This is a genomic window from Deinococcus sp. YIM 134068 (assembly GCF_036543075.1).
GTDB classification, from domain to species: domain Bacteria; phylum Deinococcota; class Deinococci; order Deinococcales; family Deinococcaceae; genus Deinococcus; species Deinococcus lichenicola.
Window position 1 is genome coordinate 1 of the sequence record NZ_JAZHPF010000012.1, and the last position, 112,619, is coordinate 112,619.

Genomic DNA, 112,619 nt, shown 5'->3' on the forward strand with positions numbered 1-112,619 from the left:
CAGGGTAAGCCTGACCCTGAGCCACTGAGCGGACGAAAACGCCCTCATACTGTACTACAAACAACGCTCGAAGTCGGCTGGCAGCTCGTTTTTCGTTCGCCCTCATAAAATCTGTCAGGCCGTCAGCAGACCAAACTGGATCACCTCACGGCAAAGCCGCAGGCGGCCCTGCTCCGAGAGCCTGAAGGCGATCACCAGGGGGCGCTCGTTCTCCGGCTTGTGCCACATGCCCGTGTTGTAAACGTAGGCCGCTGGGTAGGAAGGTCGCCCAAGTTCGTTGAAGAGGCGCAGCACCTGTTCCTCAATCTTCCTGATACCGAAGCTGTATCCAGCATATTGCAGGGTCAAGGTGTTGGCCGCTCGACCGTTGCGCTCACGAACGATACTGTATTGCCGCGTCAGGTCGGTGAATTCCAGCGTGGGACGAAACGAACGGGCGGGAGCATCATGACCTGCCAGTTGCTGAGCCACCACGGCAAGGTCGATCACCAGACCGATGATGTACTTCTGGCGCTTGAATCGTGTACGAATGATGCCCATGCATTCATCGATCAGGTCCTGTTCATCTGGGGACAGACCGGTGATAGCTGTGCTCGCGAAGTACTGCTCCAGGAAGGCGTCAATCAATTGCTGAGGCTGTTGCGGCATCACCGCAAGTATAGGTAACCGCTGTGGCTGTCAATGTCAGCACCGGACGACAACCTTTGCCGGGTCACGCACCTCTGACTGATCCTCCACAGCTCACGAGCGACGAGCCACAGCCCTACTCCCCGAAGCGTTCCCGCAGATACGCCAACGCCACCGGGTCGAACCTTCCCCCCGGCACCCAGCGTTCCTCCAGGTTCTCGGTGCCGAACAGCGCCCAGGCGGCGGCCTCGCTCTCGGGGTCCCACTCGCCGCCGGGAAGGGACGAGGCGTAGTCCTGCCGGATGAGGAGGGCGCGCAGCCAGCGCCGTCCGTCCTCGTCCAGTTCCTCGGTCGTCTCCGGGCGTCCGAAGAGGAGGTCGTGAATGCCGAGCAGGCGCTCCGCCTCGGCGCAGGGGTCGGCGTGGTCGTCGGCGCGGAGGTTCACCCAGTCGTCGGTGAGGCCGCCGTAGCCGCGCCCCGGCCCGACACACAGCAGCGCCGCCGACTGCCGCCCCCGCCGGTCGCCGCCCGCCGCGTCGCCCGCCCGAAGCGCCCCGAGCAGGCGGTGGGGGAGAGGCCGCCCCGTGCCCGCCTCCCACGCGCCCAGCACCGCGTCCACGACCTCCGGCCCGGTCAGGATGTTGCCCTGAATCGCCACGTCCGGCCCCGCGAAGCCGCCCGCCCAGGCGTGACAGACCGCGCCGCTGTAGGTCACGCTCCGCCCGTCCGCGCCCACGATCCCGAACTGCCGTTGGTGAATGGTCGCGTCCTCCGCCTGAAACTGTGCCGAGACCTCCTCCGGCCCCAGCCCCTCAGCCAGCAGGCGCAGGCCGTCCGGCCCGAAGTTGGGGTTGACGTAACTCTGGGTTGCCACCGCGCCCACACCCGAGCGCGCGAAGGGGACGAGCGCCCCGACCGCCAGGAACTTGCTCGCCACCGCCACGCCGAGGTCTCCGGTGGCCGGGTCGCGGCCCACGATGGAAAAGGTCATGGAGGGGAAGCTATCAGCTCTCAGCGGTCAGCCGTCAGAAGGCGTTTTGCTGATCGCTGAAAGCTGACCGCTGACGGCTCCCATGTTAGCCTCGGCCCCGATGCCCTCCACCTTCCCCGCCGCCGTCACCGAGCGCACGCGCCGTCTCCAGACCCGGCTGTGTGTGGGGCTGGACCCGCGCGCGGACGCTTACCGCGACGTGGCGCACCTGCGGGCGCATACGCTGGACGTGCTGGAGGCGACCGCGCCCCTCGCCGCGTGCGTGAAGCCGCAACTCGCCTTCTTCGAGGCGCTGGGGCTGCCCGGTTTCACGTTGTTAGAGGAGGTCTGCGCGGCGGCGCGCACGCTGGGGCTGCCCGTCATCCTCGACGGCAAGCGCGGGGACATCGGCTCGACGGCAGAGGCCTACGCGCGGGGCTGGCTGACGGGCACGCACGCGGGCGACGCGCTGACGGTCAATCCCTTCCTCGGCTTCGGCACGCTCACGCCCTTCGTGGAGGCGGCCCGCGCGAACGGCGGCGGCGTCTTCGTCCTCGTGAAGACGAGCAATCCCGATCAGGCGGACCTTCAGGGGCAGGGCGTCAGCGAGCGGGTGGCGGTGGAGGTCGCCCGGCTGGGGGCCGGGGAGGAGGGCGAGTACGCGAGCATCGGCGCGGTGGTCGGGGCCACCCACCCGCGCGACCTCGCCACCTTCCGCGCCCTGATGCCCCGCGCGCTGCTGCTGCTGCCCGGCCTGGGCGCGCAGGGAGCCGCCGCCGCCGACCTCGCCCCCGCCTTCCACGCGGGAGGCATGGGGGCGCTGGCGAGCGCGAGCCGGGCGGTTCAGTATGCGGACGGGCTGGACGTGGGGGCGAGTCGGGAGGCGGCGCGGCGGTTGCGGGATGAGCTGAACGGGGCGCTGGGGTAAGTGGTGGTCTACGAGCCTCTGCTTGACGCACAACCTCTGTGTTTTGCTCCTCGCCCTTCTGACGCCTGATACGCATTGCGAATCGGGCAGCGGGGGCATTTTTGCCGTCCGGTAAGAGGACGAGCGTTGCTCGTCACCCCTCTCCCGCAAGGGGAGAGGGAGCAAAAAGCACTTCTGGCACGCTGGCTTTCTCTTGCACATCAGGCGTTTATGGGGGAGGCCGGGTGGGGGGTGGACGCCCCAGGCGGCCCAACACACTCAGGCGTCCTCTACTCCAGCCGCTCGTCCTCCGGGTGGACCGCGAAGACGCCCCCCCACGGTCGGTAGGTGCTGCGGGTGTAGTCGGTGCGGGTGGGGCCGCTGTTCATCCTCACCTGCCGTGTGATCGTCACCCGCATCCCGGAGGCGGGCATGTCCACCCGTTTCGTCTCGCTGGGCTGAAGGTCGGGCGCGGCCAGGAAGCGGGGCGGAGGGGCCAGCCGCCGGTCCCGGACCACGGGGGCCGACACGCTGACCTGACGGTCGGGGGGTGCGCCGAAGAGGTCCACCCGCAACGTCTCCCGCTTCAGGTCCCAAGACACCTGCATCAGCAAAGGCACCCCCGTGTCGTTGCGGAAGCGCAGGTTGAGGGCGGGGGCGTACACCGTCGCCTCGAAGCCGGGCGGGTCGTAGTAGGCGACGCTGTGCGAGTGCGCGTGCCGCTCCACGATGGGCAATCCCGCCTGGTACGCCGCCCGGAAGACGGTGGTGCTGACCTGGCAGATGCCGCCGCCGTCCTCCATGTTGAGTGTGTCGCCCGCGATGACGTAGCCGGGAACGAAGCCCTGCGCGGCGCTGATGGTCCCCACCATCCGGTTGAAGTCGAACACCTCGTCCGGCTCCAGCAGGTGCCCGTGCAGCTTCTCGCCGCCCACGCGGATGTTGTGGACGCGGAAACTGGGGCTGCCCGTGAAGCTCGATTCCCCCGCCGCCCGGTGCGCCACGACCCCCTGCTCCAGCAGCGTCCGCACGCTCTGGGCCGGGGCGGTCAGGCCCACGGGCAGGTCCACCGTCTCCCGCCGTTCCAGCAATGCGGCCAGTAAGGCGCGTTCCGACTCGGCCCGCCGCACCGTCCAGCCCGTCTGCCCCCGCGCCGTCCACCCGCCGTCCTCGTCGCGGAAGACGGCGTTGAGTGGCTGCCGGGCGTCAATTTGCTTATAAACAGATTCCAGCGCGGTCTTGAGGGGTGCGACCGACCGCCCCTCCCGAACCTGCCGCACCTGCTCCGGGCGGAGGATGAGCGCGTACTCCCGCCGCACCTCCACCCGCTCCACCCTCCCTGCCCGCAACTCCGGCTCCGGCGCGACGACCCGCAGCGTGAGCTTCAGCGGGGGTGCCGGACGCACCGGACGCCCCAGCGGCGGCGCGAGGCTCGTGGACCCCACGGCACCCGCCACCCCGGCGAGGAGGAGCAGACGCACCCCTGCGCCGAGTCTAGGCGGCCTGTTCTGGCTGGCAGTTCTGGCGATAGGGGACACCTCCTCTACGGTGGAACGGTGATGTCAGAAAGTATGCGCCTCAACGTCGGAAAGGGGGAACAGGACGTGCGCCCGTTTCCCCCTCTGGTCCCGAACGTCTCGCCTCAGCTCGGCGGCAGCAGCACCGTGTCGATGACGTGGATGATGCCGTTACTCGCTGCGAGGTCGGCCTGGGTCACGGTCGCGTCGTTGATCTGCACCGTGCCGCCGCTGGCGCTGACCGTCAGGCTGCCGCCCTGCGCCGTGGTGGCGCTCGTCAGCCCGGCGACCTGCGTGGACGTGACACGCCCCGGCACGACGTGGTAGAGCAGCACGGCCCGGAGCTGCGCCGGGTTGTTCAGGAGGGCCTGAAGCTGGTCGGCGGGCACTTTGGCAAAGGCCGCGTTCGTCGGCGCGAAGACCGTGAACGGTCCCGGCCCGGAGAGCGTCTGCGTCAGTCCCGCCGCCTGCACCGCCGAGAGCAGGGTGCTGAAGTCGGGGTTGTTCGCCACCGCCGCCGCGATGGTGTTCCCGGTGGGCACGCCTGCCCCGCCTCCTGCCACGGCGGGCGAGGTGAGGAGTAGGGCGGCACTCACGGCCATGATCTGCTTTCTCATACGGTCCTCCTTGCTCGGGGACGAAAGAAACGATCCTGCGCTCAAAACAGCCGTCTGTCACAGAGCCGACTCGGCCCGGTGACACCGGGAACACAACCTCTTCTGTGCTGATTGGGAGCTTAAGTGGCGGCGTAGTCAGGATGCGTATGCCGCCGTACAGTCATTGTCGAGTCAGCACAAGGAATCACGTGAACTTAAGAGCCTGCCCTCTTCCTTTCAAAGTGCTTTCATTTTCAAGGTTCGTCTTCCCCGTGCGCCTCCCGCAACTTGCGCCACCGCTCGGCGATCCGCGCCTCCCAGCCCTCGCCCGTCGGGGCGTAGAGGTCCAGCCGCACGCCGCCCGGCAGGTAGTTCTGGCGGAAGCTGCCCTCCGGATCATCGAAGTAATAGGCGTAGCTCTGCCCGTACCCCTGCGAGCGCATCAGGGCGGTGGGCGCGTTGCGGAGGTGGAGGGGCACGGGGAGCGTCTCGCCCTCGCGCACGGCGTCCAACACCTTCTTCCAAGCGGTATAGACGCTGTTGCTCTTGGGGGCCAGGGCGAGGTACACGACCGCCTGCGCGAGCGCGAGGTCGCCCTCCGGGTGGCCCAGAAACTCCACCGTATCCCGTGCGGCGATGCACAGCCGCAGCGCCTGCGGGTCGGCCAGCCCGATGTCCTCGGCGGCCATGCGGACCACCCGGCGGGCGACGTACAGGGGGTCCGCGCCGCCCTCCAGCAGCCGGGCGAGCCAGTACAGCGAGGCGTCCACGTGCGAGCCGCGCACGCTCTTATGCAGGGCGGAGGTCAGGTTGTAGAAGTCCTCGCCGCCCTTGTCCATTGCGGGGAGGTGACGCCCGAACGCCTCCGTCACGGCCTCTTCCGTCACCGGGTCGGCGAGGGTGGCGGCAATCTCCAGCGTGCCCAGCGCCCGCCGCGCGTCCCCGTCGGCGAGCCGGGCGATCAGGTCGAGTGCCCCCGGCTCGGCGGTCACGCCCGGCAGCCCGCGCGGGTCGGTCAGCGCCCGGTCGAGCAGGCCGCGCAGGTCCTCCCGCGTCAGTGCCTCCAGCACGAGCGTCCGCGCCCGCGACCGGAGCGCCGGGTTGACCTCGAAGCCGGGGTTCTCGGTCGTCGCGCCGATCAGGGTGAGGAGGCCGGATTCGACGTGGGGCAGCAGCGCGTCCTGCTGCGCCTTGTTGAAGCGGTGAATCTCGTCGAGGAAGAGGACCGTGCGCTGGCCCCGGCCCCGCAACCGCTCGGCCTCGGCGACCGCCTCGCGCACGTCCTTCACGCCCGCCGTCACCGCCGAGAGGGGGATGAAGTGCGCCCCGACCTCGCCCGCGATCAGGCGCGCCAGGGTCGTCTTACCCACGCCCGGCGGCCCCCACAGGATGAGTGACCCCAGCCGCCCCGATGCGAGCAGCCGGGTCAGCGGGCGGCCCGGCCCCAGCAGGTGCGTCTGCCCCACGATCTCGGCCAGCGTGCGCGGGCGGAGCCGCTCGGCGAGGGGGGCGGGCGGGTCGAAGAGTGTCACGGGGGCGAGTGTAGCGGGGCGGGGCGTCGGCGTGAGTTGACCCTGTGCCCTTGCCGAGCTGCCCCTACTGCTAGGATGTCGGCACTATGCGGGCCGTCAAATTCACCCTGAAACACTACCTGGACGCGAACGGGTTGACCGCGTACCGGCTGGCCCAGGCGTCGCGCGGGCGGGTCAGCCGTGGCACCGTATACGCGCTGGCACGGGGAAATGCGGTGCGGGTGGACCTGGGCACGCTGGGAGCGGTGATCACCACGCTGGAGGAGTTGACCGGACGTGAAGTCACCCCAGCCGACCTGCTGACGGTGGTCACGGTGCCGGGGCCTGACCGGGAGGCGCGGGCGTGGCTGGGCGGGGACGCCTCCCGGCTGGGCGAGTTCGGGCCGTACGACTGGGGCGAGGCCGATCCCTACACGCTGGGCGAGCCGGTGTGGGTGGGGCCGGACGGTGAACTCCTGATCGGTGGGGAGTGACGGCCCCCGCTCTCACGCTGGGAGCGGTCTTCGTGGCGGACTTCCCGGAGCATGACCCCGGCGGCCACGAGCAGGAAGGGCCGCGCCCCGCCGTGCTGGTCGGGTTGCCCACCAACGCGGGGCGTCCCCGCTTCCCGGTGCTGATGCTGGCCCCCGTCACCACCTTCAGGGAGCAGTCCTGGGTGGCGGCCCCGGACCTCTATCCCGTGCTGAGTGCGGGGTCAGGTGGACTGCGGGTGCCCAGCGTGGTGTTGATCGATCAGACGCGGGCGCTCGACGCCTCGCGGGTGGCCCGTTACCTGGGCGCGCTCACGCCAGAGGAGTACGCCCCCATTCATGCGGCGGTGCGACTCGTGTTCGGCTTGTAGAGCAAGATTCGCTGGTATACACCCGACCGTCCCGAGTCCACGCGAAGGACCTGGGGGAACGACCAGCGGGGTCCGGTCTTCCCCTATCCTCCCCCCATGACCCCGACCGCGCCCGACCCCGCCGAACGCTACGTCCGCCTCGCCCACGCCATTGACGCCCACGTGGAGGGCTTCGTAGACGGTTACGGTGGTCCGCCGGAGTGGGCTGACCGGGCGAGGCGCGACCCCGCCGAGCTGCGCGCCGAGGCACAAGCCCTGCTCGGGGAAGTGGAGGCCGTGGAGGACGACGCGCGCCAAACCTTCCTCACCGTGCAGGCGCGGGCGATGGACACCCTGACGCGGATAGTCGCGGGCGAGGCGCTGCCCTACGAGGACGAGGTGCGCGGCCTGTTCGACATTGAGCCAGAGCGGGCGAACGTGGCCGACCTCGACGCGGCCCTCGCGTCGCTGGACGCGGCGTTGCCGGGGACGGGCACCCTGGAGGAGCGCGAGGAGGCGTTGCGCGCACGGGTCGTCGTGCCGAGGGACGACATTCTGCGGGTGGCCGAACCGATCCTGGCCCACCTCCGCGAGCGGACGCGCGACCGCTTCGGCCTGCCGGACGGCGAGAACTTCACCATCGGTCTCGTCAGCGACAAGCCGTGGGGCGGGTACAACTGGCCGCTCGGCAACCTGCAAAGCCGCATTGATCTGAACACCGATCTGCCCACGCTCCTCCCCAACCTGCCCGACCTGCTCGCCCACGAGGGCTACCCCGGCCACCACACCGAACACGCGACGAAGGAACAGCGGCTCGTGCGGGAGCGCGGCTGGCGGGAACACTCCGTCCAACTCATCAACGCGCCCGAATGCGTGGTCAGCGAGGGCATCGCCACGAACGCCCTGCGCGCCGTCATGGAGCGCGAGGAGGTGGAGGCGTGGCTGACGGGCGACCTCGCGGGGGTGGCGGGGCTGGACCCCGACGACGTGCGCGCCTTCTTGCAGGTGAACCGCGCCCGCGAGGGGCTGAAGGGCGTCAGCGCCACCGCCGCCCTGATGCTGCACGCGGACGGGGCGACCGAGGCCGAGGTCCTCGACTTCCTGCGCCACTACGGCCCGGCGAGCGAGGCCCGCGCCCGCCAGAGCCTGCGCTTCATCTCGCAGCCGACCTTCCGGGCGTACATCTTCACGTACAGCGTGGGCGGCGACCTCGTGCGGGGCGTGCTGGAGCAGGGGGGCACGCCGGGCTTCGCGCGCTTGCTCACCGAACCCGTCACGCCCGGCCAACTCCGCGCCGGGGTGGGAAGCTGAGTGGCATGGACTTCCGGGCACAGATCGAGCAGGCGGGCTTTCCCGAAGGGGTGGAAGTCAGCGTCCTCGGCGAACCGCAGGGGCGCGTCTTCCGCGTGACGGGGCCGGAGGGGCGCGGCTTCGAACTCCTCCTGACCGACGACGCCGTGCGGATGTACGGCGAGGGGCCGAGCGTGGCGACGGTCCTCAAGCGTCTTCACGACCGGGTGGGGGAGGGCCTGCCGCCCGCCCGTTCGCCCGGAGAGTACGAGCGCGAGGTCTTCGTGGGGGACTGAACGAGGTGAGTGGGAAGTGGTCCGTGGTGAATGGGAAGAACCCGGTCTTTTTCTACTGACAACTGACCACTCACCACTTACCGCTTCCCGAACACGTCCGAGAGTGCCGCCCTAGCCGCCCAGCACCCGCTCATCCCGTGGATGCCTCCGCCGGGGGGCGTGGAGCTGGAGCACAGGTACACGCCGGGCGCGGGGGTGCGGTAGGGCGTCGCGGAGGGCAGCGGGCGGGCGAGCAGGCCCCACAGGTCGCCCCGCCCGCCGTTCACGTCGCCGCCCCGGTAGACCGGGCTGAACGCCTCCAGTTGCCGTGCATTCGTCGTCCCCCTCGCCAGCACGAGGTCCCGGAAGCCGGGGGCGGCCCGCTCGATCTGCGCCTCGATGGAGTCGGCGTAGGTGTCGGGCGTGCCCGGCGGCGTGTGGGCGTAGGCCCAGAAGGTGTGATGCCCGGCGGGAGCGCGGGTCGGGTCGAAGAGGGTGTGCTGCGCGGCGAGGACGTAGGGCCGCTCCGGGGCCACGCCGCGCGCCACGCTCGCCTCGGCGCGGGCGATGTCCTCCAGCGTGCCGCCCAGATGCAGGGTGCCCGCCCGCGCGAGGGCCGGGTCACGCCACGGAACGGGGCCGCTCAGCGCGTAATCCAGCTTGAGGAGGCCGGGGCCATAGCGGTAGCGGTGTGTCCAGGCGCGGTAGGAGGGGGAAACTCGATCTCCCAGTAAGTCAAGCAGCACGCCGGGACTGGAATCCACAAGGACCGCGCGGGCAGGCGGCACGTCCCGCATGGAACGCACCTCCACCCCCGTCTCAATCTCCCCGCCGAGGAAGTGGAGGTAGGCGGCGAGGGCGTCCGTGAGACTCTGTGCCCCACCACGCGGAAAGGGCCAGCCGACCGCGTGTGCCAACGTCCCGAGGACCAGCGCCGCCGCGCCCGTGCCCGGTGTGGAGAGGGGTAGGTTCGCGTGTGCCGCGAGGCCCGCCCACGCCGCCCGCGCCTCCGGGGTCCGCAGCAGCCGCGCCGTCAACGCTGCCGGGGGCACGCCCCGCACCCCGAAGCGGGCCAGCGTGAGGGGATGCCGGGGCAGCCGGGGGAGAGGCCGCAGCACGTCGTCCAGCAGGTTCTCCCAATTCATGACCAGCGGTTCGAACAGCGCCCGCCACGCCCACCCGTCCCTTCCAAAGCCCTCCGCCGTCCGCTCCAAATCGCGCTCCACGACCACGCCCGTTCCGTCCGGCATGACGTGGGCGTAGGGCGCGTCCGGCCATACCCACTCCAGCCCGAAGGCGTGGAGCGGCCACTCTCGGAAGGCGGGCGACGCGAAGCCCAGCGGGTGAATCGCGCTGCCCACGTCATGCACGAAGCCCGGCAGGGTGAGGGGGGCGCTGCTCAGCCCGCCGCCGAGTCCCGCGTGCCGCTCCAACACCCGCACCCGCAGCCCCGCCCGCGCGAGCGTGACCGCCGCCGCCAGTCCGTTCGGCCCCGCCCCGACGACGACGGCATCCAACGTGGGGGAAGGGGTCATGGGGAGAGGGTAAGGGGAAGACGCGGGGAGAGAAAGCGGTGAACGGGGCGTTCTGTTCGTCTGCCGGGCGAGGTGTCGAACATGAGACCTCCCGCGAACGCCGCAGAGGGCAGAAAGCAGAAGGCCAACGACAAGAGCCTCGGCCTTCTGCCTTTGACCTTCCCCTCAGCGCTCACGTCCGCAGGAGACCCCCTTGAGTCCGTCTACCCCTCCGGCAGCCAGCGCCGCAGCAGGCGGGGCACCCCCTCCACCGCCACGACCACGAGCAGCGCATACCGCAGCGCCCGCACGAGGCCGAGGTCTCGGACCTCCTGCGGCAGGGCGCTCAACCCGAAGTACACGGCGAAGACGACGAGCAGGCCGACGAGGGCGACGATGAGACGGCCCGTCACATCACCTGGGGGCCGGAAGGTGGGCCGCGCGAACCAGAACCCGGCGAGCATCCCCAGCGCCGCGCCGTACTCGCGTGGGGTGCCCGTCGGCAGGAACGCCGCGAGCAGCAGGACGACGGCGGGAATGAGCCAGCGCATTGCCCCCTCCTGCGGGAAGTGACCCCGCGCCGCCAGCCCCGCGAAGGCCGCCCCGAGCAGCAGGCCCACGATCACGTCGCTGGGGAAGTGGACGTTCAGGACCAGCCGGGAAGCCGAGATCAGGGCGATCAGAAGCAGGGAGCCGATCCACACCCCCCTTCTCCCGATCTGCGCCGCGATCCCGCCCCACAAGGTTGCCGCCATCTGCGCGTGGCCGCTGGGCAGGCCGGGACCGCCCGCCGTCGCCCGCGCCGCCTCGCTCGCCGCGCCGGGGTCGTTCGTGAAGGGGCGCGGCAGGTCCAGCCCGAACTTCAGCGCCGTGTTGACCACGTAGGACAGGGCGAAGGCCACCCCCAGGTCCCGCCCCCCGCGCGGGCGGACGAGCCACATATACAGCGCGAGGGCCACGATGAACACCTCGTCGCGGCCCAGGTTGGTGACGAGCAACCAGAAGGACTCCATGACATGTAGTGTGACAAGGATTTCGTTTAACGGTGCGGGGAGGTCCGGCGTCTACACTGGGGGGCATGACCGTCCAGACCCCCGACGTGAGGCGCGAGGTGCGGCACAACGCCGAACACGCGCTGGAGTTGCGCGGCATCACCAAACGTTTCCCGCTCGTCCTCGCCAACGACGACATCTCGATGGCGGTGCGGTGGGGCAGCGTCCATGCCCTGTGCGGGGAGAACGGCGCGGGCAAGAGCACCCTGATGAAGATCGTCTACGGTGCCCAGCCGCCGACCTCCGGCGAGATCGTGGTGGACGGCGAGGTCGTGAATTTCACCGACCCGGCGCAGGCCATCGCGCGCGGCATCGGCATGGTGTTCCAGCACTTCATGCTCGTGGACACCTTGACCGTCACGGAAAACGTGATCCTGGGGGCCGAGCCGACGGCGGGCACCTCCATCAACTACGCGGCGGCGCGGCGGCGGGTGGCCGAACTCATCAAGCAGTTCAACTTCGACCTCGGGCCGGACGCGCTCGTGGGCGACCTCCCCGTGGGCCTCCAGCAGAAGGTGGAAATCCTCAAGACGCTCTACCGGGGCGCGCGTATCCTGATTCTGGACGAGCCGACCGCCGTGCTGACGCCCTCGGAGACCGACGAGCTGTTCGACTTCCTGAAAAACCAGTACGCCGCGAGCGGCAACGCCGTCATCTTCATCAGCCACAAGCTGCACGAGGTCCTGCACATCAGCGACACGATCAGCGTCATCCGCGACGGCAAGATGATCGGCACCATTCCCTCCCAGGGCGCGACCACCGAAACGCTCGCCAAGATGATGGTCGGACGCGACGTGAGCCTCAAGGTGCAGAAGACGCCCGCCCAGCCGGGGGAGGTCGCCCTCGACGTGCGCGGCGTGACCGTGAAGGGCGAGCACGGCAACGCGGTGGACGGTGTGTCCTTCCAGGTCCGCGCGGGCGAGATCGTCGGCATCGCGGGCGTGGAGGGCAACGGCCAGAGCGAACTCGTGGAGGCGATCACGGGCCTGACGCCGATCAGCGGCGGGGAGATCACCTACCTCGGCAAACAGGCGCGGGGCGTGCGTGAGGTCGAGGCGTCCGGCCTCTCCCATATCCCGGAGGACCGCAACGAGCGCGGGCTGGTGCTGGATATGACGACCGCCGAGAACTACATCCTCGGGGAGCATGACCGCCCCCCCTTCGCCGGGCCGCTGGGCTTTCTCAAGCTCGACGTGATCGCCCAGAACGCCCGCAAACTCAGCGAGCAGTACGACGTGCGCCCCCGCAGCGCCAGCCTCCAGGCGGGCCGCTACTCCGGCGGCAACGCGCAGAAGCTCATCGTGGCGCGTGAGATGAGGAAGGGGCCGAAGATTCTGGTCGCCTCGCAGCCCACGCGCGGGGTGGACATCGGGGCCATCGAGTTCATCCACCGCCAGATCGTCGATGCCCGCGATCAGGGCCTCGCCGTCCTCCTGATCAGCGCCGACCTCGGGGAAGTGATGAACCTCGCCGACCGCATCCTCGTCATGTACGAGGGAAAGGTCGTCGGCGAGGTCGAGGCGAGGAGCGCCACCGAGACGCAACTCGGCCTGCTGATGACGGGCAGCGGCGGTGCGAGCGGGCGCAGCGGCGCGGTGAGCGTGTCTCAGGCCGAGGGCGAACGCTGAGGAAGGGGGAAAAGGAGGGGGGCCGCCTCGCGGGTGGGGCGGCCCCTTCGACTGTTAGGGGTTAGATGCAGTCCACGACCGGGAAGACGTAGGAGGAGTATTGGACGGTGCCCGCGTTCCCCTGGCTATCCACCGTGCGAACCCCGAGGCGCGTGTAACCCTTGATGTCCACGTTGGTCACGGGCGTGACGATGATCGCCTGGGGCTTGACCTTGAGGGGTGCCGTGTACGCCCCGATGGTGAAGAGCAGGGCCGCGTTGCCGCCCGGCGTGCCGCTCACGTCGTAGGTGGCGAGCGACCGGCCCTCCCCGTAATACTGCCCGGAGGCCACCAGATTGATCGCCTGGGTGCCCGCCAGCCAGCTCACGTTGAGTTCCACGTCTGTGTTCGTGTTGTCGCAGATGACGTAGGTGCCCGCGCTCAGGGTAGCGCCCGTGCTCTGGTCCCTGACATCAGTGGCGAGCTGGTACTCGCTGCGGATGCCCCGCGTGTCGTCCACCGACACCCCACCGCAACTCGCCAGCACCGCGCTCAGGCCGACCGCTCCCAACAGCAGTTTGTTCATAAGCCTCACTGTGGCTGTTCAAACTGACCCCGGCGTGATGGGACCTTGAGCGTTCGTGAGGGGAACACAAATACAGCGGGAGGCGGGGAGAAACACACCCCTGCCTCCTGCTTTCCCTACGCGCCTTACACCATCTGCAACGGACTGCTCAGCGCCGCCGCTTCCGGGTTGAAGCGGGGTAATTCGGGCAGGTCTTGGCCCCGCTCGTCCACCAACTTCCCGTACAGCATGTGCGGCGTGGCGTGCTCGATGCGGACCCGGTGGATACCCGCGCCCGTCACTCCTAGAGCTTTGGGGACGACGGTCGGGTGGTTGCCGCGCGTGTGGCCCTCCAAAAATCCGGCGTCGTGGGCGTTGCCGCGCAGCAGCACTTCCTGAAGGGTGCCCACCTTCCCCGCGTTCTTGCGCGCACTCCACTCCTTCTGCTTGACGATCAGGCGTTGGAGGCGTTCGGTCTTCACCTCGCGCGGCAGGTCCTGAAAGTGCCTGTAACTCGGCGTGCCGGGGCGCGGCGAGTAGATGAACATGTACGCGCTGTCGTAGCCCACCTCGTCGTAGAGGCTCAGGGTCTCCCCGAAGTCCTCCTCGGTCTCGCCGGGGAAGCCCACGATGATGTCGGTCGCCAGCACGACGTTCGGCAGGTGCCGCTTGATCTCGGCGATGTGCCCGAGGTACTTCTCGCGCGTGTACTCGCGGGCCATGCGGCGCAGCACCCGGCTGGAGCCACTCTGGACGGGCAGATGCACGAACTCGCATACGGCGGGCGTCTCGGCCATCGCGGCGGCCACGTCCTCCGTGAAGTTCATGGGGTGGCTCGTGGTGAACTTGACGCGCCGCACGCCGGAACGTCCGACCATTCGCAGCAGGTCGGCGAAACTGGGGTATCCGGCCAGCCTCGCCCCCTGGTCCACCCCGTAGGCGTTCACGTTCTGCCCGAGGAGCGTGACCTCCTGCACCCCCGCTTCGAGCTGCATGTCCAGCTCGCGCAGGATGGCGTCGGGGTGACGGCTCACCTGCGGCCCGCGCGTGGTGGGCACGATGCAGTAGGTGCAGTGGTGGTCGCAGCCGCGCATGATCGTGAGGTGCGCTTGCAGCTTCCCGGCGGGCGGCGGCGGGATGTGGTCGTGCAGCTCGTCCTTGAACTGGAGGCCCCAGAACCGCTCGCTCCCCTCCAGCGCCTTGCCGATGTCGAGGAGGCTGCCGGGGCCGAGCAGCACGTCCACCTCGAACTTGCGGGCGATCTGCTGGCCCTCCTCAAGCTGGGCGAGGCAGCCCATCATCCCGACGACGAGGGGGCGCTGCTGCTTTTGCTTGCGCAACTCGCCGAGCAGGCTCCGCACCTTGTCCACCGGCTTGCCGCGCACCGCGCAGGTGTTCACGAGCACGAAGTCGGCCTCGTCCACGCTGCCGACCAGATCAGCGCCGAAGCTGACAAGTTGCGACTCGACGAGGTGCGTGTCGTATTCGTTCATCTGACACCCGTAGGTGATCAGGTGTGCCTTCATGGCTGTACCTTCATGTTCTGCGCCTCCTGGGCCTGACGGAGGGATTCCGGGGCCTCTTCTCCCGCGAGGAGGCCTGAAGCCCTCACCCGCGAACGTTGGAAAGTTTAGCGCGGAGGCTCGGGGTGTAGTAGGAAGGGTCCTCAAAGGGAGTCAGGACAGAATCAGCGGTCGCCCCCTACCGTGGTTCATGCGTCTCCTGGCCCTGTCGTTGGTGTCTCTGCTCGCCGTCGCTCAGGCGACCACCTGGGGCCGCCTCAACCTCGGTTGATCGGCTCGGAGGACAGCCCCTACAGGTTCAAGATCATCCCGCTCAGAGTGACTGTGAACCGCGCGGTTACGTTTGAGGGACGCGGTGAACTCGTCCAACTCCTGCCAGGCGGACAACTCAAGACCCTGTGGAAGAGCAGGCTCCCTGCCTTTCCTCACAAAGTTTTCCTCAGTTCTCAAGGCCACGTCGTCCTGCTGGACACCCATGCGGGAAGCGGGCAGGGCAAGAACGCCCTCGTCATCTATAGTTCACGGGGAGAGTTGATTGCCAACTACGACTTCAACACCGTTGTTCCCGATGTGGATGACCGGAAGCGCTTCTACTACGCCTTGAGCGGGTTTTATCTCTCCAGCGTCTACACGGTGAGGTGGGCGACCTATGCCGGGGTGCCTCACCTCACCCTCCGCGACCGGGACGGCAAGGGGCCGACGATCAACCTCACGACGGGCGAATTCAAAACAGTCTGGAACGGGCAGAGCCGCCGCTGAGACGCACTCTGCCCCCTACAGCTTCAGGTCGCCCCTCTCCGTCACGTCCAGCCCCTGCGCCACCTCACGCGCCGCGCCCTGCCGCTCGCAGTCGAGGTACGTCTGGGCCTGCTTCACCTCGCGGTCGAGGACCCCGATGGTGTCCTTGAAGCGGTCGAGCGCCTGGGTGCGGTAGGTGCTGATGGCGTCGAGCGCCCCGTACACGTCGCGGAAGGCGGCCTGGATGACCTCCGGGTTCACGGTCGCGCTGCCCGCCTGGCGCTGAATCTCGGTGGACTGCTGGCGCAACAGGCTGGCGGTAGAGGCGATCATGTTGCCCGTCGTGTCGTTCAGCGCCGTGACCTGCCCGAGCACCGCCTGCTGGGTGCCCAGCGCCTGCGCCACCATGATCGCGGTTCGCAGGGCGCTCACGGTCGTCGTCGTGGCGCGGTCCACGCCCTTGATGAGTTCGAGGTTGTTGCGCCGCACGAGGTCGAGCGCGAGGTAGCCCTGGATGCTCACCGCGAGTTGCGTCAGGAGGTCGGTCACGCGCTGGCGCACGGCGAACAGCAGTTCCTCGCGCACGACGCGGGCCTTGTCCGGGTCGGTGGCCTCCAGCGTGCCCAGGCGGGCGGTCAGGGCGTCATCCACCGCCTTGCCGACGTGGGCGTACTGCCGGAGCTTCTGCATCGTCTCCCAGAGGTGGACCTTCTCCGTTTCGATGCTGGCGTTGTCGCGCCGCAGCTCGTCCTGCCCCCGGTACAGCGCCTCCAGAATGGCGTTGAGGTGGGTCTGCGCGCTCTGGTAGCGGTCCAGTGCGTTTTGCGCCTTGCGCCCGCCGGGCAGCTTGCCGAAGAAGCCGCGCACGGTCGGCGTGCGGCTGGGGTCGAGGTCCTCCACCGTGCGGCGCAGGTCGGTCAGGCCCTTCAGGATGGAGCTGCCCTCGGCCAGCGCCCCGGCCTTCGTCGCCCGCAGGGGCCGTTCGAGCATCCGGTTGGACACCTGCGCCGCTGACCGCTGCTCGCTGAGGCCGAGGTCATGCACGCTGTCGAGCTTGCGCTTGAAGGTCTCGCCGTGGGTGCCCGCCCGCAGCACGTCCTCCACGAAGGCGCGGGCCATCGTGTCCAGCCGGGCGCGGTCCTCCGGGGAGAGGGGCACCATCTCGGGGGCGTCTCCAGCCGCCACGGGGGACACGGCGGCGGGCGCGGTCATCAGGGACTCGGGGGGCGTGAGGGGATCGGGCTTGGGGTCGCTCATGGGTCACAGTACGGCCCGAAGGTGAGTTGGGTTGCGCCGGGTGAGGCGGTGAGGCGGGCCGCCCCTATACTCCTTGCCATGATCGACGCGGCCCAACTTGACCACCTCGCGCTCCTCGCGCGGCTGGAACTCACGCCAGAGGAGCGTGAGGCCATGCGAGCGGACCTCAACAGCATCCTGGGCTACTTCGAGCAACTTCGCGCTGTGGACACGGACGGCGTGGAGGAGATGCAGCGCCCCGTGGACCTCGTGAACGTGCTGCGCGAGGACGTGCCCGGCGAACGGTTCGGCCCCGAGGTGGTCGCCGCCCTCGCCCCCGAGATGGAAGGCGGCTTCGTGCGCGTGCCCCGAACGGTGGAGCAGGACTGATGCTGGACCTGAAGTTCATCCGCGAGAACGCCGGAACCGTCAAGCACGCCATCGAGGTCAAGGGGATCAACCTCGACCTCGACGAACTGCTGCGCCTCGACCGCGACCTCGTGGCCCTCAAGCAGCGCGTGGAGGCGATGCAGACCGAGCGCAATGCGAACGCCAAGGTCGTGCCGAAGGCCACTCCGCAGGAGCGCCCCGCCCTCATCCAGCGGGGCAAGGACCTGTCCGAAGAGATCAAGGCCCTCGAACCCGCCCTGCGCGCCCACGAGGAACAGCTTCGGCAACTGCTCCTCCGCGTGCCCAACATCCCCCTCCCCTCGGTCCCGGTGGGGAAGGATGACAGCGAAAACGTGGAGCTTCGGCGCGAGGGTACGCCGCCCGCGTTCGCCTTTCCCCCGCTCGATCACGTCGAACTGCTCGAACGGCAGGGCTGGGCCGACCCGGAGCGCGTGGCGCGGGTGAGCGGCAGCCGCTCGTATCTCCTCAAGGGGGACGCGGCATTGCTGGAGATGGCCGTCCTCATGTTCGCGCTTGACTTCCTGCGCGGGCGCGGCCTGACGCCCCTGAGCACCACCGCCCTTGTGCGCCCGGAGACGTTCGTCGGGTCGGGCCACTTCCCCGGCGGCGAGGATCAGGTCTACAAGATCGAGGGCGAGGAGCTGATGCTGGCGGGCACGGCAGAAGTTCCGGTCAACAGCCTGTACGCGGGCGAGCAACTCTCGCTCGATCAGCTCCCGATGGCCTACGCCGCGATCAGCGCCGCCTTCCGCTCGGAGGCCGGGTCGGCGGGGCGGGACGTGCGCGGGCTGATCCGCGTCCACGAGTTCCGCAAGGTCGAGCAGTACGTCCTGTGCCGCGCCGATGAGGCCGAGGGCCTGCGCTGGTTCGGCGTGCTGTTGGAGAACGCCGAGGCGCTGCTGCGAGCGCTGGAGTTGCCTTACCGCGTCGTCCAGAACTGCACGGGCGACATGGGCGCGGGCAAGGTCCTGATGTACGACCTGGAGGCGTGGGTCCCCAGCGAGGAGAAGTACCGCGAGACCCACTCCTGCTCGTACCTGGGCGACTGGCAGGCCCGCCGCACCGGCCTCAGATACCGCGACGAGGCGGGAAAACTCGTGTACGCCCACACCCTGAACAACACGGGCGTCGCCACGCCGCGTATCCTCGTCCCCTTGCTGGAGAACCACCAGCGGGCGGACGGGACGATCCGCGTTCCGGCGGCATTGCGTTCCTACCTCGGCGGGCGCGAGGTGCTGGGCGTGCCGATGCGGTGAGCCGCGACTTCCAGTAAGATCAAGGGGTCCCGCAAGGGACGGGGCGCATGACAACCGGGGAAAGTGCAGAGGGACCAACACCGGACGTGGAAGCGCCCGGATCGTGACTCCGGGCGCTTCAGAAAGGGGGTGGTGGCTGTGGCTAGACACCGCAAGCCTACCAAAAAACCCCGCCGGAAGCCACTGAAGCCTGCTGAAATCGCCGTGATCCTTACGGCGATGGGTGCGGCGCTCAGTGGGCTGGCGGCCCTCATTCAAGCCCTGAGGTAAAGCCCTCTCGCTGCCCCGGTTGCGCCCTTTTCCTCTCCGCTATCGGGGCGTCAGGTCGGTCGGCCTGGCGTCTTTTCGTGCGGTCCCGGCCAGTCGGGGGCGGGATGAAAGGTTTCCCCCGTCGCCCTCCTCCCCCCGACCCCTTAGCCTGGGCCGCATGGACACTCCGCGTGACGTACTGGCGCAGACGCAGGCCCGCTTCCTCGGACGGGACCACGAGCGGGCGGATACCCGCGAGCGCCTGAACGTGGGCGGCCCCCTTGCTGCCGACTCCGAGGCCCGCGCCCTGACCCGCCTCACCCGCCTCGGCGTGCCCCTGCCCGACGCGCGCTCGCTCGCCGAGGGCCACGAGGACGGGCGGAGCATCGCGGCCCGGATGCCGGAGGACACCCGGCTCGGCCTGGAGCGGCTGCTGGGGAGGAATGACCTGCTCGGCGTCGCCTACCTCGACCTCGCCCGAAGCGCGGCGCGGGCGGTGGGGCGCGTCGTGCTGCGTGGCGCGTCGGGGCGGACGGTGGGCTACGGCACGGGCTGGCTATGCGGCCCCCATACCCTCCTGACCAACCAGCATGTGCTGGAGGATGCACAGGACGCGCGCACGGCGGTCGTCGAGTTCGACTACGAGTTGCGCGCGGACGGCACCCCATCCCGTTCTGTGACCCTCAGCCTTGACCCCGACACGCTCTTCCTGACCTCGGAGGCGCTGGATTACGCGCTCGTCGCCGTGCAGGGCGACACTTCCCCCTTCGGGTGGCTGCCGCTGATCGGCACGACGGGCAAGGTGCTCGTGGGCGAGGCGCTGAGCATCGTCCAGCACCCCGGCGGTGAGCCGAAGCAGGTCGCGCTGCGCGAGAACCGGCTGGTCGATCTGCTGCCCGACTTCCTGCACTACGAGACGGACACGGCACCGGGATCGAGCGGCAGCCCCGTCTTCAACGACGCGTGGGAGGTCGTGGCCCTGCACCACAGCGGCGTTCCCCGCACCGACGGTCAGGGCCGGACCCTGCGCCGCGACGGCCAGCCCGCCCGGCCCGGCGACCCCGACACGGTGATCGACTGGATCGCCAACGAGGGCGTGCGCGTCAGCCGCATCGTGGAGGACTTGCGGACCCGCCCGGACGCGGTGGGCAATCCCCTCGTCGCCGGGGTGCTGGCCGCCAACCGCCCGCCCGTGGTCGGTGCCCCGTCCGTCCAGCCCAGCCCCTCCTCCCCGACCGAGGCCGCCCGCGTGCTGGACCTCGGCACCCTGACCCCCGGCGCGGACGGCGCGGTGAGCCTGCCCGTGACCCTGCGGCTGCGCGTAGGCGGCGAGGCGAAGCAGCCCACGCCCCCAACCCCCGCGCCCGGCGACCGCCCCTACCTCGACCCGCAGGACGACGAGCGCGCGGCGGCCTACTACGCCGACCTTCCAACCGGCACCCCCCAGGCCCGCTTCCTCGCCCTCTCGGAACTCGTGACGCGGACGCACACGCGCAAACCGGGCTATGACCCGTCGGACGAGGTGTACCCCTGGGTGGACCTCTGGCCCGACGGACGGCTGCGGAGCCTCTACAGCGGACGCGAGCACGCGCCGGACGAGTTCATCGCCGCCGACCGCGCCGCGCGGGAGCGCCGCCTGACGCTAGCCGCCCGCGAGGGGCTGGGGGCGGACACGCTGGAGGACGCCTTCCCGTACAACTGCGAACACGTCGTTCCCCAGTCGTGGTTCGGCAAGCGCGAGCCGATGCGCGGCGACCTCCACCATCTCTTCGCCTGCGAACCTGACTGCAACTCCTTCCGGGGCAACACGCCCTACTTCGACTTCCCCGACTACGGCGAGGCCCTGCGGAGCGACTGCGGCAGGCGTGAACCCGGCGAGTTCGAACCTGCCCACGGCAAGGGGGCCGCCGCCCGCGCGACCCTCTACTTCCTGCTGCGGTATCCCGGCGTGGTGCGTCAATACGGCGAACGCCACCTCCAGACCCTTCTCGCGTGGCACACGGGCAACCCGCCCGGCGACTGGGAGCGTCACCGCAACGCCGCCATTTTCGAGCAGCAGGGCAACCGCAACCCGTTGATCGACCGCCCGGAGTGGGGCGCGGAGGTGGATTTCACGGAGGGGCTGGGGCGGTAGGGCGTTGAGCTACCTTCACCCCCCGTTCTGAACGGCCTTCGGCTGCGGACGGGAACGCTACCCTGCCCCCATGACCCAGCCCCCTGCCTCCTCCCGCACCGACAAGGGCGTGCGCGGCTTCGACCTCGACCTGCACGTGACCTTCACCCGGCCCCTGCCCCGCGAGGAGGCGCTGGCCGCCTTGCGCGCCGCCGAGGGCTTCACTGTGGACCTGTACGCGCCCCACGGCGACCCGGCGGGGCCGGTGCCCTCCGCGCGGCTGATGGGTCCCCTGCGCGACCCGGAGGCGGTGCGCGCCCTGCTTGCCGCGTGGCTCGGGGGCGAGGCCCGCAGCATCGAGGTGGGCCTCCACGGTTTCCTGCGCTCCACGACGGGCGCGACCGAGTGGATGCCGTGGCGGAGAAACGCCGTGTTGCCGCGTGCCGCTGTGGACCGCGTGGCCTTCGAGGAGGGCGTGAAGTACGTGCTGGAGTGAGTGTCTTTAAACTCTCGTGTTTTGCTGGAAGCTGGCGGCTGGCCGCTCCCCTGCTACGCGCTCAGCGGCAGCACGAAGGCGCGGGCCTTCATCTGTTCGTCCTCACGGGGACGCAGCACGAGAACGCTCACGCTGGCGTCGGGGCGCAGCAGGTAGGGAAGCCAGGTGTGGAAGAGGGTGTGGACCGCCCGCCGCGCCTGCTCGTCGGCGTCGGCCTGAACGAGGTCTCGCAGCACGAGGACGGCCTCGTCCTCCCCGGCGCTCAGCCACACGTCCACCACGCCCACACGGTCCACGCCCCGGTGGTCGCGGTATTCGAAGTGGTGGGCACGCCTGAGTTGCTGCATTCCTCTCACTCCTCCAGTGGCAAAAGACCCGCCTCGGTCCGTCCCCGGCCTCGGCACCGCTGAGCTTTCGCGCTGGGCACAGCCTAGAGGCCCGCCCAGTGTCCTTTGTCCCACCTCCCCCGTCGGGGGGTGCGGCGTGCCAAACTCAAGGAAAGCTCAAGCGTTACCCTGCGGCATGGCCGCCATCGTCATCACTTACACCGACGGCAAGACCTTCCGGCTGGAGGGCGTCACGAACGCCGACGCCACCGCCTCCCGCGCCGCCTTCGAGGGGCCGGGCAACGCGCTGAACGTGGCCTTCCGCGAGAACGGGCAAAGCCGCGTGGCCCGCATCCCCAAGACGATGATCCGGTCGTTCGAGACGGAGCTGGACTCCGGAAGCTGACGGAGGACAGCTGTGGTCCATGAGTCGCCAGTCGCCAGCTTCCAGTCGCCAGAGAGCCTCTTTTGTCTTCTGATGTCTTCTGACGTTTTTCACTTTCCCCAGTGGCAGAACATTCACAGCCCGCGACTCCGGGCCGCCGCTCACGGTGTCGCCGCCGCCCGCCTTCCTACAATGCCCGGCGTGACGCGCGACGGGGCCAGTGCCAGCAGTGGGGTCAACGAGATGTTGCTGGAGTTCCAGGGGTACGTCCTCGCGTACCGCCTGCGTGCCGCCGTGGGGGGCCGGGTCGCGCCGCCCGGCGAGCCGCTGACCCTGGCCGAGTACGCGGCCCGGCGCATGGAGCGGCAGGACCTCGCGCGGGGGCTGGTGCGCCAGGGCCTCCACCCCCTGCGGATGCGGCGGCTCGACGCCCTCTCCGACGAGCTGATGTTCGGCTTCTGGCTCAACCCCTCCGAGGTCGCCGCCTTCCTGCGCGGGGCTATCCGGCAGGGAAGTCACCCCGCCCTCGGCGACCCGGACGCCTTCGCCGCCCTGCTGACGCCCGCCGAGCGCGAGCGGTTGGGGGAGACGGGCGTGCGGCTCGTGTGCGCCCACCACCTCACCTGCCTGACGCTGGCCGCGCCCATGCTCGACCCCGACGCGCTCGCGGGCGTGTGGAAGCGGGTGGAGGCAACCACGCCGCCCCTCTTCGTGGACGAACTCGCCGCCGCCGGACGGGTGTAGGGTGAGCGTCTTTGAGGGCCTGCTGCGCGCCCTCGTTCCCCGCTCCTGCCCCGGCTGTGACGCCCAGCTCGGGCGGGAGGCGGGACTGTGCGCCGGGTGCCGCGCCCGCCTCGTGCCCCGCGTGGAGGCGTACTCGCCGCTGTGGGCGCGGCCCGAGGGGCACCTCGTCACGCTGGGGCCGTACCGGGGCGTGACCCGGCGGGCCGTGCGGGCGCTGAAGTTCGGCGGGGCGCGCGACCTCGCGGGGGCGCTCGGCGGGGCGCTGGCGGCGGGCGTTCCGGCGGAGTGGGACGTGCGCGCGGTCGTGCCCGTGCCCCTGCATCCCAGCCGCGAGCGCGAGCGGGGGTTCAATCAGGCCGCGCTCCTCGCCGGGGTGGTCGCCTCCGCTCTGGCTGTCCCGAGCGTGCCCGCCCTGCGCCGCACCCGCGCGACCGAGCAGCAGGCCCTCAAACGGGCGGGCGAGCGCGGGGCCAACCTCGCCGGGGCCTTCGCCGCCGACGCCCGCCGCCTGCCGTCCGGTCCGGTCCTTTTAATTGACGACGTGATGACAACTGGAAGCACGCTGCTCGCCTGCCGGGATGCGCTGCACGCGGCGGGGGTGCGGGAGGTGCGGTTCGCGGTGGTGGCGCGCTGACGTTCCTGCCCGGATGGCTGACTCAGCCGGGGGCGACCCCTCCACCCCTTCGGGGCACCTCCCCTCAAAGGGAGGCAAAACAAAGGCTCCCCTTGAGGGAAGCTGTCAGCGAAGCTGACTGAGGGGTCGCCCACCGCATCACCGCCCAACGCCTGCCCAATATCTCCCCTCCAGCGCAACGCTTCCCTCATCGCCGTGCGCTACGGTGCGGGGTATGAAGTTTCCCCTCGCCCTCGCCGCTGCCCTCCTGCTGGGAGGCGCAGGTGCCCAGACGCTCGTGCCCTTCAAGGACCCCAAGTTGCCCTTCACCGTCAGTCTGCCCAAAGGGTGGCTCGGTGCCAACTTCGGCGACGGCGCGGGCGGCGTGAGCGTCGTCTCCGCGAAGACCCAGCCCGCCACCCTGATCCGGTTGCTGTTCAGCCCGAAGAACGGCAAGACGGGTGACGTGAACGCCGAGTTCGCCGGGTTCGAGTCGGGCGTGAAGGGCACGGGCGGCACGCTGAAGCAGATCAGCAGCCGTCCCGCCCGCTACGGCGGCGTGGGCGGCGTGGAGCGCGAGTACGCCCTGACGCACCCGCAGGGCAGCCTGCGCCTCCGCATCTGGTTCGGCAATGGGGCGAAGAACCTCTATTCCTTCCAGGTGACGGACACGCCCGCCCGGTTCGCGGCGAGCAACGCGCTGTTCAGCAAGGTGCTGGCGAGCGTCCGGTTCTGATGCGAGGGGGAGTTGAGCGGCCCGGTTTCTAGGTGCCTGAGCCTGTTCGTCGGCTTCCCCCGTGGGAGAGGGCCGGGGTGAGGGGGCGTGTGACCACCTCCGCCGCCCACCCCTTACCCTGAGCCATGCGCCGCCACCTGACCGCCCTGCTGGCCCTGCTCGCGCTCGCCCCGGTCGCCGAGGCGGGCAATCGGCCCGACGTGCGGCGCGTCGCCTTCTCGCCGAACAGCACGCGGGCGCTCGTCGTCACGGGCGGCGTACAGGACGGCAGCGGCTTCAGCGCGGCGGCCCTGACGGTGGTGGACACGGGGACAGGCCGGACCGTGCGAGCAGTGGCGGAGGTGTCGCAGACGGGGACGGTAGCCGGGGTCGTCGCCTCGCTGCTGAGGCGGGAACGTAGTCTCCTCGCCCGAAGTGGGCTGACACCGGGGCGAACCTCGCGGCCCGTCTATGCCCGCCGTTTCCCCGTCCTCGCGCCCGTCTGGACGGAAGGGGTGGCGGCGGGGGCGAGTGCGACCGTCCCCGTCCGCCTGTGGACGCGCCCCGTGCCCGTGCGCCTGAGCGTGCGTCCCCTGCCGTCCTCCTGCCCCTACCCTGACCTGCTGCCGGAGGGGGAGCGGCCCGCCGGGTTCACCCTCGTCGTGGGCGGGCAGGTCGTCCATGCCGACCGGGTGTTGCCCGCGTCCAGGCAGTGCGCGACCCGCTACGCGCTGGAGCGGGTGGACGTGCGGGGCAACCGCGCCGTGTTTGTGCTGCGTGCCTATACCGTGGGCTTCGAGGGACCGAACGCGGAGCCGCTGGTGGTGGCGGCGACGCTACGGTGAAGGTCGCCAGTTGCCAGACACCAGTCGCCCGAAAGACACCGGAGAAGACGGGGTTTTCTGCTCTGATGAGGAAATTGAGGCGCTGCTGGCTCACCGTCCCTCAACGCCGATAAACACGTCCTCTTTTCCCTGTCCCCACCCCGCCCCGGACGCTCCATTCCCCCCTCTGGGTGCCCTGCTAGAATGCGCCGCGTGTACACGAACCGCCGCGCGCACTACGAATATGAGCTGCTTGACCGCTTCGAGGCGGGCATCAGCCTGACGGGGAGCGAGGTCAAGAGTATCCGGGCGGGCGGCGTGGACTTCCGGGACGCCTTCGCGCGCATTGCGAACGGCAACGTGGAGCTGGAGGGGCTGTATATTCCGACCTACACGGAGGCGACGTACAACAACCACGAGCCGCGCCGCACCCGCCGCCTGCTGATGCACCGCGAGGAGATCGGCAAGCTGCGCCGGGCGCTGGATCAAAAGGGCCTGACGCTGGTGCCCACCCGCCTGTACCCGAAGGGCCGCGTGTTCAAGGTCGAACTCGCCCTCGCGCGGGGCAAGCAGCTCCACGACAAGCGCCGCGCCGAGGCCGAGAAGACCATGCGCCGGGAACTGCGGGAGCTATGAGGAGGGGTGCGGGAAGGGGACGGGGAGCGCACATGCTCAGGCCGCTGCTGCTCTCGGCGGCGCTCCTCGGCGCGGGGCTGGCGGGGGCACAGATCACCCTGGGTCGCCTGAATCTCGCGGGCGCGTCGGTGCAGAGCATCACCCTGTACGGGGCGGACTACGCGAGCGCGGAGGTGCTGGGCGGCGTGGTGCGGGTTACGCGCGACCTCCCCGAGGTGCCCGTCACGCTGGAGGGGACGGAGCCGACCGCCACAGAACCCGCCGGGCCGGGGGTCGCCCGCGTGGAGGCGTTCGGGCACACGCTGCTGCTGCCCATCGACGAGGACCAGCAGCGGGCCACGACGGACTTCAACACCGTGCAGCTCGACGCGGTGCGGGTGCGGGCGCGCACGGCGACCCTCGTGAACGGCACCCTCTACCTGCCGCTCGACACGCTGGCGCGTGGGCTGGGGGCAACCTACGAGGCGGGGGTGTTCAAGGTGCGGCCCGCCCTCCTCTACGGGGTGAGCAGCCGCGCGGGGGCGGACAGCGACCGGCTGGTGCTCGACCTCAGCCGCGACGCGACCGTGACCGACGAGCTGCGCGGCACGACCGTCACCGTCACCCTGCGCGGGGTGCGGGGCCAGGCGCGGCGCTACACCACGCGCGGTGCCTTCGTGCCACGGGCGGAGGTGGCCCGCCGGGGCGACGACCTCACCCTGAGCTTCACCCTCCCGCAGGGAAGCGGCTACCGGGTCTACCGGGTGGTGCGGACGGGCGGGGCGCGGCTCGTCGTGGACGCCGGGCCGGGCGTGCCGCGCACCGTGCCCGCGCTCGTGGACCGCATCACCCGGCCCCTGATCGTGCTGGACCCCGCCCGCGTGACCGGGCTGGGCCGCGACGTGACGCTCGACGTGGCCCGCCGCGCCGCCGAGCTGCTCAGCCAGGCGGGGTGGCAGGTCAAGGTGACGCGCGACACCGGGACCGCCCTCGGCATCAACCAGAAGCTCGCCCTCGCCCGGCGCAGCGACGTGTACCTCGCGCTCGACCTGGGCCGCTTTCCCGGTGCCAAGCGCGGCGGCGTCACCGTGTACGAGCCGACGGGCCGCGCCACCAACCAGTACGTGAACGCCGTGCGGGGCGGTGCCCAGCCCCCCTATGCCAACCTCGCGGTGGCGGGGGCGGGCGGCACCCGGCGGCTGTCCGAACTCCTGCGCGGTGAATTGCGCGGCGGCGGGCTGGGCACCGCGCAGCAGCAGAACGTGACGCGCGTGCTCACGCTCGGCGAGGCCCCGCAGGCCGCCCTGCTGCTGGAGATGGGCTGGGCGGGCAACGCCGAGGACCGCGCGAAGCTGGAGGTGGACGCCCGCCTCCAGGCGATGTCCGTCGCCGTCGCGCGCTCGGTCGCCACCTACCTCACGGCGCGGGCCTCCAACGCCGGGCAGGCCCCCACCTCCCAGGCCGGGGCGAGGCCGTGAGGCGGCTGTTTTCCCTGTTCAACGTGGTGAGCGCCGCGCTGCTCGCCGCCGCCGCCTTCGCCTACCAGGAGGTGCAGCGTCCCCCGGAGACGCCCCGTGCCCCGGCCCTCGAACTCGCCGAGCGGCGGGGCGTGCAAGTCAGGGTCTACTTCACCGACGCGCAGGTGCAGACCCTCAAGCCCGAGTCGCGCACCGTGCAGGTCGTGCAGGAGAACCCCAGCGCGGTCTCGCAGGCCGCCCTGAACGTCTGGGCGCAGGGACCGACCGCCTCCGGCTCGCTCCCCGTCGTCCCGAAGGGCACCCCCGCCCCCCGCGTCTACCTGCGCGGTGCCCACTACTACGTCAACCTCCCCGACGCCTATCTCCGCCTCAAGTACGGCACGAGCGGCGAGCGGATGCTCCTGTGCACCCTCACCCGCACCCTGCTGGAGGCGCGCGGCCAGGACGTGACCTTCCTCGTGGGCGGACAGAACGTGGACACGCTCGGGCGGCTGGACCTGCGCGAGCCGTACACGCGGCAGGACTGCGCGGATGGGTGAGGGCCGACGGGTGAGGGGAGGTCGAGGGGTCTAGAGGTCGAGCCGTCGAGAGGGGCGGACACCGTTCTGACCTCTCGACTCCTCGACTCCTCGACCCCCCGCCGTCCCCCCATGCTCCACAGCATCACCCTTCAGGGCTTCAAGAGCTTCGCCGACCGCACCCGATTGGAGTTCGGGCCGGGCGTGTCCGCCGTCATCGGGCCGAACGGCAGCGGCAAGAGCAACGTGGTGGAGGCGATCCGCTGGGCTACCCACGGGGCGCGGGCGCGCGAGTTGCGGGCCGGGCGCGGCACGGAGCTGATCTTCCACGGCAGCGGCGGCAAGGCCCCGGTCGGGCTGGCGGAGGTGGAGCTGGAGCTGCGAACCCAGGGGGGCCGGGTCAACGTCGCGCGCCGCGTCTACCGCGACGGCACGGGCGAGCAGGACCTCAACGGTCGGCCCGTCCGCGCCCGCGACGTGCAATCGGCGCTGCGGGGCACCGGGCTGGGGCCGGGCGGCCTCGCCGTGATCGGGCAGGGCGAGGTGAGCGGCGTCGTGGGGGCGGAGGGGCGCACGCTGCTGGGCTACGTGCAGGAGGCCGCCGGGCTGTCGCGCGCCGTCTCGGCCCGGCAGGAGACGGAGGCGCGGTTGCGCGAGGCGGACGGCCACTTGGAGGGATTGCGCCTCGTGTGGGCCGAACGTGCCGCCGGGGTGGAGCGGCTGGCCCGCGCCGCCGAGGCCGCCCGTCTCCACCGGGCGTTGACCGCCCGCGTCCTGACGTTGGAAGACGCGCTGAGACGCGAACGGCAGTCCACGCTGAGCCGTGAACTCACTCAGGCCCGCGCCGAGGCCGCCGCGCTCGACGCCCGCAGCGCCGCCCTCGCCGTGACGGTGCAGGCCGCCGCCGCGCGGGTGGAGGTCGCCCGTGACGCGGTGGGGGAGGCCCGCGCCCGCCGGGACGCCTTCACCGGGGCGCTCGATGCTCTGCGCGCCGCGAGAGACGCCCACGCGCAGGCCGAGCGGTACGACGCCCATCTCCGAACCGAGGCCGAGCGGCTGCGTGCCGAACTCGCCGCCCTTCCCCAGCATCCGCCGGAGGGGGACGCGCCCGACCTCCCCGCGCTGGAGGCCGCCGTCACCACCGCCCGCCGCGAGGCCGAGGCCGCCGAGCGCCGCGCCCGCACGCTGGACACCGACCTTACCCGTGCCCGCGCCGCCGCCGCCCGTGTGGCCGAAGCTGCCGCGCGGGCCGATGCCAGTCGCGAGACGCTGGGGGCCGAGCTGGAGCGGGCCGAGGGGAATCTGGAGTCTGCGTTGGAAGGGCTGGCCGCCGCCCGCGAACGGCTAGAGGGGGCGACCCACGCCCGCGCACACGCCGAGGAGGAGTACGCCGCGCTTGCCCGCCGCCGCTCGGAGGCCCAGGCCCACGAGCGTCATCTCACCTCCGAGCTTGCCCGCCTGAGCGCCAGCGTCGCCCCCCTGCGCCGGGAGCGCGAGCGTCTGGAGGGGTCGCTCAACTCCTACGCCCGCTACGGCGAGGGGGCGCGCAACGCCCTGCGGCTGGACCACCCCGGCATCGTCGGTTCGGTCGCCGACCTCCTCAGCGTGCCCGCCGAGTACGAGACCGCCGTGACCGCCGCGCTGGGCCGCCGCCTGGAGCAGATCGTCGTGGGGACGGGCGAGGATGCGCGGGGGATCATCGACGAACTCAAGCGGGTTGGCGGGCGGGCGACCTTCCTCCCCCTTGACCTGATTCGCGCTCGCCCTCGCCGTGACGGTGCCCTGCTCCGCGAGGCGGGCGTGATCGGCAACCTCGCCGACCTGTGCCCGACCGACCCGCCGCTCGTGGGGGAGGCGATTCTGGCCGATACCCTCGTCGTGGAGGACCTGCGCGCCGCGAACCGTCTCGCTCGCACGCATCCGAATCGTCCGCGCCTCGTCACGCTGGAGGGCGAGTTGCTGGAGGCGGGCGGCGCGATCACGGGCGGACGCCTGCGCGACGCGGGCTTCAGCGTCCTCGCCGACCAGCGCCGGTTTCAGGAAATAGACCTGGAGTTGGAGGAAACGGACCGGCAGACCGTCCGCCTGACTGCCGAACTGGAGAGGGTGCGGGCCACGCTCAGCGGCGACGCGGAGATTCACGACGCTCTTCTCGCCGCCCGCGAACGCGCCGCCCGTGAGGAACGCGAGGCCGAGCGCCGGGTCACGGAGTTGGAGGCGCAGGCCCGCAGTCTGGGGACGCACCGCGACCGCCTGCTCGCCCGCGTGAGCGCCGAAACGCCCACTCCTCCCCCTGCTGAGGAGGCTGCCGATCCCGCCAACCTCGAAGCCGCCCTCCTCGAAGCCCGCGCGCAGGCTGAGAATGACCGCGCCCGTGAGCGGGAGGCGTTGGAAACGTTTGCCCTGGGCCGCGAGTTGGACGCCGCGTGGCGCACCTTTCGCACCGCCCGCGCCCGCGCCGCCGATCTGGGGGAGCGCCTGAACGCAAACGCCGAGGCCACCCAAGCACAGGACGCCCACCTCACAGGTGCCGCCGCCGAGGTGGGGAGGCGGGAGGCGGCCCTGGGCACCCTGGACGAGGGGGAACTCGCCCGCGCGGAGGGGGAGCGCGACGCCGCCGCGCAGGCCTACACCTCCGTCATCGGGGAGCAGAACAAGACGCGTGCCCGGCTGGAGGACCTGCGCCTGCTGATCGCCCGCCGCGAGGGCAGCCTCGAACCCCTCCCCGACGGCTGCTCGCCTCCCGGCACGCCCCGCGAGTGGACGGCGGAACTGGGCCGCGCCCGCGCCGACCTGGACAGCCTCGGCCCCGTGAACGCCCGCGCCGAGGCCGACCATGCCGCCGAAAATGCCGAGCTAGAACGTCTGAACGCTGAATTGAACGATGCCGAGGGGGCCGCCGCCGAACTCCGCGCCCACCTCGCCGAGTTGGAGGTGGCCGAGGGTCTCGCCACCCGCGCGGCCTTCGGGCGGGTGAACGCCGCCTTCCGCGAGTATTCCGCCGAACTCCTCGGCGGGCAGGGCGAACTGGAACCCGACCACGACGAGGCCGGACGCCTGACGGGCCTGCGCCTCGCCGTGCAGCCGAAGGGCAAGCGCACCCGCTCCATGAGCCTGCTGTCCGCCGGGGAGCGGACGATGGCGGGCCTGGGCTTCCTCTTCGCCCTCAACCACGCGGGCGGCGACGGCGGTGCTGCCGGGGAGGGGGCCGGGGGTCTCCCCCTCGCCGTGCTGGACGAGGTGGACGCCCCGCTGGACGAGGCGAACATCCGCCGTTTCACCGCCTTTCTGGACCGCTTCTCGGCGCGCGGCGCTCAGTTCCTCCTCGTCACCCACCAGAAGGCGACGATGGAGGTCGCGCACGCGCTCTGGGGCGTCACGACTGACCAGACGGGCGCGAGCCGCGTCCTGAGTATCCGGCAGGCGGAGGAGGCCCCCGCGCGGTAAGAGACGGCCCGTTACGTTCCCGTAATCCTCCGGTTCCACCATGAGGTGACGAACCGGGAGACGTTGATCCACAGGTCCCCGGCGTCTCAAGGAGTCCGAAGATGCGACTTCACCGAGGCTTGCTGACCTTTGCCGGTGTGTTCATGGGGGTGGCGGCGCTCCTCGCGGTGGGCCTGCGGGTCCGGCCCGCGCCCTTCCCCGCCGTCACCGGGAACACCGTCCCTCCCCGGACGGTGCCGCTTCCCGCCGGGCTGCCGCCGCCCGTGGAGCGGTATTTTCGCGTGACCTACGGCGAGCGGGTTCCCGTCGTCCACTCCGCCGTGATCAGCGGGCGGGCGTGGCTGCGGCCCGTGCCGGGTGGGCCGACCCTGCCGGGCCGTTTCCGCTTCATCCACGAGGCCGGGCGCAACTACCGCCACTACATCGAGGTGACGCTGTTCGGCTGGCCGGTGATGCGGGTCCACGAGGTCTATCTGGACGGGCACAGCCGCATGGAAACGCCCCTGGGGTCAAATGTGGACGCCCCGAAGGTCGAACAGGCCGCCAACCTCGCGCTGTGGGCCGAGGCGATCTGGATGCCCGCCGTCTTCCTCACGGATGCCCGCGTGCGCTGGGAGGCCGTCACCGACGACACGGCCCGGCTCGTCGTGCCCTTCGGCGGGGACGAGGAGCGATTCACGGTGCGTTTCGATCCCCAGAGTGGCCGCCCGCAAACGCTGGAGGCGTTGCGTTACAAGGCGGCGGACAGCCCCACCAAGACGCGCTGGTTGAACGACGTGCTGGCCTGGGGCGACTTCGGCGGCACGACCCTGCCCCGCGTGGCGTCCGTCACCTGGGCCGACGACGGGCGACCCTGGGCCACCTTCACAGTCGAGGACGTGGTGAACAACGTGGACGTGCGGTCGTCCTTGAGGGGACGCGGGCCGTGACGAGTGCGGGACGCTGAGGCCCCGGAACGGTCGCCCCCACGTCCACTCGCCTGCTCACCCGCTTATGCTGTTGATTCCGCCCCCACCCGCTTGATCAGCCGACCAGGTATGGTAAGCGGAACACCAGCACCCAGAGGAGGTTTCCCATGATGGAAGACACCACCCCACTCGGAAAGTCCGTCGAGGAGGTCGAGCGCGAGAGCGGCAACCTCGACTCCAGCCGCACCGCCGACAGCGAGCCGGGAACGCAGGGGAGCGTGATCATCCCGCCCACGGGGTTAGGCGGAGCCGGCGGGACGGCCACGGGCACCGGCATGGGCGTCCCGGTAATGCCGACGGTGGACCGCAGCGGGCAGGCGAACGGGAGGGACGAGGACGGGGAGGGCTGATCGGGCGGCAGGAGCTTCACCTGTGATCTCAACCGCCCCGCCAACGCCGCTCAATCTCCAACGCCTGACGTAAGAGGGCCTGCCCGATAGCTCCCGATCCCCACGACAGAACGCGCCCGTACTCCTCCGGCGAGACCGCCCGCCGATGCCTCTTCTCGAAGAGAGGCGAGAAGGAGTTCAGGCGGACGCGTACCCAAAAACGCAGTTGAAAGTAGGGCTGAGGCGTCAGTCCCTCCACCTTTTGCGCCCCCATCAACTCGCAGTTCAGCACGTCGGCGCACGCCTCCTCGGCGACCTCGCGCCGTAGCGTCTCCTCCCACATCTCGCCGTCCTCGGGCTTGCCGCCGGGCAGGCTCCAGTCGTGGCCGTCCCCCGACACGAGGACGATCAGGCCCTCCCCGGTCAGACACACTCCGCTGACCTGTGTCACGGTCTCACCTGAGCCGGGCCAGTATTCCGGCAGCCACGTCATCAGGGCGGACCTTCCCTCCCAACTCGTCCGCTCGGTGACGCGCACGCCCTACCCGTCCAGGCGCTGCACGCTGCTTCCGGCGGCGCTCTTGGTGACGAGGAGGCGGCTGGGCAACCTCTCGGAGAGGCTCTCGACGTGGGTGATGACGCCGACCATGCGGCCCTGCGTCCGCAGGTTCTCCAGCACGTTCGCCACGGCCTCCAGCGCCTGCGGGTCGAGGGTGCCGAAGCCCTCGTCGAGGAAGAGCGCCCCCAGAATCCGGTTGCCCGCGAGGTAGTCGCTCAGGGCGATGGCGAGGCTGAGGCTGGCGAGGAAGGTCTCACCGCCCGATAAGGTCTTGACCGCCCGCGTCTCGCCCGCGTTCCACAGGTCCTGCACGACGTACTCGCCGTCCTCCAGCGCGAGGCGGTAGCGCCCGTCGCTGATCTCAAACAGGAGCGCCCCCGCGCCCGTGAGCACCCGCGCCTCGACCTCCGCGAGGAGGTACTGCGGGAACTCGTTGGCCCGCAGCGTGTTCGAGAGGGTCTGCCAGGTGTCGAGCCGCGCGGCGACCTCCCCCGCCTCCGCCTCGATCTCGGCCTTGCGCCTCAGCCGCTCGCGCAGACCGCGCTCCTGCTCGGCGAGGCTCCCGGCCCGCTCGTGGGCATTTGTCAGGGCGCTGGTCGTGGCGGTCAGGTCGCGGTCGGCCTGACGGAGGTGGGCCGGGTCGAAGGGTTCGACCCCGAGTTGCCGCCCCAGTTCGGCGAGCCGGGCGCGCAGTTGCTCCACCTGCGCCCCGTGGGTGCGCGCGGCCCCCTCCAGCGCGGCGATATCGGCCTCCGGCAGCCCGGCGGCGCGGGCCTGATCGGCGCTCAGCCCCAGGGAGGAGAGGGCGGTGCTCAGGGCGCTCCCCGTCTCCTCCGCCTCGCGGGCGCGTGCCCCGGCGGCGTGGCGGGCGGAGGTCAGCGTGGCCTGCGCCGCCGCGTGGGCGCTGTGCGCTCGGGCCTGCGCCGCCTGCGCCTCGCTCAGGCGGGTGCGGAGGGTCTTGACCTCGGCCAGCAGGCGCTGACGCTCCCGCGCGGGGTCCGTGCCTGCCGCGCGCACCCGCCCCGCCAGCCCGGCGAGTAGCCGCAGGGCGAGGTCGTGCGGGTCGCCCGTGATGTTGGCCTCCAGTTGGCGCAGGTCGGCGTCACGTTGTTTGAGGGCCTCCTCCCAGTCGGCGACCTCGGCCCGCTTGGCCTCGATGGCCTTTTTGCGGGCGGCGAGTTCGGCCTTGAGTTCGAGGTAGCGGGTGCGGCGGTCGGTCAGCGTGCGGTCGAGCGCCCCCACACGCCCCTCCAGCGCCTCCAGGTTCACGGTGGGAGCCTCCGGCAACGTCCGCACCGTCCCCTCACACAGCGGGCAGGGTTCCCCGAGGTGGAGGTGTGCCCGGTACGCCGAGAGTCCCGCCTCGCGCCGGGCGGCCTCCAGCTCGGCGGTCGCGGCGTCGAGGTCCGCCTTCGCGGCCTTGCCCTCGCGCTCCACCCGGCCCCATTCGAGCGTCTGGTCCGCCTGGAGGTGTTCGTCGGCGGCGAGGCGGGCTTTTTGCGCGCTCAGCCCCGTCTTCTCGGTCTCCAGTTGCACGCGCTCGCGGCGCAGGGTGTCGAGCTTGCCCGCCGCCTCGCGCGCCGTCTGGTGCGCGTCCTCGTCCCAGGGCAGGGGGGAGGTGTGGGTGGTCTGCACCGTGCCGCCCGCCCGCCTCAGCCGGGCCGCGTCCGCCTCAGCTTCACGTAGTGCGTCCGCGCGGGCCTCCAGTTCGGGGATGCGGGCCTCCGCCTCCTGCGCCGCTCTCAGGGCGAGGTCCGCCGCCCCCACCGCGCGCCGGGCCGCCGCCTCCTGCCCCGCCGCCCGCTCCAGCTCGCCCGCCTCCCGTTCCGCCGCGATGCGCGCCCGCTCCGCCGCGTCGAGCAGGGGAAGGACGCCCGCCACCCGCCGCGCCCGCTCGGCCCGCCGCTCCCCCTCGCGCACGCCCTCCGACCGGGCCTCCAACGTGCTCAGGCGACGCTGGGTGTCCTCGCGGGCGGTCCACACGCCCTCCAGCGCCCGCAGTCGGTTCACCTGCCCCTGAAGCCGCTCCTGCGTCTCGCGCAGGCGCTCGGTCTCGGCGTCCAGCGCCTCGCGCTCGGCGCGCAGGGTCCGGGCCGCCTCGGGGGTCACGCCCGCGTATTCGCCCGCCAGCAGCGCGTGGAGGCTGGTCGAGCGGTGCTTGAGGTCCTTCGCCCGCTCGCCCGCGAAGCCCTGCATGGCCCGCACGTGGTCGAGGCCCATCAGCTCGCCGAGGAGGGCCTGCCGCTCCTTGCCCGTGCCGCGCAGGAAACCGTCGAACTTGCCCTGCGGCAGCAGCACGCTCCTTGCAAAGGTGTGGAAGTCCAGCCCCACCACCCGCCGGATGCGGTCGTTGACCCCCTTCGCGCCCCCGTCGTTCAGGCCCACCCAGCGCCCCTCGTCCCGGCGCTCCAGCCGCACCTCGTTCTCGGCCTGCCTGCGCCCCTTGCTGCGCGCCACCCGGTAGGTCTCGCCGCCCGCCTCGAAGGTCAGGCTGACGCTCAGGCCCCGCTCCCCCTGCTTGGAGATCAAGGCGTCCATCCCGCGCTCCCCCAGCCGGGGCGTACTTCCGTACAGCGCGAAGGTCATCGCGTCCAGCAGCGCACTCTTCCCGCTCCCCGTCGGCCCCACGATGGCGAACAGCTCCAGGTCGGAGAAGTCCACCTCCGTGTGTTGCGGGTAGGACATGAAGCTCTGGAGTTCGAGCTTGAGGGGCCTCATGGGCGCGCCTCCGGCGTGGGTCTAACCGTCAAAAGGTCTGACCGTCTAACGGAAGGGGCGGCCCCGGCGGTTCGACCGTTCGACGGTTCGACCGTTAGACCACGAGCGAAGCGAGTCACGCCTCCACCTCCTCCCCCCGCGCCGCCTCGTCGGCCTCGCGGAAGGCGGCGCGCAGGTCGTCGGGGAGTTCGCCCCGGCGCTCGCGGTGGAAGCGTTCGTAGAGCTGGGCGAGACTCAGGCCCTCGCGTTTCAGGTGGGGGAGGGCGAGGTCGTCCTGCACGGCCTCCAGCTCCACGGCGAGCGTATTCGGCACCATCCGCAGTACCCGGTCCTTGAGGCCCGGCATCGCGGTGCCGGAGGGGGCACGCACGACGACCCTCACCAGGCCGGAGAAGTCGGCCAGTTTCGAGAGCCGCGCGTCCACGTGCTCCAGGTCCACCCGCACGGTCCGCAGCTCGCGCCCGCTCGCCAGCGGGAGGGGCGTCACGCGGGCGGGGCGTCCGGTCTCCACCTCCACGAGGTTGACCCGCTTCTTCTCGCCGCCCTCGCCGAAGTCGAGCTGGATGACGGAGCCGGGGTAGTGGGCGAGCGGCGTCTCGGACGCGGCCTGCGGTTTGTGGACGTGCCCGAGGGCGACATACTGCGCCTCCGCCGGGAGTTGCAGCGGCGAGAGGGTGTAGGCGTTCATCAGGTCGAACTGCATCGTCCGCTCCGAGCCGCTGGGCACCGCGCCGTCCATCGTGGCGTGGAGCATGAGCATGTTCACCGTGCCGGGCTTGAATCCCCCCGCGAGGCGGCGCAGGAAAAAGCTCATGCCCTCCCGGTACTTCTGCCGCCACGCGCCCACGTCGCCGCCCATCAGGTCCGCCGCCTTCACCAGCCGCCGCTCGGAGAGGAAGGGCAGCGCCGCCACCGTCAGCGTCTCGCCCCCGCGCGTCTCCACCGTGCGGATCATGTCGAGCGGATTGGCGGTCGGCTGGGCGACGAGCTGCACGCCCACCCACCCCAGCAGCCCCGCCAGCCCGTGCAGCCGCGCGGCGGAGTCGTGGTTGCCCGCGATGACGACCGCCGGAATCCGGGCGTCGCGCAGGCGCAGGAAGAAGTCGAAGACCGCCCCCTCCGCCTCCGCCGACGGGTTCACCGTGTCGAACACGTCGCCGGAGACGAGCACCGCGTCCGCCCGCTCGCTGCGGGCCAGCCCCGCGATTTCCGTCAGGGCGGCGTGGACCTCCGGCGTCCGGTCCAGCCCCTTGAGATTCCGCCCGGCGTGGAAATCCGCCGTGTGAAGTACGCGCATGACGGAAAAAATAGCACGGGGACGCAGTTTGAAAGCCGCCGTGGGTGGGATTGGGGCGGCTGGGGCGAGGCTCGCCGGGGGCAGTTGCCGGGGGAGAAGAGAGGGGCGACGGGGGGATGGAGCGCGTCGGAATCGTTCTTTCTCAAGCGGTCGAGTCGAGAAGGCGGTCCCCTGTGCTCAGGCCCAGGCCGAACTTCTGAAAGCGAGGGGCGTTTGACAGAGAAGGCGATACAGATTATGCTGGAGACGTAATTGAAACTGACCTCACGCTCACCCGAAGGAGCCACCCCATGTCCACTCCCCTGTACCGCCACGGCGATGTTTTCCTGCGCGCGACCCTGCCGCCGACCGGACCGCTCCAGCCCACCGGGCATCTCGTTCTGGCCCACGGCGAGGTGACGGGCCACGCGCACCGCATCGCGGAGACGCACGCGGCGCAACTCTACGAGGCGGGCGGCCCCAACCGCTACCTGCACGTCACCGCCGCGCACGCCACGCTGACGCACGAGGAGCACGCGCCCATCCGTCTTCCGGGCGGGTGGTACCGGGTCTGGCGGCAGCGCGAGTACACGCCCGGCAGCGTCCGCGTGGTGCTCGACTGATGTTCCGGGTGGGAAGCGGCGGGCGCATGATCTCGGTGCCGCATCGGGAGCGGGAGACGCAGGCACAGCCCGCCCCTTCGCCCGTTCCACCGTCCGGCGCGGTGCCCACCGTCATCCCCGAACAGGCCCGGACGCTGCTGCGGCGCGGCCCGGTTCCCTCCGCCCTCCACGTCTCCGGCCCCCTGAATCTCAGCGGGTCGGCGTGGCTGCGCGCCCTGCCCGAATGGCTGCGCTGCACGTCCCTGAACGTGGACGACTGCCCGAACCTCAGCGCCCTGCCGACCGACCTGCAAGCGGACTCGCTGAGCGCGCGGAATACGCCGTCCCTGCATGAGGTGGACGGACGCCTGAGCGTGCGGGACGGCGTGGACCTGAGCGGAAGCGGCCTGCGGACCCTGAGCGCCGAGTTGCGTGCCGCGCGGCTGAGCGTGCGCGACTGCCGCTCCCTGACGCGGCTGGAGGGGCAGGTCAGCGTCGGCGGATTGGACGTGAGCGGGTGTGCCGTGCTGACGACGCTGGGGGCCGACCTCCACCTCACCGGCCCGCTCGAACTTGCGGACAGCGGCCTGACGGGCCTGCCCACCGGTCTGCGGGCGAGCCTGCGCTGGCGCGGCGTGCCCGTGGATGCCCGCATCGCCTTCCGCCCCGACACCCTGACGGGCCGCGAGGTCCTGCTCACCCGCAACGTGCAGCGCCGCCGGGTTCTCCTCGACCGCATCGGCGTGGAGCGGTTTCTCGCCGAGGTCGGCGGACTCATCCTCGACCGGGACCGGGACGCGGGCGGCGAGCGCCAGCTCGTGCGGGTGCCCCTGGGCGACGACGAGCCGCTCGTGGCCGTCCTCGTGCGCTGCCCCTCGACCGGGGGTCGGTATGCCCTGCGTGTGCCGCCGCACATCCGCACCTGCGCTGGGGCGGTGGCGTGGACGGCGGGGCTGGAGCCGGAGGACTACCGGCCCATGCGGGAGGCGTGAGAGGACGCGTGCGGCATCACCCCTCACCCGGCGTCCCCCGTAAACGCCTGATGTGTCATGGAAAGCCAGCGTTTCAGAAGTGCTTTTTGCTTTTTTGCTCCCTCTCCCCTTGCGGGTGACTCGTAGAGCTGCGAAGTAGAGGGTCGGGGAAGGGGGTGACGAGCACCGCTCGTCCTCCTGCCAGACGAAGAAAACGCTCGTTTTCCTTGAGCCGGGATTCACATCGAGCGGCGTGAGGGGGAGGGGTAAAAAACACGCGTCATCTCGCCTCTCTCGTTAGCCCCGCTTCCCCCTCCACTACCCCCATCAACTCTGCTCACTTCCAGCCTCTGCCCGGTCACAATGACGGGGAGACGCCCTTCTCTTCACCTCAAGGAGACCCCATGACCCAGCAGCAGCCCGTGCAGGTGGAGTACAGCTTCGGCCAGTCGCAACTCGTGGAGGGGATGGCGGGCGCGTCCGACCTCCTCGTCCGCTTCCGGCTGCCGAGCACGGGGGCGGCGCGCAGGCCGCTGAACCTCGCGCTCGTCATCGACCGGAGCGGGAGCATGGCCGGGGGCCTCCTCAAGCACGCCATCCGCGCCGCGCAGGGGGTGGTGGACGAACTCGGACCGGGCGATACCCTCAGCGTGGTCGTGTACGACGACGAGGTACAGACCCTCATCGCGCCCACCGCCGTCACCGACCGGGCGGCCCTCAAGGCGCGGCTCGCGGGCATCCGGGCGGGCGGCCTGACGAACCTCTCCGGCGGCTGGCTGCGCGGGGTGGAACTCGTGGCGGCGCACGCCGGGCCGCAGGTCGTGAGCCGGGTGCTGCTCCTCACCGACGGGCAGGCGAACGTGGGCGTCAGCGATCCGAGCGTCCTCACGAAGACGGCGGCCCAGAAGGCGGAAGCGGGCGTGACGACGACCACGCTCGGCTTCGGCAGCTACTTCCAGGAGGACCTCCTCATCGGCATGGCGCGGGCGGCGGGCGGCAACTTCTACTTCATCCAGTCCGCCGACGACGCCGCCGACGTGTTCGGCATCGAGCTTCAGACCTTGAAGGCCGTCGCCGCGCAGAACCTGACCGTCACCCTGTCCCCGGCTCCCGGCGTGAACGTGACGGACGTGCTCAGCCTCCACCGCAAGGGGAGCGATTCCCTCACCCTCGATCTCGGCGACGTGTACGAGGACGAGGACAAGCTGCTCGGCCTGAGCCTCAGCCTGCCCGCCCTGCCCGCCGGGGACCACGGGCTGCTCGGCCTCACCTTCCGGGCGGACGCGGTGCGGGACGGGGCCATCGAGACGCTGACGGGCGGGCTGGACGTGCGCGCGGTCGCCGCGCCGCTCGGCCCGGACCTGAGAAGCGACGTGGCCGTGACCCTCGACCTCGCCCGACTGCGGATCGCCCGCGCGAAGGAGCGGGCCGTGGACCTCGCGGACGGGGGCGACGCGGCGGGGGCGGAGGCGATCTTGCGCGGTCTCATCGGCGAGCTGCGCGCCTCCGGGCTGCATGAACACTTCGAGATCGCCGAGGAAATCGAGCAGCTCGAACACTACGCCGCCCGCATCGCGTCCCGGCGGCTGGACGGCGACACCCGCAAGGAACTGCGCGACCAGTCCTTCCAGGGCCTCAGCCGCGCCCGCACCGATCTCCTCGGACGCGGCGTGACCGTGGACGCCGCCGCCCTCGCCCTGCCCGTGGTGGCGGATGCGGGGAACGGCGTGGAACTCGTCTGCGTGCGGGAAGGGGGACGCCTGCGCGTGAAGGTGGAGGCGGACGGCGAGGGCGGCGGCCTGAACGTCCAGTTCCCCCGCGCCCTGCGTGCCGAGGGTGCCCGTTACGTGGTGGACGGGCTGGAGACGAGCGCGGACGGCTCCTTCTACCGGGTCGTCGGTGAGGTGCGCCGCGTCGTGCGCCCCGGCGAGAGCGACCCGCTGGCGGGCGTCCGTGGGGGCGGGTTCGGTGCCTCCCGCTCGGCCCCCGCGCCCCGCGCCGTCAAGGCCCCCGTCACCCTGGCCGACCTGGAGAATACGGATGCGGTCGGCTCAGGCGTCCTCGTCCAGTGCCTCAAGGACGGGAGCAAGTTGCGCGCCCGCGTGGTGTCGGACGGTTACCACCCCGACTGGAACATGCGCTTCCCACGCGGCATCCGTGAGGACGGCACCCTGTACGTGGTGGACATGGTGAACACCGCGCCCGACGGCAAGTCCTACATCGCCTCCGGCACCATCCGCCGCTTCGTGCAGCCGAGCTGAGGCGGCCTACACCTCCAGCCGTTCCGGGAAGCCTGCGGGGAGGTCCATCGCCGCGAGCCGCCCGCTCGCCCGGTCCACGAGGACGAGGAGGTTAGCCGCTTCCGGGGCGAGCTTGCTGGGATACAGGAGCGCGTCGAAGCGCCCGGAGTCGAAGGCGGCCCGCCCCAGCCGTTGCGTCGGCGCGTCCCGGCCCCGGCCCGTGAGGACCTGCCAGTCCCCGGTGAGTTCCTGCAAGCCCGTGCCGAGCCGCTCCTGAACCTCCTCGTCGGTGAGGTCCAGCACGCGCCCGGCCCGCAGGGGGAGGCTCAGGCAGGTCACGCCCCGCAGCTCGCCCTCTTCCGGCGATTGTCGGTATTCCTTGACCGCGAGTTCGGGGCTGAGCGACAGGTACAGCGTCCGGAACGCTCCCCCCCGGCTGTAGCGCCCGTCTTTCGTGAGGTCGCGCAGGGCGTCCGTCACGTCCCGCACCGACACGCCTCCCACACAGCGGTGGGCCGTGCCCTCCCAAATGGTGGGGGCGACGGTCTGAAGGGCCTCTCTCATTTCGGCGTCCTTGAGCATGGAGGGAAGCTATCCGGCTTCGGACACGTTGGCTTGAGGACCGGCTCAACGCTGCGTTTACGCCGTACCATGCGGGCATGCAAGGCCTCGCCTTCAAGCGCATGAGCGTGGAGGAGTACCTCCGCACGGAGATCGAATCCGAGTTCCGGCGGGAGTACGTGGGCGGCTTCTGGTACGGCCTGCACGGGGAGTCCGGCGAGGAGGACGGCACGAGCGCGGCTCACTGCGGCGTCACCACGAACGTCATGATGAAGCTCTTCGACGCCTGCGACCGCCGGGAGTTGTGGCTGGGGTCCTCTCAATTCAAGCTCCACATCCCGGAGCGGCCCAGCTTCTTCTATCCCGATCTGGCGGTCTACCGGACAGAAAACGTGCAGGAGTGGTACGGCACCGACCCTCTCTTTCTGCTGGAGGTGATCGAGCCGCGTACGGAGTTGGTGGACAGGTGCGTGAAATACCATGCCTATGCCGCCCTTCCCAGCCTGCAAACCTACCTGATCGCCGAGCAGAGGGAGCGGCGGGTCTACGTCTATCAGCGTGACGGCGGACGTTGGGGGATGACAGAGTATGCGGGAGACGGCCTCATCCCCCTGCCCTGCCTGGGCGCGGAGTTGTCGCTGGACGAGATGTACGACGGCGTGCTCTAACGCCATTCCGCCGCCGACAGAATCCGCCCCCGGCGCTATCCTGTCCACCATGCCCGCCGCCCCGCCCGCCGATCCCATCCGCGTGACGGGCGGCGTCAACCGCGTGCGCTTCCGCGCCGATAGCGGCTTCACCGTCATGACCGCCCGCCTTCGCAACTCGGAGGGCGAGGACCCCGACGCCACCGTCATCGGCGTGATGCCGCCGCTGGAGGCGGGCGACACCTTCAGCGCCGACGTGCTGATGGAGGAACACCGCGAGTACGGCTACCAGTACCGCGTCCTGAACATGGTGCTGGAGGCCCAGCCCACCGACCTGACGGAAGCGGGCGTGGCGGCCTACCTGGAGGCCCGTGTGGGCGGCGTCGGCAAAGTGCTGGCCGGACGCATCGCCCGGATGTTCGGCCCGGCGACCTTCGACGTGCTGGAGGGGGAGCCGGAGAAGTTGTTGCAGGTGCCCGGCGTCACCCAGTCCACCCTCCACAAGATGACGGCGAGCTGGAGCCAGCAGGGGCTGGAACGCCGTCTCCTCGCTGGGTTGCAGGGGCTGGGGCTGAGCATCTCCCAGGCGCAGCGGGCCGTGAAGCACTTCGGGGAGTCGGCGCTGGAGCGCCTGCAAGCCGACCTCTTCGCCATGACCGAGGTCGAGGGCATCGGCTTCCTGACCGCCGACAAGCTGTGGGCCGCGCAGGAGCTTCCCCGCGATGACCCCCGCCGCCTCACCGCCGCCGCCGTGTACGCGCTTCAGCAGGCCGGGCAGCAGGGCGGGCACTCCTTCCTCCCCCGTGAGCGGGCCGAGCGCGGTGTCGTTCACTACACCCGCGTCTCCCCGGACCAGGCCCGGCTCGCGGTAGATACGGCGGTGGAACTCGGTCGCCTGTCGGACGACCCGACCCCGGACGGCAAGAGCCGCATCTACCTCCCCCACGTCCTGCGCGCGGAGAAGAAGCTCGCCCAACTTATCCGCACCCTGCTCGCCACGCCGCCCGCCGGGGACGAGTGGATGGTCCCGGACGGGTCGGCGAAGGGCTTGTCCGACGAACAGGCGCGGGTCCTCGACCTCCTCGAAGATCACCGCCTCGTCGTGCTGACGGGCGGGCCGGGCACGGGCAAGAGCACGACGACGCGGGCCGTCGCGGACCTCGCGGAAAAGCTCGGGTTGGAGGTCGGTCTCTGCGCTCCGACGGGCAAAGCGGCGCGTCGTCTGGGCGAGGTCACGGGCCGCACCGCCTCCACCATCCACCGCCTGCTCGGCTACGGCCCGGCGGGCTTTCGGCACAACCACCTCGAACCCGCGCCCTACGACCTTCTCATCGTGGACGAGGTGAGCATGTGCGGCGACGGGCTGATGCTCTCGCTCCTCGCCGCCGTGCCGCCGGGCGCGCGGGTGCTCCTCGTGGGCGACGTGGACCAACTCCCGCCCGTGGACGCCGGGCTGCCCCTCCACGCCCTCACGCACACCGCGCCCACCGTTCGCCTGACCACCGTGTACCGCCAGGCCGCCGAGAACCCGATCATCCGCGCCGCCCACGGGCTGCTGCACGGTCAGGCCCCGGAGTGGGGCGATCCCCGCCTGAACCTCACCGAGACCGAGCCGGACGTGGGTGCCCGCCGCGTCGCCCTGATGGTGCGCGAGTTGGGTGGGCCGGGGCAGGTGCAGGTCCTCACGCCGATGCGGAAGGGGCCGCTCGGCGTGGACCTCCTCAACACTCACCTCCAATCCATCTTCAACCCCGGCGAGGGCGGTCTGCGGATCGCGGAGGGCGAGGCGCGGCCCGGCGACGTGGTGGTCCAGACGAAGAACGACTACGGCAACGAGGTCTTTAACGGCGCATTGGGCACGGTCCTCAAGGCCGAGGGCGGACGCCTCACCGTGGACTTCGACGGCAACGTGGTGGAACTCGTCGGTGCCGAACTCTTCAACCTCCAGCTCGGCTACGCCCTGACCGTCCACCGGGCGCAGGGCAGCGAGTGGGGCACGGTCCTCGGCGTGCTGCACGAGGCGCACATGCCGATGCTCTCGCGCAACCTCGTCTACACGGCCCTCACCCGCGCCCGCGAACGCTTCTTCGCGGCGGGGTCGGCGTCTGCGTGGGACAAGGCCGCCCTGCGTCAGCGCGAGGAGCGCAACACGGCGCTGCTGGAGCGGGTGCGGGGGCGGTAGGGCTTTCAGGATGGAATCAAGCCGTCTATAGCCTCATCAACCTCTTCCATCAGGGGAATGGTGGCGGCGAGTGCGCCCAGCGTCTTTTGGTAGTGGTTCTGCTCCGCGAGGCTCAACGTGCGGCCCCGCCGGTCCTTCAGCCACTTCTCGGCCACTTGATACCCGCCCACTCGGAATTCCCAGACTTCTGGAGTTACACCGGTAAACCATTGGTCCGAATTGATCATCACCTTGCCCGTGGTATCGCCTGCACTGGGATGAATGAACTCGGGGTAGCCCTTCTCGACCGCGTTGCTGCCCGCTTTGGGGAAGCCGCCCAGTTTGCCCGCCGTTTCGAGGAGGTGTTGCCCGGCTAGCTTGGCCCCCAACTCTGCCAGCGCCCAGAAGCGTTCGAGTGTGTCAGGCAACGGAATACGCGGAAAGTCCGTGCGGAGGAAGTCGGCGTAGCGGCTGCGGTAGCTGGGGCTGTGTAGCACGGCGTAGATGTAGTGGAATACGTCTTCGGGCATAAATCCCGCCATAAGCTGTTCTGGGCTGTTCTGGGCTGTTCTGGGCTGTTCTGGGCTGTTCTGGGCTGTTCTGGGCTGTTCTGGGCTGTTCTGGGCTGTTCTGGGCTGTTCTGGGCTGCGGCGGCTCGGCTAGCGCCTCGCCGCCGGCAGCCCGAAACGGCAATCCCGTCGCGTTCATCAATGCGACAATAAATGTCTTAGACAGGTTGGGTGTGCGCTCCTGAGCGTCGATAGGCCAAGTAGTTGTTGGAGTTAAAAGTGTACTTCCACCACGGGTAGGGTATAGATAAAGAGGGAACTGGTAGTTGATTTCTTTTATTGATAGAGAGTGGTGCGTGACGGGTTTATTGGATAAAAAGACGTGTTCCCAATCTTTTCTCCCCTCCACCGATTTATTGGTTATTAAAGAGATATTCGGGTGAATCATATTATCTGACACTCTTCGTCTAAGGTGTACTGCAACATTAGAATCGTAGACCGTGAACCGTAAATCAAATGGCCTGTATAGAACTTCTGTTATTGAACTGGTATAACTATTACTTTGAATATAGCTCCTCGCAGAGGAGTAATCCCACTGATCTTGACTACACAATTTGAATATCTTTCTAGCGCTCGCCTCATCATGCGTTGCCGACAGCTTTTCTAGGTTCTCAATAATACCTTCTCTGGACAAAGAGATTGCAAAGCTGTCGTGTGTTGTTAAGATTCCTGGGGCGGGGTCTCCATATGGAGAATAAATATCTTTAACAGAATGCCAATTCAAGTAAGTTTGATTATCTTCAAAGTCTTTAAAGGGAAACCTGGGAGGTTCGGGATTTATTTGCTTCCATTGGATAGTTAAAACATCATTTTCAAACAAATATTTGTACTTCTCGCCTCTTAACCCATAAACGTCTTGCTTGTATACTACACATTTCTTGTTCTGTAAATCAATCCTTCTAACGAATATGCTTATTGCTACACCCTGCTTAATGTCAAACACGTTTTCATCTTTGCTGCCGTCGGGAGACCTCTCCTTTCTATTAGCGTTACCATGCAGGTCTAAAACGTATATCTCGTCAAAAGACGAGAGTAGACTTTGGCGCATTCCTCGGAAAACAGGCCCATCCAAATATATGTGAGGAGTAATAAAAGCAACTATACCGTGCCCGTTTTGCTCTATCTTCCATTGCGCCCACCTGATGAATTTATTTTCATCAGATTGAAGCCACTTCAAGCCACCTCTATCTTTAATCTGCTCACCGTCCACCTCGTAGTAGTTACCGGGCGTGCGGCGGGCCTTGTCCACCTTGCCCTTCATCCTGACTGTGCCCTTCAACAGGTCGTCTATCCACTGGCCCTTGTTGGCGCTGTGGCCGCTGTATGGCGGGTTGCCTAGCACCACCATGATGGGGTAGTCGGCCTTGATGCGCCCGGCCACTACGGCCTCGTCACTGATGACCTGAAACGGCCCCCTGAGGCGTACGGCCTCGTGTCCGGGGTCGTCCAGGGTGTTGGTCAGGTAGATGTTCAGGCGCTCACCCAGCTTGACCGCCTGATCCTGCCGCTGCTCGCGCTGCTCCGGGGTCTCGCCCGGCATGTCCAGCCCTTCCAGCTCCATGCTCAGCTTCAGGTGCGCCACGGCGTAGGGTGCCATCATCAGTTCGAAGCCGTACAGGGCGTGGATGAGATGCTCGCGCACGTAGGCGGGCCACTGCCCGGCGTTGGCGCTGGCAGCAAAGCGGTCACGTAACAGGCGGATGATTTGGAAGGGAAAGGTGCCCGTGCCGGTGGCCGGGTCCATGATGAGCAGCCGGGGCACTTCTTTCTGAACCCGCTGGCCCCGGTCGTCGCTGGTGGTGAAGGTGGTTTTCCCGGTGTCACCCAAGCCGTCCACCAGCCCGAAGTCACGCTTGAGCAGGGCGTCCACACTTCGCACGATGTAGTCGACTACCGGCGTGGGGGTGTAGTAAACACCGCGCTGCTCCCGGAGCTTGGGGTCGTACTGGGCCAGGAACGTCTCGTAGAAATGAACGATGGGGTCGTCCTGTCGGTCGGAGGTGCCGAACTCAGTCAGAATCTCCGCCATGTCCGCCTGGGCCAGTAGGGCGGCCAAGTCGTCGATCAGTGTGACGTAAGGCTCTTCGTCCAGATCGGGGCCGGTCAGCGTGTAAAAGAGCTTCTGAAGCAGAGGGTTCGTCCTGGGAATGGAGTGGGCCGCGCCTTGCCGGGTGAAGTGGCCCCCCTTGAAGTCCACACGGGCCGCGAAGAGACCGTAAGCAAGGGTCTGGGCGTACATGTCGGCAAATTCCGCTTCTGTGAGGGAAGGCAGAATGGTTTCCCGGAAGGCAGCCAGCAATCCTCTCAGCGTGTCGCTGGCCTCCCTTTGCTTCAGAATGTCCAGCGCCACGTCATGAACTAGGCGGGTCAGGCGGGCCATTCGCCGGGCTAGCTCTAGCGCCGAGCCTATGGGCTGAGGCTTTTGCTCCGCGAAGCCGGTCAGCAGGGCCGCCAGGTCTGCCGGACCCATAGGCAGACGCGTCAGCTTGTGCCCATCCCACTCGCCCAGCAAAGCCCTCGCTTGCCGCTTCTCGCCATCTACATACCAGCGGAACTCCAAGTAATCGGTGAGCAGCAGATTGGGCAGGGCGGCCCGGTAGCGGCCCAGTTGCTCGCTCTTCTCCGTCTCAGCCAGGCTGACGCCCACATCTTTGGCTTCCGCATAGCCCAGGGTCACGTCATCACGGGTAATGAGGTAATCAGGTGCCCCATATTTGCCTCGTTTGGGTTCGTTGGTGGCGTGTGCGCCAGACAACATACCTTCCAGCAGGGTAGATAGGGCCGCCCGGTGCGTGTGTTCCGTCGCGCGCCCTGCTTTCAGGTCTTTTTCCACACGGTCGAGATACGTTTTGACCAGGATTGTGGGGTTAGGTGGGGTCGGCATGTTCCTACAGGCTAGCGCGGCGTTTAGAGGAGGGCCGCCGCACATCTTCCATGCTATCCTCTAAGCCCGGAGGCCGAGCGCCCCGGTTTTTCTTTTTGGCCCCCGGTGGGGTCAGGGCCTCGGGGACGACGATGAAGTTCATTTTTGTGACGGGCGGCGTGGTCAGCAGCCTCGGCAAGGGCGTGGCGAGCGCCTCGCTGGGGGCGCTGCTGCGGGCGCGCGGCTCCCGCGTCACGGCGGTCAAGATCGACCCCTACATCAACATCGACGCGGGCACGATGCGGCCCTACGAACACGGCGAGGTCTTCGTGACGGCGAGCGGGGCCGAGACCGACCTCGACCTCGGCAACTACGAGCGCTTTCTCGACCTCGACATCCCGGCGGGCAGCAACATCACGACCGGGCAGGTGTACCAGGAGGTCATCCGCAAGGAGCGGGCGGGCGACTACCTCTCGCAGACGGTGCAGGTCATCCCGCACGTCACCGACGAGATCAAGCGCCGCATCCGCGCGGCGGGGGAGACGGCGGGGGCGGAGATCGTTTTGATCGAGGTCGGCGGCACGGTGGGCGACATCGAGTCGCTGCCCTTCCTGGAGGCCATCCGGCAGTTTCGCTTCGACGAGGGCGACGAGAACGTCCTGTACCTGCACCTGACCCTCGTGCCGTACCTGGGGACCTCGAACGAGTTCAAGACCAAGCCCACCCAGCACTCGGTCGCCGAACTGCGCTCGGTGGGCATCAGCCCCGACATCGTGATGGTGCGGAGCAAGGAGAAGCTGCCGCCCGAGATCACCCGCAAGATCGCCCTCTTCACGTCCGTGCGCGAGAACCGCGTCTTCTCCTCCCACGACGTGGGCCACGTCTACGAGTTGCCCCTCGCGCTGGAGGAGCAGGGGCTGGGCAAGGCGGTGGAGGACCTGCTGGGGCTGGAGCGCACCCACCCCAATCTCGGCGTGTGGCAGAACGCCATGCGCGTGATGCGGCAGCCGGGCCGCGAGGTGACGATTGCCCTCGCCGGGAAGTACACCCAGATGCCCGACGCGTACCTCAGTCTCCTCGAATCGCTCACCCACGCCGGAATCGCCAACGATGCCCGCGTGAACATCAAGTGGGTGAACGCCGAGGACCTGCGCGAGGGCGACCTGGAGGCGCAGCTCGGCGACGCCGACGGCATCCTCGTGCCCGGCGGCTTCGGCATTCGCGGCATCGAGGGCAAGATTCGCGCCGCCGAGTACGCCCGGACGCGCGGAGTCCCCTACCTCGGCATCTGCCTGGGCATGCAGATCGCCGTGATCGAGTACGCCCGGCACGTCGCGGGCCTCTCGGGAGCCAACTCCGCCGAGTTCGACCCCTACGCGCCCCACAAGGTCATCGACCTGATGCCCGAGCAACTGGAGGTCGCCGGGATGGGGGGCACCATGCGCCTCGGCGACTGGCCTATGGAGTTGCGCGCCGGAACAAAGATCGCCGAACTCTACGGCGTGCCGCAGGGGGGCACCGTCCGCGAACGCCACCGCCACCGCTACGAGGTCAACCCCGCCTACGTGGAGCGGCTCCAGGAGGCGGGCCTCACCATCAGCGGCGTGACGCCGGGCCGTGAGGGGCGCGGCGCGGGCCTCGTGGAGAGCATCGAGATTCCCGGCCACCCCTTTTTCGTGGCGCTTCAGGCGCACCCGGAGTTCAAGAGCCGCCCGATGCGGCCCAGCCCGCCGTTCGCGGGGTTCGTGGCGGCGGCGTTGGGGAGCGGTCAGCGACCAGCGACCAGCGACCAGCTCACAGGCGCGGAAGCGTAAGAGCGTTCGGGAGCGTGAAGCCTCAGCCCCGGCTGGGGCTTTCTTCCTGCTGGCGGCTGGCGGCTGGTGGCTGAACGCCCAGCGTCCCCAGCGCCCCGTCCACCTGCGCCTCCAACTCCTCCAGACTCCCCCCGTTGTCCAGCACGGCGGTCGCCCGTCTGCGCTTCTCCCCGGCGGGCATCTGGCGGGAGTCGCGGGCCAAGACCTCCTCCGCGCTCAGGCCCGAGCGGGCGGTCACGCGGGCCACGCGGGTCTCCAACGGCGCGTCCACGACGAGTACGGCGTCCATCTGACGCTCCAGCCCGCCCTCGAAGAGAAGGGGCACGTCCTGCACGACCCAGCCCTCGCCGCGTGCTGCCGCCGCCGCTTCCAGGTCCAGCATCCGGGCACGAACGCGCGGGTGGACGATGGCGTTCAGTCGGGAGAGGTGGGCCTGGTCGCCAAACACCACCGAGGCCAGGGCCGCGCGTTCGAGGACCCCACCCCGCACCGTGCCGGGAAAGGCGGCCTCGATCTCAGCCAGCACTTCCGGCTCCAGCGTCACGAGCCTCGCCTGCTCGTCGGCGTCGAGGACGGTCAGGCCGCGTGCTCGCAGCAGGGCCGCGACGGTACTCTTGCCCGCGCCGATGCTGCCCGTCAGGCCGAGGCGGCGCAGGCCGGGCGGGGGAGGGGGTGGAGAGGACATGGGACGTACTGTGCCACGGGGAGGAGCCGTTAGAGGTCAGGTGGTGAACGACCACAGGAAGACGCGGGGCTATTTCTTTTGCTCCTTCCACACAAGCGCCCGATGTAAATCACGCGTCGGGCGAAAGGAGCGTTTTCGTCGTCTGGGAGAAGGACGAGCGGTGCTCGTCACCCCTCTCCCCGGCCCTCTCCCACAAGGGGAGAGGAAGAACAACACAACGTCTGGAACGCCCGCTTTCTCTTGCACATCAGGCGTTCTGATCGCGGTCCTCCGTTCCGTTGATGGGAGGGAAGCACCCCCATCACCTCCACTTCGACCGCTCCGGTCTCGGGTTCTCGCTCCGCTCGGACCCCATCCATCGAAGGGCTTGCCTCAACTCATGGGGCCACCGTTGTGAGTGGGAAGGAGGTGAGCGGGCAGGGCGTCGCCGGAGGAGAGGGCCATCCCTGTGGTTGTCCATGAGCTGAGGCCGTGTCGGGAAGTGACGCCCCCGCCCCCCGTCCATCAGAACGGCATCAATGTCACCTTCTATGCTCGCCGGATGACCCACCTCTTCTGCCCGGCGAAGGTGCCTGCGGGTGCCTGCTCTCACGGGTGCTTCACCCCGGTCTGCGGCGGGGTGCCTATCATGCGGCAAGATCGATTCCCGCGTTCCATGTCAGCTTGCACCGCTCCCAGCGCGGTGTTAGCCTCGACCCCGGAGGTTTCTCAGTGAAACGACGTTCCCTCGGCCTGCTCCTCGCGGCGGCCATCCTCTCCGGCACCGCCGCGCAGACGCTACCGACGGCTCCGGCTCCCTCCACCCCCACGGCCCCGGCCACGCCCGCCGCTGTTCCGGCGACCGTCCCGGCGACTCCCGCGCGTCCCGCCCGCCCCGCCGCGAATTATGTGGCACTGGGCGTCTTCTATTACGAGCAGGGCAAGTTCGACGAGGCGTACGTGGCCTTCCGCGCCGCCGCCGAGATCGACCCGCGCAACGCCGACGCCCTGCTGGGACTGGGCCGCTCGCAGGTCAAGCTGCGGCTGTATCTGCCTGCCATCGAGACGCTGCGGCGGCTGATCGCGCTCGACCCGCGTAACGTCAGCGGCTATATCGCGCTCGCGCAGGCCTACCAGCAGCAGTACATCGGGGCGAGCGACCGCGCCAGCGTGACGGGCAACCTCGCCGAGGCGCAGCGGGTGCTCACCGAGGTCGAGGCGACCGTTCAGGCTCTCGGCGGCACCGAGCGCGACCTCAACCTCAGCAAGGTGTGGAACGAGCGCGGGTACGTCTTCAAACTTCAGGGCGACGGCGGGCGGGCCATCGAGGCCTTCAAGCAGGCCAGCACGCTCAACCCCGAGAACGACGTGATCTTGTTTAACCTCGGGGACATGTACTACGCGACGGGCAACCTCGTGGCGGCGCTCGACAGCCTGCAACAGGCCGTGATCGCCGACCCGCGTGACCCCTACAACCGCGCGTACTACGCCAAGCTCCTCGCCCTGAGCGGCAACACGACCGCCGCCAAGCCGGAGGCCGCGCAGGCCGCCCGCCTCGCGCCGTCCAACAGCTACGCGGTCGGGCAGTACGGCGTGGTGAGCTACCTCAGCCAGGACCGCGCCACCGCCCGCACGCAACTCACCCAGGCGGTGCGGCTCGACCCCCTGCGCTACCCCGAGTTCTACTACTACCTGGGTCGCCTCGACCTCGACGCGGGTGATCTCAAGGCCGCCCGCGAGAACCTGACGCGCGCCGCCGCCCTCGGCAGCACGACGCCCGAGTACGCCTACTACCTCGGCCTGAGCTACGAGCGCGGCGCGGGCACGCTGGCCCCCGACCGCCTCAAGGCCCGCGAGAACTACGAGCGTGCCCTGCGGCTCAGCCCGAACTATGCGCTGGCCCGCGAGGGTCTGGGCCGCGTGCGCTGAGGCTCGCCGTCACAGTGACCCCTTCCAACTCGGGAGGGGTCTTTTCGTGCTCCCCTGAACGTTCGCTTAAGCTCGGCAGGACCCACGCGTGTCATCAGGCGCGGGTAAGCTGAGGGCCGCTGCCGTCCCCGCCCGCCGTGGGCGTGGGCCTGACGGCCCGAAAGGAGCATCATCATGGCCTACCAACTGCCGAGCCTGCCGTACGCGGAGAACGCCCTCGAACCCCACATCAACGCGCAGACGATGAACATCCACCGCACGAAGCACCACCAGACCTACGTGGACAACGCCAACAAGGCGCTGGAGGGCACCGAGCTCGCGGACATGCCGGTGGAGCAGCTCATCGCCCAGCTCGACCGGGTGCCCGCCGACAAGAAGAACGTCCTGCGGAACAACGCGGGCGGCCATGCCAACCACAGCCTCTTCTGGCAGGTCATGACGCCGGACGGGCAGGGCCAGCCGGGCGGTGAACTCGCTGGGGCCATCGAGCAGGCCTTCGGTTCCTTCGACGCCTTCAAGGAGCGGTTCGAGGACGCGGCCAAGACGCGCTTCGGCTCCGGCTGGGCGTGGCTCGTCGTGCAGAACGGACAGCTCGCCGTCGTCTCCACCGCCAATCAGGACAACCCCCTGATGGGCGAGGGCGTCGCGGGCGTGAGCGGCACCCCGATCCTCGGCGTGGACGTGTGGGAGCACGCCTACTACCTGAACTACCAGAACAAGCGCCCCGACTACCTCAAGGCCTTCTGGAACGTCGTGAACTGGGACGAGGTGGCCCGGCGATACACGGAGGCGAAGTCGCAGTAAGGCCGCAAGGAACACGCCCCCAGGCCAAGTGCGCTGGGGGCGTGCTTTTTTGTCTTTCGCTGACGGCTGACGGCTGACGGCTGAAAGCTGAAGGCTGACCGCCCCCTCAACCCCCCCGCCGCGCCGCCCGCATCCTGATCACCTGCGGCACGATGAGGGCCAGCGCCACGATAATCATGATGAAGGCCGTCAGCGGCTGCCGGGCGAAGATGCTGAAGTCGCCGTTGCTCTGCTGGAGGGCGGTGCGGAACTGCGACTCCGCCGTTGGCCCCAGGATCGTGCCGATGATCGCGGGCGTCACCGGGAAGTCGAAGCGACGCATCCCGTACCCGATCACGCCGAAGATGGCGAGCATGATCAGGTCGAACACACTGTTGTTCAGCGAGTACACGCCAACCGTGGAAAAGACGAGGATGGCCGCGTACAGGAACGGGCGGGGGATCAGCAGCAGCCGTGCCCACACCGGTGCGAGGGGCAGGTTCAGCGCCAGCAGCATCACGTTCCCGATGTAGAGCGAGGCGATCAATCCCCATACGAGTTCGGTGTTCGTGACGAAGAGCAGCGGCCCCGGTTGCAGCCCGTACCCCTGGAAGGCGGCGAGCAGGATGGCGGCGGTCGCGCTCGTCGGGAGGCCGAGGGTGAGGAGCGGGACGAGGACCCCGGCGGCGGAGGCGTTGTTCGCCGCTTCCGGCCCGGCGACGCCCTCGATGGCCCCCTTACCGAACTCCTCCGGGTGCTTGGTGAGCCGTTTTTCGAGCGTGTAGCTCAGGAAGGTGGGAATCTCCGCGCCGCCCGCCGGGACCGCGCCGAAGGGGAAGCCCAGCGCCGTGCCGCGCAGCCACGGTTTCCAACTGCGCCGCCAGTCCTCGCGGTTCATGTGGGCACCCTCCGAGAGCCGGATCACGCTGGGTTTGCCCTGCCGCAACCGGCTCGCCACGTACAGCGTCTCCCCGATGGCGAACAGGCCGATGACCACCGTCACGAACTCGATGCCGTCCAGCAACTCCGGGCGACCCAACGTGAAGCGTGCCTGCCCACTCTGGAGGTCGGTGCCGATCAGACCGACGGCGAGACCGAGGGCGAGGCTCGTCAGCCCGCGCAGGGGACTCCCGCCGAAGGTCGCGCTTACGGTGACGAAGGCGAGGAGGATGAGGGCGAACTTGGCACCCGCCGAAATCTGCACGGCGACATCCGCGATGGCGGGCGCGGCGAAGGTCAGCAGCATCGTCCCGATGGTCCCCGCCACAAAGGACCCGATGGCGGCGGTGGCGAGCGCGGCGGCCCCCCGGCCCCGGCGGGCCATCTTGTTCCCCTCCAGCGCGGTGATGATCGAACTCGACTCACCGGGCGTGTTCAGCAGGATGGAGGTGGTCGAGCCGCCGAACATCCCCCCGTAGTAGATGCCCGCGAACATGATGAAGGCGCTGACGGGTTCCAACTGATTAGTCACCGGCAAGAGCAGCGCGACCGTGAGCGCCGGGCCGATGCCGGGCAGCACGCCGACGAGGGTGCCGAGCGTCACGCCGACGAGCGCCCACAGCAGGTTGATGGGGGTGAGGGCCGTCTCGAAGCCCGCGAACAGGGCGGTCAGGGCCTCCATCTACAGCACTCCCCGGAAGACCCCGGCGGGCAGCGCCAGCCCCAGCCCCCGCGTGAAGAGGAGGTACGTGACGAGCGACAGAGCGAGCGCCACGCCCAGGATCAACAGCAGGCGGCGCTCGCCGAACGCATACGCCACGCTGAAGTACATGATCGAGGTGCCCAGCACGAAACCCAGCGACGGCAGCAGCACCGCGCCGAGCAGGAAGCCGCCCAGGATGAGGAGCGCGGAGCCGGGGTGGGCGGGGATGGTCGGGTCGATGTCCTCCTCGACGGCGGGTTCGGCCCGCTCGCCCCGCAGGGCGTTCACGGTGAGCAGGGCACCTAGCACGGTCATACCGACGCTCACGATCAGGGGGAAGACACGGGGGCCGACGACCGCGTTGATGCCGAAGGGAATCTGGAGGCTGCCGACGAGCAGCGCCACGCCGAGCGCCGTCACGCCCAGCGCGACGAGCAGATCGGGCACGCTGACGCCGCGCCGCGTGGACGTGGGCGCGTCCGGGGAGGGGGAGGGGGGGGCGTCTTGCATGAGAGAACTCCTCGCGGGAAGGGGACGTGGGGACCTGGGGGTGAACGGGGACATCGTAAGGCTAAGGGGTGGGGTTGGCTCCGGGTGGGGAGGTGGGCGGTGGGGTCGTCACGTCGCCCCCTCACCCCGGCCCTCTGCTTCGCCAGCTCTTCGAGTCACCCACGAGGGGAGAGGGAGGAACAAAGCTCAGGCCACAGCTCTTTTAGCTCCTCCCACTGGAACGCTTGACGTGTAAAAAAGAGCGTCCTGAACGTGCTCTGTTCTCCCTCCCTCCTTGTGGGGGAGGGCCGGGGAGGGGGGTGACGAGCACCGCTCGTCCTTCTGCTGGACGACAAAAACACTGCCTCTCCCCAATCTGCAAGTTCACATCAGGCGTTTTAAGGGGGGAGGTTGAGGGAGTGAACGGGCCGAACCTTCCAGAAAACGAGTCCTTTACCTCCAGCCGGCACCCAAAGAGGGGCGGGGCGGCTAACCTGCCCGCCGCCCCGCCCTGGGTCCACTGCACCCGCTTACTTCACCAGGCCGATGTCCCGCAGGACGTTCTTCGTGCGGTTGGCCTCCAGCTTGAGGTACACGTCGAACTTGCTGCCGCTGAGGTACAGGTCGGTCCACTTGCGCTCGGCGAGGGTGTCCTTCCACGCCTTCGAGGCGTGCAGCTTGTCCATCGCGGCGACGAGGGCGGCCTTTTCCTGCGCGCTGATGCCGGGAGGGGCCACGATGCCGCGCCAGTTGGAGAGGTCCACGTTGTAGCCCTGCTCCCTCAGGGTCGGCACCGGGATGCCCGCCTGACGCTTCGGCGCGCTGATGCCGATGGCGCGCAGACGGCCCGCCTTGATCTGCGCCTCGAACTCGCCGTACCCGGCCACGCCCGCCGCGACCTGATTGCCGAGGACCGCCGCCAGCGTCTCCCCGCCGCCGCTGAAGGGGACGTAGTTCATCCGCTTGGGATCGACGCCCGCCGCCTGGGCGAGCAGCCCGACAAGCATATGGTCGGTGCCGCCCGCGCTGCCGCCCGCGAAGGCGACCGAGCCGGGGTTGGTCTTCCACGCGGCGGCGAGGTCCTTCATCGTCTTGTAGGGGCTGGCGGCGGGCACGACCACGACCTCGTACTCCCCCGTCAGGCGGGCGATGGGGGTCACGCGGCTGAGGTCCACCTTGCTGGAGTTGGTCTGGATAGCGCCTACCATCACGAGGCCCATCGTCATCAGAAGGCTGCCGTCACCCTTCGAGTTGTAGAGCTGTGCGAGGCCGATGGTGCCGCCCGCGCCGGGCACGTTGAACACCTGCACGGGCCGGGCGAGGCCCTCGTTTTGCAGCACCGTCTGGATGGCGCGCGAGGTCTGGTCCCACCCGCCGCCGGGGCTGGCGGGGGCCATGATGCGGAGGTTGTTGACGCTCTGGGCGGCGGCGAGGGGGGCGAGGGCCGTCAGCACGGCGAGGGACAGGGCTTTGTACATAGTTCCTCCGGGAGAGTACGTGCCCGGTGGGAGGGCACGCGGCTTGATCTGTGATAGCTCGCTTAGCCTAGCGTAAAGATGGAGGGGGCGCAAGCCATTTTTTGCCGTGTGGGCGCAGATTTGTGGGCGCGTTATTTACAGCGTGAACGCAATGAACGGAAGAGGGCGGCCAGCGGTCAGCTTCCAGCTTCCAGCCCCCGGCGAGACCCTAGAATCCGGGAAGCGACATGCCACGTTCTTCACGCGCCCCCCTGGGCTTGCAGGGCCGTCTCGTGCGGCTGCATCTGCTCGTGCTGTGCGGGATGACGGCGCTGCTCGTGGGCGTCCAGACCGCCTATCTGTACGGGCAGGCGCGCGAACGGCTGGGGGAGCGGGCGCTCACGACGAGCCGCCTCGTGGCCCGGCTGCCCGTGGTGGTGCGCGGGACGGAGGCGGGGGCGCAGAATCCGGCGCTGAACATTCAGGTCAACGCCCTGCGGGACGGGGCGGGGGCCGACTTCATCGTGGTGGGGGACCGCCGGGGGCTGCGGCTGGCGCACCCGGTCCCCGAGCGGCTGGGGCAGCCGATGGAGGGCGGCGACAACGTGGAACCCTTCGCGGGCCGCGAGGTCGTGAGCGTGGCGCGCGGCAGCCTCGGCGTAAGCGTGCGCGGCAAGGTGCCCGTGTGGGCGGGCGGCGTGGGCGGCGGGCGGGTCGTCGGCGTGGTGAGCACGGGCTACCTGATGCCGCAGGTGTGGTCCCTCGTGCGGGAGGCCCTGCTCAGCCTCGCCCCGTGGTTCCTGCTCGCGCTGGGGCTGGGGACGGTGGGCGCGGTGTGGACGGCGCGGCGGCTGCGGGCCTCCATCCTCAACCTCGAACCCGAGCAGATCGCGGCGCTCGTCGGGCAGCACCGGGCAGTTCTCGCCGCGCTGCGGGAGGGCGTGATCGCGGTGGACGCGGGCGGAATCGTCACCCTCGCCAGCGACCGGGCGGCGGAGGCGCTGGGACCGGGCACGTCCGTCCCCTGCCGTCTCGCCCCCGTGTGGCCCGAACTCGCCGCCCGGCCCGTGGTACGCCAGCAGAACGTGGAACTCACCCTGCGCGGCCAGCCCGTCCTCGTGAACGTGGAGCCGCTGGAGGGGGGCGGCTTCGTCGCGTCCTTCCGCGACCGGGCGGAGGCGCTCGCCCTCGCCGACGAGCTGACCCATGCGCGCGGCTTCGTGGACGTGCTGCGTGCCCAGACGCACGAGTACCAGAACCGCCTGCACGTCCTGTCGGGCCTGCTCCAACTCGGCAGGCCGCAGGAGGCGCTGCGCGTGCTGAACGCCGAGATCGAGGCGGACGCCCAGTTTCGGCAACTCCTCCGCGACGTGCAGGTGCCCCGGCTGGTCGCCCTCCTCGCCGGGAAGCGGGAGCGGGCGCAGGAACTCGGCTTGGGGTTCCACGTCGCCGAGGACAGCGAACTCTCGCCCGTCTGGGAGCGGCACGCCGATACCCTCGTGACCGCCGTGGGCAACCTGACCGAGAACGCCTTCGAGGCGCTCGCCGGGCGCGCGGGCACCGTGACCGTCCTCATCGGCGAGGACCCCGAGGGCGCGCAGATCGAGGTCCGCGACGACGGCCCCGGCGTCTCCGAGGAGGTCGCCGCCCGGCTTTTCACGCGCGGGGCGAGCAGCAAGGGCGAGGGGCGCGGCTACGGGCTGGCGGGCGTGGCCGCGCGGGTGGGGGCGCTCGGCGGGAATATTCGCTTCACCCGCCGGGGCGGGCAGACGGTCTTTCAGGTGAACCTGCCCACTCCGGTTCAAGCTGTCGCCCCACTGGAGCGCGCGTGACGCGGGTGCGGGTCCTTCTCGTGGAGGACGACCTGCGGGTGGCGCGGGTGAACCGCGACCTGCTGGAGCGGGACCCCGACGTGCATGTGGTCGGCAGCGCGGCCACACTCGCGCAGGCGGACGCGCTGGCCCACGCGCTCGCCCCCGACCTGATCCTGCTCGACGTGCATCTGCCCGACGGGAACGGGCTGGGGCTGCTGCGCCACTGGCGGGCCGGGGGCCGCACGACCGACGTGGCCCTCATCACCGCCGCCGACGACGAGGCGAGCGTCAAGGCCGCGCTGGCGCAGGGGGCCTTCGACTACCTCATCAAGCCGTTCACGGGCGCGCGTCTCGCCGAAGTGATCGCCCGGCACCGCGCCCGCCGCACCGCGCGGGGCACCCTCGACCAGACACACCTCGACCGCCTGCTGGGGGTGGGGTCGGGATCGCCGGAGCCGTTGCCGCGCGGCATCGACCCACACACGCTGGAGCGGGTGGCGCAGGTCCTCGCCGGGGCCGGGGGTGCCCTGAGCGCCGAGGAGGTCGGCGACCGGACGCACCTCTCCCGCGTCACCGCCTGGCGCTACCTCGAACATCTCGTGCGGGTGGGCCGCGCCACGCTCGACCATCAGTACGGGCTGGCGGGGCGGCCCGCCAAGTTGTACCGGGCGCGGGAGGGTGAGGGGGGAGATCGGGCGTGAGGGTCGTCACGTCGCCCCCTCACCCCGGCCCTCTCCCACGGGGGGAGAGGGAGAAAAAACACGGCGTCGCTTGACTAATGCTCTTGCTCTTTGCTCCCTCCCTCCTTGTGGGGGAGGGTCGGGGAGGGGGGTGACGAGCACCGCTCGTCCTTCTGCTCGAGGATGAAAACACACCGCCTGCCCAGCCTGTGATTCACATCAGGCGTTCTTGAGCGGGAGGCCGGGATTCGGAGAGCTGCGAAGGAGGAGAGGGGGTGAACAGGCCGAGCCGACCAAAAAACCACCCTGTCATCCCACCGGCTTCCCCCGCTAGACGAACTGCTTCCTCGCCCACCGTCGCTCCTGACCTGTTGCCTACACTGTGCCCCGATGCGCGCCCCGCCCCGCCTCCCCGCCGTTTTGCTCGCGCTGACGCTGGCCTCCCTGACGTTGGGGCTGGTCGGCTGCGCGCCGATCACGGTGAGGGCGGCCCGCGCGCCCGCCCTCGACCTGAGCGGCCCCGCGCCCGACGTGGTGATCCTGAGCGTGTCGGGGCGGTGTGGGCCGCCGTGTCTGCCGCCGCGCGACAACTGGGATTATCTGTCGTCGCGCGGGACGGTGGACCTGCTCGCGGACGCCATCGCGGGGGTGGGCTACCGGGTGCAGGTCGCCGGGTACGCCTCGAACGCGGCGGAGACCGTGACCTCCCGGCAGGCGCGGGCCGAGCAGCGCGGCTACGCGGCCCTGCGGGCGGACTTCGCGCGGATGCGCCGGACGTGGCTCGCCGGACCGCGCCCGCCCCGCCTCGTGCTGCTGGGGCACTCGCAGGGGGTGGCGTGGCTGCACCACCTCGCCCGCGCGAACCCGGACGTGGCCTTTGCCCTCCAGATCGACCTCGACGGCATCTGCGCGGCGTGGCGCTCGGATCACGGGGCGGCGTTGCGGGACGCGCCGGACGGGACCCCCTCCGTCCTGACCGCCTGCGACCTCGTGCGCGCGGGGGGCCGCGCCGTGCGGAACAAGGACGTGGTGTGGCCGAACGTGGCCCGCAACCTAGAGGTCCTGAGCAAGCGCCTCCCCGCCCGCGTCAGCGACAGCGGCGGCTATCTGCTGAACTACCTCTTCGACCCCACACGCAATGCCCGGCCCGACGGGGGCACGCGCGGCATTGAGGTCTTCGTTTCTGGCCGCGAGGACCACAGCGCTGTCTCGTACCCGAACAGCGACGCGCTCGCGTGGGCGGCGGGCCGCACCGTTCGCATCGCGCAGGACTGGAAGCGGACGGATGCGGGGGTGCCGACGTTGAATTGAGCGTTGGGAGCGGTCAGCCGTCAGCTTTCAGCAGTCAGGCAAGGACCTGGGAGGGCAGGGACGCCAGCCACGCCGCCGCGTCCTGCGGGCCGAGGAGGTGGGCACCGCGTTCGGGAGGGAACCACGCGAGCAACGCCGCCCCCTCCTCCAACTTCCCGAAGACGACCTTGTGATCGCCGTCCGCGAGCCAGAGCAGGCCGGAGGGGGTGGCGGTCACGCGCTCGCCCACGGGCCGCGCCCCGCCCAGCCACACGGCGTCCACCTCCGCGCCGTCGGCGGGATTGAGGGTGCCCGGCAGGCAGCCGTAATTGACGGGGGCGGGCCGGGCTTCTCGTCGGAGGGGCACGACTTCCCCATCGCGCCATACGAAGCGGTCCACCTCCCCGCGCGTCCACTCGACCACGCCGACGACCGCACCCACGGTCAAGGCTGCACCTCATACAGCTCGACCTGCCGCAGCACGTTGCCCCCGAAGGTGATGACCGCGCGGAAAGCGCCGGAGTCGGGGGCGTCCAGCCGGAAGACCGCCTCCCGCTGCGCCGCGTCGAGGTACACGCTGTCGCGGCCCAGTTCGCGCGCCCCGTCGAACCACGCCACGCTGAGGTAGCCCGGCGAGAAGCGCCCGTCCACCCGCGCCCGCAGAACGAGGGTATCGCCGTCGCGCTCCAGCGTCGCGGTCGTCACCCGCGTGGGGAACTCCGGCTCGACGGGCGCGGGTACGAGCGGGACGAAGGCGTAGCGGCACCCCGACAGCGCGGGCGTAAGCAAGCACGCCAGCAGCAGCAGCCGGGCGGGAAGGGGAGAGGGGCGAAGCATGGAGGGAGTGTAGGCGGCGGGGGTGAGGGGGAGGAGGTGTGTTGCTCCTCCCCCCTTGCGATGCCTGATGTGAATCGCGGGTTGAGCATTGAAGGCGTTTTCGTCGTCCGGCAAGAAGACGAGCGTCGCTCGTCACCCCTCTCCCCAGCCCTCTCCCGCAAGGGGAGAGGGAGCAAAAAGCACACCCGGCACGCTTATTTTCTAATTCACTTCAGGCGTTCGTAGGGGAGACCGGGGGGAAGCAAGCCCCGCTTGCCCGTTCACCCTCAGAAGACCCTCTCCAACTCCACCAAGACCCTCTCCCTCACCCCTCGCGCGGCAGGCCGCTCAGCGCCACGAGTGCGTTCCAGTCGTCGGGCTGCTCGGGGTCGTCGAGGGCGGCGCGGTTCCTTCCCGTGAAGCCGCACCGCTGGCAGCGGTAGAGGATGACCCAGCCCTTCTTCCCGCTCTGATCCAGGCCGATGGGTTTGAGGAGTCCGTGGCAGTCGCTGGCGCGGTCGCCGGGCTGGATGTCCACGTGGAGGGAATGCAGGCACGCCGGGCAGTGGTTCCGCACCGAGCCGTTGGACAGGGGCCGGACCTCCACGCCGCAGTGGGCGCAGGTGAAGGCGTTGTTCGTGCCCCGCACCGTGAAGCGGCGCTCGCCCGTCATCCCCGGTCCCCCCTCGACCCTCCGGAGTGCCGGGCCATCCAGCGGGCGTCCAGAAAGGCGCGGATGCTCTCCACGGCCACGAGGCAGATGCCGAGGACGAGGAAGCCCAGCCCCGCGAGGCTCACGAGCCAGCCCTGCCAGTTGCTCACGCCCGCCAGCATGCCCACCACGAAGACGAGCAGGCCCGCGAACATGCTGAAGCCCACTGTCAGCCGCCATGCCCACACGCTCCCGCGCCACACCTGCCCCAGCAGCACGGCGGTCGCGGCGGCGTACAGTACGTTGCGCGCCAGATTGTCCGTCTGCCCCTGCACCAGCCGCCCCAGAAACGGCGTCGTCGCCAGCATGAACAGCCCCGCCAGCACGACCAGGGTGGGAATACGCCCCGCCTCCGCCAACGCCGAATTGAAGGGGGAAGACTGCGGACCACGCCGGGGGGAACTCACGCGGTCATTCCACCACAGGGACGCGGGCGGGACGGGGGGAGGAGTTACGAGGGAGGCGGGGCGCGGGAGAAGAGTCCTCGTGTTTTGGCTGACCGCTGATCGCTGAAAGCTGACGGCTGAAAGCTGCCCGCCCCCTCACTCCTGCCGGTCGCCCGGCTCCACCCGTGGGGGCGGCGGCAGCGGAGTCGTGTCCGCCGGCAGCCACCACGGGGCGCGGACGGGCCGTGACCGCGACCACTCGAAGGCGAACAGGCGCTCGTACTCCGCCACTGCCCCGGCGTCGCTCGTGGCGAGGGTGTACTCACCGAGGCCCAGCCACCCGAAGGCGGAGTGGTGGAGATTCTGGCTGCCCACCGTGAGCATCGCGCCGTCGATGAGGGCGGCTTTGGTATGCAGACCCCCCGCCGGGGCGTACCAGCAGGCCTGAATGTGGTCGGCCAATCCCAGCGGCGCGAGTTCGGCCTCCATCCCGCGCAACAGGGCGAGGGTCTCGGCCTGAAGGAGCGGGTCGTAGTCCAGCAGCAGCCGCAGGGTGACGCCGCGTTCCCGGATGGCGCGGACGGCGGCCCGCCACACGGGGAGTTGGAACGCGGGCGGGCAGCCGCCGGGGTCGGAGAGGCGGCCCACACAGCCCAGCGTCCCGCTCACCTGCGACTGGATCACGTCTATTCGGGTCCGTGCCGCGCCGAAGAGGGCGATCACAGCGTCGTCGGCGTCGGTGTACCCGTTGCGGCGGTAGAGGCCGTACACGCGGGCACTCCCGGCGGTGGGGGCGTGGGAAACCCAGCGCAGGGGCCACGGCGCGGTTCGCCCAGTGAAGGTGCAGTCGCGCCGCAGCGTGCCCGGCGTGGGGTGGGAACGGCACGTCAGCGGGCGGCTCAGCGCCCACGCGTCGCGGAAGGTGGCGACCGCGTGCCGGGCGACGGGGCCGCGCACCCACAGGCCGAGGTCGGCGAGGCCGAAGCCGCCCGCCCCCACCGGGAGATGGTGCCCGCTCACGTTGAACCCGCCCGCCAGCACCGCCTCGCCGTCGCGCACGACGAGCTTGACATGGCTGTGGGGCAGCGCGTGCGTGTAGTTGGCGAGTTCCAGTCGCCAGCCGGGAAGGGAGTCGCCCGCCAGCGGCACGCCCGCCTCCAGCAGATGCCGCGCGGCGTGGAGGGCGTTCGCGGTCGGGTCGAGCAGGTCGCCGAGGCGGATGGAGTTCCCGAGCATGACGCGCACCGTCACGCCGTCCGGATACCGCTCCGGGTGCGTGGCGAGGTCGCGGCGCAGGTCGGCGATGGCCCGCGCCAGCCCCGCGCCGGGCGCGTTCGGCCCGTCGTCCCACAGCATGTTGGCGATCAGGAGTTCGCGCCGCGTGCGCCGCACCTCGGCCTCCACCTCCTCGAAAGCGCCCCTCGTGTGGTGCGGCTGCGGACTGTACGCGGGGTCGGCGTTCGGAAAGTGCAGCAGGCCCTCCACCCGGTTGCCACAGCTCAGGGCCGCGCCCTGCCCGAGCGTGCGCTCGTACAGCAGGCGGTCGAGGGGGGCGGTCGGCGGCGGGCAGGTGTTCAGGCCGAGGCCGTCCAGCGCGGCGAGGTCGGGCCGGGGCAGCGAGCCGCGCACGACCTCGAAGCCCGCCGGGAAGACGGCCCGCCCCGCCGCCTCCGCGTTCCGTCCCGGTCCCGCCAGCAGGGTCAGGAGGGCGAGCGCCCGGAGGAGGGGGCGCATGGGGACGGCGGAACGCACCCGCGCAGGGTAGCGTTCAGCTCATGGGCACGGCGGCGAAGGTCAGCACAGTCGGGGGGTGTCGGCGGGGGCTGCTAGCCTGCGGCATGTTCCCCAAGCCTTTCCAGAACAGGCAGCCCGCGTGAGGGTCCTGAGCGTCCACGTCGGCCAGCCCACCGCCGCGCAGGTCGGGCCGAAGAGCATCGTGACGGGCATCTGCAAGCGTCCCGTCCCCGGTCGCGTCCGCGTAACGGTGGAGGGACTGGACGGTGATCACGTGATGAACCGCAAGTACCACGGTGGCCCCGATCAGGCCGTCTACGTCTACACCCGCGAGGATTACGGGTTCTGGAACAGCACGCTCGGCGTCACTCTGGACCCCGGCATCTTCGGCGAGAACCTGCTCGTCGGGGGGCTGGAGTCGGCGGGCGTCCGCATCGGCGAGCGGTTCCGGGTCGGCCCGGTGCTGCTGGAGGTCACGGCACCGCGTATTCCCTGCGCCACCCTGGGTGCCCGGATGGAGGACCCCGGCTTCGTAAAACGCTTCCGGGAGGCCCGGCGGCCCGGCTTCTACACCCGCGTGCTGGAGGGAGGAGATGTGGGGGAGGGCGACGGGGTGACGCGCGAACCCGGCTCAGAGGGAGGACCTACCGTCGCCGAGGTGTTTGACGCCTGGTCCGCGAAGACGCTCCCGCGCGCCGAGTTGGAGCGCCTGCTCGCCGCGCCACTCGCCATCCGCTTCCGGCAGGGATTGGAGAAGCTGCTGGCGACGGCCTGAGCGCACCATTCAGGAGGATGAGTCAGGAAGGCGGGACGCCGTGGAGGAGTTTTCTCCCTGTGGCGTCCCGCCCGTCAACCCGTGGTCTCTCTGTCCCTACGCCCGCAGCAGCTCCCCGTAATACTTCCGCAGCTTGGCGACCTTCGGGGCGATCACCGCCATGCAGTAGCCCTGGCGCGGGTTGCGCGCATAGTAGTCCTGGTGGTAGTCCTCGGCCACGTGGAACTCGCTGGCGGGTTCGATGGTCGTCACGATGGGCCGGTCGAAGACGTTCTGCGCGGTGAGGTCGGCGATCACCTCGCGCGTCTCGCGCTCCTGCTCGTCATTCAGCGGGAAGACGGCGCTACGGTACTGGGTGCCCGCGTCCGCGCCCTGCCGGTTGAGGGTGGTCGGGTCGTGCGTGGCGAAAAAGAGGCCCAGCAGGCCCCCAAAGCTCACCTGCGCGGGGTCGAAGGTCAGGCGCACCGCCTCGGCGTGCCCGGTCGTGCCCGAACACACGCTGCGGTAGTCGGGGTTGGGCATGTGGCCGCCGATGTACCCGCTCTCGACCTTGCTGACGCCCCGGATGTCCTTGAACACGGCCTCGGTACACCAGAAGCACCCGCCCGCAAGGATGGCCTGTTGCTGCCCGGTCTGAGAAGAAGTCATGGGCGGATTCTCGCGTATCTGGCGCGGGGGCGGGGGGATGGGGGCACGGTTCGAGAGGCTTGTGGCGTGTGGAGAACTGCGGGTGGGCCTTTTCTACAGGCCACGAGCCACGTGCCACAAGCCCTCACCCCAGCAGCAACCGCCCCGCCACCACCACCACGATCACCGCGTAGATCACCTTCACGAAGCCGCTGCCGCGCAGCATCGCCATCCGCGCGCCCACGAAGGCCCCGGCGGCGTTCGCCACGCCGAGCGGCAGGCCGATCCACCACACCATCTGGCCGCCGAGCAGGAAGAAGAGGAAGGCCCCCATGTTCGTGGCGAAGTTGATCGTCCGCGCGTTGCCGCTCGCCCGCACGAGGTTGAAGCCCGCCAGCGCGAAGAGCAGCATCAGGAAGGTGCCCGTGCCCGGCCCGAGGAAGCCGTCGTACACGCCGACCACGAACGCGCCCGGCAGCGTCAGCGCCAGCGTCCGGGCGGTCAGGCCGGGATAGCGGTCCTCCAGCCCGAAGCGTTTGTTCGCCAGCACGAGCGCCCCCACACCGAGGATGACCACCGCCACGAGCGTGCGGAAGGCGGCGGGGTCCACGAAGCGCACCAGAAAGGCCCCCAGCGCACTTCCCACGAGGGCGAGCGGGATGAGCCGCCCCACGAGCGCCCGCTCCACGTGCCCCTTGCGCCAGTACTGCACGGTCGCGCTGCCCGAGCCGAAGATGGCGAGCAGCTTGTTCGTCGCCACGGCCTGCGCGGGGGTCAGCCCCATAAAGAGCAGGGTGGGCAGCGTGATCGTGCCGCCGCCGCCCGCGATGGCGTCGATGAACCCGGCGAGAAAGGCGAGGGGGAGGCCGTAGAGGAGGACTTCGGGACCAGGCACGGGGGGGAGTATGGCGCAGCCGGACCTACTCCATCCGCCGCAGGGCTGGAACGAGCGAGCCGAGGAGCGCCGCCCCCACAAGTAGCCCCCCGGCCCCGAGCAGCGCCCCCGGCGGCCCCAGTGCATTTGCCGCCACACCCGCCACTACGAAACCCACAGGCACGAGGCTGGAGGACACCAGACTCGTCAGGCCGAACACGCGGCCACGGTAGGCGTCGGGGATTCGGGTTCCGACCCAGGCGGGATACAGAACGTTGGAGACCATCGCCAGCCCGTCGATGAGGAGGACGGCGAAGAGGCCCACCCCGACCTCACGGGCCAACGCCAGCGGCAGGTAGCCCAGCAGGCCCGCCGTGAGGAGACTTCCCAGAATCGCCAGTCCGCGCCGCCGCACCCGCACGCGGCCCATCAGGGCGGCCCCGCCCAGGATGCCCACGTTCATCGCCGTGAGGTAGAGGCCGTAGGCGGCGGCAGGCTGCCTCAGCGTCCCCGTGACGAGGAGCGGGAGCGCCACGGCCAGGGTCGCCCCGCTCAAGTTGATGACGGCGAACAGCCCCAGCAGCGAGAGGAGCGCCGGGTGGCCCCGCGCGTAGCGTAAGCCCGAGCCGATGTCCTGCCAGATAGACGCGGGCGACGTTTCCCCGACTACCCCCGCCCCCGCCCGCAGGCTCAGCAATCCCGCGACAAGGACGCCGAAGGACAACGCGTTGACCGCCACCGCGCCGCCCGCTCCCACCGCCACCAGCAGCACCCCGCCCAGCGCCGGACCCAGGATGGCCGCGACGTTATCCCCCAGCAGGAAAAGTGCCTGAGCGCGTTGCAGACTCTCGCGGGGCACGAGGGCGGGCAGCAGCGCGTCGAAGGCGGGGTTGGAGAGGGCGCTGACGCCCCCGTACGCGAAGGCCAGCAGGTAGAGGTGCCACAGCGTCACCGCGTCCGCCAGCGCCAGCCCCGCGAAGGCGGCCATCAGCAGCCCGCGCACGGTGTTTGCCGCCACGAGCAGACGGCGGCGGTCGGTGCGGTCGGCCAGCGCCCCACCCAGCAGCGCCAGCCCGATCCCAGGCACCACGGCCACGAGCAGCAGGCCGCTGAGCGCCGCCGCCGATCCCGTCAACTCCAGCAGCAGCGCGACCTGCGCCACCCGGAAGATGCCGTCCCCCAGCCCCGAGAAGGTCTGTGCTCCCCAGAGAACGGCGAAGGGGCGATTCTGGAAGAGCGCCGGGAGCGCCGTGTCCCTCAACAGCTCTACTCCTGATCCTTCCCCAGCTCACTCCCCCGCCGCGTCGCCGCCACCACCGCCCGCATGAACGCCCCGCGCACGCCCGCCACCTCCAGCGCCTCCAGCCCCGCAATCGTGGTCCCGCCGGGGCTGGCAACCTCATCCTTGAGCTGGCCGGGATGGGCACGCTGCTGGAGGAGTTCACCGCTGGCGACGAGCAGCTTGGCGGCGAGTTCGTTGGCAAGGGGGCGGGGCAGGCCCATCCTCACGCCGCCGTCCGCGAGCGCCTCGGCGACGACGGCGGCGTAGGCGGGACCCGACGCGCTCATCCCCGTAAAGGCGTTGAAGAGGTGTTCGGGCAGGTCGTAGGCGTCGCCCACCGCGCCGAAGAGCTGGCGGGCGAAGTCGAGGTCCCCGGCGTCCTGCGCCTCGCGGGGGGCAGTGATCGCCGTCTGGCTGCGGCCAATCGTGGCGGCGAGGTTGGGCATTACCCGGACGACGCGCCGCGTGCCCAGCCCCCGCACGAGGGTGGAGGTGCTGACGCCCGCCATCGTGCTGATGTACCCGGTGTTCTCCTGCGCGAGCCAGTCGCTGATCTCGGGGAAGACGCGCGGCTGCACGCTCACGAGGATGCGTTCGGCCCCGGAGAGGTCGGCGGCGGTGATGCGGCGTGCCCCGGTGCGGGTGGCGAGGTCGGCGGCGCGGGTGGTGTTGGCGTCGAGCAGGCCGATCTCCCCGGCGGGCAGGACCCGGCGTGACGTGACCCCTTCGAGGAGGGCGAGGCCGAGTTTGCCGACGCCGACGATGGCGAGTCTCATGGGGGGAGTATAGGAGGGGGCGGCGGGGGGTCGGGGGGGAGCTGCCTACGCGTGGTTCGTGTTCTGGGGAAGGAGGGGAGGGGCATCTTGCCTCGGCTTGCCCCCACCCCCCAGACTTGCAAAGCTGCGAAGCAGAGGGGGCAGGGGGAGCGGCGCTGCGCTAGGCAAAGGGCCTGTTGGCCGCGCCCGTGGTCGGGTTCCCGGCGTGGCAAGGTTTGATCTTGTTGCGGTCTATTTGGAAGGCCCACCCAGGAAGCTCCGCGAGCAAGGCGTGGTGGTGGCGTGGGGCGTCCGCTCACGGGCAAGCATCGGGCGTCGAGAGTGACGGTTTTTGGGGAGCGAGAGCTTGAGCTTCTTCTCTCCCTCTCCCCTCGTGGGAGAGGGCCGGGGTGAGGGGGCGACGTGACGACTCAACTACCTATCCCCGCCTCATCCCTCATCCCTTCCCTCACCCGGTCCCTCCGGCAGGCTGAGGAACGCCTCCAGCAGCGCCGGGTCCAGGTGTCTTCCCGACATGCGGCCCAGTTCGGCGAGGGCGTCCTCGTGGGTCCAGGAGGGCTTGTAGGGGCGCTCGCTGGTGAGGGCGTCGTACACGTCCACGACCGTGAAGAGGCGGGCGAGAAAGGGGATGTCCTCCCCCTGGAGGCCGTCGGGGTAGCCGCGCCCGTCCCAGCGTTCGTGGTGGTGGCGCACGACGGCGAGGACCTCGGGGGGCACGAAGCCCTGTTCGCGCAGGATGAACTCGCCGATGGTGGCGTGGCCGCGCATCAGCTCGCGCTCGGTGGCGGTCAGGGGGCCGCGCTTGAGCAGCACCGCGTCGGGGATGGCGATCTTGCCGAGATCGTGCAGGTACGCGCCCCAGCGCAGGTGGGCGAGGTCGTCGTATTCGAGGTCGAGATGGGTGCCCAGTCGCAGGGCGAGCCGGGTCACGCGGTCGGTGTGGCCCTTGGTCTCGTAGGAGCGGTATTCGAGCACTTTGCCCAGGACGTTGAACGCCTGCTCGCGGGTGCGCGCCAGCGTCCACAGCGCCGTCTGCCGCTCGGCGGCCTGCCCCACCCGCTCGGCGAGGAGGGCGAGCAGGCCGGGCGTCTCCGGGGCGGGCTGCGCGCCCGCGCGGGTGTCGAGCAGGGCGAGGACGCCGCTCGTGCGTCCGGCGTTCCGCACCGGGGTCAGCAGCGCACTCGTCAGGGGCGCGGGCAGCAGCGGGTGGGGCGCGGTCAGCGCCAGGGGTTCGCCTCCCCCGGCCACGCGGCGCACCATGTCCGGCGGAAGGTGGCGGGCGGCGGGGCGCTGCTCTGCTCCCCCCACCTCCTGCCCACCCACCTCCAGCACGGCGGAAATCTCGCCCACACGGAAGCCGGAGTCGGACCCACCGCGCAGGGTGAGGTAGGCCCCCGCCTGCGCGCCGCTCGCCCCGACGAGGTGGCTCAGCCCGCGCTCGGCGAGGGTGGAGGGGAAGTCCGTCTCCCCCAGGCTCCGCAGCAGGCTGGTGGGGGTGCGCCCGCCTTCCGCCTCCGGGCCGCCCCCCGCGAGGCTGGCGAGGAGGGCCGGATGCCGCGCCGCGCCTTGCAACGCTGCCCACCCCTCCGGCACCGGGGAGAGGGGGCGATAGGGGCACGCGAAGACCCAGGCCCCACACGTCTCCCCGGCGGCCCGCAGCGGCACGACGAGCAGGTACCCGCGCTCGGCGAGGTCGGGCACGGGCAGCAGGTAGGGGGTGAGGTCGCGGCTGTGGGGCAGGCGGCGCAGCAGGGAGGCGCGCAACAGGGCACCCACGCCCGGCCCGCTCAGGCTGCCCAGGGTGAGGGGACCGTTCAGCTCCCCGGCCCCTCCCTCCCCGCTGCCTGCCCCCCCGGTCCCCCGCGTGACGAGCGCCGCGCCGGTCGCCCCCAGCAGGCGCATGGCCGCGTGCAGGGGCGCGTCGGGGGTCGCCTCGTGGGTGGTGAGCGCGAGCAGGCGGCGGTGCAACTCGGCGGCGAGGCGTCCGGCGCGAACGCGGTGCCCGGCCTCGTGGCGCTCGCGGGCCTGCCGCGCGACGTGCGCGAGCACCTGCGCGGCGGCCCCCGCATCCTCCTGCGGGCCGGGGGCCGCCCACTCCACGTCCCCGCACAGGGTCTCCCCGTCGAGGACGGGCACGCGGAGGACGGAAGCGGAAGACGAGACCTGCTCCCCCGGCCCCGCCTCGCCCCGCCAGGCCAGGTGGGCGGTGTGGAGCCGCACCCCGTCGCTCAGGCGCACCCGCACCCTGGCCCCGTCCCGCGCGAGCCACGCGGCGGCGGCATGCAGCGCCTCGGCGAAGGGAAGGCCCAGCCAGCCCAGCAGGGCTGGGGGGATGGCGGCGGGGACGGGCGGCGCGGTGGCGGGCACGGGGACGGGCGGCGCGGCGGGGGCGGGCCAGCATAGCCTCAGCTCGTCCGGGCGGTCCGGGTCGGCCAGCAGGGCGGCGGAGGGCGCGCGTCGGCCCAGGCCGGGCAGCCGCAGCCCGGCGACCCCCGACCCCGGCAGCCTCGCGTGGCCGGTCAGGCGGGCGCGGGTCAGGTGCGGCTCGGTCAGGTCGGGCAGCCACGCGAGCGCCGCCCTGGCCTCGGCGGGTGAGTCAGCGTGCAGCGTCAGGGTCCCGTCAGACAGCCAGCGCACCCTGATTCCACCGGGCGCGACGTGGGGCGGGCGTGGTCGGTCCTCCGTGTCGCCCCCGGACGGGTCGGGTGAGGCCCACGCATGCGAATGGACGGCCCTGGCGTGGACCGCCTGGGGGCTGGAATGGGCAAGGACGGGGGCGCTGGCGCGGCTCGACTTCAAAGGTGGGTGCTCCTCCGGGCGCTGCACTGTCGCACGTCTGCCCGTTAGAAGTATTCGGTTGTGGGCCACTGAATCAAGGGCCAGTCAGTCAGCAACGGCTGAGCTTGAGCATCCCCGTGCCCCGGAGGGGGCATGGGAGCGCCGAGGAACCTCGCGGGACCTCGGACCGGGTGCGTCGAGGAGAAGGATGAACGTTGATCGTGTGGAAGGGACGGCGACGCGGGCGAGATGCTTCCTCTCCACGCCCTGCAACCCACAGTCCGTCTCCCCGCACTACACTCGGCCCATGCTCGTGTACGTGCTGCCCGGCACCCTGGAAACCCGCGACCCCGACCTCGACCTGCTGTGGGAGGCGGGTGCCACCGGACTGGAGGAGCGCGCGGGCGTGGTGCGGGCCTACTTCGATGACCGGATCGAGCTGCCCGCGCCCGTCTCGGACGGCGAGTGGCGCGAGGAGGCGGATCAGGACTGGCAGGCCGAGTTCAGGCGCACCCTGCGCCCGGTGCGGGCGGGCCGCGTGACGATGGTGCCGCCGTGGCTGCGGGGCGAGGTGGAGCCGGGGCAACTCGCGGTTGTCATCGAGCCGGGCATGGCCTTCGGGACCGGGCACCACGAGACGACGCGCATGGCGGTGGAGGCGCTGTCGGGGCTGGGACTGGAGACGCTCGGGCCGCAGGGCGGGGGCGCGCGGGTGCTCGACGTGGGCACCGGAAGCGGCGTCCTCGCCATCGCGGCGGTGCTGCTGGGCGCGCGCGTCGCGCTGGGGCTGGACATCGACCCCATCACCATTCCGATTGCTGTCGAGAACGCGGAGATCAACGGGGTGCGGGACCGGACGGTGTTCGTGGAGGGTGCCCTGGGTGAGGCGGACGTTCACGACGGTGGACTCGGCCTCGTCGGGTATGACGTGCTCGTCGCCAACCTCTACGCGGAGTTGCACGACCTGCTGATGGGGGAGTACGCCGGGCATCTGATCGGGGGAAAGCCGGTCGTCCTCACGGGCATCCTCACGGCCAGACTCGACCTCGTGCGCGCCGCGCTGGCCCGCGAGGGCTTCACCGACGTGCGGGAGACGTTCGATGGGGAGTGGGCGCTCGTCACGGCCCGCGCGCCCGCCCGGCCATGACCGCCCACCGCGTCCGGGTGGACGCCCTGACTCCCGAGATGACGCTCGGCCCGCGTGAGGCGCGGCACCTCCACGTCCTGCGGCTGCGGACGGGCGACGCCGTGCGCGTGTTCGACGGACGCGGGGCGGAGGCGGAGGCGACCGTGGAGGTGCTGGACGAGGGGCGGGCGGTCCTCACGCTCGGGCCGCTCCTGACCGGGGCCGCCGAGACGCCGCAACCTGTCACGCTCGCCGCGCCGCTCCTCAAGGGCGACAAGCTCACGGATGTGGTGCGGGCCGCCACCGAACTCGGCGTCTCGCGCGTGCAGCTCGTGGTCACGCGCCACGCCGACGCCCGCGAGATCGGCGCGCAGAAGCTCTCGCGCCTTCGCCGCATCGCCGAGGAGGCGAGCAAGCAGTCGCGCCGCGCCGTCACGCCCGAGGTGCTGGCCCCGGTGCCCCTCGCGGAGTTGACGTGGGACGGTGCCCTCCTCGTCGCCCATCCCGGTGCCGTGGCCCGCCTCACCGATCACCTGAACTGGGACGCGCCCGTCACCCTCCTCACCGGCCCGGAGGGTGGCCTCGCCGACGCGGAAGTCGCCTCGCTCGTCTCGCGCGGCGCGGTCGCCGTCACCCTCGGCCCCCGCGTCCTGCGCGCGGAGACGGCCCCGGTGGCGCTGCTCGGGGCGCTGGTGGCGACGGGGGTGTGAGGGTCGGGAGGTGCAGGAGCGTGGGGAGGAGGAAGGTTCGTTCTTTTACTCCCATTTGAACAGTTGGTGTGAGGGACGGATCAGGGGGGCGAGGACGTTCTCTCTGTCTGGCAGGAGGACGAGCGGTACTCGTCATCCCCCTCCCCCACAAGGAGGGAGGGAGAACAAAGCTCAAGCTCTCGCTCTTTTGGCTCCTCCCCCTTGAGGGGGGAGGCCGGGTGGGGGTGAGTGGGCCTGGCCTCCCCGGAGGGCAGAATGACAACTCCTCTCGTCCTCCAAAAGCAAGCCGTCGCTCCGGGTCCCCCACCCTTCGTTGTCCCTTGCGCCCACCAAGAGAAGACCGAACCGGCCTGGCTTCCGATTCGATCAGAGATGAGGAGGGGTAGGACCTCAGCTCTTGCACCTCATGTCCTTGCCAAAATACTTGACCATCATCGCGGTGTAGGCGGGGTCTTGGCGAAGCGGTCGAGGCTGGCGTTCAGGGCGAGGCGGGTGGAGTCGCTGTCCTCGCCCAGCATCATGCCGATGGGCACGCTCCACAGCTCGGGGCCGAAGTTGACGGGCACCTTCGGAAACTGGCGCTTGAGGGCGAGCTGCATCGCGCTGTAGACGAAGGTGGCATCCACGTTGCGGGTCAGCACGGCCATCGTCAACTCCTCGTTCGTGGAGTAGACGGTAACGCGCTTCTCAAAGGGAAACTTCTGGACGTACGCCTGCATCACGCTGCCCGCGCTCACGCCGATGGTCTTGCCCACGAGCTGCTTCGGTTCCTTGAGGCGGGGGTCGAGCGACACCAGCGCCACGCCCGCGCAGACGGTGGGGCGGGTGAAGTCGGTCCGGTTCTCGCGCGTGCTCGTGTGCGCCAGCGCCCCAAGGGCCACGTCCGCCCGGTTCTCCTGCAAGGCCTTCGTCAGCCCGTCGAGCCGCACGCGCTCGTAGGACACGTTCACGCCGAGGTCGGCGGCAAGCTGCTCGATCAGCTCGATCTCGAACCCGCTCGGCTGCACGCTCGTGCCCATCGTGAAGGGCGGGATGTCGCCCGGCGTCGCCACGCGCAGCACGCCGCTCTCCTTGATCGCGGAGAGGGGCCGCGCCCCGGCGTGGGGGGCACACAGGGCGAGGGCGAACGTGGTCAGGGTCAGGGTCAGGAGGCGGAGGCACGTGGAGGCATGGGTCATGGTCGGGGTCCTTGCATAGTCGGGGTCCTTGTCTGTTGAAGCTGCGTTACCGCGAGCTTAATTCCCCCTTCATCACATCTTCCTGACAGGGGAGGGCCGGGTGGGGGGAGGGGAGCGGGGCCACCTCGGCTACACTCCGGGCATGGCTTTGTGGCTGGTGGTGCTGTTCATCGTGCTGAGCGCGACGCTGATCCTCGCGCTCACCCTCGGGCCGCTGAGGACGGCGGCGAACGTCCGGGTGCTGCGCCTCTTCGTGGGCGTGCAGTACGCGGCGGCGGCGCTCCTCGCGGGTGCCCGGTTGCTGGGGAGCGCGTGACCGCCCCCACCGAGTCCGGGGTACGGACCCTCGACCTGCACTTTCAGGACACGCCGGGCGTGATCGCCGCCTCGGTCCTCGACACGGGGGACGGGCTGGCGGTCGTGGACGTGGGGCCGGGAAGTACGCTGGGCGCGTTGGAAGCCGGATTGGCGGGGCTGGGGGCCTCCCTCGCCGATGTGCGGCACCTCCTCCTCACCCACATCCACCTCGACCACGCGGGGGCGGCGGGGACGATCCTCGACCGGGTGCCTGAAGCGCGGGCCTACGTCCACGAGCGCGGCGCGGCGCACCTCTCCCGCCCGGAGCGGCTGCTGGCGAGCGCGGGCCAGATTTACGGCGAGCACATGGACCGCCTGTGGGGCGAGATGCGCCCCGTGCCCCCCGACCGCCTGACCGTCCTCGCGGGTGGGGAGACCCTGCGGCTCGGACGGCTGGAGGTTCTGCCCCTGTATACGCCGGGCCACGCCGTCCACCACCTCGCGTACCACGTGGGAGACGACCTCTTCGTGGGAGACGTGGGCGGCATCCGGCTCTCGGAGCGGCAGACGCCCCGCGCCCCCACCCCGCCGCCGGACATCGATCTCCCCGCCTGGCGGGCGAGCGTGGTCCGGCTGCGGGAACTGGACGCCCAGACTCTCCACCTCGCGCACTTCGGCCCCCATCCCACCTCGGCGGCCCACTGGGACGGCCTGCTCGCCAGTCTGGAGACGGACGCGGGCCGGGTCCGCGACGGGCTGGGGCGCGGGCAGGACGCGGCGGAATTGACGGACACGTTCACCCGCGCGCTGCTGGACGAGCTGCGGGCCGAGGACCCGACCCTCCCCGCCCGCTACGAGTTCGCCTGCCCCCCGTGGATGAGCGTGCAGGGGCTGGTCCGGTACTGGCAGCGTGCGGCGGCGCGCGGGAGCGCCTGATGCGCGTCCTCGTCGTGGGAGGCGGGGGCCGCGAACACGCCATCGTGGACGCCTGCGCGCGGGCGGGGCACGAGGTCCTCTGCACGCCCGGCAACCCCGGCATCGCCCGTCAGGCACGCGTGCTCGCCTCCCCGCAGGACCCCGACGCGCTCGCCGACCTCGCCGTGCGGGAGGAGGTGGAGGTCGTCATCGTCGGCCCGGAGGCGTACCTCGCTGCCGGACTCGTGGACGCCTGCCGGGAGCGCGGCGTGCCCGCCTTCGGCCCGACCCGCGCCGCCGCCCGGCTGGAGGGCGACAAGGCGTGGAGCAAGGCGTTCATGCTTCGGCACGGCATCCCGACCGCCGCCCACCGCAGCTTCTCGGACCTGGGGGAGGCGCTGGCCCACGCCGCCTCCCAGCCCCTCCCCCTCGTCGTCAAGGACGCGGGCTTGCGGGCCGGGAAGGGCGTCACCATCGCCCACACGCACGGGGAGGCGGAGGCGGCGCTCCGCGACATCTTCACGCAGCCGGACGCCGGGGCCGTGCTGGAGGAGTTCATGACCGGGCAGGAGGTGACGGTCCTCGCCCTCACCGACGGCGAGCGGTACGCGCTGACCCCGCCCAGCCAGGACCACAAGACGATCTTCGAGGGCGACACCGGCCCCATGACGGGCGGGATGGGCGTGATCTGCCCCTTCCCGCTCTCAATGGAGGACCTTCAGCGTATCCGCGCCGAAATCATCGAGCCGACCCTCGCCGGGATGCGTGCGGAGGGCCACCCCTTCGTGGGCGTGCTGTACGCGGGGCTGATGCTCACGCCGCAGGGGCCGAGGGTCGTGGAGTTCAACGCCCGCTTCGGCGACCCAGAGGCGGAGGCCGTGCTGCCCCTGCTCGATTCCGACCTCGCCCGGCACGCCCTCGACGCGGCGCGCGGGCACCTCGACCCGGACACGGTGCGCTTCCGCACGGGCGCGAGCGCCGTCGTCATCCTCGCCGCGCCCGGCTATCCCGGCGAGCCGGAGAGGGACATCCCCCTCACCCTGCCCGACCCCGAGCCGGGGGAGACGATCTACCACGCCGGGACCGCCGAGCGGGAGGGGCGGCTCGTGAGTAGCGGGGGCCGGGTGCTGGCGGTCACGGCCACGGCACCGGGCCTGAACGCCGCGCTGGGCCGCGCCTACGCCCTCGCTGACCGGGTGGGCTTCGCGGGGGCGCAGCTTCGCCGTGACCTCGGTGCCCGCATCGGCGCGCGGCCCGAGCCTCCCGCCGTTTGACCCCCGCTGCCGGGTGCGCTAGCATCCGCCTGCCCCGAAACGCGGGGTGTGGGCCGGAGTGGCGGAATTGGTAGACGCACTCGACTCAAAATCGAGCGGGAAACCGTAGGGGTTCGAGTCCCCTCCCCGGCACCAGCGAGGAGCACGGAAGAGAAGATAGGAAGAGAGGAAGAGAGAAGGAAGAAGCACAGGCCCCTGCCCAGGCGGGGGTTTTTGCTTTCTGCCGGGGCGAGTCCGGAGGAGGGCCTCGTGGACCCAGGGCAGCTCGGGTCCACAGGTGTACGCCGGGCGGCGGGGTTGAACGCCGTCGCCGTCAGCTTCGAGACCTTCCCACCCAGGTCCCGAACGGTCTTTCGGCCCCCCCACCGCCGCCCGGCGTACACTCCCCGCATGACGAGCGCGCACGGCCCAGCCGGGACGGCGGGCGCGGGGGCTGGCCCCGAACTGCGTGTGCTGGGGCCGTTTTCCCTCGTGGTGGACGGGGTGCCGCTCGAACTCGGGGGCCGCAAGGCGCGGGCGCTCGTGGCGGTGCTGGCGCTCGAGGGGCCGCGCCCGCGCGCGGAACTGGCCGAGCTGCTCTGGGGCGACCTCGGCGAGCCACGCGCGCGGAGCAACCTTCGCAAGACGCTGCACACCCTGCGCGAGACGCGCCTGGGGGCCTACCTGGACGCCGGCGGGGAGACCGTCGCCTGCCGCGGCGCACGGGTGGACGCGCTGGAGTTCGGGCGGCTGGTGGTGGGCGGCGAGCCGGAACAGGCCCTCCTGCTGGGCGAGGGCACACTCCTCGACGGGCTGGACCTGGAGTCGGAGGCCTGGACCGAGTGGCTCGACGGCCACCGGACCCGCCACACGGCCCTGCGGCGTCAGGTGCAGTTGGACGTGGCGACCGGGCGGGAGGCGCGGGGCGACGTGCGCGGCGCGCTGGCGCTGGTCTCGCGCGTCCTCGACCTCGACGCCTTCGACGAGCGGGCGTTGGGTGAGGCGATGCGGCTGCACCTGACGTTGGGGGACCGGGGTCAGGCGAGGGCGCTCTACGAGCGGTTCCGGGCGCTCACCGCCTCGCTGGGGCTGGTCCCCGATGGGGCGACGCGCGCCCTCGCCGAGCGTGCCCGCCGGGATTCACCGGGCCATTCGCCCCCGGCGGGGAACAACCCGGCCCGGACGGAGGGGCTGCGGGCACCGCTGGTCGGGCGGGAGGCCAGTTGGCTCCAGCTTCACCAGTCCGGGAGTCCCCTGACCGTGCTGGTGGGCGAGCCGGGGGTGGGCAAAACCCGCCTCGCCACCCAGTTCGCGGGCGCGCACGGCGCGGGCCTGACCCTGCGGGGCCGCGAGGAGACGCGGCACACGCCGTTCTCCCCGGTGGCCCACCTGATCCGGGAGGCGCTCGAAACCCGCCGCTGGTCGCCGGACGGCCTCGGCGACGTGTGGCGGCTGGAGGTCGCGCGCCTCGTGCCCGAATGCGCGCCCGGCACGGTCCCGCCCCCGGCGGTGGGGGACGGGCGGGCACGCTTTCTGGAGGGCCTCTCGAGGGCCGTGACCCACCTGCTCGGCGGCCAGATGCTCGTGCTCGACGACCTGCACTGGTTCGACGAGGGCACGCTGGAACTGGTGTCGCACCTCGTCCGGCGCGGGGACACACGCTGCGTCGCCACGGCCCGTGGGCTGGAACTGGAAACGTCCGGCGTCGCGCGGCACATGCTCGGGGCGCTGCGGCGCGACGGACTGTCGGAGACCCTCCCGCTGGGGCCGCTGGGGGAGCCGGACGTGCTGGCGCTGGTGCAGGGCCTCTCCGGCGCGGGCGGGGGCGTCCTGTTCGCGCGTCGCCTGCACGCGGCGTCACGCGGCAACCCCCTGTACATTCTCGAACTGTTGCGCGGCCTCCTCGAGACGGGTCTGCTCACGTCCGCGCCGGAGGGCGGCTGGGCCACGCCGTTCGACGAGTCCACCCGCGACTACGCGGAGTTGCCGATTCCCCCCTCCCTGCGCGAGACCGTGCTGGAGCGGGTGGCCCGCCTGGGACCCCTCTCGCGCCGTCTGCTGGGGGGCGCGGCCCTCGCCGGGGAGCCGTTCGAGAGCGCGTGGCTCGCCGGCATCGAGGCAGACGGGTTCGCGCGCCTGGACGCGCTGGAGGAGGCCTGCCGCGCCGACCTGCTGGAGCCGGTGCCCGGCGGCTTTCACTTCCGGCACGAGCTGCTGCGCCGCGCCCTCGACGAGTCGCTGGGTCCCGAACGGCGGCGGCTGACGCACCTCACCCTGGCCCACCAGCTTCAGGCGGCCCAGGCCCCGCCCGAACGCGTCGCCTCCCACTTCGAGCGCGCCGGACGCGGCGAGGAGGCCCTGCCGCACCTGGGGCGGGCCGCCGAGGCCGCCGCGCGGGTCTACGCCCACCGCGAGGCCCTGGCCTACATCGACCGGGCGATAGGACACGCGGGGGACGGCCCGCCCCGCTGGCCGCTCGAGGTCCGGCGCGTCCGGCTCCTGCGGCAACTGACCGACCTGGAGGCCTACGGGGACGGCCTCGACCGGCTGGAGCGGCTGGCGGAGGCCGGGGGCGGATCGGACGAGCGGGCGCAGGCGTACCTTCAGCGCGGGATGTACCACCTCTGGCGCGGGCAGTCCGCCGAGGCCCTGCGGCAGGCCCGCCGCGCGCTGGGGCTGCCCGGCCTGTCCCGCCCCCTGGAGGTGGAGGCGCTCTACCTGTCCGGGCACGCGCAGGTCCGGCTGGGGCAGGTCGGCCTCGGGCACGGCTGTCTCACCCGCGCGCTGGAGCGTGCCCGGACCGGGGGTGAGGGCGTTCCCGACGAACTGATCGGCAGCATCGAGAACGGGCTGACCGGGGTTGCCCTGTATCTGGGGGAGTACGGGCGGGCGCTGGGGCACAACGCGCGTGCCGGGGCGGCCTGGGCGGGGAGTTCGGAGGCCCTCGCCCTCTTCACGCCCAGCAGCCGGGGCACCCTCCAGATTCACCTGGGCCAGTTCGGGGCCGCCCGCCACACGCTCGGGGAGGCCGTCACCGTCGCCCTGGAGCACGACCACCCCAGCGCGCTGAGCTTCGCCTACCGTGCCCGCGCGCTGCTCGAACTGAACGAGGGCCACGCGTCCGCCGCCGCGCACGACATCGCGCGGGGGTTGCGGCTGTGCCGGGGGAAGAACCTGCGCCTGGAGGCCCAGCTCGGCGGCCTGCACGCCCGCCGCTGCTGGGCCGACGGCCAGCTCGGCGAGGCGGTGGACTCGGCCCGGACGGCGCTCGACGGGGCGCTCACCTTGAACGTCGCGCCCCTGATCGCCGAGCTGCGGCTCCTGCGGGCGGCCCTTCACGCCGAGCTGGGAGATGCGGCGACGGCGTGGGCAGAACTCGGGCGGGTGGTGGACCTCGGCGCGGACCTCGGTGACGAGGGGGTCTTGCGTCCCTACCGGGCGACCCTGGACACGGTGGCGGCCCGGCTGGAATACCGCGCCGGGCTGACCGAGAGTGCCCTGGAACGCCTGCGCGGTACATCCTGCCTGGAGAACGCGACCTTCCTGGACCACTGGGATCACCGCCTGGAACTGGCGCGTGTGCTGGCCCTGACCGGGGACGCCCCCGCCGCCCTGGCCCGGCTCGGGGAACCCGGCTGCCCCTCGCCGCTGGAGGCCCGCGCGCTGGGGGCGCGGCTGGAGGCGCACCTCACGCTGGGGGAGGTCCCCGAGGACGTTCTCGGGCGCGCCATCAGCGACCTCGACCTCGATCACGCCGCGCCCACCGACCGCCTGGACCTGATGATCACGGTCCTGCGCGCCCTGGGACGTGCCGGGCGTGACCCCTCCGCCGTGCGCGCTCATGCCCGCGCCACGTTGACGGCCCTCGCGGACGGCCTGGACGGGCACCCCGAACTGCGCGCGGGGTTGCTCCGCCGATTCGAAGCTGTTCTGGGCGACTGAATCAGGAACCCGCCGACCGTCCCCCACTCCGTGCTCATGCCCAGGGAACGCCGCACGGGGCGGGCGGGAACGCGGAAGGAACGCCGCGAGTCCTAAGGTCGGCTCGGGGTGAAACCATGCCGCACCGTTCCGAGTCCGGCGGTCCAGAAGTCGTGCCCACCTACCGGCTGGAGGTGCGCCTGCGACCCGCGCACCCCGGCCACGCCTGGGCCGCGTCGGTGGAGGGAACGTCGCCCCAGGGCCACCCCCTCGAACGGCGCGAGTTCGGGAGCCTGATGGACCTGATGCGCTTTCTGGAGGCGCTCGCGACCACACGCGGGCTGCGCTGAGGGTCACGGGCCGCCGGACCGACCGATGTCAGCATCCGCCACCCCCCTCGGGAGGTCAGGGATGAGGCGCGAGGAGATGCCCATGAACACCCTGTAACTCGCCGTGCCCGCCACCGTTCGTCCGCCCTCTCTCCGGCGACTTCACCACAGCGCCACTCCTGGAGGACTCCCACCACGACCATCAGCCTGACCGACCTTCGCCGTGCCGTGATCCGTGACCTCAACAGCTCGGTCACAACCTCGGTCCCCACGCTTGAGGAGAGATTTATGCAACAGGCATCCAGAACCAGCCCAGCCGAAGCCCTCGATCCGCGCAGAACCTACCGGTCTCAGGAGTTCCTGAAACTGGTGAAAACCCACCCCGAACGTGCCAAGAAGGTCATTGCCAGCGGGATAACCCTGCACATCCCGGCGCAGCAGGTGGCCGGCCTCGACACCCTGCTCGACCGGGCGGTGAACGATCAGGGAAACGTTGAAACGTCGGCCATGACGGGCTTCGAGACAGCAATGTTGGTCATTGCGGTCGCGACCCTGGTGGCCACTGTCTACGGTGCGGTGTCAGGCGACGGCGACGGCACCAACGTGACTGTCACCGTCACAGGCGACGGCGACGTGAACGTCAACACCGGGGGCGGGGATGGCGGCGGCGGCGGGAACACCGGAGGGGGTGGGGATACCGGCGGCGGCTAGTCGAGCGAGGAGCTTGGCCGTACACCGAGCGACAGAGGGGTGGACGCTGGCCGCCTTCCACCCCTCTGTGCCTCGTCCGCACCGAGAGAAGTGCCCACACAGAGGTCAGGCCACCGTTTCCGCGAAGTCAAGGTTCTGAGGTGAGCGACATGAAGAGAAGTTGGATGATTCGCCGGGCAATGGTGGCCGCCGGTCCGCTGTTCACGCTGGCGGCGTGCGGCGGGGAAGGCGGGGTCAGCCCACCCGCCAGCACGGCCATCGGCCCGGCGGGCGGCACGCTGACGAGTGCGGCGGGCGCGAAGGTGGAGATTCCCCCCGGCGCGCTGTCCACGACCACCACCATCGGCATCGAGCAGACCTCGGCGGGTTCGCCCGCGCTCCCCGGCGGGTTCACGGCCTCCGGGCCTATGTTCGCCTTCACGCCGCACGGCACCACGTTCGCCCAGCCCGTGACCATGACGCTGCCCTTCAACTCCGCCTCGGTGCCCGCCGGGAGCACGCCGGAGCTGTACAAGACCAACGCTCAGAATCAGTGGGAACGGGTCGCCGGGGCGACGTTCGGCGCGAACAGCGTCAGCGGGGCGGTGACAGGATTCTCGTTCGGCCAGGTCGTCGTTCCACCGCTCCAGCGCAACGACCCGCTGCGCGAGTGGACCTTCAGCGACTACCGGGGCCGGGGCATGACCAAGACGGAGATTTTCAGCGGCAGCCAGACTGGGGGGCTGTTCGAGGACATCCGGGATTTCGGCCCCATGTTCCCTTTCACGAACGAGCTGCTCGACCACGAAATCACGTCCGTCGGCGGGAATGTCATTCCCCAGGACCGCCGGGCCAACGGTCAGGTCTTCTCGACTGCTGATGGCGTGACCTACGGCGTATTTGCCGAAGCGCCCTACGGAAACCCGAACGACCCCGAGAGTCCGGCAGGCAGCACCGTCGTCTTGAGACAGCGCCAGAGCTTCGTCAAACGCGCCGCCGACGCCTCGCTGTCCTTTACGCTCACCAGCGCGTTCATCGACCTGCGAGACGACAACGGGGGGTTCAACAACCTTCCCAGCACAGTCCCGGCCTGCAACTACCCGCCCGACCAGATCAGTGCACTGGACGCCTGTCAGGATTTGGTGCGGGGGCAGCTCATCATGACCGTGCACGCCTATACCGGCGGCACGCTCACCACACCGGGCAAGACCTTCTACTACGTCGCGGGCAATGCCGAGATGCGGGGTCATACCGGAAACTTTGTGTCCAACGTGGCTCCGTCCATGCAGTCCAGAGTCCCGCTCTGGACGGCGGGAGATTTTACCGGCGACATCTCAAGTGGTGAGAACATAGCCCTTCTGGAGTTCAAGGGACCCCGGACCTACACGGTGGACCTGTCGAGTATCAACGTAGGCGAGGAGTTCACGCTCAGCAGTACGGCGTTGGCAGAAGCCACCAACCGCCAGGGCAACAAGAGCCGGGGAGGGAGGGAAGCTCCTTCCGCCGCCGCCGCCTTCCTGCGCGACCCGCTGGGCATCGGGGGCACGGCCCTCACCCTGACCGGGCTGGAGCCGACCAACACTCCGGGGCCGGTGCCACCCGTCGATGTGCTGGTCGAACCCGCCCCCTGCGTCCCCGGTTCCGGTCCGGCGGGTGCTATCGGATTCAGCGCCGCCGAGTACACAATGGATGAGTTCGGCGGGGCCGCGCAGCCCGTCAGGATCACCCGCACGGGCGGGAGCGGCGGCGCGGTGACGGCGACCCTCACCACCAGCAATGGCACGGCCAGCGGCGGCACGGACTACACCCCCGTCAACGCCACCGTCTTCTTCGCTGACGGCGATGCGGAGGAACGGGTCGCCGAGGTTCCCATCCTCCAGAACCTGATTCACGGCGAGCCGGACCGAACCGTGAATCTCACGCTGTCACAGCCCGGCGGGTGCGCGGCCCTGGGGAGCCAGACCACGGCGGTCCTGACCCTGGGGGACGACGATCTGCCCCCGCCGCCGCCCAGCTTCACCATCGGCGGGACGGTCACGGGCCTGGTCGGCACGGGCCTGGTCCTGAACAAAGTCGGCGACCGGGCCGACCTGCCCATAGCGGCCAACGGGCCGTTCACCTTCCCGGAGAGGCAGTTTCCAGGCTTTCCCTACACCGTCCGGGTCAAGACCCAGCCCACCGCTCCGGCGCAGGTGTGCAGCGTCCTGAACGGCGAAGGCCCGGCCCCCGCCGCCGACATCACCAATGTCGAGGTGAACTGCGTGACGCCAGCCCCCACCTCCGGCCTCGACCCCAGCTTCGGCGACGGCGGCAAGGTCAGCACCGCGTTCGGCGGCGACGAGACGGCGATGGCGCTGCAACCGGACGGCAAGATCGTCATGGTTGGCGGCTCCGTGACCGACTTCGTGCTGGCACGCTACAACACGGACGGCAGCCTGGACACGGGCTTCGGCGACGCGGGCACCGTGACCACCGACATCGCCACCGGGGCGGATCAGGCGCGCGGCGTGGCAATCCAGAGCGACGGCAGGATCGTCGTCGCCGGGCAGGCGGTCGTGGGCCGCACCGCGAACAACCTCTTCAACTTCGACTTCGCCCTGGCCCGCTACAACGCCGACGGCAGCCCCGACACGGGCTTCGGGACGGGGGGCAGGGTCACGACCGATTTTGGCGGCCTGACCGACCTGGGGGAGGGCGTGGCGATTCAGGAGGACGGCAGGATCGTCGTCGTGGGCAGCGCGGCCCTCAGCACCCTGAGCGGCAGCGCCGATTTCGCGGTCGCGCGCTACACCAGCGACGGCACGCTCGACACCGGCTTCGGCGGCAACGGGAAGGTCACGACCGATCTCGACGGTGAGGTTGACCTCGCGCGGAACGTGGTGGTGCAGCCGGGCGGCAGCATTCTGGTCTCGGGCTACAGCACGTTGAACAACCGTGACCGGACCGGCCTGGTGCGGTACGACGCGGGCGGGGGCCTCGACCCCGGCTTCGGCAGCGGCGGCAAAACGGCGGTGGCCGAGCACCGCCTCGACGAGGGGCTGGCCCTGCAAGGGGACGGCAGGATCGTGCTGGCGGGAAGTGCGTCCGTCGGCGTGTTCCCCGCCCGCTCCAGCCACTTCGCGGTGATGCGCCTCGCCGCCGACGGTCGCCCGGACAACAGCTTCGGCACCGCCGGTCTGGCGACGACCGCGTTCAGCACCCTGAATGACTTTGGCCGCGCGGTGGCCCTGCAAGCCGACGGCAGGATTGTCGTCGCCGGGCAGAGTTCCAACGGGTCGAATCCCGACTTCGGGGTCGCGCGCTTTTCCCCGGACGGCACGCTCGATGCCAGCTTCGGTTCCGGCGGCAGGCTGACCATCTCCTTCTTCGACGCCTTCGACGGGGCCGAGAGCGTGGCGGTGCAGCCGGGCGGCCAGATCGTGCTGGGCGGCTTCGCGATCAACGGCACCCGGATCGGCTACGGCCTGGCGCGCGTCAACCCCTAGCTTCCTATGAACATGTCCGAGCCGCTTGGCTATCTCGCTTCCGGGCTGGTGCTGGCGACCTTCTGCACGCGCGACATGGTGCCCCTCCGGGCGCTGGCGATCACGAGCAACCTCGCGTTCATCGCCTACGCCGTGGGGGCCGGTCTCCACCCGGTCCTGCTGCTCCACGCGCTGCTGCTGCCTCTGAACGCCTGGCACCTGATCGGGGCGCTGAGGCGGGAGGGCGGCATCCCGGCCCTGCACCCTTCCACACAAGGGAAATCCCCATGACACAGCTCAGCCCGAACCACGCCCTCGGATTCATCGCCCGGTTGGCCTGTTGGAGGAACACCCATGCCCGACCTGACCACCCTGTGCCTGTTCGCCGCCGCCACCCTGGCGATCCTGCTGGTTCCCGGTCCCACCGTGCTGTTCGTCGTCACGTGCAGCCTGAGGCGGGGATGGCGGGCCGGGCTGGTGTCGGTGCTGGGCGTGGAGGCGGGTGGACTGGTTCACGTCCTGTCCGCCACGCTGGGTCTCTCGGCCCTGCTGGTCTCCTCCGCCGCGCTGTTCGGGGTGGTCAGGGGGCTGGGCGCGGCCTACCTGATCTATCTGGGGGTTCGCACGCTGCTGGACAGGTCCGGCGGTCCCCAGCACGGCGCTGCCGCACCGCATGGCTTGCGGCAGGTCTTCTGGCAGGGGGCGCTGATCGACGCCCTGAACCCGAAGACGGCGCTGTTCTTTCTGGCCTTCCTGCCCCAGTTCGTCCGGCCCGAGAACGGCGCGGTGGCGGCGCAGACGCTGGTGCTGGGGCTGACCTTTCTGGTTCTGGCCGTGTTGAATGACGGCGCGTATGCCCTGCTGTCCAGCCGCCTGGGGCGCACCCTGAGCGGAAATCAGGCGTTTGCCCGGCGCTGGAGGCACGCGGCCAGCGGCATGTACATCGTCCTGGGGGTGGGCGCGGCGGCAGGAATACGTGGCGACTGAACCGCCTGCTGGGCCGCCCACAGCCTGCCCACAGCCCCGCCGCCGCCCCAAGACGCTGGAGACAAGGAGACTCACCATGACACAGACCGCCCCGAACTACGCCCTCGGCTCAAGCGATCAGGAAATCGCCCGGCTGGACGGCCAGGCCGCCTCCATCGAGGCCGCGACCCGCCTGCTGCTGCGGGCGGCGGGAGTCGGCCCCGGTATGCGGGTGCTCGATCTCGGCACCGGCCTCGGCCACGTGGCGGGGCTTGTGGCCGAACTCGTCGGCCCAGGGGGTCAGGTGGTCGGCCTCGACACCAGCGTGAAGTTGCTGGAGGTGGCCCGCACGCGCGCCGCTGACCATCCGCAAGTGACCTACGTGCAGGGCGACGTGCGGAACTGGCGTGACGCCGAGCCGTTCGATGCGGTGGTCGGACGCCTGATCCTGTTTCACCTGCCGGACGCGGTGGAGGTGCTGCGGCATCAGCTCACCGCGCTGCGCCCCGGCGGCCTGATGCTCGTGCTGGATTTTGACCTGGGGTCGTCCCGCGCCGAACCCGCCGTGCCGCTCGTGACTCAGACGCTGGAGTGGGTGGACGCCGCCTTTCGCAGCGCGGGCGCGAACCCGGTGATGGGAACGGGGCTGGCGATGCTGCTGGAGGGGGCGGGCCTCGCGGACGTGCAGACGTTCGGCATCCAGGGCTACCTCGCCCCGGACGACCCGCGCGGCCCGGCGCTGTTGGGTGGGGTGGTCGGCGCGCTGGCCACGCAGATCATAGCGGCGGGCATTGCCACGCCCGAGCAACTCGGGATCGGGACCCTCACGCAACGTATTGCCGCCGCCACCCAGGCGACGGGAGCCGTGGTGCTGCCGCCCGCGCTGGCCGGGGCCTGGGGTCGGCGGGCCTCATGAGCACGGGGGCAGACCGGGAGGGACGTGGCAGCAGACACTCAGGAGGACTCCCCCATCCCTTCGGGGACGTGGTGTGTTCTGCACGCGCCTCAACCTCTCCCGCCCGATTCAGGCTGTGGGCGACCCGCGCCGCCGCGTGGCCCGGCCCGTGACGGCCCACTTCAAGGGGAGACCATGAACCCAACGGACACGAGTTCAGCCGAATGGGACATCGCCGCCGTCCGTGATCACTTCCTGTTCCCAGCGGAAGGCCGGGTCGTCACCAACAACGCCGCCAGCACCCAGCCGCCGCGCGAGTTGCTGGAGCTGTACCGCTCGCTCGCGCCCGGCTACGAGAACGTCCACCGGGGGCAGTCGGACGCCTCGCGGGAGCTGACCCGGCTCTTCGAGGACGCCTACGACACCATCGCGCAGTTTCTGGGAGCGCCGAGCCGCCGCAGCGTCGCCCTGTACCGCAACACGACCGAGGCGATCAACGCTGTCCTGTACTCGCTGCTCACCGAGTTCCGCGACGGCGACAACGTGGTGACGACGATGCTGGAGCACAACTCGAACTATGTCCCGTGGTCCGCGCTGTGCCGCGACATCCTGCCGAGGTTCGGGCGGCGCGTGGACTGCCGCCTGGCCCGTTTCGACCCGGAGACCGGCGAACTCGACCTGGAACACCTCGCCTCCCTGATCGACGCCCGGACGAAGCTGGTGTGCTGCACGGGCGCGTCCAACTTCCTCGGCACCCGTCCGCCGCTGGAAACGGTCCGGGACCTGGCCGACGCCAGCGGTTACGTGCAGCCGAACGGCGAGGAGCGTTCCTACCTGCTCGTGGACGGGGCGCAACTCGTGCCGGGCACGTTCACCGACGTGCAGGCGCTGGGGGCCGATTACCTCGCCTTCTCCTTCCACAAGCTGCTCGCCCCCTTCGGCGTCGGCGTGCTGTATGCGCGCGAGCACCTGCTGGAGTCCTCGTTGCCGTTCCTGTACGGCGGGGACATGATCGCCGAGGGCCGGGTCTTTCCGGGTGGGGTCGAGTACGGCCCGCTGCCGTGGAAGTACGCGGCGGGCACGCCCAACATCCTCGGGGCCATCGTCTCGGCCCAGGCCCTGCGCCTGCTGCACGACCTGGCGCTGACGCCGACCCAGGCCCACTATTTCGGCACCGGGAGGCCCATCGAACGCGAGACGACGCGGCGAGCGATGGACCGGATTTCTGCGTGGAATCGGCATCTGACCGCCAGGGCGCTGGAGCGGCTGGAGGCCATTCCGGGCCTCACGATCTATGGGCCGGGGGACGCGGCGCGGCGCACCTCGCTCGTCGCCTTCACGGTGGCGGGGCACGATTCGGGGGACCTGGCCCATGCCCTGAACGACGCCGGTGTGGAGGCACGCGCCGGGTGTCACTGCGCCACGCTCGCGCACCACGCGCTCGGCCTGACGCCTGCGGGAAGTTGCCGCCTGAGCTTTTACCTGTACAACACGCCCGAAGAAGTGGATGTTGCCGTGGACGCCCTGGCGGCCATCGTCGCCGGTCGCCGCAGGGTCCGGGGCGGACGGGACGTTCCCGTCGTCGGCCCTGCGGGTCGGTGAGGGATGAGGAGAGGGACGGGTCGGTGAAATTCCAGACTCAGGTGGTTCCGGCCCGAAGACAGCCTGCGGTCCGGCACTTGAGCGGCCCACGACGAGCCGGAACAGGACGGCTCCTTCCAGGGAGGACGACATGACCCACGGACCTGCGGCGAGACGCGACCGCACCGCCACCCGCAGCCGGGGCGGGCGTGGGCACGCGGTGGTTGACCTGGATGTGCCGCCGACCGTGCCGCTGGGAGTGGATGTGGATGACCTTTTGGGTGATCTCCAGGTCCAGGGCACCGGGCAGGTCACGCGGACAACGCCCGTGAGCGTGACACACAGGCGGCCAGAGGTGGCCCGGACGAGCTGACAGCCGGGGGATGAGACGGGCGTTGGGGGTGCAGAAGGTCAAGGGCAGGGGGCACGCGTGATCACCTCCCGCCTTCCGCGACCTTCGCAGAACGTCTAGGGCATTTGACAGAAGAACGGTTGTCACCCTGAGCGAAGCGAAGGGCCTCCTTCTTCTCATTTCGAGATGTTTCGCTGACGCTTAGCATGACAATTTTGATGTCAACTGCTCTAATACACGTCCCCCTTCGTGGAAGCCCCCCCAGTTCCCCGCCCGAAGCGCGCGGCGAGGTCCCCGGTGGCGCGGGCGAGCAGGGTCACGTCCACCCCGACCGCCACGAAGGTGCAGCCCAGCGCGATGTATTCCCGCGCCTGCGCCTCGTCGCTCGACAGGATGCCCGCCGCCCTGCCGGAGGCGACGATCTGCGCGATGGCCGCCTCGATGGCCGCCCGAACCTCCGGGTGGTCCGGCTGCCCCAGGTGCCCCAGGCTGGCGCTGAGGTCGGCGGGACCGATGAACACGCCCTCCACGCCCTCCACGGCGGTGATCTCCCCCAGATTCTCCAGGCCGCGCCGGGTCTCGACCTGCACGAGCAGGCACATCTCGTCGTCGGCGCGGTGCAGGTAGTCCGGCACGCGGTTCCAGCGGGAGGCGCGGGCCAGGGCGCTCCCCACTCCCCGAATGCCGCGCGGCGGGTAGCGCGTCGCCGCCACGAGCGCGCGGGCCTGTTCGGCGCTCTCCACCATCGGGATGAGGAGGGTCTGCACGCCGAGGTCGAGGTACTGCTTGATCAGCCACGTCTCCCCGACGGGCGGGCGGACGATGGGGGCGACCGGATAAGCGGCGAGGGCCTGAAGCTGGCTCAGCGTCGAGCGCACGTCGTTCGGCGCGTGCTCGCCGTCGATGAGGAGCCAGTCGAAGCCCGCCCCGGCACATACCTCCGCGCAGTAGGGGTCGGCGAGGGCCGACCACAGGCCGACTTGAAGTTCGCGGGCGCGCAAGGCCCGCAGGAAGCCATTGCCGATCCCGCTCATGGGGCGAACCGGAAGGCCACGCCGCCCAGGGGGCCGTAGTCCGCGTGGAAGGTGTCGCCGGGCCGCGCGTCCACGGGCCGAGTGAAGGACCCGGCCAGGATGACCTGCCCCGCTTTGAGGGTCACGCCGTGCGGCCAGAGCTTGTTCGCCAGCCACGCGACGCCGCTCGCCGGGTGGTTCAGGACGCCCGCCGCCACGCCCGTCTCCTCGATCACGCCATTACGGTAGAGCAGCGCGCCGACCCAGCGCAGGTCCACGTCGTGGGGCCGGACCGGACGCCCGCCCAGGATGATCCCCGCGTTCGCGGCATTGTCGCTGATCGTGTCGAGCACCTTGCGGGTCACGCCACTTTCCCGGTCCACCCGTTCGATGCGCGCGTCGATGATCTCGATGGCGGGCACCACATAGCGGCTGGCCCCCAGCACGTCGAAGAGGGTGCAGTTCGGTCCACCCAGGTCGCGCTCCAGCAGGAAGGCGAGTTCGACCTCCACCTTCGGGACGATGAAGCGCGAGGTGGGTATCTCGGACCCCTCCGGGAACACCATGTCGTCCAGCAGAGCGCCGTAATCGGGTTCGGTGATGTTCGAGGCCATCTGCATCGCGCGGGAGGTCAGCCCGATCTTGTGGCCGTAGAGGGTGCGGCCCTCCGCGAGCTTGAGGTCCACCCACGCGCGCTGGATGCGGTAGGCGTCGCCCAAGGTGAGGTCCGGGTACTCCAGCGAGAACTGCCGGAGCTGCCGCCGGGTCCTCTCCGCCTCGTTCAGGCGGGCGGCGGCGTCCTGGAGTTGGGCGTCAGTCAGCATTCGGTCTCCGCTGTTGGGCTGTTCGTTGGGCTGTCGTGGTCGTCTATTTTCTGAAGCTTCCTGAAGCGGGCGTGGATGTTGTTGTGCTTGTAGGTGCCCGCCTCGCCGAACTCCTGAAGCTCCATCGAGAGCGCGAGATACCGCCGCGCGAACACCTCCGCGAAGTGCGCCCCCACCACGCCGAACAGCTCGTCCCCGACCGCCCTCTTCACCTCGTCGCCGCGCCCGGCCCCGATCTTGAGGGTGACATGGACGAAGGCGTCGTCCTCCCGCCCGTCCGCCACCCGGTAATCGTGCAGGGCGACGGCGCGCGAGCGGATGCCGCCGACCGGGAACACGTCCCCATGGCGCATCAGGACGGCGTGGATGACCTCCAGGAGCGTGGGAATGTCCGTCTCGCCCGTGAGGTTGTCGGTGTACTCGATGATGACGTGCGGCAAAGGGAACCTCCGGGAGTTACTGTCGCACGCCTTCCTCGGCGACGAGGGGTTCGGCGCTCTCGTCCTCCAGGCGCACGTCGTTCTCCAGCGCCCCCAGCCCGTCAATCTCCAGGCGCATCACGTCGCCGGGGTGGACGTGCGAGACGCCCTTCGGGGTGCCGGTCAGGATCACGTCCCCGGCCTCCAGCGTCATGAAGCGGGACATGAACTCGATCAGCTCGGGTCCCTTCAGGATCATGTCGCGGGTGGACCCCTCCTGCCGCAGTTCGCCGTTGACGTACGCGCGCAGGCCGAGGTCGTACGGGTCGGGCACCTCGTCCGGCGTCACGAGGTAGGGGCCGAGCGGCCCGAAGGTGTCCCAGCCTTTGGCGCGCATGGGCGGTCGGTAGTAGTTCGAGACGTAATCGCGCACGACCAGATCGTTGGCGATGGTGTACCCGCCGATGTAGTCCGCCGCGTCCCCCGCCCTCACGCGCCGGGCGTTGCGACCGATGACGAGGCCGAGTTCGACCTCGTAATGCATGAATTTCGCGCCGCGCGGATACTCGACCGTCCCACGGTGCGGCAGCAGACTGGTGTTCGGCTTGAGGAACATCACGGGTTCCTCGGGCTGCTTGAAGCCGAGTTCCGCCACGTGGTCGGCGTAGTTCAGGGCGAGCGCGATGACCTTGCCGGGCGTGACGGGCAACAGAAACTGCACCTCGCCCGGAGGGTGGCCCTCGCCCGCCGCGTCGATGAGGAGGCCATCACGCAGGACGCCCTGGTGCTGGCGTCCGCGCGAGAGGAAACGGGCGGTCTTCACGGAGGACCTCGGAGGGGGGACATGCGGGCCATCAGATCACATGCACCGGGAGGCCCCGCAACTCGCCCTCCTGCGGCGTGACCCAGCCGCCGCCGAAGGCCTCCAGCAGCGACCCTTCCTCGAACCAGCTCCGGGGGGTCCTGGCCCCCCACAGGGTCTGCCGCCGGGGGTCGTCGAGGGACCAGCGGATCGGCTCGAAGTCGGGATCCACCGTCACGTAGTCCGAGGTGTACAGCTCGATGCGGTGGCCGTCCGGGTCGCGGATGTACAGGAAAAAGGCGTTGGAGACGCCGTGGCGACCGGGGCCGCGCTCAATGTGGTCGGGCATCCGCGCCCCCGCCAGGATGTCGCAGGTGCGGATGATGCTCTGCATGTCGGGCATCCAGTACGCGAAGTGGTGGAGCCTCGGCCCCGCCCCGTTCGTCAGCGCGAGGTCGTGGACGCTCCCCCGGCGCTGAATCCAGGCGGCCCAGACCCTGCCGTGTTCGTCCTCGGTGTACTCGCTCAGCCGGAAGCCGAGGTGGTCCATGTACCAGCGCATCACGCCCTCCACGTCGGGCGTCATCACGTTGATGTGGTCGATGCGTTGCAGCCCGGCCCCCCGGTGCAGGTGGTAGTCCTGAAGCAGCCAGCGGTGCTTGACCGACTCCGCGTAGAAGGCGACGGGCACGCCGTGAGGGTCCTGAAAGCGCAGCAGTCGGGGGCGGTCCACCTCCGTCTCCCAGCGGTGGGGGAGACCCTGGGAGTCGAGCAATTCCGCGAGGGCGTCGAGGTCGGCGGGCGTGCCCACCCGGTAGGCGAGGTGCTTCACGCCCGCCTCCGGGGCGAGTTCGAGCTTCAGCGTCCACTCGCGGTCCTCGTTGGCCCGGAGGTACAGGGCACCCCCCGTCTCGTGCAGGACGTTCAGGCCGAGCAGGTCCACGTAGAAGCGCCGGGAGCGTTCCAGATCGGTGACGTAGAAGACCCCGTGGGCGATGCGGACGATGTTCGGCTGCATCTCAGTCCGCCGCCACGGCCTGCCGCTGGTGCAGGAACTGCCGGATGCGCTCCACGTACGGCCCCTTGTCGTACACCTCGTACAGGGCGCTGGACATGCGGATGGGGTCGCCGAAGAAGTGCTTCTCGTACAGGTTCTGCCGCGCGCCGAAGCTACTGAGCGTCAGGTCCCAGGCGAGGCGGAAGAGGCGCAGGCGGTCCCCCGCGCTCGCGTTCGTCGCCTGAAGGTGCTTCTCGATGAAGTGCCCCAGCGGCCCCTCGCGGTCGGCCTTGCCCGGCATCATGATGATGCCCGACGCGCCGAGGAGCTGGATGATCTCGTTCAGGCGCGGGTAGATCGCCGGGTAGTAGTTGCGGGCGGCGTCCAGCGGTCCGCGCGCCGGGGTCATCACGCCGTACCTGTTCAGCTCCGCGCCCTCCACGGCGGCCACCTGAAGCGCCCTCATGATCTCCAGCGTGACGATGATCTCGGAGACCTTTTGCTGCACGTGCTGAAATTGCCCGCTGCCCACCGTCTCCACGATGCTCTGCGCGATGCCGAGGAACGCCTCCGTCTTGGAGACCTTCTGGTTCACGACCTGATAGGCCATGTGGAGCACGGCGTCCGTCTTGCTGTACGCCTGGTTGGCGAGCGTCATGTCGTACATCAGGAACACGCGCTCCCACGGCACGAGCACGTCGTCGAAGATCACGAAGGCGTCCTGCTCGTCGAAGCGGCTCGACAGCGGGTGGTCCTCCACGTCCCGCCCCAGGTCGAAGGGTTCGCGGCACTGGAAGTACAGCCCCGGCGCGTTCGTCGGCAGGCCGAAGCCCATCGCGTAGCGGCTCTTGTCGCCGTTCTCCTTGATCACCGTGGACGGGAAGATGAGAATCTCATCGGCGATGGGCAGCGTGGCGAGCATCCGGGCACCGCGCACGATCACGCCCGCCTCCGTCTCCTCGACGATGCCCATGGCGATGTAAGGGTCGGGCAGCTCGGACGCCTGCTTGGAGCGGTTGACCTGCGGGTTGGTCAGCGCGTGGGTGAGGCACAGGTCGTTCTCGCGCACGTACTCGTAATAGCGGCGCATGTTCTCGCTGAAGTTGCGCCCGGAGCCGGGTGCGCCGCTGCTCTCGCACAGGTCGAAGTAGTCGCTCGCCATGCCCGCCGCCATGACGTTGGTGTTCATGTAGTCCGGCGCGCGGCCCAGCGTGCCCAGCGAGAAGTTGGCGCGGAGGCGGTGCGCCTCCCCGATCTTCCGCAGGTCGTCCTTCGTGCGCGGCACCATGAAGGAGGTGGCGTACCGCCCACCCTTCTCCTCGTACGTCAGCACGTCCCGGAGGCGGGGGTCGTGCTGGAGGTCGTACAGCTCTGCGAGGGAGTGGGCGATGTTGCGGGTGGCGGGGTGGGTGGTGGGGTCCTCGACGCGTGCGCCGTCCACGTACAGGTTGGGGGGGTTCTGGCGCAGACGGTCGAGGAACTGTTGTCCGGTTCGGGCAGTCATGTGCGGACTCCTTTCAGGGTGTGAAGTGAGGACGGAGGTGGAAGATCGGCGAGCGGTGCTCGCCACCCCTCTCCCAACCCTCTCCCGCAAGGGGAGAGGGCTTTAAGCTGCTCGCGTGGATAGGTTCTCGCGCCGGGACGGCAGGGAGAGGGCGCGTGACTTGCGGGTACGGGGGACGCCGCAGGAGGTGTTGCTGTGGCAGCACTTGCGAGCTGGTCGCATGCTGGGCGTGAAGTTCAAGCGTCAACAACCACTCGGTTTCTACATCGTCGATTTTGTGGCGCTGGAGCGAGGGCTGGTGGTTGAACTCGACGGCGGCCACCACGCAGGAAGTGAGTACGACGCCGTGCGAGATGCGGAACTCCGCGCCAGGGGCTTCACCGTCTTGCGGTTCTGGAACAACGAAGTGACGGACAATCTGGAGGGTGTGCTGGCGCGAATCGTCGAGGCCCTGGGATAGCCCTCTCCCCTTGCGGGAGAGGGTTGGGAGAGGGGTGTCAGCCAAAGGCTGACCTTCACCGCTCCTCACTCCGCCAACCCCTTGTCCGCCCCGTCCCGCCCCGGCTGTCCCTCGCCCACCCCGAGCCGCGCGGCCCGGTGCCCGCTCAGGTTCACGGCGACGTTCTTCGTCTCCATGTAGAAGTCGAAGGAGTAGTCCCCGCCGTCGCGCCCGATGCCGCTGGCCTTCATGCCGCCGAAGGGGGTGGGGAGGTGGCGGACGTTCTCCGAGTTGATCCAGATCATCCCCACGTCCAGCCCCCCCGCGAAGGTGTGCGCGCGGGTGAGGTCGTTCGTCCAGAGGTACGCGGCGAGGCCGTACTTCACGTCGTTGGCGACATACAGCGCCTCCTCCTCCGTGTCGAAGGGGATGACGGTCAGGACCGGCCCGAAGATTTCCTCCTGCGCGACCCGCATCCCGGAACGGGCGTTGGTGATCAGGGTGGGCCGCACGTAGTTGCCCGTCGTGCCGATGCGCTCGCCGCCCACCGCCACCGTCGCCCCATCCTGCCGCGCGATGTCGAAGTACGAGCAGACCTTCTCGAACTGCCGGGGATGGACGAGCGGGCCGACCTCGGTGGCGGGATCGAGGGGATCGCCGACACGGATATTGGCGACACGCTCGGCGAGCTTCGCCACGAACCCGTCGTGGACGGACCGCTCCACGAGCAGGCGGCTGGAGGAGGTGCAACGCTGCCCATTGAGGCTATAGAGCATGAAGATCACGGCGTCGAGGGCGCGGTCGAGGTCCGCGTCGGCGAAGACAACGACCGGATTCTTCCCACCGAGTTCGAGGTGAACGCGTTTGAGGGTGTCGGCACTCTGCCTCTGGATCAGGCTGCCGGTGCTGCTCTCGCCGATGAAGGCGATGGCCTTGATGTGCGGGTGCTCGGTCAAGGCCCTCCCCGCCGTCTCCCCGAGGCCGTGGACGAGGTTGACCACGCCGCCCGGAATCCCCGCCTCGTGCATGATCTCCGCGAGCAGCGTCGCCGTGACCGGACTCCACTCGGCGGGCTTGTGGACGACCGTGCATCCGGCGGCGAGGGCCGGGGCGATCTTCCAGGTGGAGAGCATGAAGGGCGTGTTCCAGGGGGTGATGACGCCGACCGGACCGACCGGCTGACGCAGGGTGTAGTTCAGGAAGCCCTCGGCGGGGAGGCTTTGCCCGTCCTGCGCGGCCTCCGCCCGGTCCGCGAAGAAGCGGAAGTTCTCGGCGGCGCGCGTGGCGGCGGCCTTCATGAAGCGGATGGGCTGCCCGGTGTCCAGGCTCTCCAGCAGGGCGATTTCCTCGGCGCGGTCCTCGATGAGCGCGGCGACGCGGTACAGGAGCTTGCGGCGGGCCTTGCCGCTGAGGGCGCGCCACGCGGGAAAGGCGTCCCAGGCGGCCTGAGCGGCCCGGTCCACGTCGGTCGCGTCTCCGCTGGCCGCGCGGGTGAGCCGGCTGTTGTCGGTGGGCGTGTGGACCTCGAACGTCTCCCCGCTCGCGGCGTCCACCCACCCCCCGCCGATGAAGTGCCGCAGAGGGTGTTGCCGCAGGCGCTGCCTCAGCGTCTCGTGCGTGGGAGCGGGCGGGGATAGGGTCATGGAACCTCCGGGAAGAGGGGGCGCGAATGCTGGAGCAGGACCGCTCAGGAAGGGCGGGCACCGGGGGAGGCGCGGGGAATGGGGCCAGGGCTGGCCGAAGTCGAGTTGTTCTTGCCCCCGTACGGTACGAGGTCCGCCGCCCGCTCACAAGACCGGGACGCACAGAACACACAGGGCCTTCTATGGCATTCGACCTGTAGCCTTCGACAAGGGCGAAGCTGAATGCGCTGTGGGGGAACAGGACCTCCCGCCGGGCGGCCACGCGTTGCCCGTCCGGCTTCAGGCGGTCGGAGCGCCGCCGGACTGCCACTGCCGCTGCCACTGCCGCTGCCGCTGCCACTGCCGCTGTTGGCCGCTGCATCCAGGCGGCACCCAAAAGGACGAACCCGCCTCGTCAGGCGGGCTTTTCTTGGTGGAGTCGAGGGGGATCGAACCCCTGACCTCGTCATTGCGAACGACGCGCTCTCCCAGCTGAGCTACGACCCCGTTTTCATCACCCGCGCGCGGGCGAGGGAGAATCTAGCACGGCTTTTCCCGGCCCGCAAGGGGGCCGCTGTGGAGGCCATCACCGCGCGCCGGGGGAGGGCGGGGGTACACTCCGGCCCATGACGCGCCCGACCCCCGAGGCTACCCCCCCCGCCGCCAGCGGCCAGCCCGGCTCGCCGGACGCCCGGTACGCCTACAAGTTCGGCCAGGAGGGCATTACCTTCGACGACGTGTTGCTGCAACCCCGGCACTCGACGGTCCTGCCGCACGAGGTCAGCGTGGAGACGCAGCTCACGCGGCGGGTGCGGCTGAACATCCCCTTCGTGTCGGCGGCGATGGACACCGTGACCGAGACGGCGATGGCGGTGGCGATGGCGCGCGAGGGCGGCCTCGGCATCCTCCACAAGAACATGGGCGTGGACGCGCAGGCCGAGATGGTCCGCAAGGTCAAACGGTCCGAGAGCGGCATGATCGTGGACCCCATCACCCTGCCCCCGACCGCCACGGTGGGCGACGCCGAGCGCCTGATGGGCGAGTACAAGATCAGCGGCGTGCCCATCACCGACCCCACCGGGCGGCTCCTCGGCATTATCACCAACCGCGACATGCGCTTCGTGGGGGACCTGGGCACGCCCATCACCGACGTGATGACCCGCGAGAACCTCGTCACCGTGCCGGTCGGCACCACGCTGGAGGAGGCGCAGGAGATTTTCAAGCGCCACCGCATCGAGAAGCTGCTCGTCACAGATGCGGAGGGGTTCCTCAAGGGACTGATCACCATCAAGGACCTCACCAAGCGGGTGAAGTACCCGCGCGCGGCGAAGGATGCGCTGGGCCGCCTGCGCGTCGGCGCGGCCATCGGCGTGGGGGCCGACCTGATGGACCGGGCCGGGGCGCTCGTCGCGGCGGGGGCGGACGTGCTGGTGCTCGACAGCGCCCACGGCCATAGCCAGGGCATCCTGAACGCGCTGTCGCGGGTGAAGGAGAACTTCGATGTAGACGTAATAGCTGGGAATATTGCTACAAGAGCTGGAGCGCGTGATCTGATTTTCGCCGGTGCAGACGCAATAAAATGCGGCATCGGTCCAGGTTCGATCTGCACTACACGTATTGTTACGGGCGTCGGCGTTCCCCAGATTACCGCCATCTTCGAGGCGTCCGCCGCCGCGCTGGAGGCGGGCATCCCCGTCATCGCGGACGGCGGCATCAAGCAGACGGGCGACGTGCCGAAGGCGATTGCCGCCGGGGCGAGCGCCGTCATGATGGGGTCCATGCTCGCGGGCACCGACGAGGCCCCCGGCGAGGTCGTGTTGCGCGATGGTCGCCGCTACAAGAGTTACCGGGGCATGGGCAGCCTGGGCGCGATGGACCAGGGGTCGAGCGACCGCTACTTCCAGAGCGGCAGCCGCAAGTTCGTCCCCGAGGGCATCGAGGGCATCATCGCCTACCGGGGCACGGCGGGCGAGGTGCTCTACCAGTTCGTCGGCGGGCTAAGGAGCAGCATGGGTTACTGTGGCGCTCCCGATCTCGACGCCCTGCGCGATACCGCCCAGTTTGTCCGCATCACGGGCGCGAGCCTCGTGGAGAGCCACCCCCACGGGGTCACGATTACGAAGGAGTCGCCGAACTACGGGGGGAAGTGAGGGGCAGGCGCGTGGGGCTTGTAGCTTGTAGAGAAAGGCGTGGAGCGAAGACGGTTCTTCTGCGCTTTTTCCACAAGCCACGAGCGACGAGCCACAGGCCCTGAATCCCGTCCCAACTTCCACACCCCACACCCCACATCCCACTACCCTGTTCCCGTGAAGCGTCTCCTCACTGCCCCGCGCGAACCCGTCAACGCCCTCACCCACTGGGGCGGGGCGCTGGCGGCGCTCGTGGTGCTGGGGCCGCTGCTGTGGTGGGCAGATGCGCGGGGAATGAGCCTGTGGCCCTTCCTCGTTTTCGGGCTGAGCATGGTGGGGCTGTACGCGGCGTCGGCGAGCTACCACTCCTTCCGGGGAGGCGAACGCGGGTTGCGGTGGCTGCGGAAACTCGACCACGCGGGCATCTTCCTGCTCATCGCCGGGAGCTACACGCCCGTCGCGTACTACGGCCTGGACGGCGTGTGGCGCGACGCCGTGCTGTGGGTGATCTGGGGCATCGCCGTCACGGGCATCATTCTCAAGCTCGTCACCATGCGGTTGCCGCGCTGGGTCAGCACGCTGCTGTACGTCGGCATGGGCTGGATTTCCCTCGGGTTGTTGCCGCAACTCGCGCGCAATCTGCCCGCCGCCGCGATTCTCTGGCTGGCGGTGGGGGGAGTGCTGTATTCCATCGGGGCCGTCATCTACGGGACGCGGCGCTGGAATCCGCGCCCCGGCTTCGGCTTCCACGAAATCTGGCACCTGTTCGTCCTCGGCGGGACAGGCGCGCATGTGGCGATGATGTTTCACCTGCGCTGATCAGGGATTCGTGCTGAACGGCCCCGTGAGAAGGCGTTCAAGGCCGCGTTTCGACTTGCCTGATGCTCGGGAGAGGGCCGTCAAGCGGGGCGAGCCTTAAGCGAAACCTTGTGTATGCGGGGGGGTGAGGTGGATAGGCTGCCCGCAATCCGACTTCTTCGGGTCGGTGGCCTTTTCCCGGAGGTTTCCCCCATGTTCCTACGCATCGACAAGCTCCAGTTCGACCTGCCCCTTCCCAACGAGAAGAACCCCAACGCCGCCGCCACCGTGCAGGAGCTGTTCGGCGGGCGCTTCGGGGAGATGTCCACCCTGATGAACTACATGACTCAATCCTTCAACTTCCGGGGGAAGAAGGAACTCAAGCCGTACTACGACCTGATTTCCAACATCGCCGCCGAGGAGCTGGGCCACATCGAACTCGTCGCCGCGACGATCAACGCGCTGCTCGCCGGGCCGGACGTGAAGAGCCGCGAGGAACCCGTCGACCCGACGACCACGCCGCTCGACTTCGCGGTGGGGATGCGGAACGCCCAGAACTTCATCGCGGGCGGCCCCGGCGCGATGGTGCAGGACTCCCGCAACATCCCCTGGACGGGCGACAACGTGTTCTCCAGCGGCAACCTCGTCCTCGACCTGCTGCACAACTTCTTTCTGGAGAGCGGCGCGCGGCAGCAGAAACTCCGCGTCTACGAGGCGGTGTCCGACCCGGTGGCGAAGGCGCTGACGGGCTACCTCCTCGTGCGCGGCGGCGTCCACCAGGTCGCCTACGCGAAGGCGCTGGAGACGCTGACCGGCGTGGAGATGACCAAGATGCTCCCGGTGCCCAAGATCGAGACGGCCAAGATTCCCGAATCCAAGCGGCTGATGGATCAGGGCATCCACCTCAAGCTCTACCGCTTCAGCCCCTCGGACTACACCGACATGGGCAAAATCTGGAAGGGACCGCACCCCGACGACGGGCAGGAAGTGTTCGTGACCGACGAACTGCCGAACGGCGGCGAGACGATGGACAGCGGGCACGACTCGGCGGAGTTCTCACCCGAGTACAGCATGGACGAGATCATGGAGATTGCGAAGAACCTGCACAAGAAGTCAGGACTGGCGGACTGAGGGGAGCGGCCAGCGGCCAGCTTTCAGCCGCCAGCAGAACATCAGGCGCACTTCTGACTCGTGCCCGCAAGTGCAAACCCCCGGCGGTGAACCGGGGGCTTTTCTTTGCTTGGACGAGGGCAACCTCAGAACAGCCCGACGATACCGAGGACCCACCGCTGCACGCTCCCGATGATGTTCCCAATCGGCCCCTGCGCGATGAAGATAAACAGCATCACGATGACGAAGCTGAAGGGCTGCGCCTCGAACTGGGCGAGGCTGCGACCCAGCGACGGCACGAGCGCCCCGATGATGCGGCTTCCGTCCAGCAGCGGGATGGGGATGAGGTTGAAGACGGCCAACACGATGTTGATGCTCAGCACGTACAGCAGCACCGTGACGACGACCGGATTGGACGGCAGGAAGCGCAGGAGCAGCGCGGCGATCAGGGCAATCAGGATATTGCTGATCGGCCCCGCCGCCGAGACCCAGAGCGTGCCCCACCTTCCCAGGTTGCGCGGGTTGATGGGCACCGGCTTGGCGAACCCGAAGCCCGCGATCAGGAGCAGCAGCGTGCCGAAGGGGTCGAGGTGTTTGATGGGGTTGAGCGTCACGCGCCCGAAGCGCCGGGGGGTGGAGTCGCCCAGTTTGTCGGCGGACCAGGCGTGCGCGAACTCGTGGACAGTGAGGGACAGCACGAGCGCCAGCGCGACGATGACGAACGCGGCGGGATTCGTGGTCAGGAGGCTCAGGAGCATATGGGGCGCATTGTACGGGCGGGCGTTCCTCCACACGGGATGACCCCTCACCGAGCCTCACGGCAGCAGCGCCGTCAGCGTCTGCACCCCCTCCACAGCGGCGCGGCGGCCCATTGCAAGCCACCGCTGAGAAAAAGCGTGGCCCATGCCAGCGCGGGTAGAAATGTTCCACGGAGCGGTCGGGGCAATTGGGGGGAGGGTGGCAGCACCCGGCCCACCGTCCACCCGAGGTCCAGTTGCGGCAGCGGCAGGAGATTGAAGGCCGCGTGCAGGGTCAGGGCGAGGGCGGCGCGGCCCAGCCCCAGGCCGATCACGTCGGCGGTGGTGGGCAGTGTCTGTTGTTGAAGCCGTTGCAGCAGGAGCAGCACGAGGGCACACGCGAGCAGCACGGGCGGGCCACTCAGCAGAACGGTGGCGGCGGACTGACCCCGCAGCGCCAGCAGCACCGGGCGGGGAAGGGCCACCCCGACGAGGAGGTACAGCGCCAGCCGCCACAGGCTGAGGTGGACGGCGGGTTCCGGCAGCCCGGAGCCTGACTGCACCGCGCTGGAATCACCCAGAGCGGCGGCGAGCCGGGCCTGCACCGTCCCCTTGAGAATCACGCCGAACAACGTCGCCGTCACGAGGACGAGCAGCAACAGCGGATCGGTGGTGATCAGGGTCAGGGGACCTATCAAGGGTGTCCGCTCAGGTAGGCGCTCAGGGCGGCGCGCTCCTCTTCCAGCGAGCGGACCCGCCCGGCCCGGCGCAACGCGGCGAGGTGCGCGAGGGCCGCCCCGACCGCCGGACCAGGTGGAACTCCGAGGGCCAGCACGTCCCGCCCGGTGAGGACCGGATAGGCGTCCGGGCGCAGCAGGGCGCGGAGAATACCTTCCGGTGAGGTGGGTGCGGCGGGTGCGTCCCCCAGCGCGCGGGCGAGGAGGGAGCCGGGTTTCTCCCCCAATCCCAGCCGGGCGGCGAGGGCGTCCGGGTCGGGCGCGGAGGAGAGGAGGGCCGCCGCGTAGGCCTGAGCGGGCACAGTTTGACCTGCCTCCTGCCGTGCGTCCAGCGCCTCCAGCCGTTCGAGTGCCCCACCGGGCAGGAGCGCCCCCGCCCCCCACTCCTCCAACACGCGGGCGGCCCGGCCCGGCCTCGGCTCGCCGAGCAACAGGCGCAACTCGGCGTGGAGGCGCGGCGTTCGTTCCGCCATCGCCAGCGCGCCTTGCACCTGCCGCAGCAACTCCGGGTGGGCCTCCAGCCCCAGCCGCCCGGCGAGTCGTGCCCCCCGGACGAGTCGGCTGGCGTCCTCGTGGAAGGAGGCGGGGTGAAGGGGCCGCAGCACCCGTGCACGCAGATCGTCCAGCCCGCCCACCTCGTCGAGGAGGGTCACGCCCCCTTCCGGGCCGATGACGAGTGCCAGCGCATTCAGGCCAAAGTCGCGCCGCCGCAGATCGTCCGTCAGGGTGCCGGGTTCGGGGACTGGATTCTCGCCGGGCACCGGGTAGCTCTCCCGCCGCGCCCGCACGAGGTCGGCGTGCCGTCCGTCCGGCAGGATCAGCGTCGCATTCCCGAACGCCGGGTGGACGACCGCTGGCAGGCCCGTCCCCGCCGTGAGATTCCCGGCGTCCGCGCCCTCCACCACCACGTCGAGGTCGAGGGGGGTGCCGCCGAGCAGCGCGTCGCGCACCGCCCCGCCGACGAGGGCGACCCGCGCCCCTGCCCCCGCCCGCCGCGCGAGGTCCGCGAGCCACACCCGGTCCTGTGGTTGGAGGTGCGCCCAGGTACGGGCCGCCAGCTCACCCACTGACCCGATCACTCACTGAAGGAACTGTCATCGAGCGTCACGTTCACCTTGCGCGTCTGCCCCGCGCGCACGACCGTCAGGCTCACGGTGTCGCCCTCCTGCTTGTCGATCAGGGCCGCCTGGAGGTCTTCGAGCGCGTCCACCTCTTCCCCGTCCACCCTCGTGATCACGTCGCCGCCGAGGGCGACCTGCCCGCCGGGGAACTCCCGCGCGTCCTGGGCACCTCGCAATCCGGCGCGGGCGGCGGGGGAGTTCGCCGTCACCTCGCCGACCACCAGCCCATTCTCCGGCAGGCTGAGTTCGCGCTTGCCCTCGCTGGAGAGCGCGCTCAGGCCCACGGGGATGGCCTGCCCCTGCGCCTGCACGACGAGGCCCGGCGTGATGCCCAGCCGGGGGGCGAAGACCAGGCCGCCGTTCGCTGCCTGAAGCCGGGGCAGGAGGTTCTTCGCCGCGTTGATGGGAATGGCGAAGCCCACGCCCGCGCTCTGCCCGGTGCCCGAGGCCGCCCCGGCGGGCGAGTAAATCTGCGTGTTGATGCCGATGACCCGGCCCGTGGAGTCGAGCAGCGGCCCGCCCGAGTTGCCGGGGTTGATCGCCGCGTCCGTCTGGATGGCCTTTTGCGTGATGCCCTCGCCGCTGCCGCTGCCGGAAAAGCCGATGGGAATCTGCCGCGCCGTGCTGCTCACGATGCCCTCGGTGACGCTGAACTCCAGCCCGAAGGGAGCGCCCATCGCCACCGCCTTCTGCCCGACCTTCAACGCGTCGCTGTTGCCGAGCGGGATGGGCCGGATGAGGTTGGCGGGCAGCCCCTCGGCGCGGATGAGCGCGAGGTCGTACTGCGGGGCGAGGCCGATCACGCGCGCCGGGACCGACTCCTCGCGGTCCATGACCCGGATGCGGATGCGGGCGGCGGCCCCCGAGCCGCCATCTCCCGCGACGACGTGGTAGTTGGTCAGGATGTCGCCCTGCGCGTTCACGAAAAAGCCGCTGCCGACGCCCTGCCGCACCTGCGTCTGCCCGCCGCCCCCGAACATCATCGCCATCGGGTCCTGCTCCACCACGTCCTGCTCGGTGGTGATGTACACCAGCCCCGGCTCGTAGCGCCCCACGATGTCGATGGTGTTGCGCTCGTTCTGGAGCCGCGCGGCGGCCTCGTTCACGGCCTGCCCGCCCGCGCTCGTCCCCGTCGTCTGCGTCCCGCTCTGCGTTTGCGTTTGCGTCTGCGCCCCCGACACCGGCACCTGATCGCGCAGCAGGGTTGCTCCCAGCCCCAGGCCCACCAGCACGAGCGTCGCCGCGAGGAGTGGTCGTTTCATGCCCGCATTATCCGCGCACGGGGAGGGGCGGACCTTGAGTCTCCGCCCACTTTCGCCGCTCGGGAACGGGGTCTCAACTCGGCGTTAACTGGAATAGGAGGGGGCCGAACATGGGTGATAAGTCCCGTGTTCGGCCCGACGCTTCAAACGGTCAACGGCGCGTCATCTCAACTTTGCCCGTGTCGTAGGCGTCGGAGATAATTAGCGACCTGTAGGTTCCGGCATATGTGGTGCCATTAAACTTCCCGGTGATGTCTACTGGGTGGGTGCTGAGGGCGTCCTCAATTCTCAGCACCCCAGTGTCGACGTTGCCGGAGACCGCGTTCTTGAAACTGCCGTCCGAGTTCTCGTATACCCCCGTCAGCTCGCCGGTCTGGGTCTGGGCTGTAATCGTCATAACGCCCGGAAAAGTCGAGTTGGACTGATCCTGAGTGAACCGGATGTCCCAGGTGCCGACAGCGGAGTAGGGCGCTGTAGCGGTGTTACACGAGGCCAGGACAGTGGCGAGTGTGCCGAGGAGCAGAAGCTTTCGCATACGGCCTCTGTATAGCAGCCCTACCGGATCGATCCATCGACATTTTCGCGGACGGTGGGGGAGGGCACCGGGGGTATTCCCTGCGGCGGGGGAGTCGTGTGGCCTCCGAGTTCCGCTCCCTACGCCCGCGCCCGCTCCTGCGCCGCGTCCAGCGTGGCGATCTCGGCGGGCGTCATCTGATAGTGCTCGCCGCACCAGTGGCAGACGATCTCCTGCCCGCCCTCCTCGATCATCTCCTGCCGCTCGCCGGGCGCGAAGAACTTCAGGCTGTCGAGCGCCTTCTCGCGCGAGCAGCGGCACTGGAAGCGGGCAGACTGCGCCTCGGCGGCCAGCGTGAGGTCCAGCCCCTCCGCCACGGTCTGCATCGTCTCCAGCAGGCTGCCCCGGCGCAGGTGGTCGGTGATCTGCCCCAGCGCCCGGACGTTCGCCTCCAGCCGCGCGAGCGTCTCGTCCTTCACGCCCGGCATCGCCTGAACGAGCAGTCCGCCCGCGCGCGCCACCCGACCCCCCTCCTCGTACACGCCCAGCAGCACGGCGTTGGGAATCTGCTCGGAGACGCCCAGGTAGGTACTCACGTCCTCGGCGATCTCACCGCTCACGAGTTCCACGCTGCCCGTGTACGGCTCGCCGTTGTCGAGGAGGCGGGTCACGGCCAGCTCTCCCTCGGTGCCCACGATGCCGCTCACGTCGAGCTTGCCGTCGCTCGCCCGCAGGGGCAGGTCGGCCCCCGGCTCGCGCACGTAGCCGCGCACCCGCCCGTCGGCGCTGCCCTCGGCCACGATCCAGCCCACACTTCCGCCCCCCTGCACGCGCACGGTCACGCGGCTGTCGGGCTTCTTGCCCAGCACCACGGCCAGCAGCGCCGAGGCCGCCAGCGTGCGCCCCAGCGCGGCGGTCGCCGTCTTGCTCAGGTGGTGGCGCGTTCGGGCCTCCTCCACGATGGCCGTCGCGTCGATGCCGACAAACCGCAGCGTCCCGCCCGCCGCCGTGCCGCGCAGCAGGAAAGACTGGGGATGGGTGTTCAAAGTCATTAGGAAATCTTACAAGAGGGCACTCAAGGTGGGTGTGGGGGGGCTTGCATTCGTGGCAGGGGATGGAGTTGGGTGCTCTGCCACCTCTGCCTTGAGCGTCGCATAAGCTTGCGCTCCCACGGTCGCGCTTTCTCACCGATCTTGAGACGACCCGTAGACGAACTTCATGCGTTGCATCTACCCTGTGCCCGCGAAGGCGAGGGATGAGACGGCGTTTTTATAAATTTCTCGTCTCTACCGTGCATTTGGGCACAAAGAGGCGTCGCCGGATGCCCGGCCTTCCACCCCAGGAGTTCTCATGAACAAGACTGTCATTCCCCGCGCCGCCCTCCTCGCCACCCTGGCGCTGGCGCTCGCGGCGTGTAACAACCGCAATGCGGACGGTGGCGCGTCCAGCACCCTCGTCGTGCAGGAGAGCGCGGACATCCCGACGCTGGACCCCGGCACGACCTACGACACGGGCAGCGGGCAGGTCGTGGAGAACCTGTACGAGACGCTCGTGACCTACCGGGGCAACAGCCTCTCCGACCTCGACCCCCTGCTGGCGACCGAGTGGGAGACGGGTCAGGATGGGCGCGAGTACCGCTTCGCCCTGCGTGAGGGGGTCGAGTTCCACTCGGGCAACGACTTCAAGTGCGCGGACGCCGAGTACACCTTTCGGCGCAACCTCGTGACGAACACGAGCGACAGCGGCAACTGGTTCCTGTCCGAGAGCCTGCTGGGCACGGGCAGCAACGCGAACGACGACCGCTCGATCACCTGGGAACGGATCACGAACGCCGTGAGGTGCGACGGCGAGACGCTGGTCTTCACCCTGCCGAAGGTCGATCCCGCCTTCCTCGCCAAGCTCGCCTACACCGGCCAGAGCATCGTGGACAGCGCGCACGCGAAGGAAATTGGTGAGTGGGATGGCACCGAGGCGACGTGGCGGGACGCGGTGGGCAAAGACCTCACGGGCAGCCCTCTCGCGCAGAACCCCAGCGGCACGGGGGCCTACCGCTTCCTGAGCAAGAACGCGACCTCCTTCACCGCCGAGGCGTTCGGGGACTACTGGGGCGAGAAGGCGAGCATCAAGAACGTGATCATCCAGGTCGTGCCCGAGCAGGCGGCGCGTCAGCAGGCCTTCTTGCGCGGCGACGCGGACCTGATCGAGACGGGCGGGCGGCCCATCGTGGAGGAGCAGCTTCGCGGCAAGCCGGGCGTCGCCGTCCTCGACGACCTGCCCGACCTCGGTGCCTTCGGCCTCTCGATGAACCAGAACATCCAGAACCGCGAGCTGCTCGGCAGCGGCAGGCTCGACGGGCAGGGCATCCCCGCGAACTTCTTCAGTGACGTGAACGTTCGCCGGGGCTTCGTCGCCGCCTTCGACGTGCCCACCTATATCGAGGAGGTGCAGGGCGGCAAGGGCGAGACGCGCAATTTCCTGCTGCCCGACACCTTCCCCGGCTACGATGAGGACCTCGCGGCCCCGAAGTTCGATCTCGACGCCGCCCGCGAGGCATTCCGGCGGGCGTGGGGCGGGCAGGTGTGGGAACAGGGCTTCACCGTCAACGCGACCTACCGCGCCGGGAGCGTGTCCGCGCAGACCGCGATGGAACTCCTCAAGCGCAACATCGAGTCCCTGAACCCGAAGTTCCGGGTGAACATCCAGAGCAAGCAGTGGAGCGAGATCATCGAGGACGGCAACGCGGGGCGCGAGGTCCTGATCATCACGGGCTGGGCACCCGACTACGCCGACGCCGACAACTTCGTGCACACCTTCTACGCCAGCGACGGGTACTACCAGCCGCGCTCGAACTTCCGGGACCCCCAGATCGACGGGTGGATTCGGGAGGCCCGCACGACCACCGACACCGAGCGCCGCGCCGAGCTGTACGGCCAGGTGGCCCGCCGCGCGCAGGAGCAGGCCTACTACGTGCTGATGCCGAGCAACCCCGGCATCCTCGCCTACCGTGACACCCTCCAGGGCATCAGCGAGGAGACCTTCAACCCGATGACCTCGTTCCGCACGGGGACGCTCTGGAAGGACCTGAGCAAGTCGTAGGGGAGGGCGGCCAGCCGCCAGCCGCCAGCCGCCAGCGACCAGCAAGAACCGTCATCTCTTTCAGCCGTGGGCCGCATTCCAGCGTGGGTGCGGCCCCGCTCTTTATCGCCGCCGGGTATCCTGCCCCCATGCACGACGCCGACGCCTCCGCCGCCCACGCGCGGCCCATCACGCTGCTTCTCGTGGACGATCACCCCGTCGTCCGCAAGGGCACCCGCGAACTGCTGGAGGGGGAAGCCGACCTGCGCGTTCTCGGTGAGGCCGACAGCGGTGAGGACGCCGTGGTCAAGGCCCGCGCCCTCCAGCCCGACGTGATCCTGATGGACGTGTCCATGCCGGGCATGAACGGCATCGAGGCCACCCGCCTCATCAAGGCCGAGCGGCCCGGCGTGGGCGTCCTCGTCCTCACGAGCTACGACGACGACGCCTACGTTTTCGCGCTGCTGGAGGCGGGGGCCGCCGGGTATCTGCTCAAGAACGCCAGCGAGGACGACCTGCTGGGGGCCGTGCGGGCGGTGGCGGCAGGGGAGAGTGCGCTTCACCCCTCCGTCGCCCGCAAGGTGCTGGAGCGGTTCAGCGCGCAGCAGACGCCCACGCCGCCCGAGGACGCGCTCAGCCCCCGTGAGCTGGAGGTGTTGCGGGTCGCCGCCACGGGGCGCACGAACAAGGAGATCGCCCGTGATCTCGATATCAGCCCGCGCACGGTGCAGGTCCACCTTGCCAACATCTTCTCGAAGCTGGGGGTGGGGAGCCGGACGGAGGCGGTGCTGTACGGGATCAAACGGGGGTGGATTGACCCGAAGACGGTGTAGGGGTGAGGGGAGGGGCAGGGCGTCTTGCCACGGTTTGCCCCCACCCCCCAGCCCCCTACCCCCAGAGGGGGCAGGGGGAGCTTGTCGCTGCGCTCGGCAAGTGCTTACAGGCTGCGCTGGTGGACGTGTTCTCTGACTGGCAACGTTTGATCTTGCTGCGCTCTGTCTGGAAGGCCCACCGTCTCGCTGCGCGAGCAAGGCGTGGTGGTGGGATGGGCCGTCGGCTCACGGGCAAGAATTGGCCGTCGAGAGTGACGGTTTTTAGAGCGCAAAGGCACAAGCAGCTTTTCTCCCTCTCCCCTCGTGGGAGAGGGCCGGGGTGAGGGGGCGTGTGACATCCTCTACCGCTCAACTCCCGCGAACCGCCTTTCTTGCTCCTCGCCTCAATCGCTCGATGTGTTCTTTTCTCCCTCCTTGTGGGAGAGGGTCGGGGAGGGGGGCGGCAGGCTGAGCCTGCCCTCCTGCACGCCGAGGCTTTAGCATCTGTTTCAACTCCCCGCGTCGCCTCCACTCCCCATGACCCTCCCCCCCTTCCCCCCCGACTTCGGCACCGCCCCCACCGCCCGCGCGTTCGGTGCGGCGCTGGCCGAGTTCGCGTGCCGGACGGTGCGGGCGCACGGGGTTCAGGTGTGGGCGGTGGTCGGCGGGTCCCTCACGGTGGTGGGGGAGGAGGGCCGGGGGCTGGGGCTGAGTGACGGGACGCTCGCGGCGCGGTCGCTGGCGCACGGGGGTCCGCTGGAGGAGGGGATGCTCGCCTGCGTGCCCTTCGGGGGCGGGGTGCTGGAACTCGTGGGGGCGGACCCGGCGGGGATGGAGGCGCTGAGCGGGCTGGCCCCGCTGCTGGTGCTGGCGCTGGAGGGCGTGCAGGCGCGGGAGGCGCGGCGCGGGCAGGGCCGGGTCGCGGAGACGGTGGAGCGGCTGGTGCGGCGGCTGGGCGGCAGCCTCGACCTCGCGGAGGTGCTGACCGCTACCGCCGAGAGCGCGGCCCTCGCGCTGGGCTTCGGGCGGGCCTTCGTGGGCCTGTTCAGCGAACTCGGGGAGGATGGGGCGCGGACCGGGGAGATTTTCACCCACGGCTTCGACGCGGCCTTCACGGGCGGGATCGGGGTGGGGCCGGTGTCCCTCGGGCGGCTGATGGGCCGGGGCGAGGTCATCCTCTTTGAAAAGACGCGGGACGCGGGCACCCCCCTCGCGGCAGGGCTGGCGGAGCTGGACCCGGAGGTGGCCCTCATCGCGCCGCTGTCCGCGCGGGGCCGTCCGCTGGGTCTCCTATACGTGGACAGCCGCTCGCCGGGTGCCCGCGTGACCGAGGACGACACGTGGCTGGTCCTCGCGCTCGCGGAGCAGGCTTCTCTGGCGATAGACAACGCCCGCCTGTACGCCATCGAGACGCGCAAGCGGGAGGCCGCCGAGGCGTTGCGTGAGGCGGGGGCGGCGCTCGCGGGCAGCCTGCATCTCAGCGACACGCTGGAGCGGCTGCTAGAGCGGGCGGTCGCCCTCTTCGGCGCGGACGCGGCGGGCGTCTACAAGCTGCAACCCGACGGGCGGACCCTCAGCATCCGCAGCGCGGTCGGGCTGCCGAGTGAGTACGTGCTGCGTGTGCGGGCGAAGGTGGGCGCGGGGGTCACGGGCCGGGCGGTGGAGCGCCGGGAGATCGTCGCGGCCCGCGATCTGAACACCGCTCACCTCGGCGGGGGAAGCCGCTACACCCGGCAGCTTCTCGCGCAGGGGCGCTACCCGTACCGGGGCGTCGTCGGCCTGCCGCTGGGCACCCGCGCCGGGGTCTTCGGGGCGCTGACCCTGTACTGGACCGCGCCGCTGCCGCTGGACGGGGACGACCTCGCCCTGACCGAGGTGTTCGCCGCGCAGGCCAGCCTTGCCATCGAGAACGCCCGGCTGTACGAGGAGGAGCAGCGCCGCGAGCGGGAGGCCGCCGTGCTCCTCAACGTCGGGCGGCTGCTCGGCGAGGACCAGAGCGACCGCGCCCTGGCCGAGGCCGCGCGGCTCGCCACCCTCGCGCTGAATGCCGGGCGCGGATTGATCGCCCTCACCGGGGAGGCGGGGACCCGCTGCGCGACCTTCAACCTGCCCGCGCCCACGCCCGCCGAGCTGTCGGGGCTGCTCTCGCACCTCGGGCGTGGCCCCCGGCCCCTCGCGCGGCGTCACGCCCTGCCGGGGGCGGGAAGTGCCCTGATCGTGCCCCTGCGCGGGACGGACGGCGACGAGGTGCTCGGCTTCCTCTACGCCGATGACCCCGGTGCCGAGGTGCCGGGCGACCGGGTGCTCCACCTCGCCCGCAGCGTGGCCGACCAGATGGCGCTGACGCTGACCCGCGAGAGATTGCTCGCCGCCCTCGCCCGCGAGGAGGCCCGCTACCGCCAGCTCGCGGAGGGGGCACACGACCTCATCCTCAGCGCCGATCCCTCGGGGACCGTCACCTACGCGAACCCCGCCGCGACCCGGCTGCTCGCGCCGCTGACCGGGCCGCTCGTCGGGGCATCTCTGCTGGCCCTCGCCACGCCCGCGACCCGGCCCGCCCTGCACGCCGCCTGGGACGCCGCCCACACCCGCCCCGCCGGGGGCCGCGCCGAGATCGAGGTGGCGGGCTACCGCCTGGAGGTGCGCCTGAGCGCCGTGCGTCCGGCGGGCATCCTGCATGGGGTCCTAACCGTCGCCCGCGACCTCTCCGAACTCCAGACCCTCGCCGACGAGATTCAGCGGCGGGGGCAGGCGCTGGAGGCCGCCACGAGCCGCACGCTGGAGCTGCGGAGCTACCTCACCCTCTTCACGCAGGCGCAGGAGGAGGAACGCCGCCGCATCAGCCGCGAACTCCACGACGACACGGCGCAGGTCCTCGTGTCCACCACCCGCCGCGTCGCCCGCCTCGCCCGCGAGCTGGGCGGCGAGCAGCGCGCCCGCGCCGACGACATCCTCGGGGACCTCCAGCAGGCCATCGAGAGCGTGCGCCGCTTCGCCCGCAACCTGCGCCCCAGCGTGCTCGACGACCTCGGCCTCCTCCCGGCCCTCGAATGGCTCGCGTCGCAGGCGCGCACCGACACCCGGCTGGAGATCAGCGGGGCCGAGCGGAGGTTGCCGCCCGCCCTCGAACTCACCGTGTTCCGGCTGGCGCAGGAGGCCCTGACGAACGTGGACAAGCACGCCCACGCCTCAAGCGCCGCCATCCGGATCGCCTTCGATGAGGGCGGCGTGCGCGTGGCGGTGAGCGACGACGGGCAGGGCTTCACGCCGGGGCAGGCGCAGGCCCGCGCGCAGGCGGGGCACCTCGGCCTCATCGGCCTGCGCGAGCGCGTGGCCCTCGCCGGGGGGGAGCTGGAGGTGGACAGCGAGCCGGGGCGGGGGACGACGCTGAGATTCAGGCTGCCGGGGTAAAGCCGACCCGTTCTGCAGCTTGTTTGCGTATACTTATGAGCAAGATTAGATTTTAGATCCTACTTCGTACGATATTCCTCTGCTGTGCTACTCTGCTGGTATGACGGTCGTCCAACACCTCAGGCTCCTCGGCGACCCTCAAGCCCAGATCGTCAATGTCGCTCAAGTACCGCAATACAGTCCACTCCGCTATCCCGGCGGCAAGTCTTGGTTTATTCCCAGAACGCGGCGTTGGATAGCCTCGCGGGGTCGACCGGGCGTCTTCCTGGAACCGTTCGCGGGGGGTGGCTCCAACGCTTGCGCCGTTGCCCTGGAGGGACTGGCCGACCGGGTGGTGATGGTGGAGCTTGATGACCGGGTGGCGGCGGTTTGGCAGGTCATCTTCAGCAAAAGGGCGGAGGCCCTGGCGGCACGGATAGAGACGTTTGAGATGACTGCCGAAGCCGCAATGACCATCGTTCGGAGTGAACCGACAGACCCCTTCGAGGTGGCCTGGCGCACACTGGTCCAGAACCGCGTGAGTCACGGCGGGATTATCGCGCCGGGCGGTGGCGTCCTGAAACATGGCGAGGGCGGGAAGGGGGTGCGGAGCCGTTGGTATCCCGGCACCCTGGCGCGTCGTGTCCGGGCACTGTCCGCCGTCCGCGAGCGGGTCACGGTCCTTCAGGGGGATGGGTTGGAGGCCGTCGCTGGCTACACCGGACGGCGAGACACCGCCGTCTACATCGATCCCCCTTACACGGCGGGAGGGAAGAAGGCCGGTCGGCGGCTGTACACCTATCACGTTGTGGACCATGAGCGCCTCTTCGGCCTGGCGGCGGGCCTTCACAACGCGGTGTTAACCTACGACCACACACCCGAGGTCTACTGT

At 70.1% G+C, this 112,619-nt stretch carries 101 protein-coding genes and 2 tRNA genes (1 of these 103 running past the window's edge); 57 read left to right on the forward strand and 46 right to left on the reverse strand.

The window, feature by feature from the left end:
• Positions 1 to 114: 114 nt before the first annotated feature.
• Complete coding sequence (locus V3W47_RS12275) at positions 115 to 648, reverse strand: hypothetical protein (RefSeq protein WP_331825506.1); 534 nt, start codon at positions 646 to 648, stop codon at positions 115 to 117.
• Positions 649 to 763: 115 nt separating this feature from the next.
• A complete protein-coding gene (locus tag V3W47_RS12280; protein WP_331825507.1) occupies positions 764 to 1,618 on the reverse strand; it encodes a DUF1028 domain-containing protein in 855 nt (284 codons plus the stop codon).
• A gap of 100 nt (positions 1,619 to 1,718) precedes the next feature.
• Here V3W47_RS12280 and pyrF point away from each other — a divergent pair, with 100 nt between their 5' ends.
• Positions 1,719 to 2,525: an orotidine-5'-phosphate decarboxylase gene (pyrF, locus tag V3W47_RS12285; protein ID WP_331825508.1), complete on the forward strand. Its 807-nt coding sequence runs from the start codon at positions 1,719 to 1,721 to the stop codon at positions 2,523 to 2,525.
• Positions 2,526 to 2,794: 269 nt separating this feature from the next.
• Here the strand turns inward: pyrF and V3W47_RS12290 are convergent, their stop codons facing one another.
• The 3 genes from V3W47_RS12290 to V3W47_RS12300 form a co-directional block, all read right to left on the reverse strand.
• Positions 2,795 to 3,985, reverse strand: coding sequence for a VanW family protein (locus tag V3W47_RS12290; protein ID WP_331825509.1), 1,191 nt, complete (start codon positions 3,983 to 3,985; stop codon positions 2,795 to 2,797).
• 161 nt (positions 3,986 to 4,146) lie between these two features.
• Positions 4,147 to 4,638 carry a fasciclin domain-containing protein gene (locus tag V3W47_RS12295; protein ID WP_331825510.1) on the reverse strand — a complete coding sequence of 164 codons (492 nt, stop codon included), beginning with the start codon at positions 4,636 to 4,638 and terminating at the stop codon, positions 4,147 to 4,149.
• Positions 4,639 to 4,871: 233 nt separating this feature from the next.
• Entirely contained in the window at positions 4,872 to 6,149 is a 1,278-nt protein-coding gene (locus V3W47_RS12300; protein ID WP_331825511.1) for a replication-associated recombination protein A, read from the reverse strand.
• Between the two features lie 86 nt (positions 6,150 to 6,235).
• Between V3W47_RS12300 and V3W47_RS12305 the strand changes: the two genes are divergently transcribed.
• The 4 genes from V3W47_RS12305 (at position 6,236) to V3W47_RS12320 (ending at position 8,555) form a co-directional block, all read left to right on the forward strand.
• Complete coding sequence (locus V3W47_RS12305; RefSeq protein WP_331825512.1) at positions 6,236 to 6,622, forward strand: helix-turn-helix domain-containing protein; 387 nt, start codon at positions 6,236 to 6,238, stop codon at positions 6,620 to 6,622.
• On the forward strand, positions 6,619 to 6,990 hold the full coding sequence (locus V3W47_RS12310) for a type II toxin-antitoxin system PemK/MazF family toxin (protein ID WP_331825513.1): 372 nt from the start codon (positions 6,619 to 6,621) through the stop codon (positions 6,988 to 6,990). Before V3W47_RS12305 ends, V3W47_RS12310 begins: the two co-directional genes overlap by 4 nt.
• 96 nt (positions 6,991 to 7,086) lie before the next feature.
• Positions 7,087 to 8,280, forward strand: a complete 1,194-nt coding sequence (locus V3W47_RS12315) for a DUF885 domain-containing protein (RefSeq protein WP_331825514.1) — start codon at positions 7,087 to 7,089, stop codon at positions 8,278 to 8,280.
• Between the two features lie 5 nt (positions 8,281 to 8,285).
• A complete protein-coding gene (locus tag V3W47_RS12320) occupies positions 8,286 to 8,555 on the forward strand; it encodes a hypothetical protein (protein WP_331825515.1) in 270 nt (89 codons plus the stop codon).
• Positions 8,556 to 8,632: 77 nt separating this feature from the next.
• Here V3W47_RS12320 and V3W47_RS12325 read toward each other — a convergent pair whose 3' ends face one another.
• Together V3W47_RS12325 and V3W47_RS12330 are read right to left on the reverse strand one after the other, a co-directional pair.
• Positions 8,633 to 10,069, reverse strand: a complete 1,437-nt coding sequence (locus V3W47_RS12325; RefSeq protein WP_331825516.1) for a phytoene desaturase family protein — start codon at positions 10,067 to 10,069, stop codon at positions 8,633 to 8,635.
• A gap of 203 nt (positions 10,070 to 10,272) precedes the next feature.
• The gene (locus tag V3W47_RS12330; protein WP_331825517.1) at positions 10,273 to 11,061 is read right to left on the reverse strand and encodes a phosphatase PAP2 family protein; all 789 of its coding nucleotides are present in this window, start codon (positions 11,059 to 11,061) and stop codon (positions 10,273 to 10,275) included.
• Positions 11,062 to 11,126: 65 nt separating this feature from the next.
• Between V3W47_RS12330 and V3W47_RS12335 the strand changes: the two genes are divergently transcribed.
• Complete coding sequence (locus V3W47_RS12335; RefSeq protein ID WP_331825518.1) at positions 11,127 to 12,728, forward strand: ABC transporter ATP-binding protein; 1,602 nt, start codon at positions 11,127 to 11,129, stop codon at positions 12,726 to 12,728.
• Between the two features lie 61 nt (positions 12,729 to 12,789).
• Here the strand turns inward: V3W47_RS12335 and V3W47_RS12340 are convergent, their stop codons facing one another.
• Positions 12,790 to 13,293: a hypothetical protein gene (locus tag V3W47_RS12340; protein WP_331825519.1), complete on the reverse strand. Its 504-nt coding sequence runs from the start codon at positions 13,291 to 13,293 to the stop codon at positions 12,790 to 12,792.
• 125 nt (positions 13,294 to 13,418) lie between these two features.
• A complete protein-coding gene (gene miaB, locus V3W47_RS12345) occupies positions 13,419 to 14,798 on the reverse strand; it encodes a tRNA (N6-isopentenyl adenosine(37)-C2)-methylthiotransferase MiaB (RefSeq protein WP_331825520.1) in 1,380 nt (459 codons plus the stop codon).
• Positions 14,799 to 15,119: 321 nt separating this feature from the next.
• On the opposite strand from miaB, the gene V3W47_RS12350 reads away from it, so the two are divergent.
• Positions 15,120 to 15,554 carry a hypothetical protein gene (locus tag V3W47_RS12350; protein WP_331825521.1) on the forward strand — a complete coding sequence of 145 codons (435 nt, stop codon included), beginning with the start codon at positions 15,120 to 15,122 and terminating at the stop codon, positions 15,552 to 15,554.
• Between the two features lie 15 nt (positions 15,555 to 15,569).
• On the opposite strand, the gene V3W47_RS12355 is transcribed toward V3W47_RS12350, so the two are convergent.
• Positions 15,570 to 16,790, reverse strand: a complete 1,221-nt coding sequence (locus V3W47_RS12355; protein ID WP_331825522.1) for a toxic anion resistance protein — start codon at positions 16,788 to 16,790, stop codon at positions 15,570 to 15,572.
• A gap of 78 nt (positions 16,791 to 16,868) precedes the next feature.
• Between V3W47_RS12355 and gatC the strand changes: the two genes are divergently transcribed.
• From gatC to V3W47_RS12375, 4 genes are all read left to right on the forward strand, one after another.
• Complete coding sequence (gene gatC / locus V3W47_RS12360) at positions 16,869 to 17,159, forward strand: Asp-tRNA(Asn)/Glu-tRNA(Gln) amidotransferase subunit GatC (protein WP_331825523.1); 291 nt, start codon at positions 16,869 to 16,871, stop codon at positions 17,157 to 17,159.
• Positions 17,159 to 18,436 carry a serine--tRNA ligase gene (serS, locus tag V3W47_RS12365; RefSeq protein WP_331825524.1) on the forward strand — a complete coding sequence of 426 codons (1,278 nt, stop codon included), beginning with the start codon at positions 17,159 to 17,161 and terminating at the stop codon, positions 18,434 to 18,436. The genes gatC and serS overlap by 1 nt, the downstream gene beginning before the upstream one ends.
• A gap of 427 nt (positions 18,437 to 18,863) precedes the next feature.
• Positions 18,864 to 20,819 (forward strand): trypsin-like peptidase domain-containing protein, encoded by a 1,956-nt coding sequence (locus tag V3W47_RS12370; RefSeq protein WP_331825525.1) that lies wholly within the window; start codon positions 18,864 to 18,866, stop codon positions 20,817 to 20,819.
• A 70-nt stretch (positions 20,820 to 20,889) separates the two neighbouring features.
• On the forward strand, positions 20,890 to 21,294 hold the full coding sequence (locus V3W47_RS12375; RefSeq protein ID WP_331825526.1) for a hypothetical protein: 405 nt from the start codon (positions 20,890 to 20,892) through the stop codon (positions 21,292 to 21,294).
• A gap of 53 nt (positions 21,295 to 21,347) precedes the next feature.
• Here the strand turns inward: V3W47_RS12375 and V3W47_RS12380 are convergent, their stop codons facing one another.
• Entirely contained in the window at positions 21,348 to 21,641 is a 294-nt protein-coding gene (locus V3W47_RS12380) for a hypothetical protein (RefSeq protein ID WP_331825527.1), read from the reverse strand.
• A 175-nt stretch (positions 21,642 to 21,816) separates the two neighbouring features.
• Here V3W47_RS12380 and V3W47_RS12385 point away from each other — a divergent pair, with 175 nt between their 5' ends.
• From V3W47_RS12385 to V3W47_RS12435, 11 genes are all read left to right on the forward strand, one after another.
• On the forward strand, positions 21,817 to 22,026 hold the full coding sequence (locus V3W47_RS12385; RefSeq protein ID WP_331825528.1) for a hypothetical protein: 210 nt from the start codon (positions 21,817 to 21,819) through the stop codon (positions 22,024 to 22,026).
• 180 nt (positions 22,027 to 22,206) lie between these two features.
• Positions 22,207 to 22,749 carry a hypothetical protein gene (locus V3W47_RS12390; protein ID WP_331825529.1) on the forward strand — a complete coding sequence of 181 codons (543 nt, stop codon included), beginning with the start codon at positions 22,207 to 22,209 and terminating at the stop codon, positions 22,747 to 22,749.
• 1 nt (position 22,750) lies between these two features.
• Positions 22,751 to 23,383, forward strand: a complete 633-nt coding sequence (locus V3W47_RS12395; protein WP_331825530.1) for a ComF family protein — start codon at positions 22,751 to 22,753, stop codon at positions 23,381 to 23,383.
• Between the two features lie 214 nt (positions 23,384 to 23,597).
• Positions 23,598 to 24,098: a hypothetical protein gene (locus tag V3W47_RS12400; RefSeq protein WP_331825531.1), complete on the forward strand. Its 501-nt coding sequence runs from the start codon at positions 23,598 to 23,600 to the stop codon at positions 24,096 to 24,098.
• Between the two features lie 125 nt (positions 24,099 to 24,223).
• The gene (locus V3W47_RS12405) at positions 24,224 to 24,922 is read left to right on the forward strand and encodes a DUF2259 domain-containing protein (protein WP_331825532.1); all 699 of its coding nucleotides are present in this window, start codon (positions 24,224 to 24,226) and stop codon (positions 24,920 to 24,922) included.
• A 183-nt stretch (positions 24,923 to 25,105) separates the two neighbouring features.
• Complete coding sequence (gene smpB, locus V3W47_RS12410; protein WP_331825533.1) at positions 25,106 to 25,537, forward strand: SsrA-binding protein SmpB; 432 nt, start codon at positions 25,106 to 25,108, stop codon at positions 25,535 to 25,537.
• Between the two features lie 32 nt (positions 25,538 to 25,569).
• Positions 25,570 to 26,994 (forward strand): N-acetylmuramoyl-L-alanine amidase, encoded by a 1,425-nt coding sequence (locus V3W47_RS12415; protein ID WP_331825534.1) that lies wholly within the window; start codon positions 25,570 to 25,572, stop codon positions 26,992 to 26,994.
• Positions 26,991 to 27,533, forward strand: coding sequence for a GerMN domain-containing protein (locus V3W47_RS12420; RefSeq protein WP_331825535.1), 543 nt, complete (start codon positions 26,991 to 26,993; stop codon positions 27,531 to 27,533). The genes V3W47_RS12415 and V3W47_RS12420 overlap by 4 nt, the downstream gene beginning before the upstream one ends.
• A 111-nt stretch (positions 27,534 to 27,644) precedes the next feature.
• The gene (locus tag V3W47_RS12425; protein ID WP_331825536.1) at positions 27,645 to 30,959 is read left to right on the forward strand and encodes an SMC hinge domain-related protein; all 3,315 of its coding nucleotides are present in this window, start codon (positions 27,645 to 27,647) and stop codon (positions 30,957 to 30,959) included.
• Between the two features lie 101 nt (positions 30,960 to 31,060).
• Positions 31,061 to 31,888 carry a DUF6544 family protein gene (locus tag V3W47_RS12430; protein ID WP_331825537.1) on the forward strand — a complete coding sequence of 276 codons (828 nt, stop codon included), beginning with the start codon at positions 31,061 to 31,063 and terminating at the stop codon, positions 31,886 to 31,888.
• A 146-nt stretch (positions 31,889 to 32,034) separates the two neighbouring features.
• Entirely contained in the window at positions 32,035 to 32,277 is a 243-nt protein-coding gene (locus V3W47_RS12435) for a hypothetical protein (protein ID WP_331825538.1), read from the forward strand.
• A gap of 28 nt (positions 32,278 to 32,305) precedes the next feature.
• On the opposite strand, the gene V3W47_RS12440 is transcribed toward V3W47_RS12435, so the two are convergent.
• From V3W47_RS12440 to V3W47_RS12450, 3 genes are all read right to left on the reverse strand, one after another.
• The gene (locus tag V3W47_RS12440; RefSeq protein ID WP_331825539.1) at positions 32,306 to 32,749 is read right to left on the reverse strand and encodes an NUDIX hydrolase; all 444 of its coding nucleotides are present in this window, start codon (positions 32,747 to 32,749) and stop codon (positions 32,306 to 32,308) included.
• A 48-nt stretch (positions 32,750 to 32,797) separates the two neighbouring features.
• Positions 32,798 to 35,533 (reverse strand): AAA family ATPase, encoded by a 2,736-nt coding sequence (locus tag V3W47_RS12445; protein ID WP_331825540.1) that lies wholly within the window; start codon positions 35,531 to 35,533, stop codon positions 32,798 to 32,800.
• Positions 35,534 to 35,648: 115 nt separating this feature from the next.
• Entirely contained in the window at positions 35,649 to 36,830 is a 1,182-nt protein-coding gene (locus tag V3W47_RS12450) for an exonuclease subunit SbcD (RefSeq protein ID WP_331825541.1), read from the reverse strand.
• Positions 36,831 to 37,120: 290 nt separating this feature from the next.
• Here V3W47_RS12450 and V3W47_RS12455 point away from each other — a divergent pair, with 290 nt between their 5' ends.
• The 3 genes from V3W47_RS12455 (at position 37,121) to V3W47_RS12465 (ending at position 40,643) form a co-directional block, all read left to right on the forward strand.
• Positions 37,121 to 37,432, forward strand: a complete 312-nt coding sequence (locus tag V3W47_RS12455; protein WP_331825542.1) for a DUF8820 family protein — start codon at positions 37,121 to 37,123, stop codon at positions 37,430 to 37,432.
• Positions 37,432 to 38,403, forward strand: coding sequence for a DUF6745 domain-containing protein (locus V3W47_RS12460; protein WP_331825543.1), 972 nt, complete (start codon positions 37,432 to 37,434; stop codon positions 38,401 to 38,403). Before V3W47_RS12455 ends, V3W47_RS12460 begins: the two co-directional genes overlap by 1 nt.
• A 383-nt stretch (positions 38,404 to 38,786) precedes the next feature.
• The gene (locus tag V3W47_RS12465; RefSeq protein WP_331825544.1) at positions 38,787 to 40,643 is read left to right on the forward strand and encodes a VWA domain-containing protein; all 1,857 of its coding nucleotides are present in this window, start codon (positions 38,787 to 38,789) and stop codon (positions 40,641 to 40,643) included.
• A 6-nt stretch (positions 40,644 to 40,649) separates the two neighbouring features.
• On the opposite strand, the gene V3W47_RS12470 is transcribed toward V3W47_RS12465, so the two are convergent.
• Positions 40,650 to 41,186, reverse strand: a complete 537-nt coding sequence (locus V3W47_RS12470) for an RES family NAD+ phosphorylase (RefSeq protein WP_331825545.1) — start codon at positions 41,184 to 41,186, stop codon at positions 40,650 to 40,652.
• Between the two features lie 95 nt (positions 41,187 to 41,281).
• On the opposite strand from V3W47_RS12470, the gene V3W47_RS12475 reads away from it, so the two are divergent.
• A complete protein-coding gene (locus V3W47_RS12475; RefSeq protein WP_331825546.1) occupies positions 41,282 to 41,851 on the forward strand; it encodes a Uma2 family endonuclease in 570 nt (189 codons plus the stop codon).
• Between the two features lie 49 nt (positions 41,852 to 41,900).
• Positions 41,901 to 44,012, forward strand: coding sequence for an SF1B family DNA helicase RecD2 (gene recD2, locus V3W47_RS12480; protein ID WP_331825547.1), 2,112 nt, complete (start codon positions 41,901 to 41,903; stop codon positions 44,010 to 44,012).
• Positions 44,013 to 44,017: 5 nt separating this feature from the next.
• Here recD2 and V3W47_RS12485 read toward each other — a convergent pair whose 3' ends face one another.
• Together V3W47_RS12485 and V3W47_RS12490 are read right to left on the reverse strand one after the other, a co-directional pair.
• A complete protein-coding gene (locus tag V3W47_RS12485) occupies positions 44,018 to 44,521 on the reverse strand; it encodes a type ISP restriction/modification enzyme (RefSeq protein ID WP_331825548.1) in 504 nt (167 codons plus the stop codon).
• On the reverse strand, positions 44,412 to 47,444 hold the full coding sequence (locus tag V3W47_RS12490; protein ID WP_331825549.1) for a type ISP restriction/modification enzyme: 3,033 nt from the start codon (positions 47,442 to 47,444) through the stop codon (positions 44,412 to 44,414). The genes V3W47_RS12485 and V3W47_RS12490 overlap by 110 nt, the downstream gene beginning before the upstream one ends.
• Before the next feature lie 131 nt (positions 47,445 to 47,575).
• Between V3W47_RS12490 and pyrG the strand changes: the two genes are divergently transcribed.
• Positions 47,576 to 49,237, forward strand: coding sequence for a CTP synthase (gene pyrG / locus V3W47_RS12495; protein ID WP_331825550.1), 1,662 nt, complete (start codon positions 47,576 to 47,578; stop codon positions 49,235 to 49,237).
• 22 nt (positions 49,238 to 49,259) lie between these two features.
• Here pyrG and coaE read toward each other — a convergent pair whose 3' ends face one another.
• Positions 49,260 to 49,922 carry a dephospho-CoA kinase gene (coaE, locus tag V3W47_RS12500; protein ID WP_331825551.1) on the reverse strand — a complete coding sequence of 221 codons (663 nt, stop codon included), beginning with the start codon at positions 49,920 to 49,922 and terminating at the stop codon, positions 49,260 to 49,262.
• Positions 49,923 to 50,633: 711 nt separating this feature from the next.
• On the opposite strand from coaE, the gene V3W47_RS12505 reads away from it, so the two are divergent.
• Together V3W47_RS12505 and V3W47_RS12510 are read left to right on the forward strand one after the other, a co-directional pair.
• On the forward strand, positions 50,634 to 51,830 hold the full coding sequence (locus tag V3W47_RS12505) for a tetratricopeptide repeat protein (RefSeq protein ID WP_331825552.1): 1,197 nt from the start codon (positions 50,634 to 50,636) through the stop codon (positions 51,828 to 51,830).
• Between the two features lie 174 nt (positions 51,831 to 52,004).
• Entirely contained in the window at positions 52,005 to 52,634 is a 630-nt protein-coding gene (locus tag V3W47_RS12510) for a superoxide dismutase (RefSeq protein ID WP_331825553.1), read from the forward strand.
• A 106-nt stretch (positions 52,635 to 52,740) separates the two neighbouring features.
• Here V3W47_RS12510 and V3W47_RS12515 read toward each other — a convergent pair whose 3' ends face one another.
• The 3 genes from V3W47_RS12515 to V3W47_RS12525 all read right to left on the reverse strand — a co-directional run bounded on the left by V3W47_RS12515 (position 52,741) and on the right by V3W47_RS12525 (position 56,222).
• The gene (locus V3W47_RS12515) at positions 52,741 to 54,234 is read right to left on the reverse strand and encodes a tripartite tricarboxylate transporter permease (RefSeq protein WP_331825554.1); all 1,494 of its coding nucleotides are present in this window, start codon (positions 54,232 to 54,234) and stop codon (positions 52,741 to 52,743) included.
• Positions 54,235 to 54,765 carry a tripartite tricarboxylate transporter TctB family protein gene (locus tag V3W47_RS12520; RefSeq protein ID WP_331825555.1) on the reverse strand — a complete coding sequence of 177 codons (531 nt, stop codon included), beginning with the start codon at positions 54,763 to 54,765 and terminating at the stop codon, positions 54,235 to 54,237.
• Between the two features lie 509 nt (positions 54,766 to 55,274).
• Positions 55,275 to 56,222 (reverse strand): Bug family tripartite tricarboxylate transporter substrate binding protein, encoded by a 948-nt coding sequence (locus tag V3W47_RS12525; protein ID WP_331825556.1) that lies wholly within the window; start codon positions 56,220 to 56,222, stop codon positions 55,275 to 55,277.
• Between the two features lie 227 nt (positions 56,223 to 56,449).
• Here V3W47_RS12525 and V3W47_RS12530 point away from each other — a divergent pair, with 227 nt between their 5' ends.
• The 3 genes from V3W47_RS12530 to V3W47_RS12540 all read left to right on the forward strand — a co-directional run bounded on the left by V3W47_RS12530 (position 56,450) and on the right by V3W47_RS12540 (position 60,006).
• Positions 56,450 to 58,033: an ATP-binding protein gene (locus V3W47_RS12530; protein ID WP_331825557.1), complete on the forward strand. Its 1,584-nt coding sequence runs from the start codon at positions 56,450 to 56,452 to the stop codon at positions 58,031 to 58,033.
• Positions 58,030 to 58,716 carry a response regulator gene (locus tag V3W47_RS12535; protein ID WP_331825558.1) on the forward strand — a complete coding sequence of 229 codons (687 nt, stop codon included), beginning with the start codon at positions 58,030 to 58,032 and terminating at the stop codon, positions 58,714 to 58,716. The genes V3W47_RS12530 and V3W47_RS12535 overlap by 4 nt, the downstream gene beginning before the upstream one ends.
• Before the next feature lie 369 nt (positions 58,717 to 59,085).
• A complete protein-coding gene (locus tag V3W47_RS12540; RefSeq protein WP_331825559.1) occupies positions 59,086 to 60,006 on the forward strand; it encodes a hypothetical protein in 921 nt (306 codons plus the stop codon).
• Between the two features lie 34 nt (positions 60,007 to 60,040).
• Here V3W47_RS12540 and V3W47_RS12545 read toward each other — a convergent pair whose 3' ends face one another.
• From V3W47_RS12545 to V3W47_RS12565, 5 genes are all read right to left on the reverse strand, one after another.
• The gene (locus V3W47_RS12545; protein WP_331825560.1) at positions 60,041 to 60,433 is read right to left on the reverse strand and encodes an inorganic pyrophosphatase; all 393 of its coding nucleotides are present in this window, start codon (positions 60,431 to 60,433) and stop codon (positions 60,041 to 60,043) included.
• Positions 60,430 to 60,822, reverse strand: a complete 393-nt coding sequence (locus V3W47_RS12550; protein ID WP_331825561.1) for a hypothetical protein — start codon at positions 60,820 to 60,822, stop codon at positions 60,430 to 60,432. Before V3W47_RS12550 ends, V3W47_RS12545 begins: the two co-directional genes overlap by 4 nt.
• A 304-nt stretch (positions 60,823 to 61,126) precedes the next feature.
• On the reverse strand, positions 61,127 to 61,474 hold the full coding sequence (locus V3W47_RS12555; RefSeq protein ID WP_331825562.1) for an RNHCP domain-containing protein: 348 nt from the start codon (positions 61,472 to 61,474) through the stop codon (positions 61,127 to 61,129).
• Positions 61,471 to 61,920, reverse strand: coding sequence for a hypothetical protein (locus V3W47_RS12560; RefSeq protein ID WP_331825563.1), 450 nt, complete (start codon positions 61,918 to 61,920; stop codon positions 61,471 to 61,473). The genes V3W47_RS12555 and V3W47_RS12560 overlap by 4 nt, the downstream gene beginning before the upstream one ends.
• Positions 61,921 to 62,055: 135 nt before the next feature.
• On the reverse strand, positions 62,056 to 63,651 hold the full coding sequence (locus V3W47_RS12565; RefSeq protein WP_331825564.1) for a phospholipase D-like domain-containing protein: 1,596 nt from the start codon (positions 63,649 to 63,651) through the stop codon (positions 62,056 to 62,058).
• A gap of 121 nt (positions 63,652 to 63,772) precedes the next feature.
• Here V3W47_RS12565 and V3W47_RS12570 point away from each other — a divergent pair, with 121 nt between their 5' ends.
• A complete protein-coding gene (locus tag V3W47_RS12570; RefSeq protein WP_331825565.1) occupies positions 63,773 to 64,408 on the forward strand; it encodes an MOSC domain-containing protein in 636 nt (211 codons plus the stop codon).
• Between the two features lie 96 nt (positions 64,409 to 64,504).
• Here V3W47_RS12570 and msrA read toward each other — a convergent pair whose 3' ends face one another.
• The 5 genes from msrA to V3W47_RS12595 all read right to left on the reverse strand — a co-directional run bounded on the left by msrA (position 64,505) and on the right by V3W47_RS12595 (position 70,604).
• Positions 64,505 to 65,056: a peptide-methionine (S)-S-oxide reductase MsrA gene (gene msrA, locus V3W47_RS12575; RefSeq protein ID WP_331825566.1), complete on the reverse strand. Its 552-nt coding sequence runs from the start codon at positions 65,054 to 65,056 to the stop codon at positions 64,505 to 64,507.
• A 124-nt stretch (positions 65,057 to 65,180) separates the two neighbouring features.
• Positions 65,181 to 65,930: a TSUP family transporter gene (locus V3W47_RS12580; RefSeq protein WP_331825567.1), complete on the reverse strand. Its 750-nt coding sequence runs from the start codon at positions 65,928 to 65,930 to the stop codon at positions 65,181 to 65,183.
• Between the two features lie 25 nt (positions 65,931 to 65,955).
• A complete protein-coding gene (locus V3W47_RS12585; protein ID WP_331825568.1) occupies positions 65,956 to 67,170 on the reverse strand; it encodes an MFS transporter in 1,215 nt (404 codons plus the stop codon).
• A 5-nt stretch (positions 67,171 to 67,175) separates the two neighbouring features.
• A complete protein-coding gene (gene proC, locus V3W47_RS12590; protein WP_331825569.1) occupies positions 67,176 to 67,967 on the reverse strand; it encodes a pyrroline-5-carboxylate reductase in 792 nt (263 codons plus the stop codon).
• Between the two features lie 429 nt (positions 67,968 to 68,396).
• Positions 68,397 to 70,604, reverse strand: coding sequence for an HD domain-containing phosphohydrolase (locus tag V3W47_RS12595; protein WP_331825570.1), 2,208 nt, complete (start codon positions 70,602 to 70,604; stop codon positions 68,397 to 68,399).
• A 448-nt stretch (positions 70,605 to 71,052) separates the two neighbouring features.
• Here V3W47_RS12595 and V3W47_RS12600 point away from each other — a divergent pair, with 448 nt between their 5' ends.
• Positions 71,053 to 71,892 (forward strand): 50S ribosomal protein L11 methyltransferase, encoded by an 840-nt coding sequence (locus V3W47_RS12600; protein WP_331825571.1) that lies wholly within the window; start codon positions 71,053 to 71,055, stop codon positions 71,890 to 71,892.
• The gene (locus tag V3W47_RS12605; RefSeq protein WP_331825608.1) at positions 71,889 to 72,581 is read left to right on the forward strand and encodes a 16S rRNA (uracil(1498)-N(3))-methyltransferase; all 693 of its coding nucleotides are present in this window, start codon (positions 71,889 to 71,891) and stop codon (positions 72,579 to 72,581) included. The genes V3W47_RS12600 and V3W47_RS12605 overlap by 4 nt, the downstream gene beginning before the upstream one ends.
• 431 nt (positions 72,582 to 73,012) lie before the next feature.
• On the opposite strand, the gene V3W47_RS12610 is transcribed toward V3W47_RS12605, so the two are convergent.
• The gene (locus tag V3W47_RS12610; protein ID WP_331825572.1) at positions 73,013 to 73,759 is read right to left on the reverse strand and encodes an ABC transporter substrate-binding protein; all 747 of its coding nucleotides are present in this window, start codon (positions 73,757 to 73,759) and stop codon (positions 73,013 to 73,015) included.
• Positions 73,760 to 73,901: 142 nt separating this feature from the next.
• On the opposite strand from V3W47_RS12610, the gene V3W47_RS12615 reads away from it, so the two are divergent.
• From V3W47_RS12615 to V3W47_RS12675, 13 genes are all read left to right on the forward strand, one after another.
• Complete coding sequence (locus V3W47_RS12615; protein ID WP_331825573.1) at positions 73,902 to 74,075, forward strand: hypothetical protein; 174 nt, start codon at positions 73,902 to 73,904, stop codon at positions 74,073 to 74,075.
• On the forward strand, positions 74,072 to 74,992 hold the full coding sequence (locus V3W47_RS12620; RefSeq protein ID WP_331825574.1) for an MBL fold metallo-hydrolase: 921 nt from the start codon (positions 74,072 to 74,074) through the stop codon (positions 74,990 to 74,992). The genes V3W47_RS12615 and V3W47_RS12620 overlap by 4 nt, the downstream gene beginning before the upstream one ends.
• Positions 74,992 to 76,245, forward strand: coding sequence for a phosphoribosylamine--glycine ligase (gene purD / locus V3W47_RS12625; RefSeq protein ID WP_331825609.1), 1,254 nt, complete (start codon positions 74,992 to 74,994; stop codon positions 76,243 to 76,245). The genes V3W47_RS12620 and purD overlap by 1 nt, the downstream gene beginning before the upstream one ends.
• Before the next feature lie 52 nt (positions 76,246 to 76,297).
• Positions 76,298 to 76,380, forward strand: a tRNA-Leu gene (locus V3W47_RS12630).
• A gap of 255 nt (positions 76,381 to 76,635) precedes the next feature.
• The gene (locus V3W47_RS12635) at positions 76,636 to 80,166 is read left to right on the forward strand and encodes an ATP-binding protein (RefSeq protein ID WP_331825575.1); all 3,531 of its coding nucleotides are present in this window, start codon (positions 76,636 to 76,638) and stop codon (positions 80,164 to 80,166) included.
• A gap of 116 nt (positions 80,167 to 80,282) precedes the next feature.
• A complete protein-coding gene (locus tag V3W47_RS12640; RefSeq protein WP_331825576.1) occupies positions 80,283 to 80,495 on the forward strand; it encodes a hypothetical protein in 213 nt (70 codons plus the stop codon).
• Positions 80,496 to 80,762: 267 nt separating this feature from the next.
• Positions 80,763 to 81,185: a hypothetical protein gene (locus tag V3W47_RS12645; protein WP_331825577.1), complete on the forward strand. Its 423-nt coding sequence runs from the start codon at positions 80,763 to 80,765 to the stop codon at positions 81,183 to 81,185.
• A gap of 149 nt (positions 81,186 to 81,334) precedes the next feature.
• Positions 81,335 to 84,649 carry a Calx-beta domain-containing protein gene (locus tag V3W47_RS12650; RefSeq protein ID WP_331825578.1) on the forward strand — a complete coding sequence of 1,105 codons (3,315 nt, stop codon included), beginning with the start codon at positions 81,335 to 81,337 and terminating at the stop codon, positions 84,647 to 84,649.
• A gap of 12 nt (positions 84,650 to 84,661) precedes the next feature.
• The gene (locus V3W47_RS12655) at positions 84,662 to 84,919 is read left to right on the forward strand and encodes a hypothetical protein (RefSeq protein ID WP_331825579.1); all 258 of its coding nucleotides are present in this window, start codon (positions 84,662 to 84,664) and stop codon (positions 84,917 to 84,919) included.
• A gap of 63 nt (positions 84,920 to 84,982) precedes the next feature.
• Positions 84,983 to 85,615 (forward strand): LysE family translocator, encoded by a 633-nt coding sequence (locus V3W47_RS12660; RefSeq protein WP_331825580.1) that lies wholly within the window; start codon positions 84,983 to 84,985, stop codon positions 85,613 to 85,615.
• A gap of 76 nt (positions 85,616 to 85,691) precedes the next feature.
• On the forward strand, positions 85,692 to 86,510 hold the full coding sequence (locus V3W47_RS12665) for a class I SAM-dependent methyltransferase (protein WP_331825581.1): 819 nt from the start codon (positions 85,692 to 85,694) through the stop codon (positions 86,508 to 86,510).
• Between the two features lie 174 nt (positions 86,511 to 86,684).
• Entirely contained in the window at positions 86,685 to 88,091 is a 1,407-nt protein-coding gene (locus tag V3W47_RS12670) for an aminotransferase class V-fold PLP-dependent enzyme (protein WP_331825582.1), read from the forward strand.
• A gap of 130 nt (positions 88,092 to 88,221) precedes the next feature.
• Positions 88,222 to 88,443: a hypothetical protein gene (locus tag V3W47_RS12675; RefSeq protein ID WP_331825583.1), complete on the forward strand. Its 222-nt coding sequence runs from the start codon at positions 88,222 to 88,224 to the stop codon at positions 88,441 to 88,443.
• 209 nt (positions 88,444 to 88,652) lie between these two features.
• Here the strand turns inward: V3W47_RS12675 and hpaI are convergent, their stop codons facing one another.
• The 6 genes from hpaI to hpaB are packed head-to-tail and all read right to left on the reverse strand — an operon-like array spanning position 88,653 to position 93,981.
• The gene (gene hpaI / locus V3W47_RS12680; RefSeq protein ID WP_331825584.1) at positions 88,653 to 89,456 is read right to left on the reverse strand and encodes a 4-hydroxy-2-oxoheptanedioate aldolase; all 804 of its coding nucleotides are present in this window, start codon (positions 89,454 to 89,456) and stop codon (positions 88,653 to 88,655) included.
• Complete coding sequence (hpaH, locus tag V3W47_RS12685) at positions 89,453 to 90,259, reverse strand: 2-oxo-hept-4-ene-1,7-dioate hydratase (protein ID WP_331825585.1); 807 nt, start codon at positions 90,257 to 90,259, stop codon at positions 89,453 to 89,455. The genes hpaI and hpaH overlap by 4 nt, the downstream gene beginning before the upstream one ends.
• Positions 90,253 to 90,699: a 5-carboxymethyl-2-hydroxymuconate Delta-isomerase gene (locus tag V3W47_RS12690; RefSeq protein WP_331825586.1), complete on the reverse strand. Its 447-nt coding sequence runs from the start codon at positions 90,697 to 90,699 to the stop codon at positions 90,253 to 90,255. The genes hpaH and V3W47_RS12690 overlap by 7 nt, the downstream gene beginning before the upstream one ends.
• A 16-nt stretch (positions 90,700 to 90,715) precedes the next feature.
• Positions 90,716 to 91,501, reverse strand: a complete 786-nt coding sequence (locus tag V3W47_RS12695; protein WP_331825587.1) for a fumarylacetoacetate hydrolase family protein — start codon at positions 91,499 to 91,501, stop codon at positions 90,716 to 90,718.
• Positions 91,502 to 91,532: 31 nt separating this feature from the next.
• Entirely contained in the window at positions 91,533 to 92,498 is a 966-nt protein-coding gene (hpaD, locus tag V3W47_RS12700) for a 3,4-dihydroxyphenylacetate 2,3-dioxygenase (RefSeq protein WP_331825588.1), read from the reverse strand.
• 1 nt (position 92,499) lies between these two features.
• A complete protein-coding gene (gene hpaB / locus V3W47_RS12705) occupies positions 92,500 to 93,981 on the reverse strand; it encodes a 4-hydroxyphenylacetate 3-monooxygenase, oxygenase component (RefSeq protein ID WP_331825589.1) in 1,482 nt (493 codons plus the stop codon).
• 115 nt (positions 93,982 to 94,096) lie between these two features.
• On the opposite strand from hpaB, the gene V3W47_RS12710 reads away from it, so the two are divergent.
• Positions 94,097 to 94,441, forward strand: coding sequence for an endonuclease domain-containing protein (locus V3W47_RS12710; protein ID WP_331825590.1), 345 nt, complete (start codon positions 94,097 to 94,099; stop codon positions 94,439 to 94,441).
• A gap of 65 nt (positions 94,442 to 94,506) precedes the next feature.
• Here V3W47_RS12710 and hpaE read toward each other — a convergent pair whose 3' ends face one another.
• Both hpaE and V3W47_RS12720 read right to left on the reverse strand, forming a co-directional pair.
• Entirely contained in the window at positions 94,507 to 96,063 is a 1,557-nt protein-coding gene (gene hpaE, locus V3W47_RS12715; protein ID WP_331825591.1) for a 5-carboxymethyl-2-hydroxymuconate semialdehyde dehydrogenase, read from the reverse strand.
• A 410-nt stretch (positions 96,064 to 96,473) separates the two neighbouring features.
• A tRNA-Ala gene (locus tag V3W47_RS12720) sits at positions 96,474 to 96,549 on the reverse strand.
• Positions 96,550 to 96,668: 119 nt separating this feature from the next.
• On the opposite strand from V3W47_RS12720, the gene guaB reads away from it, so the two are divergent.
• From guaB to V3W47_RS12735, 3 genes are all read left to right on the forward strand, one after another.
• Positions 96,669 to 98,192 carry an IMP dehydrogenase gene (guaB, locus tag V3W47_RS12725; protein ID WP_331825592.1) on the forward strand — a complete coding sequence of 508 codons (1,524 nt, stop codon included), beginning with the start codon at positions 96,669 to 96,671 and terminating at the stop codon, positions 98,190 to 98,192.
• Between the two features lie 156 nt (positions 98,193 to 98,348).
• Entirely contained in the window at positions 98,349 to 98,990 is a 642-nt protein-coding gene (gene trhA / locus V3W47_RS12730) for a PAQR family membrane homeostasis protein TrhA (protein ID WP_331825593.1), read from the forward strand.
• A 192-nt stretch (positions 98,991 to 99,182) separates the two neighbouring features.
• A complete protein-coding gene (locus V3W47_RS12735) occupies positions 99,183 to 100,100 on the forward strand; it encodes a manganese catalase family protein (RefSeq protein WP_331825594.1) in 918 nt (305 codons plus the stop codon).
• 125 nt (positions 100,101 to 100,225) lie between these two features.
• Here the strand turns inward: V3W47_RS12735 and V3W47_RS12740 are convergent, their stop codons facing one another.
• From V3W47_RS12740 to hslO, 6 genes are all read right to left on the reverse strand, one after another.
• A complete protein-coding gene (locus V3W47_RS12740; protein ID WP_331825595.1) occupies positions 100,226 to 100,837 on the reverse strand; it encodes a site-2 protease family protein in 612 nt (203 codons plus the stop codon).
• A 74-nt stretch (positions 100,838 to 100,911) separates the two neighbouring features.
• Entirely contained in the window at positions 100,912 to 101,514 is a 603-nt protein-coding gene (locus tag V3W47_RS12745; RefSeq protein WP_331825596.1) for a hypothetical protein, read from the reverse strand.
• Positions 101,511 to 102,632, reverse strand: a complete 1,122-nt coding sequence (locus tag V3W47_RS12750; protein WP_331825597.1) for a tRNA nucleotidyltransferase/poly(A) polymerase family protein — start codon at positions 102,630 to 102,632, stop codon at positions 101,511 to 101,513. The genes V3W47_RS12745 and V3W47_RS12750 overlap by 4 nt, the downstream gene beginning before the upstream one ends.
• Positions 102,629 to 103,936 carry a S1C family serine protease gene (locus V3W47_RS12755; RefSeq protein WP_331825598.1) on the reverse strand — a complete coding sequence of 436 codons (1,308 nt, stop codon included), beginning with the start codon at positions 103,934 to 103,936 and terminating at the stop codon, positions 102,629 to 102,631. Before V3W47_RS12755 ends, V3W47_RS12750 begins: the two co-directional genes overlap by 4 nt.
• Positions 103,937 to 104,087: 151 nt before the next feature.
• A complete protein-coding gene (locus tag V3W47_RS12760) occupies positions 104,088 to 104,471 on the reverse strand; it encodes a hypothetical protein (protein ID WP_331825599.1) in 384 nt (127 codons plus the stop codon).
• Positions 104,472 to 104,590: 119 nt separating this feature from the next.
• A complete protein-coding gene (gene hslO / locus V3W47_RS12765; protein ID WP_331825600.1) occupies positions 104,591 to 105,502 on the reverse strand; it encodes an Hsp33 family molecular chaperone HslO in 912 nt (303 codons plus the stop codon).
• 298 nt (positions 105,503 to 105,800) lie between these two features.
• Here hslO and V3W47_RS12770 point away from each other — a divergent pair, with 298 nt between their 5' ends.
• The 4 genes from V3W47_RS12770 to V3W47_RS12785 all read left to right on the forward strand — a co-directional run.
• Positions 105,801 to 107,546 carry an ABC transporter substrate-binding protein gene (locus tag V3W47_RS12770; RefSeq protein WP_331825601.1) on the forward strand — a complete coding sequence of 582 codons (1,746 nt, stop codon included), beginning with the start codon at positions 105,801 to 105,803 and terminating at the stop codon, positions 107,544 to 107,546.
• Between the two features lie 128 nt (positions 107,547 to 107,674).
• The gene (locus V3W47_RS12775) at positions 107,675 to 108,358 is read left to right on the forward strand and encodes a response regulator (RefSeq protein WP_331825602.1); all 684 of its coding nucleotides are present in this window, start codon (positions 107,675 to 107,677) and stop codon (positions 108,356 to 108,358) included.
• 516 nt (positions 108,359 to 108,874) lie between these two features.
• Entirely contained in the window at positions 108,875 to 111,748 is a 2,874-nt protein-coding gene (locus tag V3W47_RS12780) for a GAF domain-containing sensor histidine kinase (protein ID WP_331825603.1), read from the forward strand.
• A gap of 100 nt (positions 111,749 to 111,848) precedes the next feature.
• Positions 111,849 to 112,619, forward strand: the 5' portion of a protein-coding gene (locus tag V3W47_RS12785; RefSeq protein ID WP_331825604.1) for a DNA adenine methylase. It continues 108 nt past the right edge of the window; 771 of the gene's 879 nt are visible here — the first part of the coding sequence; it begins with the start codon at positions 111,849 to 111,851; its stop codon lies beyond the right edge, outside the window.

Bases quoted from the DNA above. Each gene is read 5' to 3' on its own strand.
- V3W47_RS12275 (WP_331825506.1), bottom strand. From the start codon at position 648: ATGCCGCAACAGCCTCAGCAATTGATTGACGCCTTCCTGGAGCAGTAC.
- V3W47_RS12280 (WP_331825507.1), bottom strand. From the start codon at position 1,618: ATGACCTTTTCCATCGTGGGCCGCGACCCGGCCACCGGAGACCTCGGC.
- pyrF (WP_331825508.1), top strand. From the start codon at position 1,719: ATGCCCTCCACCTTCCCCGCCGCCGTCACCGAGCGCACGCGCCGTCTC.
- V3W47_RS12295 (WP_331825510.1), bottom strand. From the start codon at position 4,638: ATGAGAAAGCAGATCATGGCCGTGAGTGCCGCCCTACTCCTCACCTCG.
- V3W47_RS12305 (WP_331825512.1), top strand. From the start codon at position 6,236: ATGCGGGCCGTCAAATTCACCCTGAAACACTACCTGGACGCGAACGGG.
- V3W47_RS12315 (WP_331825514.1), top strand. From the start codon at position 7,087: ATGACCCCGACCGCGCCCGACCCCGCCGAACGCTACGTCCGCCTCGCC.
- V3W47_RS12320 (WP_331825515.1), top strand. From the start codon at position 8,286: ATGGACTTCCGGGCACAGATCGAGCAGGCGGGCTTTCCCGAAGGGGTG.
- V3W47_RS12325 (WP_331825516.1), bottom strand. From the start codon at position 10,069: ATGACCCCTTCCCCCACGTTGGATGCCGTCGTCGTCGGGGCGGGGCCG.
- V3W47_RS12330 (WP_331825517.1), bottom strand. From the start codon at position 11,061: ATGGAGTCCTTCTGGTTGCTCGTCACCAACCTGGGCCGCGACGAGGTG.
- V3W47_RS12335 (WP_331825518.1), top strand. From the start codon at position 11,127: ATGACCGTCCAGACCCCCGACGTGAGGCGCGAGGTGCGGCACAACGCC.
- V3W47_RS12340 (WP_331825519.1), bottom strand. From the start codon at position 13,293: ATGAACAAACTGCTGTTGGGAGCGGTCGGCCTGAGCGCGGTGCTGGCG.
- miaB (WP_331825520.1), bottom strand. From the start codon at position 14,798: ATGAAGGCACACCTGATCACCTACGGGTGTCAGATGAACGAATACGAC.
- V3W47_RS12355 (WP_331825522.1), bottom strand. From the start codon at position 16,790: ATGAGCGACCCCAAGCCCGATCCCCTCACGCCCCCCGAGTCCCTGATG.
- gatC (WP_331825523.1), top strand. From the start codon at position 16,869: ATGATCGACGCGGCCCAACTTGACCACCTCGCGCTCCTCGCGCGGCTG.
- serS (WP_331825524.1), top strand. From the start codon at position 17,159: ATGCTGGACCTGAAGTTCATCCGCGAGAACGCCGGAACCGTCAAGCAC.
- V3W47_RS12370 (WP_331825525.1), top strand. From the start codon at position 18,864: ATGGACACTCCGCGTGACGTACTGGCGCAGACGCAGGCCCGCTTCCTC.
- V3W47_RS12375 (WP_331825526.1), top strand. From the start codon at position 20,890: ATGACCCAGCCCCCTGCCTCCTCCCGCACCGACAAGGGCGTGCGCGGC.
- V3W47_RS12380 (WP_331825527.1), bottom strand. From the start codon at position 21,641: ATGCAGCAACTCAGGCGTGCCCACCACTTCGAATACCGCGACCACCGG.
- V3W47_RS12385 (WP_331825528.1), top strand. From the start codon at position 21,817: ATGGCCGCCATCGTCATCACTTACACCGACGGCAAGACCTTCCGGCTG.
- V3W47_RS12400 (WP_331825531.1), top strand. From the start codon at position 23,598: ATGAAGTTTCCCCTCGCCCTCGCCGCTGCCCTCCTGCTGGGAGGCGCA.
- V3W47_RS12405 (WP_331825532.1), top strand. From the start codon at position 24,224: ATGCGCCGCCACCTGACCGCCCTGCTGGCCCTGCTCGCGCTCGCCCCG.
- smpB (WP_331825533.1), top strand. From the start codon at position 25,106: ATGCGCCGCGTGTACACGAACCGCCGCGCGCACTACGAATATGAGCTG.
- V3W47_RS12415 (WP_331825534.1), top strand. From the start codon at position 25,570: ATGCTCAGGCCGCTGCTGCTCTCGGCGGCGCTCCTCGGCGCGGGGCTG.
- V3W47_RS12425 (WP_331825536.1), top strand. From the start codon at position 27,645: ATGCTCCACAGCATCACCCTTCAGGGCTTCAAGAGCTTCGCCGACCGC.
- V3W47_RS12430 (WP_331825537.1), top strand. From the start codon at position 31,061: ATGCGACTTCACCGAGGCTTGCTGACCTTTGCCGGTGTGTTCATGGGG.
- V3W47_RS12435 (WP_331825538.1), top strand. From the start codon at position 32,035: ATGATGGAAGACACCACCCCACTCGGAAAGTCCGTCGAGGAGGTCGAG.
- V3W47_RS12440 (WP_331825539.1), bottom strand. From the start codon at position 32,749: ATGACGTGGCTGCCGGAATACTGGCCCGGCTCAGGTGAGACCGTGACA.
- V3W47_RS12445 (WP_331825540.1), bottom strand. From the start codon at position 35,533: ATGAGGCCCCTCAAGCTCGAACTCCAGAGCTTCATGTCCTACCCGCAA.
- V3W47_RS12450 (WP_331825541.1), bottom strand. From the start codon at position 36,830: ATGCGCGTACTTCACACGGCGGATTTCCACGCCGGGCGGAATCTCAAG.
- V3W47_RS12455 (WP_331825542.1), top strand. From the start codon at position 37,121: ATGTCCACTCCCCTGTACCGCCACGGCGATGTTTTCCTGCGCGCGACC.
- V3W47_RS12460 (WP_331825543.1), top strand. From the start codon at position 37,432: ATGTTCCGGGTGGGAAGCGGCGGGCGCATGATCTCGGTGCCGCATCGG.
- V3W47_RS12465 (WP_331825544.1), top strand. From the start codon at position 38,787: ATGACCCAGCAGCAGCCCGTGCAGGTGGAGTACAGCTTCGGCCAGTCG.
- V3W47_RS12470 (WP_331825545.1), bottom strand. From the start codon at position 41,186: ATGAGAGAGGCCCTTCAGACCGTCGCCCCCACCATTTGGGAGGGCACG.
- V3W47_RS12475 (WP_331825546.1), top strand. From the start codon at position 41,282: ATGCAAGGCCTCGCCTTCAAGCGCATGAGCGTGGAGGAGTACCTCCGC.
- recD2 (WP_331825547.1), top strand. From the start codon at position 41,901: ATGCCCGCCGCCCCGCCCGCCGATCCCATCCGCGTGACGGGCGGCGTC.
- V3W47_RS12485 (WP_331825548.1), bottom strand. From the start codon at position 44,521: ATGCCCGAAGACGTATTCCACTACATCTACGCCGTGCTACACAGCCCC.
- V3W47_RS12490 (WP_331825549.1), bottom strand. From the start codon at position 47,444: ATGCCGACCCCACCTAACCCCACAATCCTGGTCAAAACGTATCTCGAC.
- pyrG (WP_331825550.1), top strand. From the start codon at position 47,576: ATGAAGTTCATTTTTGTGACGGGCGGCGTGGTCAGCAGCCTCGGCAAG.
- coaE (WP_331825551.1), bottom strand. From the start codon at position 49,922: ATGTCCTCTCCACCCCCTCCCCCGCCCGGCCTGCGCCGCCTCGGCCTG.
- V3W47_RS12510 (WP_331825553.1), top strand. From the start codon at position 52,005: ATGGCCTACCAACTGCCGAGCCTGCCGTACGCGGAGAACGCCCTCGAA.
- V3W47_RS12515 (WP_331825554.1), bottom strand. From the start codon at position 54,234: ATGGAGGCCCTGACCGCCCTGTTCGCGGGCTTCGAGACGGCCCTCACC.
- V3W47_RS12520 (WP_331825555.1), bottom strand. From the start codon at position 54,765: ATGCAAGACGCCCCCCCCTCCCCCTCCCCGGACGCGCCCACGTCCACG.
- V3W47_RS12525 (WP_331825556.1), bottom strand. From the start codon at position 56,222: ATGTACAAAGCCCTGTCCCTCGCCGTGCTGACGGCCCTCGCCCCCCTC.
- V3W47_RS12530 (WP_331825557.1), top strand. From the start codon at position 56,450: ATGCCACGTTCTTCACGCGCCCCCCTGGGCTTGCAGGGCCGTCTCGTG.
- V3W47_RS12540 (WP_331825559.1), top strand. From the start codon at position 59,086: ATGCGCGCCCCGCCCCGCCTCCCCGCCGTTTTGCTCGCGCTGACGCTG.
- V3W47_RS12550 (WP_331825561.1), bottom strand. From the start codon at position 60,822: ATGCTTCGCCCCTCTCCCCTTCCCGCCCGGCTGCTGCTGCTGGCGTGC.
- V3W47_RS12555 (WP_331825562.1), bottom strand. From the start codon at position 61,474: ATGACGGGCGAGCGCCGCTTCACGGTGCGGGGCACGAACAACGCCTTC.
- msrA (WP_331825566.1), bottom strand. From the start codon at position 65,056: ATGACTTCTTCTCAGACCGGGCAGCAACAGGCCATCCTTGCGGGCGGG.
- proC (WP_331825569.1), bottom strand. From the start codon at position 67,967: ATGAGACTCGCCATCGTCGGCGTCGGCAAACTCGGCCTCGCCCTCCTC.
- V3W47_RS12600 (WP_331825571.1), top strand. From the start codon at position 71,053: ATGCTCGTGTACGTGCTGCCCGGCACCCTGGAAACCCGCGACCCCGAC.
- V3W47_RS12605 (WP_331825608.1), top strand. From the start codon at position 71,889: ATGACCGCCCACCGCGTCCGGGTGGACGCCCTGACTCCCGAGATGACG.
- V3W47_RS12610 (WP_331825572.1), bottom strand. From the start codon at position 73,759: ATGACCCATGCCTCCACGTGCCTCCGCCTCCTGACCCTGACCCTGACC.
- V3W47_RS12615 (WP_331825573.1), top strand. From the start codon at position 73,902: ATGGCTTTGTGGCTGGTGGTGCTGTTCATCGTGCTGAGCGCGACGCTG.
- purD (WP_331825609.1), top strand. From the start codon at position 74,992: ATGCGCGTCCTCGTCGTGGGAGGCGGGGGCCGCGAACACGCCATCGTG.
- V3W47_RS12635 (WP_331825575.1), top strand. From the start codon at position 76,636: ATGACGAGCGCGCACGGCCCAGCCGGGACGGCGGGCGCGGGGGCTGGC.
- V3W47_RS12640 (WP_331825576.1), top strand. From the start codon at position 80,283: ATGCCGCACCGTTCCGAGTCCGGCGGTCCAGAAGTCGTGCCCACCTAC.
- V3W47_RS12645 (WP_331825577.1), top strand. From the start codon at position 80,763: ATGCAACAGGCATCCAGAACCAGCCCAGCCGAAGCCCTCGATCCGCGC.
- V3W47_RS12650 (WP_331825578.1), top strand. From the start codon at position 81,335: ATGAAGAGAAGTTGGATGATTCGCCGGGCAATGGTGGCCGCCGGTCCG.
- V3W47_RS12655 (WP_331825579.1), top strand. From the start codon at position 84,662: ATGTCCGAGCCGCTTGGCTATCTCGCTTCCGGGCTGGTGCTGGCGACC.
- V3W47_RS12660 (WP_331825580.1), top strand. From the start codon at position 84,983: ATGCCCGACCTGACCACCCTGTGCCTGTTCGCCGCCGCCACCCTGGCG.
- V3W47_RS12665 (WP_331825581.1), top strand. From the start codon at position 85,692: ATGACACAGACCGCCCCGAACTACGCCCTCGGCTCAAGCGATCAGGAA.
- V3W47_RS12670 (WP_331825582.1), top strand. From the start codon at position 86,685: ATGAACCCAACGGACACGAGTTCAGCCGAATGGGACATCGCCGCCGTC.
- V3W47_RS12675 (WP_331825583.1), top strand. From the start codon at position 88,222: ATGACCCACGGACCTGCGGCGAGACGCGACCGCACCGCCACCCGCAGC.
- hpaI (WP_331825584.1), bottom strand. From the start codon at position 89,456: ATGAGCGGGATCGGCAATGGCTTCCTGCGGGCCTTGCGCGCCCGCGAA.
- hpaH (WP_331825585.1), bottom strand. From the start codon at position 90,259: ATGCTGACTGACGCCCAACTCCAGGACGCCGCCGCCCGCCTGAACGAG.
- hpaD (WP_331825588.1), bottom strand. From the start codon at position 92,498: ATGCAGCCGAACATCGTCCGCATCGCCCACGGGGTCTTCTACGTCACC.
- hpaB (WP_331825589.1), bottom strand. From the start codon at position 93,981: ATGACTGCCCGAACCGGACAACAGTTCCTCGACCGTCTGCGCCAGAAC.
- hpaE (WP_331825591.1), bottom strand. From the start codon at position 96,063: ATGACCCTATCCCCGCCCGCTCCCACGCACGAGACGCTGAGGCAGCGC.
- guaB (WP_331825592.1), top strand. From the start codon at position 96,669: ATGACGCGCCCGACCCCCGAGGCTACCCCCCCCGCCGCCAGCGGCCAG.
- V3W47_RS12735 (WP_331825594.1), top strand. From the start codon at position 99,183: ATGTTCCTACGCATCGACAAGCTCCAGTTCGACCTGCCCCTTCCCAAC.
- V3W47_RS12740 (WP_331825595.1), bottom strand. From the start codon at position 100,837: ATGCTCCTGAGCCTCCTGACCACGAATCCCGCCGCGTTCGTCATCGTC.
- V3W47_RS12755 (WP_331825598.1), bottom strand. From the start codon at position 103,936: ATGAAACGACCACTCCTCGCGGCGACGCTCGTGCTGGTGGGCCTGGGG.
- V3W47_RS12760 (WP_331825599.1), bottom strand. From the start codon at position 104,471: ATGCGAAAGCTTCTGCTCCTCGGCACACTCGCCACTGTCCTGGCCTCG.
- hslO (WP_331825600.1), bottom strand. From the start codon at position 105,502: ATGACTTTGAACACCCATCCCCAGTCTTTCCTGCTGCGCGGCACGGCG.
- V3W47_RS12770 (WP_331825601.1), top strand. From the start codon at position 105,801: ATGAACAAGACTGTCATTCCCCGCGCCGCCCTCCTCGCCACCCTGGCG.
- V3W47_RS12775 (WP_331825602.1), top strand. From the start codon at position 107,675: ATGCACGACGCCGACGCCTCCGCCGCCCACGCGCGGCCCATCACGCTG.
- V3W47_RS12780 (WP_331825603.1), top strand. From the start codon at position 108,875: ATGACCCTCCCCCCCTTCCCCCCCGACTTCGGCACCGCCCCCACCGCC.